The sequence below is a fragment of the Winogradskyella aurantia genome (assembly GCF_002266855.1).
GTDB lineage: Bacteria > Bacteroidota > Bacteroidia > Flavobacteriales > Flavobacteriaceae > Winogradskyella > Winogradskyella aurantia.
The window spans coordinates 634,388-733,988 of the sequence record NZ_NGJN01000001.1; the positions used below are offsets into that span (position 1 = coordinate 634,388).

Genomic DNA, 99,601 nt, shown 5'->3' on the forward strand with positions numbered 1-99,601 from the left:
TACTTACTGTTAGCAACCCTAGAAATTGTAGAGACATCCATATCTATTTCTTCTGCGATATCCTTTAAAATCATAGGTCTAAGATTTCGTTCATCGCCAGTTAGGAAATACTCTTTTTGATAATTCATAATAGCACTCATCGTCACATAAAGTGTTTGTTGACGCTGTCTTACGGCCTCAATGAACCATTTCGCCGCATCGAGCTTTTGCTTTATGAACATAACCGCATCTTTTTGAGCTTTAGACTTTTGCTTACTGTCTTTATAGGCTTTCAGCATATTATTGTACTCGCTTGAGACATGGAGTTCTGGCGCATTTCTACCATTTAGGGTTAGTTCTAGTTCACCATCAACGATTTTTATGGCAAAGTCAGGAACAATGTGTTCTACAATTTTGTTATTACCAGCATAAGAGCCACCGGGTTTGGGATTTAGTCGCTCAATCTCCTCAATCGCTTTTTTTAGCTGATCTTTGTTCACATGAAATTTTTGCATCAATTTATCATAATGCTTTTTTGTGAATTGTTCAAAGCCTTTATCTATTATGGCCGTTGCTAGTTCTATATTCTGATTTTGTTCTTTCCTATGCAATTGTATACTTAAGCACTCTTGAAGATTTTTTGCAGCTACGCCTGGCGGGTCGAGTTGCTGAACTATTTTAAGGACTTTTTCAACCTCCTCTTCTGTAGTGTAGACATTTTGTGTAAAAGCCAAATCATCCGTTATATCGGCTAAAGAGCGTCGTATATATCCACTTTCATCTACACTACCCACTAAAAAGTTAGCAATTTCCTTCTCTTGATCGGATAGTCTAAATGTATTTAACTGGTTGCTTAGGTATTGTGTAAAGGTTGTTCCAGCTGCGTAGGGTATGGACTTTTCCTCATCGTCAGCGCTGTAGTTATTGGCCTGGGTTCTATATTCTGGAATTTCATCGTCACTTAAATATTCATCAACATTTATATCCTCGGCATCAATGGTTTCACTGTCCTGTAACTCTTCATCAGTATTGTCAAATTCATCATAGACGTCCTCGTTGGCGTCTGCCTCTTTTCCCGTATCTAATGCAGGGTTTTCCTCAAGTTCTTGTTTTAAGCGCTGTTCAAAGGCCTGTGTAGGTAGCTGAATCAACTTCATCAACTGAATTTGTTGAGGCGATAACTTTTGGGAAAGTTTAAGTTGTAAAAACTGTTTTAGGGCCATGAACGTGTTACTGAATAACTATAAAAATACTAAAAAAACCTGTTTGCATCTAAAACAAACAGGTTTATTGGTATTTTAAAATTCTGCATTTTGAGGTGTTCTGGGATAGGGAATAACATCCCTGATATTACCCATTCCAGTAGCAAACATAACAAGGCGCTCAAAACCTAAACCAAATCCTGAATGCACAGCAGTACCATATTTTCTTAAATCTAGGTACCACCACAGCTCTTCTTCAGGAATGTTCAATGCAGCCATTTTTTGCTTTAGTACCTCTAACCGTTCCTCACGTTGAGACCCACCAACCATCTCACCGATTCCTGGGAATAGAATATCCATAGCCCTAACTGTTTTTCCATCCTCATTTAAGCGCATATAAAACGCTTTAATATTTGCGGGGTAATCAAATAGGATTACGGGACATTTAAAATGCTTTTCAACTAAGAATCGTTCGTGTTCTGATTGAAGATCTGCTCCCCATTCTTCAATTATATAATTGAATTTTTTCTTTTTATTTGGTTTTGAATTTCTGAGAATATCTATGGCTTCTGTATAGCTTACACGTTTAAAATTGTTATCAACTACAAACTTAATCTTATCTATTAAGTGCATTGGGCTTCGCTCAGCTTGTGGCAATGTCTTGTCGTGTTCTTGCAAACGCTTATCTAAAAATTCTAAATCTTCCCTATTATGTTCTAAAACATAGCTAAGAACTGACTTTAGAAAATCCTCTGCTAAATCCATATTGCCATCCAAATCCATAAAGGCTACTTCTGGTTCAATCATCCAGAATTCTGCCAAGTGACGCGATGTATTTGAGTTTTCTGCTCTAAATGTTGGTCCAAAGGTATAGACCTTACCCAAAGACATGGCGTAAGTTTCGGCTTCTAATTGACCTGAAACGGTAAGGTTAGCTTCTTTACCAAAAAAATCTTCCTTGTAATTTACCTCACCCTCTTCTGTTAATGGTGGATTTTTAGGGTCTAATATGGTAACGCGAAACATATCGCCTGCGCCTTCTGCATCACTGCCAGTAATGATTGGTGTATGCATATTGTAAAACCCGTTATCATTGAAATACTTATGAACCGCAAATGATAAGGAAGAGCACATACGCATTACAGCACTAAACGTATTAGTTCTTGTGCGTAAATGTGCATTTTCCCTTAAGAATTCGAAGGTGTGTTTTTTAGGTTGTATGGGATAAGTTTCAGGGTCAGAATCTCCTAAAATTTCTAATGCTTTAACTTGTATTTCAACAGATTGTCCTTTGCCCTGACTTTCCACCAATTCCCCTGTAACATGAATTGCCGCACCAGTTGTAATACGCTTTAAAAGGGCTTCGTCAAAATTCTCAAAATCAACCACGCACTGTAAGTTGTTTATAGTAGATCCATCATTAAGTGCTATAAATCTATTTGCCCTGAAGGTTCTTACCCAGCCTTTAACTGAAATCTCTTGCAAGGTTGTTCCTTGTGCTAATAATTTTGCTATGGTTTGTGTTGCCATTACTATTTATTTTAAAATGCTAAAATAAGCCTTATTGTTAATTCTCTTATTTATCGTCATTGTCATCGTCGTCTTCAGATGGAATGATATCTATGGTTGGTTTTCTCAATACTTCCTTATTTGCAATATTACGTTCTAATGACAATAATAATGATGGTAGTAAGAGTAAATTAGAAAGCATGGCAAAGAGTAAGGTTATGGAAACCAGAGCCCCTAGGGCAACGGTACCTCCAAAACTTGAAATGGTAAAGACGGAGAACCCAAAAAACAATACGATAGAGGTATAAAACATACTGACACCTGTTTCTCTTAAAGCCGCATACACGGATTTTCGGATTTTCCAATGATTAGCTTGTAACTCTTGTCGATACTTTGCTAAGAAATGTATAGTGTCATCAACAGAAATTCCAAAGGCTATACTGAATACTAAAATGGTCGAAGGTTTTATAGGTACGCCTAAGTAGCCCATTAAGCCTGCCGTGACCAAAAGAGGTAATAAATTGGGAATCAATGAAACAATAATCATTCTAAATGACCTAAAAAGGTAGGCCATAAATAACGATATTAAAAAAATGGCAAGTGACAAGGAAATGATAAGATTACGCACTAGATATTTAGTACCCTTTTGAAAAACCAAGGCCTTCCCGGTCATTGTAACGTCATAACGCTCTTTGGGGAACACCTTATCAATTTTATTTTGAAGATTTTCCTCAATACGCTCCATTTTATCTGTACCAATGTCTTTCATAAAGGTTGTGATACGCGCGTATTGCCCTGTACTATCTACAAAATTTTTCAGCAGGTCTACATTAGAATTAGAGTTCTTGGCGTAGGATAAAATAAAGCTGTTCTCTTGGCTGGTAGGTAGTTGGTAGTATTTTGGGTTGCCGTTATAATAGGCTTGTTTGCTATATTTTACCAAGCTTACTACAGAGATGGGCTTAGAGAGTTCAGGTGTTTCAACAATCAACTCCTCTAGCTCGTTTATACGCTTTAAGGTACTTAATTTCATTACCCCTTTTGGGCGTTTGGTATTTACCATAATCTCTAAAGGCATGATACCATTAAACTCCTTTTCAAAAAAACGGATATCCTTAAAGAATTGCTTGTTTTTAGGCATGTCTTCAATGAGGCTTCCGGAGATTCGTATTTGGTTCATGCCTATCATGCTCACAATTATGAGAACAAGGGCAGTTACGTAAATGGTTATTTTTTTATGCTTAACCATACGTTCCATCCAATCGACAAAACCACCAATCCAGCGCTTGTTAAGATGTTCTAAATGCCGGTCCTTTGGATAGGGTAGGAATGTGTAAATGATGGGAATAATAAGAAGACATAAAATAAAAATGGCCAGAATGCTCAATGAGGCGACAATACCAAACTCTTTTAGTAATTGGCTTTCCGTAAGAATAAAAGTTCCAAAACCTGAAGCAGTGGTAACATTGGTCATTAAGGTAGCATTACCAATTTTTGTTATTACCCGTTGTAAGGATTTAACCTTGTTGCCGTGAGATTTTACTTCATGTTGATATTTATTAATCAGGAAAATACAATTGGGTATACCAATGACAATGATTAAAGGTGGAATTAAGGCGGTTAGAACAGTTATTTCATAATTGAGTAGACCTATAATACCAAAGGTCCACATGACTCCAACACAGACTACAATCAAGGAAATAAATGTGGCTCTAAATGATCTAAAAAACAGGAAGAAAATTAATGACGTAATGAATAGGGCTGCACCAATAAAAAGCCCTATTTCATCGACAATATTCTGGGAATTTAATGTTCTTATATAAGGCATACCTGAAACACGGACATCTAGACCGGTCTCTTCTTCAAAACGTTGTATTTTTTCTTGTAGGTCATTAATTATAAAATCCTTTCTCACCGATGTGTTTACAATATCCTTTTTGAGATATAGAGCGGTCCTTATGGTTTTGGTTTTGGCATTGAAGAGAAAATTATCGTAAAAAGGATATTTATTGAACAACTCTTTTTGAAGTTCTTCTATTTGCGCTACGCTGGTGATAGAATCCTTTACAAAGGGTTCTAATTCAAATTGTTCTTTCTCGGTATTCTTAACAAGTTTCTGTAAGTCCTTAATGGATAATACAGTTTCAATTTCTTCAAAGTCTTTAAATGATTGGGCGAGATTATTCCAAGCATTGAATAATTCAACTGAAAATAGACTAGAGTCCTTAACGCCAAGCACTATGAGATTGCCTTCTTCGCCAAAAATCTTTAAAAATTCGTCGTAGGTCAGGTTTACCTCGTGTTCATCTGGTAATAGGTTTGCTTCGGTATATGTAAAGCGCATGTGTTTCCACTGCATACTAAAGAATACCGTAGCTAAAATAATGGCAATTAAAATGAAGATTTTGTTACGTAGAATTAAACGCGCAACAGCCTCCCAAAAACCAGTGGTAAAAAGTTTAAACATGCATTTTGCAAATGAGCCGCAAAGGTAGAAAAAACGCGGGGATTTGCCATTGAATTAACATGAATATAATAAAGTTAAAGGGAAATATTAAACGTAAATTTAAAGGCAATATTATCTTCAAAATTTGGCAAGTAATAGGCGCCATACCGATAGGCAAAACTGAGACCAAAACCGAATAGGAGCTTATTGATTTCTAAACCAGCTTCAGAATATATCTTTTCCAATGTGTTAAAAGTAACACCTTGATGCCTTTCAATATTGTCCATATTACCAACTGCAAATCTCGAAATTAAAACTAATTGAGGCTTAAACCACTCTGATACTTTAAATGGCCTGAAAAAATGTTTCAGTTGAAGTGTAGAAAACCTGTCACTAAAAAACTCATTAAAATACATGGTTTCAAAACTGTTGAAACCAGCGACTGAAAATCGCTGTAATATCGTTTCTTTAGTAATATTATTTGGATAGGCATGGTATAAATGGGTTAGAGGGGTTTCGCCCATAGCCAAACCACCAACGAGTGTTATCTTAGTGACATCTTGATTCTTATGAATGAATTGCTGTATGGCTCTAAAATCAACTTTTGAAAAATTAAAATTACTTCCCAGAACGTTCTTAAAGCTTTGAGTGAATTGTAAAGTGAATTTTGGGAAGCCGTCTTTGGTTTCGACGACCCTGTCATTAATTAAGTCATAGTTGCTAAAGGGACTCCACTGTAAACTAACCCTGGCCATACTTAAATCAAACGTATTGAAACTTCTGTCGTCTAACACAAAATTATAATCATAAGTGGGATTGATTTTATTGCTTGTTAATTGTGTTTCTGACAATAGATGATGAGAGATCTTATGTTCTAGACTAATGGATTTGGTAATGTGTCGATGAAATAAATCTATGTTTAAAAGACGTGGTTCAAAAAAAGTGAAGAAACGTTTATCTGTTAAGAAACTTGAACTACCTGTTTCTTGTAAATCGTCCGTATACGATAGGTTTATCCAGGTATTCGACGTTTTATTGATTCTGAAACCTCCTCCAATACTGAATTTATAACGCTTATCCTTAAATCCATAGACACCATAACCCTCGATGCGGTATCGTTCAGAAAAACGTTCATTGGTAACTCCTCCCAATCCTGTTCTAAATCCTTCATATTGGTTGAATTTTATCAGATAACGCAAATCCAAATCAAAAAAACCAATAGGAAAGTAGCCATTTCCAAGGGTTTTAAAAAATTCAGCCTTTTTTATGGAGTCTTGTGCAACGCGTTCAGGATTTTTACTTTTTACAACAGGCGGCTCTTGAGCCAAACTGCTTGTTACAAGTACCATTAAAATAACAACAAGCAGATGTTTAAGCATTTATTTTGTAGTAGTATTAAAAGACTAGCCGTACATAAGATGTCCTATGCTTAATTTTAATTAAACTGTCATTATCTCCTTTTCCTTGACATCCAATATGTCATCTATGCGTTTAACGTATTTATCCGTCAATTCTTGTATATCAATTTCGGCATTGGCTTGCAAATCTTCAGATACATCTGCTTTTTTTATGTCATTCATCGCCTCTTTTCGTGCACTTCTAACACCAATTTTTGCATCTTCGGTTTCTGCTTTAGCTTGTTTGGCCAAATCTTTTCGTCGTTCCTCTGTTAAGGGAGGTACGTTGATAATGATGGTCTCTCCATTGTTCATTGGGTTAAACCCGAGATTGGCAAGCATTATACCACGCTCTATTTCTTGTAGCATACTTTTTTCCCAGGGTTGTACGGAAATGGTACGTCCATCAGGCGTATTGACATTTGCTACTTGATTAAGAGGGGTTTGAGAACCATAGTAATCGACCATGACACTGCCCAGCATGGCTGGACTGGCCTTACCGGCACGAATATTAACCAGTTGTTTTTCAAGATGCTTTATTGCTGCATCCATTGCTTCTTGAGCTGTGTCGAGAATAAATTTAATTTCTTCGTTCATCGTTAAAAAATTTTAATTCGCTAATATCAAAATTTAGTCCAAAAGTGTTTTATATTTTTACTTTGGTGCCAATATTTTCACCTGAAACCACTTTGAGTAAGTTTCCTTTTTTGTTCATGTCAAACACTATTATAGGCAATTTATTTTCTTGACTTAGTGTAAACGCAGTGGTATCCATAACCTTTAATCCTCTACGCAGGACGTCTTCGAAGGTAATATCATCAAACTTTATCGCTGTAGTGTCCTTTTCTGGATCTGTATTATAGATACCATCAACACGAGTTCCTTTTAAAATTACATCAGCCTCAATTTCAATGGCACGAAGTACGGCAGCTGAATCTGTCGTAAAATAAGGATTCCCTGTGCCTCCCCCAAATATAACAACGCGCCCTTTTTCTAAATGCCGCATCGCTTTACGTCTTATAAAGGGTTCTGCTACTTCGTTAATTTTAATGGCTGATTGAAGGCGAGTTGGTATTCCGGCATCCTCAAGAGCACTTTGCAAGGCCAAGCCATTAATAACTGTGGCCAACATACCCATATGGTCTCCCTGAACACGGTCCATACCATTGCTAGCACCTGCAACGCCTCTAAAGATATTACCGCCACCAATAACGATGGCAACTTCAACGCCTTTATCTGTTATAGCTTTAATGTCTTGAGCATATTCGGCTAAGCGCTCAGGATCTATTCCATATTGGCGCTTTCCCATTAGAGCTTCACCAGATAACTTAAGCAGTATTCTTTTATATTTCATCAGATAGTATCTATTGCTTTTTAATGCTATAAAGTATAGTTCGGAGTCATAAACTGTTATGGAAACACTATATTACCGCAGCTCACTTTAAACATGTTTTGAAAGTTGAACAAAGCTACACAATTATAAGGAGCTGTAAAAGTGAAAAAAACACCAAAAAAAAGCCTTCACAAAATGAAGGCTTTATATAGTTATTCAGGTTTGTTTATCCCAAAGCAACGCGCTTAAAGGTTGTAACCTCGACATCTCCAATAGTTTTTACATAATCAGCAACACTGATTTTACTATCTTTAATAAAAGCTTGGTTTACTAAAGTGTTATCTTTAAAGAAACGGTTTAATTTACCTTTAGCGATATTATCTAACATGGCTTCTGGCTTACCTTCTTGGCGTAATTGATCTTTAGCGATTTCAATTTCTTTTTCAATCGTTTCAGCATCTACACCTTTTTCATCTAAAGCTATTGGATTCATGGCAGCAACCTGCATCGCTACATCTTTAGCAATGACATCTGCGCCTTCAACATTTGCAGAAAGGCCAACTAAAGTAGCAATTTTGTTGCCAGCGTGAATATAAGACCCAACAAAAGGTGCTTCGATTTTTTCAAAAGCATTAATATCTAATTTTTCACCAATGACTCCTGTTTGTTCTATAAGTTTGTCAGCAACGGACATACCGTTAAAATCTGCTGCTAATAGTTCGTCTTTTGAATTTACGGTTAAGGCTAAATCAGCTAACTCGTGAGCTAAATCAACAAAACTATCGTTCTTACCAACAAAGTCAGTTTCACAACCCAACACAATGGATACACCAACTGTTGCAGCATCATTAACTTTAGATATTGCGGCGCCTTCAGTAGATTCTCTGTCAGCTCTTTTGGCCGCTACCTTTTGACCTTTTTTACGTAATATTTCGATGGCTTTATCAAAGTCACCAGCTGCTTCAACCAATGCTTTTTTACAATCCATCATACCAGCACCAGTAGCTTTTCTTAGTTTGTTTACCTCTGCTGCTGTAACTTTTACAGTATTTTCCATGTTTTTCTAATTTAAAAAAGTCGAATAATGATGTTTACTAAGAGACCAAATTAAACGACTCTATTTAGAGTTTAAAAATATTTTTTATTCTTCTTCCTGGTCAGCAACTACAGCCTTTCGCTTTCTAGCTGTTGACTTTGCTTCTGGTTTAGATTCGGATTTTTTAGATTTGCCATCCTTTTCTGTGCGTTCTGCTTTTCTTTCATTAAGACCATCTTCTATTGCCGAGGCTACGATAGATAAAATCTTATTAATTGATTTTGAAGCATCGTCATTAGACGGGATAAGATAATCGACCTGACGTGGATCAGAGTTAGTATCTACCATTGCAAAAATAGGGATGTTTAATTTTTGAGCTTCCTTGATGGCAATGTGCTCACGCTTTATGTCTACAACAAATAATGCTCCTGGAAGACGTGTCATATCTGAGATAGAACCTAAGTTCTTCTCTAATTTTGCGCGTTGACGATCTACCTGTAGACGTTCTTTTTTGGATAGGGAATTGAATGTACCATCCTTTTTCATTCTATCAATAGAAGCCATTTTCTTAACGGCCTTTCTAATAGTCACAAAGTTGGTTAGCATCCCGCCTGGCCAGCGCTCTGTAATGTAGGGCTGGTTCACAGCACCAGCTTTTTCAGCAACAATGTCCTTAGCTTGTTTTTTAGTTGCTACGAAAAGGATTTTTTTACCAGATGCTGCAATTTTACTTAGTGCTGCACAGGTTTCTTCAATTTTAGCTGCTGTTTTGTAAAGGTTGATGATATGGATACCGTTACGTTCCATATAAATGTAAGGGGCCATGTTTGGATCCCACTTACGTGTTAGGTGACCGAAGTGTACACCTGCTTCAAGTAAATCTTTTACTTCTACTTTTTCCATTTTGTAATAGTTTACGTTCTGTTGAATTAGCAATGATTGAGTGGTTGCTTGCGCTTGCCTTAATCATTTAGATGCTAAACTAAATCCTGATGGTTTCATCATGGACAACAAAAACTGGGTTTAAGTTGTGCTGAACTATTCAGCGTTTTCAATAAATAAAATTCAGAATCTGAGTAAACAGATTCTGAATTCTGAATTGTTGGATATTAACGTTTAGAGAACTGGAATTTCTTACGCGCTTTCTTCTGACCGAATTTCTTACGCTCTACCATTCTTGGATCTCTTGTTAATAGACCTTCTGGCTTCAATATCGCTCTGTTTTCAGCATCTAACTCGCACATAGCACGAGATAATGCCAAACGTACGGCTTCTGCCTGGCCGGTGATACCACCTCCATATACGTTAACAGTAATATCAAAGTTGCCATCATTGTTAGTCATGACCAAAGGTTGATTTACTTTATACTGTAATGTTCCAGTAGTAAAGTAATCTGCCATGCCTTTTTTGTTCACCGTAATGTTACCTTTTCCTTTGGCAACGTATACACGGGCAACGGCCGTCTTTCTACGGCCAATTTTGTGAATTACTTCCATTAGTTAATGTCGTTTAATTTAATTGCTTTTGGTTTTTGAGCTTCGTGTTTGTGCTCAGCACCAGCAACAACAGTTAAGTTTCGGAAAAGTTGCGCACCAAGTTTGTTCTTGGGCAACATTCCTTTAACTGACTTCTCTACTAATCTTGTTGGATTTTTATCAAAAAGTTCAGTAGCAGTCAGGCTTCTTTGACCACCTGGATAACCCGTATGGCGGATGTAACTTTTATCCGTCCATTTGTTACCCGTTAAGTTGATTTTTTCTGCATTAATAACGATAACGTTATCACCGCAATCAACGTGTGGCGTAAAGTTAGGCTTATGCTTACCTCTTAAAAGTATTGCTACTCGTGAAGCTAAGCGACCTAAGTTTTGACCATCAGCGTCTACTAAAACCCACTCCTTGGTAACGGTAGCTTTGTTAGCAGAAACTGTTTTGTAGCTTAATGTGTCCACACTAATTTGATTTTTAATCGCGTTTCTAACGCAATTGATTAAACAATTCTCTTCAAAAAAGAGTTTGCAAATTTACGATAAACTACGGGATTACCAAATGAAGATTAAGATATTTTTAGCCTGAAAATCAGATATCTGCTATGAGGTCTTTTTAACTGAATTTTTTAATTAAAAAAGGGGTGAGAGAAATTAAGGACAGCTGTTGGGACCTATTAAATTTATAAATCAATCAATCGGAACAACAAGGACTGGAATTTTGGATTTCTTTATGAGTTTACTTGAAACACTACCAACCATAGCCTCGTAAAGAAAATTGTGCTCTTCATAACCTATAACAATCATGTCAATATCGAGTTTATCTGCCTCTTCTAGAATCATCTCTAAGGTTGCGCCTTGAATGAGCAAGCCTTCGGCATCAATGTTGTTTTCCTTAAATTTTTCTGCGTAGCTTTCAAGGGTTTTATGTTCTTCTCGTAATTCTGATGCTCGGAAATCCCTTATATATTGCGGGCCTACGTCGTAACCCACAAAGTCAGGATCTGGCGCAGCCACGTGTAATAACCAAACTTTTGAATTGAACTTGCTAGCGAACTTATTGGCCATATGAATGAGTAGCTGTTCGTTGCCATTAAAGTCTATGGTTACTAGTATATTGTCCATAATTTTGAGAATTAAATCACCTTTGTTAAAAGTTATTTCAAGATACTAAATTTAACGGTACCCTCAATGATATTTATTGAACAGCATATTGGCTCGTGTTCCTTAATTTGTAATTAATCTATTCAAATCTGAGGCAGGTCGTACTCATTTATTGGAAATCTTAGTAGCGGCTGTTGAATCCATGAATTATATGGAATTAAAGCATGACTACAGTAAAATAATCTTGCAGCGTAATTACCAATAAAATTTCAAACATTTACCAATATTATTCTTCCACAGGTTTAACTTCTACGATTTCATACATATCTTTTCCATCCACTTGAATGGGCTGATAATAGGTTTCGCCAAATTGAACATAGGTTTGATCACCTATTTTTACTTCTTCACCACCCTCAGGTAAATTAGGCACAATGGTACCGGCCGTAGCTGGTACTACAATGTAACCCTCTTCATTCTGAGCGTAAAATGCCCCACCATAATAGTAATTTTCATCCTTGTCGGATACTTTTACTTTTTCTGCTTCTTTTGGAATCTCTGGAACTTGAGCACCGACTGGGGCCTGCACAGCAACAAAACCATCCTCGGTTTTCATGTAATAGGTGCCATTTTCATAGTGGTACTCTTCTTTGTTTTCCTCTTTTTTATCGCTGCTATCATTTACAATACTTACGATAATGGCAGTAGTGGCCAAAGAAGTTACAAAGTAACCCCACGGACGATAATAAGGACCCCAATAATAAGGTGTATAAGGATGGTAATAATATGGCCTATGGCAATAGTAGTGATAGCCTCCATATCTGTATGGTGGTCTTCTGTAGGGTCTGTAACTAGGTCTCACTACTGTATTTCTTCGATTAATGTTGACATTCCTACTTCTATCAATATTAATATTGTTATTTCCAACACGATTAGTATTACCTATTTTAGCAGTTCCACTTCGATTTGTTGTGCGGTTGGTGACATTAGAGGTCTTTCGATTAGTCGTTCTATTCGTTGAAGAAGGTCTATTTACATCTCGAGTTGTTGCTCTATTCGTTCCTCCATTTATAGGTCGTTTTGCAGTAGTAGGTCTAGATGTAGATGGCCTGCTGGTTGGTCTAGCCGCTGGCTTAGGACGAGATGTTGGTCTACTCACGTTTCTGCTTGGCGGTCTGCTGACATTTCTTGATCCGCCAGTGCTATGCCGCATGCGTTGTGCTTCTAATTGCTCGGGCAGAACCATAAGTACTAATCCAAAAAAGAAAACTATAGTTAATTTTATGTGTTTAGAAATAATCATGTGAGATGTGTTTTTTTGAATTAAGATTTAGCAAGAATACTAATGAGTTTCGCATTTGCTGGTGGCGAAAAATTAAACATACTTTCGGGTAAATCTATATTAATATTCCAATTGGTAAAGGTACCTTGATATTGCTGATACCCATTTTTCTTATCGATAAATAGGTAGCGTTTTGGTAAAAATAGGGCTGTATTACTAATCCATAATTGAAAGGTCGTGTCAGCATTACTTGACATAACATGAAAACATTCTTCACCATCAACCACTTTCATCCCTAAGTATTTGAGATTGTCAAAGTAGTTTAAAACATCATCCGTAAGCGAAGGATAAAATAAATCCGCTGCAGGAAACTTCATTCCAAATTTAGCATTCATGGAATCAATCATTGTTATAATATTGTCCGGAGCCTCTACGGTTACATAGTTGTTTTCATCAAAAGAGTAATACGTCACTAGCTCGCCGTTATACCATATGGCTCTGTTTCCTTTATCGCCACGACTATGCACAGCCATCTTATCTGGACCAACCATATGAACTTGATGAGTTCCAAATTGCCTTTCGTTCTCAAATAGATCATTGAGAACATCAGTTGATGTTTCCAAGTTAAATGTGACGGAGGTGAGTTCTCCAATAACAGAACTCATTTTGTCTAACAAATCAACAGCGACTGTATCGATTTTTGATTCATTTTGACTAAAACCAGAAACAGTGGTAAAACTTAAGAGAAGAATAAAAATGTTTTTCATTGAATGACTTAATTTTGAGAGGTTTAAATTTACTTATTTTTTTGTTTAAAATACATTCAAGAATAAAAATAAACCTTCACTCCAGAGTACAGAGGGCTTAATTAGACAAATCCATAAATTATTTACAAAGGAGAATTAATTTATTCTACTTTTTCCTTAAGCTTCTTAAAAGTGTTATCTAAAATGGGAATTTCTAAACCGATAATTAATTGGTAACGCTGATTTTTAAGATTGGATTCTTGGCTATTGTTTGGCTCTAAACTTCCAATATCCTGTTCAAAAGGATTTTGAAATCTTGAGGAGCCAGAAGCGTATGTAACTCCCAATATTATATTTGCCCATGACATCGCCCAGTCTATACCTCCGCTTAAGTGATAAAAATCGGCGCCAATAGCATCGTCAGCTGCTTCTGATGTTGAAATGTCAAATGCCGTAGCATTAGTTTTAAAGGCATTAAAATCTGTTGAAAACCCAAAATACGATTTTAATTTCTCACTCATATAGATTTCGCCTCCAACACCAAAATTAAATACATTACTTCGTTGCTCATTGAATAATACGGTTGTTAGCTCAGGCTCACCAATGTCAATTTCAGGAACATCAATTCTGGAATATTTAGATAAACCTGCAACATAATCTATGTTGAGATGTATTCGGCTTTTTTTCACAGGAATACCGGCCCCTATTGAGATTCCAAATGGTTCCTTTCTTTTGGCATTGAGATCGTTAAAAGCATAGTCGTAGAATACATCAGATCCAGTACTTACCCCAGCTATTACTTCGTTATAGTTATAACTTCCTTCTTCAAAAATTTCTATGTATGGAACATTAATATTTAGTCCAATATCTATAGAATTAATTTTGTAATTGGCACCGATTTTTATTTCGAGACCATAAGATTTTTGCTCAAAACCTATTCGGTTAAGAAAATAAGCCACATTATCTTGGTTGTATTGAATGGTTTGACTTATACTTCGACCACCACTGTAACGATATGAAGTAGCAAATCCAGAAATACCTAAACTTAGATTACTGTTGACCTTATGAGCCCAAGTTAGGCCATACCAATCTTCCTTTACATTACTCTCAATTGAGGCTTTGAGGTTATAGTTTTCGACATCTGGGAAGGATGTTAGAATATTATCCGTAATTTCTCGGCTCGATATGCTTAAATTCAGATTACCTCTACGGCGAGAAATAAAGGAATATCCAAAGCGTTCGCCAAAAAGGGTAAAAGTTCCTCCTGCCATAGAAGGTACCCCACCAAAAGACTTGTCGTCTAACTGTCTTTGCTCATCAAAGGCTGCAGTTAGTTTTAAGACATTTAACTCATAGGCTTTAGCATTAAACGCAAAACCTGTATTTTCTAATTCAGTTAACCGCGCAGGATTGTAATATACCAAACCAATATCGGACACACTCCCAGTTACATTTCCAGAAAGTAAAATAGAACGGTTACCAAAGTTATTATACTTATAATTACCTTGTTGACCCCAAGAATAAAGTGAAAAAGCAACTATTAAAAACTTTATAAATTTCATGGATATTAAATTGACTCCAGGGGCTTTTAAATTTAAATTTTAAGTCTTTTAAGGGAATTGGATTTATGCTAATCCGTTAGGTTTGAAGCCTAATAATTATCAATGCAATCTAAATGATTTTTTACAAGAATCCATATTATTTAGAAACCACCAATTTATCTGAATTCTTCCCTAAACGTTGTAAGTGTTTTAAAGCCTCTGATACGGAGGTGTCCAACAATCGAACACGTTTTGAATCTACATACATGATTGAACCAGACCAAGGTACTGGTGAACCGGGAAAATAAATAACATCTTCCCCTGTTTTTAAGGACTCAATTTTAAATCCCATTTGCGCATTATCATCAAATTCAACCAATACAGGTTTAAAATTTTCTGGAGACTTTTTGGAAGTTGCAATGCCGTCCGTTATTCCCTTAAAGAAAATGTATCCAGGAATTTTTGATAATATAGTATCTTCTAAGTATTTGCTAAAATGTCTAACACGTTTCCGATTTGCTAATAAACCAACAATAAAACAAACGATTAAAAATAGGATAGCAATGATAAAATCAGTTAATACATCCATTCCGAAAAACTTAAAGGAATAATGCTTGCTGATGGGATGCGCAATCAATCTCAAAACCATAATTATCTTGTATAAAAGAAAGCCAACTATGGAAATAGGGATTAATAGAAAAAAGCCATTCAACAGTGTTTTTTTTATAAAGCTCATAGGTTGTGTGTCGGATATATTAGTCTATTTTTAGAGTACCAATAAAAGGTATGTTTTCAAAAATCTCTGCACGCACAGCACTCAGCAAATAGTGTTCAACTTGATAAAATTGTGCAGCTACTTCCGACCCAGCAACTTTTCTAACCTTTTTAGTATATTTAGATATAAGGCTATTTTGTTTTTTGTTTAGACGCTCTGCTTTGTTTATAAGTTCATCCGCTTTGTCTCCTTGTAATTCCGAATAATTTTCGACATAATTGCTAAGAAGGTCAATACGCTCTTTTCCAAGGGCTTTTCGCTCCATTTCATAAGTGTCATAGACTTGCCAAAAACTATCATTTACAGAATTTCCAAGAAATTCTGATATCAATGATTTTTTCTCCATTCCATATAAGGATTGAAGTAAATCGACCTCCTCGGTTGCCGATTGCGCCTGTAGTGAAATCATTGATAGAAGTAGTAAAAATGCTGAAAGGACCGTTTTGAATGTTTTAGTTTTCATGATTTAGATTTTTTCTATTTAAAGGTGTTATTGTTTTTTCGAAAATAACTTATGTACTTAAGAGGAATAGATAATTGTAAAGCTAAGCCTCATTTTTAAGAAGGGGACCTAAATATTAACTAAAAATAATACTATTTTTTGAATGTGATAGTTTACTCGGCGTCAAATGAATTAGAAATTTCAAGTGAATATTGCAAAGGGATGCCTCAAGCTTTCGTTGCTCTCAATAATCTATCATTTATAGATTTACCTAAGCCATAATCTGGAAGCACCTCAGCAATAATAATATCTAGATTTTGTTTGTCAAGCTTGTGCAAAGCATCGTAAATAGTTGACGCCGCTTCAGCCATATCGCTGGTTTTGGATAACACGATTTGGGAAGTAATATGCGGATCTTCAATTGCTGAATTGAAAACAATCAATCCAACCCGTTTATCTTTATATCTATTGATAGAGTCAGGTAGGTTAGTGGATAAAACGGTTTTAGTTTTAGGCGCGTAGTGCCGCTCTAGCATTCCTGGAGCATCGGGGTTAATTTCTTTTTTATTTTTAATTGTAATGGGACCAACAACAGTCTCAATAGCCTCGATAGGCGTAGAACCTAAGCGATAGATGACCGGTTCATCATTCTCAAATCCTATGATTGTAGATTCAATACCACTTTTACACGGGCCGCCATCTAATACCATTTTAATAGAATCCTTGAAGTACTGCTCTACATGCTTTGCTGTTGTAGGGCTAATACTGCTAAAAGGATTTGCACTTGGCGCCGCAAGAGGAAAGGACAGCTTTTTTAAAAGCTCTAATGTCATGGGATGATTTGGTACCCGGACAGCGACTGTATCTTTTCCTGCCGTTATGAGGTCAGGAATACTAGAATTCTTTTTTAGTACCAAAGTGATGGGGCCTGGCCAAAATGCTTCTGCAAGAAGTTTTGCTTTTTCAGGAACAGATGCCGCAATATCAGGCAAAAAATCAATAGATGGAATATGGACAATTAGAGGATTAAAAAAAGGACGTTTCTTAGTTTCAAAAATGCTTTCAATGGCCTTTTTACTGAAGATATTTCCTGCTAAACCATAGACAGTTTCTGTGGGTATAGCAACTAATTCTTCCGAATTTAAAAGAGCTATGGCTTTTGATATGTCTTTTGAAATAATACTCATATGTCCATAAAGACTGTAAAATTACTTCAAAAAAGTCATGTTTAATGTGCTTCTAACCAATTATCACCAATACCTAAATCGACATCGAGCGGAACGGCAAGCTTGTATGCGCCTTCCATTTCGGTTTTGATTAAGGATTTCATTTCTTCGAGTTCAGGTTTATAAATGTCAAACACTAATTCATCATGGACTTGTAAAAGCATCTTTGATTTATAATTACCCACCTCAAGTTTACTGTATATATTGATCATCGCTATTTTAATAATATCAGCAGCACTACCTTGTATTGGAGCATTAACAGCGTTACGCTCGGCAGCTCCCCGCACAACGGCATTGCGAGAATTAATATCTTTTAAATAGCGTCGGCGGCCTAAAACAGTTTGCACATAGCCGTGATCTCTGGCAAAATCTACCTGCTTATTCATGTAGGCTTTTAACTTAGGATACGTCTCGTAATAGGTGTCAATTAATTCCTTGGCTTCCCCTCTGGAAAGATCAGTTTGATTGCTCAGGCCAAAAGCTGAAACACCATAGATAATTCCAAAATTTACGGTTTTTGCATTTGCCCGCTGTTCACGTGTTACTTCAGAAAGAGGGACGTTGAACACTTTTGAAGCTGTTGAAGCATGAATATCTTCGCCATGGTTAAATGCTTCAATCATTGTTTCCTCTTCGCTTAAGGCTGCAATTATTCGAAGTTCTATTTGGGAGTAATCCGCAGCTAAGAGTATAAAATCTTCATTTCTCGGAATAAACGCTTTACGCACTTGTCTGCCCCGTTCTGTGCGGATTGGGATATTCTGTAAGTTAGGATTGTTACTACTCAAACGACCCGTTGCAGCAACAGTTTGCATATAATCCGTATGCACCCGACCCGTGCTGGGTTCCACTTGTTCAGGTAAGGCATCTACATAAGTACTTTTTAGCTTGGCAAGGCCTCTATAATCCAATATATTTTGAATGATATCGTGGTCCTTTGCCAAATAACTGAGTACATCTTCTGCCGTAGAATATTGACCTGTTTTTGTTTTTTTGGGCTTGTCCACTAATTTCAGTTTTTCAAATAGCACAATACCCAATTGCTTTGGAGAGGCAATATTAAATTCTTCTCCTGCGGCTTCATAAATCTTTTTTTCTAGGGTCGCAATGTCATTATTAAGGTCACTAGATAGGGAATTCAAAAAGGCTTTATCTAGATTAATACCTTCCAGCTCCATAGCGGCCAAGACACGAACTAAAGGTATTTCAATATCATCAAATAATTTCTGTGTATTGGCTTCGGTCAATTCGTTTTGAAAATGTTCTTTTAACTGCAAGGTAATATCTGCATCCTCAACCCCATATTCAGTTTGTTTTTCCAAGGGTACCTCACGCATGGATAATTGGTTTTTCCCTTTTTTACCAATTAACTCGGTTATTGAAATAGGTGTATAGTTGAGGTAAGTTTCGGCGAGGACATCCATATTATGTCGCATATCTGGATTAATCAGGTAATGTGCCAGCATGGTGTCAAACAATTTTCCTTTTACCTCAATATTATACTTGGCAAGTACCTTTATATCGTATTTTAAGTTTTGACCAATTTTCTCAATACTGTCATTTTCAAAAAAAGGCCTTAAAACTTCTATCAATTCTTGAGCCTCATCTTTATTTTCGGGAAACGGCACATAAAATCCTTTGCCAATTTCCCAAGCAAATGCAATGCCCACCAATTCTGCAGTTAATGGATTAAGTCCTGTTGTTTCCGTATCAAAACAGACTGAGGATTGATTCAACAAGTTTTTCACAAACAATTTGGTAGCCATACCTGGAGCCACACTTTGATAGAAGTGCGCTGTTGACTCTATAGTTCTACGTTTAAATTCAGAATCGCTTTCAACTTCCCCGTCTGTATCACCTCCAAAAAGTGAAAATTGACCTGCCCCAGCTGATTTTTGTTCTTTTGGAGTTACGTTAGGAGCAGTAGCCTTTTCAGAACTTTCAGTCTTTGCTTCCGCAGGTTCTTCTGCAAATGTTTTCAGGAAATTATCAGTTAAGCGTCTAAATTCTAATTCTTGAAAAATTTCCTTAACCTTGTCTATGTCTGGGTGGTCTAATTCAAAATCCTTGGCATCAAAGGTTACTGGAACATCGAGCATAATTTTTGCCAGTTCCTTTGATAATTTTCCTAACTCTGCATTGGCCTCTACTTTTTCCTTCATTTTTCCTTTAAGCTCATGTGTATTTTCTAGAAGACCTTCCATACTGCCAAACTGTTTGATGAATTTTTTTGCTGTTTTTTCACCAACACCTGGAAGACCAGGAATATTATCTGAAGCATCACCCATCATGCCTAAAAAATCAATAACCTGTTCGGGGGTTGCTACTTCAAATTTCTTTTGAACTTCAGGGATGCCCCAAGTTTCGTAGCCACCACCAAAAACTGGTCGATACATAAAAATATTGTCAGTTACCAGTTGTGCAAAATCCTTATCAGGTGTAACCATAAAAACTTTGTACCCTTCTTTTTCTGCTTGTCTAGATAAGGTGCCTATGACGTCATCTGCTTCATAGCCTTCTTTTACCATGATAGGAATGTGCATGGCTTTGAGTATATCATGAATATAAGGAATGGCCGTTCGTATCCCTTCCGGTGTTTCGTCTCTATTAGCTTTATAGGCTTCAAACATCTCAACACGATCTACACTTCCGCCTTTATCAAAGCAAACTGCCAAATGGTCTGGACGCTCACGTTTTATAACATCTAAAAGGGAATTCATAAAGCCCATAATAGCTGAGGTATCCTCACCTTTTGAATTTATTCTAGGATTTTTTATAAAAGCATAGTACCCACGAAAAATAAGAGCGTAGGCGTCAACTAGGAAAAGGCGTTTTTGATCTGACATGGAATTGATTTTGAAGTGTATAAAACTACAAAAACTTAAGGGTTATTTTAAATGTAATTTGTATTTTCAGGGGCTTAAAAAATTCATATGCGCACATTTTCTATGGCTGTCCATGGTGGAGCCGGAACCCTTATCAAAGGCCTGATGACTCCAGAATTAGAAGAAGAGTATACCCAAGCACTTAAAGTTGCTTTAGATGCTGGTTATAAAATCCTTTCGGAAGGGGGAAGTTCACTGGATGCCGTGGAGGTTTCAGTAAAGCGTTTGGAGGATTCACCACTCTTTAATGCCGGAAAAGGCTCTGTTTTTACAGCGCAAGGCACTCACGAGATGGATGCGGCGATAATGGATGGCAAAACCTTAAATGCGGGTGCGGTGTCTTTGGTTACAGGAATTAAAAACCCTGTATCGCTTGCTCGAGATGTTATGGACAAGAGCTATCACGTTTTTTTGGCGGGAAATGGAGCGATGGAATTTGCTAAAGAATTAGGTTATCAATTAAAAGACGAAACATACTTCTACGACGAGGTTAGATATAAACAATGGCTTGGAATAAAGGACAGTGATAATTTTCAGCTTGATCATAGTGTAAAAAAAGACGGCAAGTTTGGTACTGTTGGAGCCGTGGCTTGTGACAAGGAAGGGAATGTTGCGGCAGCAACGTCTACAGGTGGTATGACGAACAAGAAATGGGGACGTATAGGGGATTCACCTATGATAGGTGCTGGAAACTATGCCAACAATAAGACCTGTGCCGTATCCTGCACTGGAAGTGGTGAATTCTTTATCAGGGGAGTTGTGGCTTATGATGTAGCTACACTGATTGAGCATAAGGGATTGAGCCTGAAAGACGCTGCAGATGAGGTTATCTACAAGCGGATTTTAGAGATTAATGGAGATGGCGGATTAATAGCTGTTGACGCTAAAGGCAATATAGCAATGCCATTCAATACAGAAGGTATGTACCGCGCATTCAAATCTTCAAACGGGAATCAAAAAATAGGTATTTACAAGGATTAGATAAAGGGTGCTTCAATCGGTAAGACCTTAACTTCACGTTTTTTAATATCATATTGGTCACTGTTGGAAAGGACGTGAATCGTTAAATTGGTCATTGTCATTGGTGTTCCTTCCTCAAGAATTTTTTCATTGTTATGCGTTAAGGTGCTTCCGTCAAAAATAATAACCATACCCGAACCAATTACCGTACAATCATTTCCATTTTTTATGATCATACCGGTATCTTCCGCCAAACCAAAACCTATGAGATGAGGAAATTTAGCAACCGCTTCCGATTGCCTCCCAAAACGACCACGTCTTATAAAATGGGTATCTATTATGGCATCAGGCAATAAACCTAAGCCATTATACATATTGACAGCACCTTTTATAAAAGATTCTGACGCACTGCCGCCAGAAATCATTTCATTGGCCATAGCCATTGCTCCCGCACTCGTCCCAGCAATAACAAAACCCGTTTCATTTTTGTAGCGATCTACTAAGATTTTATGAATACTAGTACCTCCGATTTTATCTGTAATTTTAGACTGATCACCTCCAGAAAACATGACGCAATTGGCATTGCGTATGAGCATTAGGGCATGTTCTGTCTCCGAATCTTCTTTAGAACGAATATCTAAAACGTCAATATTCTTGCACCCAAGTTTTGAGAATGCCTTTAAATAATTATCTCCAACCTCAATAGGAATGCTCGACGCGGTAGGGATTACAACGATATTTGCATCTTTGCCGCCGGCTTCCTTAACCACATGGGCAAGTATGCCTTCCTCAACGAATTCAAGTGTGTACATTTCTTCCTTTTCAATGCCCTTATCCTCGTTACCGCCTATTGGTATTAGGGTTCCCTTAATTTCATTCATAACAACAAGTGTAAAATATTCGGTAAAAATAAATTAATTTTCCTGTTGAAAATACTATATTTAACATCTTTCACTAACAAATAATCAACTGCTATGGAGATACGAAGTATAAATGCTATGAGAGGTCCAAACTATTGGTCCATAAGGAGGCATAAGTTAATAGTAATGGTTTTAGATCTTCAGGACATGGAGGAAAAGCCTTCTAATAAAGTTGATGGATTTTATCAACGATTAAAAGCCATGTTCCCTGGCATGTACGAGCACCGCTGTTCTGTAGGAGAACCAGGAGGTTTTTTTCAAAGAGTGGAGGAAGGCACATGGATGGGTCATATAATAGAGCATATAGCTTTAGAGATACAAACCTTAGCAGGAATGGATGTTGGCTTTGGAAGAACAAGGGGCTATGGTGAAAAAGGGGTATACAACGTCGTGTTTGCTTATATGGAAGAGTCCGTTGGTCGTTATGCGGCAAAGGCATCGGTTAAAATATGTGAAGCACTTATTTCAGGAGACGATTATGATTTGTCTGCTGATATTCAGGAAATGCGTGAATTGCGTGAAGCCGATCGTTTAGGGCCAAGTACAGGTTCTATCGTTGCTGAAGCGGAAGCTAGAGGTATTCCATGGATACGATTAAATAAATATTCACTCTGTCAATTGGGCTATGGCGCAAATCAAAAGCGGATACAAGCAACCGTAACAAGTGAAACAAGTAGTATTGGTGTTGAATTGGCTTGCGATAAGGAAGACACCAAATATCTTTTGGAACAAGCTGAGGTTGAGGTGCCAAGAGGCGATATTATTAAACGTGAGCGCAGCTTGGAGGACGCTTGTCGATATGTTGGATATCCCTTAGTAATTAAACCAATCGACGGTAATCATGGAAGAGGAATTACCGTAAACATAAATAATTATGAAGACGCTTTAGAGGCATTTAGACAGGCTAAAGAAAGTTCACGTAGCGGCTCTATTATAGTTGAAAAATATATAACAGGGGAGGATTATAGACTTCTTGTAATAAACAATAAATTGGTGGCAGCTGCGAAACGCACTCCTGCTCATGTCATCGGTGATGGAAAATCAACAGTACAACAATTAATTGATAAGGTCAATAAAGATCCTAGACGTGGGTATGGTCATGAAAATGTTTTAACCCAGATATCCGTTAACGAATTAACTAAAACCATCATTAAGGATGCAGGCTATACCCTTGATTCCATACTTGCAGACGGGGAGACATTAATACTAAAGGATACTGCAAATCTAAGTACTGGTGGCACCGCTGAGGATGTAACAGATATCGTGCATCCCGCAAATATTTCTATGGCAGAGCGAATATCTAAAATTATTGATTTGGATATTTGTGGTATTGACGTTATAACCACAGATATTACAAAACCACTATCCGAAACAGGCGGAGCCGTTTTAGAAGTTAATGCTGGTCCTGGTTTTAGAATGCATTTGGCCCCTACAACTGGTCTCCCGCGAAATGTCGCTGCTCCTGTAATTGACAAGTTATTTCCTATAAAAGGTGATACGGGGCGTATTCCTATCATAGCCCTTACGGGAACTAACGGTAAGACAACGACATCAAGATTAATTGCACATATTGCAAAAATGAGTGGATATCGCGTAGGATATACAACCAGTGATGGAGTTTATATTCAGAACAGATTATTAATGACAGGTGATTGCACTGGTCCGGCAAGTGCGGAGTTTGTTTTGAAAGATCCTACGGTGAACTTTGCAGTTTTGGAATGTGCCCGTGGTGGACTTTTACGTGCGGGTTTAGGCTTTAAGAAATGCGATGTGGGAATCGTTACAAATGTTGCCGCAGACCATCTCGGTTTAAAGGGTATACATACCATAGAGCAGTTGGCGAAAGTAAAAGGTGTAATTCCAGAAACCGTTTTACCCGACGGTTATACCATATTGAATGCAGATGATGATTTGGTTTATGATATGAGACGATCTGTTCAATCTAATGTGGCTTTATTCTCAATGGATGAGAATAATCCGAGGATAAAGGCGCTTCAACGCTTACACGGTATTACTGCAGTTTATGAAAACGGTTATGTAACGATTTGCCGTGGCGAATGGAAAATGCGATTAATGCAGGCTGAGAATATTCCACTAACTTATGGTGGGAAAGCAAAATTTATGATTCAAAATGTATTGGCGGCGGTATTGGCTGCCCATGTGCAAGGTATAAGTAATGAAGATATAAAGGCCGCTTTAGAGACCTTTATCCCTTCAGCAGCTCAAACTCCTGGGCGGTTGAATCTTTTTGAGTTTGAAAACTTTAAAATCTTATTAGACTATGCCCATAACCCGGCAGGCATGCGTGCTTTAAAGAAATTTACGGATGAGTTGGAGGCGACCGTTAAGGTTGGTATTATTGCGGGTATTGGTGATAGGCGCGTAGAGGATAATAATGAAATGGGCAAAATTGCTTCTGAAATGTTTGATGAGATAATCATTAGACAAGATAAACGTCTAAGAGGTAAGACTGAGGAAGAACTTATAAAAATGCTAGATGATGGGATTAAAATGCATGACCCTAATAAAAAGACGACCATAATTCCGTCTGAACGTGAGGCAATTACATATGCCGTGAAACATGCTAAGAAAGGTTCCTTGATTATTTTAAGTAGTGATGTTGTGCCCGATGCCCTCGATTTGGTCAAGGAATTGAAAGAAAAAGAATCGAAGGGAGAATTAAAATTCACATAAAAAAAGCCGAAACAATGGTTTCGGCTTTAATAGCACATTTATTTAAACTTAACAGACCTAGCCAAAAAATACTAGTGGTTGTAATCTGTCATTATCTTAACAAAGCTTTACAGTTTTAACCTTTATTTGTAGGCTTTTTCTATACGCTTTAACACTTATAATTTCGTTACTTTTCTTGCGGTTAATTTTTAAAACCTTAGCTTTAAGTTCAGAAGAAATAGTAGTTTTCTTAACTTGAGGTTTTTCAGTACCGAATATTTTGTCCTTTTCGGCACTGCTATTAACAACCGACCCGTTCTGAGCAAAAGTTGTTGAAAAAAATATCAAGAAAAATAGGAGGATTAGACCCTGTTTCATGATTTGAGGAATTAATGGATTAATTGGTACTAAAGTAACATGAAATATTGAATTGCCTTAATATTCTAGATGAAAAATGATGATAAATGGATAAGATGAATTAATTCGTTAATAATTTCGACCAAATGCAAATAATGGACTGGCAATTGATACATTACAATAAAATAACCCTTGGAGCACAAGATTTTATATCGGGCAGACGAAAGTTACCTCTAAAAAAGTAAAGACGTTATAACATATATTTTTAGTCCCTTAAATTCCGTATAATACATGACAGATTATAAAGATAATACCTATTTCGACTTGTTTTCTAAGCAAAAACAAAATCAATTTAGAGTAGCGCAATCCACATACAAAGAAAGAATTAGAAAGTTAGATAAGCTTCAGCGAGCTTTGGAATATACTTACAGGGAAGCTATTCACGAAGCTTTATATAAGGATTTAGCCAAGCCGAAAATAGAAGCTGAATTATCAGAAATTTACCAAATTCTGGGAGACATTAAATATGTAAAAAAACATTTGCGTCAATGGATGCGAAAGCAAAAAGTAAAGACACCAATTTCATTATTGGGCTCTAGTTCCTACTATATTTTTGAACCAAAAGGGGTATGTTTAATAATTTCACCATGGAACTTTCCCTTTAACTTAACCTTTGGGCCTTTAATCTCTGCCATTGCAGCTGGTAATACAGCCATCATTAAGCCCTCTGAGATGACGCCAAATTCGTCGGCATTAATGGCTAAAATTATTGAAGATCTTTTTTTAGAAGAAGAGGTTGCACTGATACAAGGCGAAGTTGAGGTCTCTACAGAATTGCTAAAATTACCATTTAACCATATTTTCTTTACAGGCTCACCTCAAGTGGGTAAGATTGTTATGACCGCCGCTGCCAAACATCTGTCTTCTGTAACCCTTGAATTAGGCGGTAAGTCGCCAACTGTGGTGGATGACTCTGCTAATATAGATGCTGCTGCAAAAAAAATTGTCTGGGGTAAATATATGAACTGTGGGCAAATTTGTGTGTCACCAGATTATGTTTTGGTAGACGCCAAAATTGAATCTCAACTTATTAATGCTTGTAAAAAATGGATTAAAACTTACTTTCACGATGAGCCTCAAACCTCTAGTTCCTATGGTAGAATTGTAACGGATAAACATTTTAATCGCTTAAAGGGCCACATAGAAAATGCGGTAAATCTTGGCGCAAAAATTGAAATAGGCGGCGACACGGAGGCTAAAGATAAATTTATAGCACCAACCATTGTATCAGGTTTAAAAGAAGAGGCTAGTTTGCTAAATGAGGAAATTTTTGGTCCCATACTGCCAATTGTCACCTACCATAACCTTAAAGACGCTATAGCCTATATAAATTCCAAAGAAAGACCATTGGCACTTTACATTTACAGTAAGACCAAGGCAAATATAAAAGCAGTTATTCAAAACACAAGAGCTGGTGGTACATGTATTAATAACAATGTCGTTCACTATGCCAATCATAATTTACCTTTTGGAGGTATAAATAATAGTGGAATTGGCAAGAGTCACGGGTTTTATGGGTTTAGAGCTTTTTCTAATGAGCGAGCGGTGGTGAAGCAACATACATTTGGAGTTACTGAATTTCTATTTCCGCCATACAGTAGTTTAAAGGAAAAATTTGCACAACTGACCATAAAATGGTTTTAAATGGAATGTTAGAGGCCTTTTTTTAGGAGTGGTCAGTTTTATTATAAAAATCCGATTGGATTTGTTCATTAACGCCATCTTGAAATTTAGTCATGCTAAACCATTGATGTATAGAGTAACTTCCTGTCTCACCTTTTTTATTTACAGCGATATAACCCACTTGAAAATCTTTGTAATTACTATTAGGTTTCTTCACAATTCTGTGGATAGCCTCTTCACAAGCTTCTTGTGGCGATTTGCCCTGGCGCATCAATTCAACGACTAAGAAGCTCCCAACCGTTTTCACCACTTCTTCACCTAGACCTGTCGCAACTGCGGCACCAATTTCATTATCTACAAATAAGCCAGAACCAATAATTGGTGAATCACCAACACGCCCCGCCATTTTATAGGCCAGTCCACTAGTTGTGCATGCACCGGAAATATCACCATTTTTGTCAATGGCCAACATACCTATGGTATCATGATTTTCAATATTAATGATGGGTTTATATTTGGCTTCAACTTTCCATTTTTCCCAGGCACTTTTTGAAGCTTCAGTCAACAATTCTTCGGGTTCAAACCCCTGTGAGATGGCAAATTGCAAAGCGCCTTCTCCAGCAAGCATCACATGTGGTGTATCTTCCATCACCTTTCTAGCCACAGAAACGGCATGAGTTATATTCTTAAGATATACGACAGCGCCACAATTACCATGTTTGTCCATAATACAAGCATCAAGAGTAACATTACCATCCCGGTCTGGTAAACCACCCTTGCCAACAGATTGCCCTTTTTCATTAGCTTCTTCTATGCGGCAGCCTTGTTCTACAGCATCCAGGGCATTTCCTCCAGCTTGTAGAACTTCCATAGCCTTAGATGTGGCATCTTTCACACCCCAAGTTGCAATGACTAATGGTAAACTTTTTAAATCTGTTATAACACTTTTATGGTCTTCAGTGATTTTTTTTGAGTTAGTGTCATCACAACCTAATATCGAACTTCCAACAGCTAACCCAACACCGGTTAATGAAGTATGTTTAATAAATTGTCGTCTTTTCATGGGATATGTTTTAATAGGTTACGCCTTGCTTATCGAGTACTGTTTTAGTTCTAAAGGCATAAAATAATAAGTAAACAAAACAGGCAACAGCAATCCAATATGATGATTGTATGCTAAATACATCTGCTAATTTGCCTTGAACAGGTGGAATTATAGCACCACCTAAAATCATCATAATTAAAAATGCCGACCCTTGTGAGGTATATTTACCTAGACCAGCAATACTCAATGTAAATATACAAGGCCACATTATTGAACAGAATAAACCACCAGAAAGGAACGCGAATAAGGCGACATTCCCTGATGAAAATAAACCAATGAGCATACCTAGAACACCGAGAAAGCTGAATATTTTTAATGTTGTAACAGGATTGTCTTTAGCCAAATAAAATCCAAAAATTTGGACGGCTATACAGAGAGCGAAAAAAATAATTTCATTACTTGAAAATTCGTTGCCGGCTATCCAGTTTACGGATAGTATTACCGCAAAAGCAATGTATGGTACAATAATTAACAAAATCTTTTTTAAACCTTCACTTGGATTAAAAACGGTTATGGCGCCAACCCAGCGTCCAATCATTAATCCTCCCCAATACAATGAAATATATAAGCCTAATTGCGAATCATTAAGTATTGGTAGGCCTAGTGCATTTAGTCCGGTATCAGCAACAGATTGCTTCAATAATTCACCTAAATTACTTCCAATGGTTACTTCAACACCTACATAGGTGAATATAGCAAGCATACCTAAAACGAGTTGTGGATATTTCATAGCGCCCCAACCTCCTGGTTTTTTTGTAGCGCTAGTATTGGCAATAAATACAGCGGCAATTACCGCGAAAAGTGCAACGAATAAAACAACCAATCTCGTTTTTTCTACGCTTTCTGTGGCTACAGCTTCTCCAGCATATGTACTAAAGATATAGCCGAAGCATCCAACAATGATAAGTGTTAGAATAATTAACAAGTTACGTGCTTTGTTAGCAGGCTCAAAGGCAGTATCTGATTTGAGTTCAGGTAGTTTTCTTGAAAAATAAAATAAGGCTGCTGCCACTAAAAATAAAGCCCCTACGCCTAAGTATAAGCTCTGAACTGTGACCAAGGTAATTTCATTATTACTTATCATGGTGGCAAGTTCATCTGTACTCCATGACGCAGATCCAAAAATAACCAAGCTAACCACAATAGGTCCGATGGTGGTGCCAAAAGAGTTAATACCCCCAGCTAAGTTTAAGCGATGCGATCCTGTTTTAGGATCTCCTAAAGCAATGGCAAATGGGTTTGCCGCTGTTTGTTGTAATGAGAAACCCAAGGCCACTATAAAATAAGCAATAAGTACAAAATAGAATACACTTGTTTGACCTTGCTCAGCACCTGCGGTCGCAGGATACATCACGAATGCACCGATAGCCGAGAGTAATAGGCCATATATAATTCCATTCTTATAGCCCCAATTATTCATAATATCTTTTTTAATGGAGCCAGATAATACGAACAAAAGAAGAGCGCCAATATAGTAGGCACCATAAAAGGCGAAATCAACTAATTGAGATTGAAATTGATCAATATTAAAGTAGGTTTTGCAAAAGGGAATGAAAACACCATTAGATGCAGCGATAAACCCCCAGAAAAAGAAAACGGTCACTAAAGTTGCTAAAGCCGATTTGTTGTTTTGATTGGTCATTAAATGGATAGTTGTTAGTTTATTTAATTGAAATTTCATCTGCAAAAATCCAGCTCCTTCCATCCAGTGGATGCCCCAAGTGCCACTTTGGGAGAATCCCTAGTTTTTTTGCAATAATTTTTACATACCTTTTGTTGCCTAATTTGGAAAGCTTTACTTTTTCAATTTTGATATTATCGTCCTTAGTAGCCGCATCAAATTCCCAAGTCATATTTTTTGTAAAATTTATTCCATCGGTTGATGTTAGAATATCTACTTCTGTAGGCAAAAATATCCATGCGCCTTGGTCTTGAAGAAAGCTGACTTCTAGGTTGTAAATAACTCTTTCAGTTCCTAAATCAACAGTAGCAATTAAATCGGTATTGTGATAACCTTGCCAGCTGCCGGTTCTATAGTTTTTTGTGCTTCGTATACCGTCAATTAGGGCATCATTGCCTCCAGCGGAGTATTGATTGGCGTAATCACTTTCTAGAGTAATACTTAAATTAGGGTCTATCTTAAAAAATGGGGTTGATAAAACGGGACTTTTTAAGTGTCCTTTTTCAGAATATAGTTTTACTCTTGTGTCTTCAGAAATTGTGAATGGTTTGTCGTAAACTTTAAATTCTCCTTCATTTATAGCATAATAAATTATAGCATCTTTTTCAGAGGTGCTTAATACAATTTCGGTAGAACCTCTGAAGGTAATATCACCTTCTGCAATAAATGGTGATGGTAAAATGATATGCTCCGTAATTTCGGTCTTTGGTTCCTGACCTTCGCGACTTCCCCAAATCGCAGGATTATCGGTCATTGTAAATTCCAGTGTACCTCCATTTATAATAGCATCATGACTTAAATAGCTAACATCTAATTTCTTACCATTAAGTTTTACGTTTTCTACATAGATATTGGTATCGCTGAGATTATTGGCAACTATGGTAAATTCTTTTTCATTTTCAAGATTAATGGTGGCTTTATCGAATAGTGGTGTGCCAATAATGTACTGATTACTCCCTGGTGTAACCGAATAAAAGCCCATGGAGCTCATTACATACCAGGCACTCATTTGCCCACAGTCTTCGTTACCCGAAATACCATCTGGGTCATTAGTATAGAGCTCAGTTAATATTTGATGGACTTTCTCTTGAGTTTTATGCGGCTTGTTCACAAAGTTATAGAGATACGCCATATGATGACTTGGCTCGTTACCATGGGCATATTGCCCAATTAAACCTGTAATATCAGATTGCTCTCTGCCAGAAGTTTCTGTTTTGGCTGTAAATAACTCATCTAATTTTTGTTCTAATTGTTTTTTCCCACCTAACAGATTTATAAATCCTGAAACATCTTGGGGCACATAAAAACTGTACTGCCAGGCGTTTGCCTCAGTGTAATTAAAATTCACCTCGTATGGATCGAAGGGTGCAAACCAGGTGTTGCGAAAACGTCCTCTCATAAATTGGGTTTCGGGATCAAACACATTTTTGTAATACTGTGCACGTTGGATGTAGGTTTTATAATCTTCGGTTTTCCCCATGGCCTCTGCCATTTGCGCAATGGTCCAATCGTCATAAGCGTATTCTAATGTTTTAGAGACCGATTCACTTTCTTCGTCTACAGGAATAAATCCATACGTTTTGTAAGCCTCAAGACCAAATTTATCTCGTGTTGCTGAATGTTTCATCGCTTCAAAGGCCTTTTCTGCATCGTAATCTCTAATGCCTTTTAAGTAGGCATCTGCAACTACGGGCACTGCGTGATAGCCAATCATACAATCGGTATAATTGCCGGCTAAATCCCACATAGGCATGATGCCACCTTCGTCGTATTTCGCCAAAAAGGTATTGATGAAATCATTGGTTCGGTCTTGTTCAATAATGGTATATAAGGGATGTGCCGCTCTGTAGGTGTCCCAAAGTGAGAATACAGAATAGTAATCAAAATCTGTAGTTTTATGAATTTCTAAATCCATGCCTCTATAACGTCCATCCACATCCTGATACAATTGTGGGGCCAACATGGTATGATACAGAGCTGTGTAAAAATTTGTTTTTTTATCGGTATCCTCGCTTTCAACAACTATTTTTTCAAGCTGTGATTCCCAAGCTTCTTGAGCTTCTTTTTTAACGGTTTCAAAATCTTTTTTTAAAACTTCGGTTTCTAAGTTTTTGCGAGCACCATCAACATCAACAGCAGAAATTCCAATCTTAAAATAAATGGGTTCATTATTAGGATTAGTAAAATGTAAGGCTGTTCGTCTACCTCCAAAAGTTCCTGTCAAAGGTGTTGATTGCACAACATCTTTAAATGGATGTGATGTTTTAATCACATAAAATAAACGTTGGTCTTTTGCCCAGGCTTCAGAATGTCTGTAACCCACTATTTCTGTATCAGAAACCTTATCGATTTTAGCATCTAAAACCTTATCACGATGCTCTAAATCTAAAATCACATATTGATTTTCTGCCGAGGGAAACTCGTATTTATGAATTCCACTACGTTGAGCAACTGTCAATTCAACATCAATATTTGAAGAATCTAAATGTACTTTGTAGTAACCGGGTTCTGCTATTTCGTTATCATGAGAGAAATGAGCGCGATAGCCTTTTTTGCCATCCGCACCATTATTAAAAACCGGTTCATTTGTTGGCATTAAAAGGATATCTCCATAGTCACTGATGCCTGTTCCACTAAGGTGGGTATGAGAAAACCCATAAATATAACTGTCAGTATAATGGTAACCCGAGCAGCCATCCCAACCCTCTAATCGTGTATCCGGACTTAATTGCATCATCCCAAAAGGCATGGTTGCACCCGGATAGGTATGGCCGTGACCACCAGTACCAATAAACGGGTTTACATAGGTAATAAGTGGTTGGTCTTTTTGAGCTTCAGAAATTGAACTTGGATTTTGACAATTAAAAAAAAGAAGAATTACAACTAAAATGGAGGTTTGCCTAAAGTTCATCAAAAAGATTGCTAATTTTAATGCATCTAATATAGTAAAATGCAAATCAAGAAAGTCTTTAGTCTAGCCCTTTTTCTTCTGTTTTTGTCAAGCTGTGAACAAAACAAAATTCAGAATATTGAAGTTCAAATTACTCCAAAACCTTTAAACCAGACCATGGGTCAAGGTTTTTTTGAATTAAGTAGTACTACAGGCCTTAATTATCCCGAAGAGTTAAAAATATCTGGAGAATTCTTAAAATCATTTATTGAGCAGAGCAAATCCATTAAGCTCAAAAAAGGTAACGACATACGGTTTAGTATTGATGAAACTATTACAAGTGATGAAGGCTATACCCTTAAGGTCTCGCCTGAGACCATTGAAATAAAAGCCAAAACCGACAAAGGCGCTTTTTATGCTGTTCAGTCTTTCCGCCAGATGCTTCCTGTAGCTTTCGAGATTGGAAATTTTGAAAAAAGTAAAGTGGAAATTCCAGCAATCACCATTGCAGATGCGCCACGGTTTTCTTACAGAGGTATGCATCTAGACGTTGGTAGGCATATGTATCCTGTTGCCTTTATTAAAAAGTATATTGATGCCTTGGCCATGTTAAAAATGAACACCTTTCATTGGCATTTAACAGAAGACCAAGGTTGGCGTATTGAGATTAAAAAATACCCGAAGCTACAAGAGGTGGCCGCTTATAGAAACGAGACCTTAAAAGGACATTACAGTGACCAACCCCAGCAATTTGATTCTAAGCGCTATGGTGGTTATTACACACAGGAGGAAGTCAAAGATATTGTAGCCTATGCGCAAGAACGCTTTGTTACTGTAATCCCCGAAATTGAAATGCCAGGTCATAGTCAAGCAGCTATAGCTGCTTACCCCGAGTTAGGTTGTAAGGAGGAACAAGTTGAGGTTGCTACAAAATGGGGTATTTTTGAAGATATTTACTGCACTAAAGAAGAAACCTTTACCTTTCTTGAAGATGTATTAGATGAGGTTTTAGAACTTTTTCCGAGTGAATATATTCATATTGGAGGTGATGAGGCACCAAAAACCCGATGGAAAGAATGTCCTAACTGCCAAAAGCGGATTAAAGAAGAAGGTTTAAAGGACGAGCACGAATTGCAGAATTATTTCATTACTAGAATGGAAAAATATTTGAATTCTAAGGGTCGGCAAATTATTGGTTGGGATGAAATTTTGGAAGGGGGGCTGGCACCTAATGCCACAGTAATGTCTTGGCGTGGTACTAGCGGAGCAGTTCAGGCTGCAAAATCTGGTCACAATGTAGTTATGACACCAACATCACATTGCTATTTTGATTATTACCAATCAAAAAATGAAGATGAGCCGACAGCGATAGGAGGTTTCTTACCTCTTGAAAAGGTTTATGCCTTTAATCCAATTCCTGAAGAGTTAACTGAAGAAGAATCCCAATATGTGTTGGGCGCTCAAGGTAATGTTTGGACCGAATATATTCCAACAGAAGACCACGTAGAATATATGGTATTCCCTAGAATATTTGCGATGAGTGAGGTGGTATGGTCTTCTCCGAGTAATAAGAATTATCCTGATTTTGTGAATAGACTTGAGCATTTTCATGAACGTTTAGAGGCTTTAAGCATCAATTACGCAAATCATCTGTACGAGCTTAGTGGCCAATTACAAAATGAAAATGAACAATTAAGCTACACGTTAGAAACAGTAACAAAAGGAAAAGCCATTTTATACACTATGGATGGCACTGAACCAACATTTAAATCGGAGACTTACAGTAAGCCTATTCCACTGAATAAAAGCGTAAACATAAAAGCAGCAGTTTTTGAAAATAATGAACGATTAGGCTCTGTTTTTTCTGAACGTATAAATCTACATAAAGCAGTTGGTGCTGAAATTGCCATTGATAAAGAACCACATAAAGCCTTTTTGGGTAGTGGTGCAGAAGGACTAATCAACGGCATTAGCGGAAGCGATACACGGTTTGGAGACAAAGAGTGGTTAGGGTTTTGGGGTGAGGATATTGAGATTACAATTGACTTAGGTGCGGAAGTTGAAATTACCTCCATTGAAACTAGATTTTATAATGGTAATGGACAGTGGATTTATGCACCAAGGACCCTTGAAATTGCCTTTGATAATGATAAAGACTTTAAAACATATGAGTTAAGTCCAGAAAACTTAATTGTTAATTTTAAAGCTAATTTTAAAGACATTAGAGCCAAAACGATAACTATCAAAGTTCCTAATTTCGGTACTATTGCTGAAGGCAAGCAGGGTGCTGGAAATGAGGCGTGGACCTTTATTGATGAGATTATTGTGAATTGATCTAAGCCTTGAATAACAACTTTCTGAAGGGGACAACCCCGAGGGTTAAAATTTACAAATATCCCCTTGAGGGGACTTTAAGCGGGTGTAAAGAAGAAATTAATAAATATTATAATAACCAATTAATAGACTCCCGCTTTTGTGTGAAATATTATGAAACTAGAAATCTGCGCCAACTCATACCAATCCGCTAAAAATGCCCAAGACGCAGGTGCACATCGCATCGAATTATGTCAAGAGTTGTCCGTTGGTGGCTTAACGCCATCTTATGGCTTATTAAAGCAAGTTGTTGAGAATTTAGAAATACCTGTTTTTGTCTTGATTAGACCTAGAAGCGGTGATTTTGTATATTCAGATGCCGAGTTTGAAATTATGAAAAATGATATTCAGCTCTGTAAGAAATTAGGATGTAAAGGCATTGTTGCTGGGGTGTTAAATTCAGACAAAACTATTGATTTAGAGAGAACAAAGGAGTTGGTTGAACTATCAAAGCCATTGGAGTTCACCTTTCATCGTGCGTTTGATGAGGTTACCAATCCGAAAGAAGCTTTAGAACAATTAATAGATTTCGGGATTAAGCGGGTTTTAACGTCTGGCCAGGCGTCTTCAGCCGAACTCGGATTAGCTCTGTTGAAAGAATTAAATGAAATGGCAGGAGAAAGAATTATTATTTTGGCAGGAGCTGGCGTTTCACCAGAGAATGCATCAAAATTCAAAGAAGCCCGTTTACAGGAAATTCACGCCTCAGCGTCGTCGCAACTTGAAGAGCAAAATTCATTATTTTCGATGACATTAACCTATTCTGACCCCCAAAAAATTAAAGCTATTTTAAATGCGCTATAGTCTTCTGTTAGTCATCCTTGTATCTTTTAGTTGCCAACCTAAACACGATTTGCCAGAAATTATAGCCTTGCATAATAATTGGCAGTTCAAAAAAGTTACAGATTCGGTTTGGCAATCGGCAACCGTGCCTGGCAATGTGCATTCAGATTTGTTAGATCATCAAATTATTGAAGACCCTTTTATAGGAAACAACGAAAAGGATGTGCAATGGGTGTCTGACGCGGATTGGGAATACAAAACATCCTTTGCCTTGGATGAAGAAACACTTAAAAAACAAAACTTCCAGCTTAATTTTGAAGGTTTAGATACCTATGCTTCGGTTTATTTAAATGATAGTTTAATACTAAAGGCTAATAATGCATTTAGAGCATGGCATGTTAATGTAAAATCACTTTTGTCTTTAGAAAACGAACTTCGATTGGTGTTTGAGCATACGTCAAAATACGAAGAAGCGGAAAAGGAAAAGTTACCTTATGAGTTACCCGAAGGGAATAGGGTTTTTACTCGAAAGGCCCAATTTCAATACGGATGGGATTGGGGGCCAAAATTAAACACAAGTGGTATTTGGCGACCAGTTAAGCTCATAGCTTGGAATGATGCAAAGATTCAAGATGCCTATGTCCATCAAATGGAGTTAAATGATTCAATTGCCCAGCTGATGCTTCAGGTAGATTTCTCAAATGCTAAAACGGATGGCTATCGGTTCGAGGTGCGGGTTAATGATACTCTCGTTGCTGTTTCTGAAGAGAGTTCGCAATACAGCCCAATGTCAATTCCTTTTCAAATTAAAAATCCAAAACGCTGGTGGCCGCACAATCTAGGGGAACCTTATTTGTACGACATTAAGCTCGTTATAAAAGACAATAGAAAAATTTTAGACAGTATTTCTGTCAAAAAAGGCCTCCGAACTATTGAACTGTTCACTGAAAAAGATAGTATTGGGGAAAGCTTCTATTTTAAGGTTAATAATATACCGGTTTATGCAAAAGGGGCCAATTATATTCCACAACACAGTTTGCAAAACAAAGTCAATGATTCGGATTATGAAAGATTAGTAAATGACGCCGTTTATGCTAATATGAATATGCTCCGGGTGTGGGGAGGAGGCATTTATGAAAATGAAATATTCTATGACTTGTGTGATGAAAAAGGTATTTTGGTTTGGCAAGATTTTATGTTTGCCTGTGCTATGTATCCCGGTGATAAAGCCTTTTTAGAAAATGTAAAACAAGAAGCCATTGACAATGTGAAACGCCTTAGAAATCATGCCTCAATAGCGTTGTGGTGTGGTAATAATGAAAACTCTGAAGGCTGGCATCGCTGGGGTTGGCAGGACGGAAGAAGCGAAAAAGAGAAGGAAGAGATTTGGAACAACTATTTAAAAGTTTTCGACTCTATTTTACCAAATACAGTTGCCCAATTTACAGATATAGATTATTGGGAAAGCTCGCCAAAATATGGGCGTGGAAATCCCAAATATATAACCGAAGGTGATGCTCACGACTGGTGGGTTTGGCACGATGCCTATCCTTTTGAGCATTTGGAATACAGTATTCCGCGTTTTATGAGTGAGTTTGGGTTTCAGTCATTTCCAGGTTATGAGGTGATAAAGTATATTACCCAAAACGATAGTGTTGATATTTCTTCGGAAGGTTTTAAAAATCATCAAAAACACCTTAGAGGCTTTGAACTTATTGAAACTTATATGAAACGAGATTTTCCCGTTCCAACAGAAGCAGAAGATTATGTATATATGAGTCAATTATTGCAAGCCTACGGAATCACCAAAGGAATTAAAGCACAAAGACGCGCCAAGCCCTATAATATGGGAACTTTAATTTGGCAACTCAACGATTGTTGGCCTGCAGTCTCTTGGAGTAGCATCGATTATTTCGGACATTGGAAAGCACTGCAATATAAATTAAAACGTAGTTACGATGATATTTTGCTGTCGTCAACAATTCAAAACGACACGCTGAACGTATGTATTGTTAATGATAAACTAGAAGAAGAACGCGGCAAACTTTGGATGTCTGTAGAGGATTTTAATGGAAAAATACTATGGAAAGAGTCGGTAGAAATTCAAGTGATGCCTGGCTCAAGCGAGGTTAAATATAAAATACCATTAAGTGCTATTTCATTCCCAAAAGACGAAATTGTACTTAATTTGGGTTTCAATTTAAAAAAAGAATTATTCTTCTTCGTAAAACCAAAAGACTTAAAACTCAAACAAGCCAATGTAAAAACGAAGTTTTTAAAAATGCCAGACGGTTTTAAAGTAATGTTAACATCTAAAACACTGCAAAAAGATGTTTTTTTAAGCACTAAATATAAGGGTTGGTTTCATGACAACTTCTTTGATTTGTTGCCAGAAGAACAAAAGTGGATTTATTTTAAAACAGAGGATAATAGGTTGGATAATGCACAATTTTTAGATGATCTAGAAATAAAAAGCTTTAACAATTTCATAAGATAAGTCAGTGGTCTACTTTGTACATTTGATTTTAAATAGGTATTGAATGCGCTGGTTACTTTTTATCATTATCGTAGGGGTTGCAGATTATTATGCGTTCCAAGCGCTTCGAGCTGTTACAAAAAGCAATTGGTGGTATCTGTTATATTGGATGTTCACCTTGGCCATAATTGGAAATTTCGTATACCAATTTTATGGCTTTAATAGAAGTAATGGCTTTTCTCAAAGCAATTCCTTAGCTGTTGGATTTCTTATCGCAATGATTGTTCCAAAACTGGTCCTTATCGCCGTGATGTTTACCGAAGATATTTTTAGAGTACCACAAGGAGTTTACAGTTATTTTATGCAAGATAGCGGAAGCGACAATGGTGTTAAGCACTTACCATCACGACGCAAATTTATAAGTCAGCTAGCCTTGGGAATAGCAGCTGTTCCATTTGCGTCTATTCTTTACGGGATGTATAAGGGCAAGTACAATTTCAAGGTACTTAAGTATACTCTCCACTTCGAAGATTTACCCGATGCTTTTAATGGTTACCGATTAACGCAGATAAGTGACATTCACTCAGGTAGTTTTGATAACGTTAAAAAGGTAGAATATGCTATAGACTTGATAAATAAGCAAGAAAGTGATGTGATATTATTTACAGGTGATATGGTTAACAACAAAGCTACCGAACTAGAGCCTTATGTGTCAATTTTTAAAAAATTGAAGGCAACAGATGGCATGTTTTCTGTTTTGGGTAATCATGACTACGGCGATTATGTACGTTGGGATTCAGATGATGAGAAAAAACAAAATTTAGAGCGGCTCAAGGAACTTCAAAAGGAAATAGGTTTCGATTTATTGTTGAATGATAATCGTTTTTTAGAAAAGAAGGGAGAGCGCATTGCCATAATTGGAGTTGAAAACTGGGGTAAAGGTGGTTTTAAAAAGGCAGGTGATTTGAAACAAGCGGCTTTTGGTGTTGATAAAAACGATTTTAAAGTCTTATTGAGCCACGATCCTAGCCACTGGGATGCGGAAGTTATTAATGACGAGTATCACTATCATTTAACCTTAAGCGGTCATACCCATGGCATGCAGTTTGGGATAGAAATTCCGGGGGTTTTTAAATGGAGTCCAGTAAAATGGCGCTATAAGCATTGGGCGGGTATTTATGAGCAGTTGGGCCAGTATATTAATGTCAACAGAGGCTTCGGCTATTTAGCCTTTCCCGGACGTGTAGGTATTTGGCCAGAAATAACGGTTATAGAGTTGAAGAAAGGCGTAAAAAATGCATAATTACTAACAATTGTTTATTTTTATGAACCTCATAATGAACTTGCTACATTTTTGGTATTGAAATTTTAACTAGGTTTGTAAAACAGTATTGGATTAAAAACTAATTAGTATGTCAAAATTCGGGGAATTAATTGATGTAGAAATTCCTGTACTTCTCGACTTCTACACAGAATGGAATGAGCAATCCATTGCAATGCATCCAGTACTTAGAGATGTGGCCGCAGCTTTGGGAGATAAGGCAAAAGTTATAAAAATTGATGTAGATAAAAATAAAGAGCTCGCTGAGGCCTTAAGGGTTAAAGGTCTTCCTACACTGATAATTTATAAAAACGGTGAGATGAAATGGCGTCATAGCGGCGAACAAGATGCAAATACCTTAATCGGTATTATTCAAGAATATGTGTAGTCATTAAAGTTCTAATGCTTTAAACACATAGTTTTCTTTAGAAAAGTGTTCCAGCACCTTTGGTAGCGCAAATTTTAAATTTCTTGATGCTTTTAAACTATCGTGGAATACCACAATACTTCCTTTTTTTGCTGAGGCAATGACATTTCTAGAGCATTGGTCTTCACTTACGTTTTGGTCCCAGTCAAAAGATAGTATGTCCCAAAGAATTATTTTGTAACCTAATTTCTGAGTTGCTTTGGCTTGATTGGCTTTAAACTTTCCATATGGAGGGCGGAAAAGTTTGAACTTTGAATGAGTTTCCGTCGATTCGTTGGAGTAGGCTTGTTGCATAACCGTTTCAGCTTTAACAATATCCTCAACATAGACCTGTGTCTTGCATTTCCAACCCTTTAAGTGATTATACGTATGATTTCCAACTTTATGACCCTGGGCAACAATCCGTTTAAATATTTGAGGATATTTTTCAATATTATTACCAATACAGAAGAATGTAGCCTTAGCATTATAGGCATCTAATGCGTTCAGTACCCATTCGGTTATATCTGGTGTGGGACCATCATCAAAGGTTAAATAAAGTTCCTTCTTTTCAGTTGAAATATTCCACACAAAATTAGGAAAGACTGACTTAACGAATTCCGGTGTTTTGGCTGGAATAATACTCATGTGTTTTATTCTTCTTCAGGTGAAATGGCATTAGAGCTGTCATTTAGTAACGAATTAATGTCTATATCTTCGTCAAACGGCGGTTCCTCTTCAACTGGACCCATTAGGGGGTCAAATAATTTCAAATAACTATTGAACTTTTTAGTTTCCTCTAGCGCAAAGTCTTTATCATCATAAATAACCAAAACATCAACCAGGGCTCTATAGCGTTGAATATCTGTATAAATTTCTTCAATCAGTCGCTCTTGGGTTTTAAGGTTTTGACCACTCAAGAACATTAAATTTTCCTGATATTTCTCTGAAACATCTTTAAATAAAGCTCTACCTTTTTCTTTATTTCCTATTTCGTAATAGGCACTAATGTAAGGTTCTAACAAAGAATAGTACCCAAATTTATCAACAGGCATTTTCTCCATAGCTAAATCCGCTATTTCTTCAGCCTTGTTCAATTTGTCTTCATTTATGAGTTGCTCTATCAAACGAGCAAGGTTTCCTCTATATGTTATACCGTTGCGTCTAGTTTCAATATCATGGTAGATATTTTCACCACTGCCACCCCAGTACCATTTAGAAACTAGATCGTACATTAAGTCAGCATCTACACGGCCCATATCATAAGGATTAGCCCTATCTACAGGGGTTTTTATGGGCACTAACTTGTAACACATGCCATCTAACTGTAGGTAATCTTTAAGCCAGATATAATCCTCATCGCTAAATGCGCCACCTGTAAAATAGATAGGTCGTTCCCAATTATTATTGGCAATAATATCAAGCATTAGAAGTCGATTCTTATAAATATAGTTTCCGGCTATTTGTGTAAATAGTTCGTCCTCGATTTTATCTGCGTCTTTCGGTTTGACAATGCCATTTTTTAAGACAACTTCCTTATTTACAGGAATACTAATGTTACGTGTTGGGAAGTAATTGGAATTCAGCAGATGTTTGGGATAAACTCTTGGGTCTTCTCCGCGTTTTTCTATAATGAACTTTAATTTTGTAGTAGGTTCTTCACTGCCCACAAAATCCATAAATTCCTTAATACTCAAAGTATCATTAGCAATTTTCTCACTAATTTCTCGGTAGATAATCACGTCTCTATTACTACCACGATATTGGTTATGCGTCAATTGTGATGGTATTGGTTCACTTTCATACGCCTTGCGCTTCATTTGGTCTATATACCAATCGGTTTGGAAAAGACTAGTATTTACTACTCTTACATCTGTTCTTACCCCCTCAATCTCTTGCAGGTACCATAAGGGGAAAGAATCATTGTCTCCGATAGTAAACAAAATAGCATTTGGCGCACATGATTCGAGGTATTTTCTTGCCATGGCATTGGCCGTATATTTTCCCGAGCGATCATGGTCATCCCAATTGTTAGCGGCTAAGACTCCAGGTACAATTACCGCACATAACAGTGAAATGACAGGCGCAGTTAATTTCGATTTCACAGTTGTTTTCAGTAAATCGTAAATAGCATAAACACCAAAACCAATCCATATGGCAAAGACATAAAAGGAACCAACAACCGAATAATCACGTTCTCTAGGTTCAAAAGGCCTTATATTGGTGTAAAATTGTATGGCAAGTCCGGTCATTAAAAAGAAAACCAGCATCACCCAAAACCGTTTCTTATCTTTATTAAATAAAAATAAGAACCCTACCAAGCCTAAGAGCAAGGGTAGGAAATAATATGTATTGCGCGCTTTATTGTCCTCAACATCAGAAGGTAAATTATCTTGAGTCATGCCGAGATGCATCTCGTCAATGAACTTAATGCCTGAAATCCAATTTCCGTTAAAGTCGTCAAACTTTCCTTGCACATCGTTCTGCCTTCCTGTAAAATTCCACATAAAATAGCGCCAATACATATAACCGAACTGGTATTGAATCATATAGGCTATATTGTCTGTAAATGACGGTTTTTCAACCGTTAAATATTGTTGTCCGTAACGTCTTAAAAATTGGTCATAACCTTCATAATCAATTTCGCCATTGGCCACACGCATTCTAAAATCAGCTACAATCTGGTCAAAGCGCCGTTTTTCTTGCATCGCATATTGTCCGGCTTGTTCTTCTGATAATCCATAACTCAAAGCTTCGTTGTACGCTTGGCTTTGTAGGTTGGGATTTACTTTAAAATTGATCAAGCCCGAGAACATCATATAATTTTGTGCGTGTTCACTACTCCACATGCGTGGCAAAATAGAAGCGTGTTCATGGTTGTAGTTCTGCTTACTTTTTTCCCAGTCGTTAATAATGACGTATTTGCCTAATTCCTCATCCTTCTCATAATTTTTCTTATCATCAACAAAGGGTTCGTCCTTATCTGCACCAGAATAGATTTCTGTAAACTGAGGACCGTAGAATAAATGAGTTTCCGGATATTGCTCGAGGTTGTAATAGGCCAATAGTTCCCGAGCGTCAGATGGATTGTTTTCGTTTATGATTACATTAGCATTAGCTCTAATAGGTAACATAAGCCATGATGAAAATCCTATAAAAATAAACATCAAGCATAATACTAAGGTATTGGCATGTTGAAGGCCTTTCTGACGCGTATATTTCAAGCCTAGATAAAATAGGCCAATGACTAGGAACCCTGTAATGATGGTTCCGGAATTAAACGGGAGTCCAACCGAATTAACAAAAAACACCTCTAAATACCCAAAGAGTTTTAACGTGGAAGGTAACAATAGTTTAAATATAAAAAGTAAGACCGCAGCCGAAGCCAAATTGGCAATAATAAAATTCTTAACGGTTAGGGTCTTGTAATTTTTAAAATAATAGATTAGGCCAATGGCTGGAATAGTAAGAAGTCCCATAAAATGGACACCAAAGGAAAGACCAATAATAAAGGCCATTAGAATGAGCCAACGGTTCCCTCTTGGCTTATCCATATCTCGTTCCCATCTTAAACCTACATAAAAGAGAATGACCATAATTAATGTGGCCATGGCATAAACCTCAGTCTCTACGGCATTAAACCAAAAGGAATCAGTAAATGTAAATGCCAAGCTACCAACAAAAGCACTACCTAGAATTGCTTGTCCCTTAGCTGGCTTTGAATCTTTGTCATACTTTACCAACGTTACAAGTAGCATACTTATGGTCCAAAACATAAAAAGAATAGTAAAAGCACTAGAAACAGCACTCATCATATTAAGGAGCATACCAATTTGTGAGGGCTCTAGAGCAAACATGGAGAAAAAAGCACCCATCATTTGAAACAATGGAGCGCCAGGAGGATGGCCGACTTGTAACTTAGAAGAGGTTAATATATATTCTCCCGCGTCCCAGAAACTAACGGTAGGTTCAATGGTCATTGCGTAAACAACAAACGCAATGGCAAAAACAGCCCATGCTAAAATAGTATTCCACTTTTTGAAGTTAAAATCTCCCATATTAACCAGTCTTTATGATGCCGACGAATTTACTAATTATTATAGTATCGCCTAGTGTTTTAAGTTAACGTTAAGTAAAAACAATTATTTTTTTGTTTTTTTTTGCCCAAGCGAAACTTTGTTTTAAATTTGCAGCCTCAATTTGAGAGATTGGCCCATGGTGTAACTGGCAACACGTCTGGTTTTGGTCCAGAAGAGTCTAGGTTCGAGCCCTAGTGGGCCAACGAAGTTTAAATCCTGAACATTACACGTTCAGGATTTTCTTTTTTTGTCTGGAAAGAGAGAGCGGACAGCTTATATTCAGTAGACCTGACTCAGGTACTAGGAGGTTTAAAAAATCGGATTGGTTGTGAAATAAGCTTATTTGTGAGGTTTCGACTGTTAAATCTTGAAAGTTATGACAGGTCGCTTTGCGTGATTCACTAAGTCTTCGCTAATGCTTCCGTTTAAAAAATGGGCTATACCTTGCCTTCCATGAGTGCTTATACCAATTAAGTCAGCATCTATATCCTTTGAAAAGTTTAAAATACCTTGTTCAATGGTAATGTCATTATGCACGGTTATAGTATAATTATCAAAAGATTGGCCCGAAATAAAATCATTAATGCGGGCGTTGGCTTCATAGGTGGTTATAAATTTATTAGCAGTGTTCACCATCAGTAAATGTATTTTAGCATCAAAAGCTTTGGCAAACTTTACGGCTTGTTCATAGGTTTTTCTATTGTCGTTTTTGAAATCTGATGCAAATACAAAGTTTTTGATATTAAACGAATGATGCTCGTTTTTAATCACAAGCACAGGCACATCCGAAGTCCGCACTACTTTTTCAGCATTAGAACCCACAAATACCTCCATGATTCCAGAAGCGCCATGAGACCCCATAACGATTAAGTCAATTTCAAATTCATTGCAAGCTTCCTTAATTTCATTGAAGCTTATATCAGCTTTTACTGTTTCGTGTACTTGAATACCCTCTAAAAAATCTTGATCCATTAAGTCCTCAAACTTCCTATGTGCCAACTGCATAAAAAACAAAGCCTCAGGAACATCGCTATGGGCGTTGATAGGATCTATTTGTTGCATGGGGATTTCAAGCATATGCAAAAGGTATATTTCAGCCTCAAACTTTTTGGCAAGCATGGCGGCAACCTTTAGGGCATTTTCAGCCTGTTCTGAAAAATCTGTAGGAACGAGGATTCGATACATTTGTGTTGGTTTAAGGTTAGTCACATAAATTTAAGAAAATAAATCTACTTCTTCTTGGCTTGTGAGAATTATTATTAAGTTGTATATTTGCAACGTTATTTACGAAAATGAATAGGCGAGAGGACATAGAGTCCTCTCTTTTTATATCAACAAATGATCAGGGAAATTGTAGAGGATTTATTGCAAAAGGCGCTGAAGGAAAGAGAGGATTTATTTCTTATAGACTTTAATCTTTCTGCAGATAATGCTATCTCCATAGTTATTGATGGCGATAGCGGTGTATTGGTGGAGGACTGTATGTTCATAAGCAGGGCTATAGAGCATAACATAGATAGAGATGAATATGATTTTTCTATTGAGGTCCTATCGGCAGGAGCAACGGCTCCACTGCAGTTTCCGCGACAGTATCATAAGCATATAGGAAGAAGTCTTGAGGTAAAAACCCAAGATGACAAAAACTATGAAGGCATGCTGGATACTGTGAATGATGATGGTATAGTGTTGAAGTGGAAAACAAGGGAACCTAAACCAGTTGGAAAGGGTAAAATAACCGTAATGAAAGAAGCAGAAGTTGCTTTTGATCAAATTAAGGAAGCAAAAGTTAAAATAAAATTTTAATTCAAAAACAATTATGGAAAATGTAGCGTTAATTGAATCATTTTCGGAATTTAAGGATGATAAATTAATAGATAGAGTTACGCTGATGGCGATTCTCGAAGATGTCTTGCGTAATGCATTGAAGAAGAAATATGGAGATGACGATAATTTTGATATCATTATAAATCCAGACAAAGGTGACCTTGAAATTTGGAGAAATCGTGTGGTTGTTGCAGATGGTGAAGTAGAGGATCCTAACCAAGAGATAGAGTTGTCTGAGGCGCAAAAAATAGAACCTGATTTTGAAGTAGGTGAGGATGTTGCAGAAGAAGTGAAGTTGATTGATTTAGGAAGACGCTCCATTTTAGCATTGAGACAAAACTTAATTTCTAAAATTCACGAACACGATAATACCAATATATACAAACAATTTAAGGAATTAGAAGGCGAAATATACACTGCGGAAGTTCATCATATTCGTCATAGGGCAATTATTTTATTAGACGATGACGGAAACGAAATCATATTGCCTAAGGACAAGCAAATACCGTCAGATTTCTTTAGAAAAGGCGAGAATGTGCGTGGAATAATTGAAAGCGTGGAATTAAAGGGTAGTAAACCTTCAATTATCATGTCAAGAACATCACCTGTATTCTTGGAAAAATTATTTGAGCAAGAAATTCCTGAAGTGTTTGATGGGTTAATTACTGTAAAAAGAGTAGTCCGTATTCCTGGTGAAAAGGCGAAAGTTGCAGTAGACTCTTATGACGATAGAATTGACCCCGTAGGTGCTTGTGTCGGAATGAAAGGCTCGAGGATTCACGGTATTGTACGCGAATTGGGTAATGAAAATATTGATGTAATAAATTACACCAATAATATTCAACTTTTTGTAACAAGAGCACTTAGTCCAGCTAGGGTTACTTCGTTAAAATTAGATGAGGAAAACAAACGTGCAGAGGTGGTGTTAAAACCAGAGGAAGTATCTAAAGCTATTGGTAGAGGAGGTCATAACATTAGGTTGGCAGGACAATTAACAGGTTATGAAATAGATGTTTTTAGGGAAGGTGCCGAAGAGGATGTGGAATTATCTGAATTCAGTGATGAAATTGATAGCTGGATAATAGATGAGTTCAGTAAGGTAGGACTGGACACCGCTAAGAGTATCATAGAATTAGATGTTGAGGACCTCGTAAAACGTACCGATTTAGAAGAAGAAACAATAATTGAAGTCTTAAAGATTCTCAAAGAAGAATTTGAAGATTAAAAAACAGTTCAGCACCAAGGGTTTTTGAAGTTGAACTGATATTAAAATTTTAAGTTATATTACAAGCAATTTATGGCTCAAATTAGAATTAATAAAGTATTAAGGGAGTTGAATATCTCATTAGATCGTGCAGTGGATTTTTTAGAATCCAAAGGCATTGAAATTGAGAAAAGCCCCAATACAAAAATTTCGCAAGAGGTTTATGATACGCTCGCTGATGAATTCCAAACGGATGCAACTAAGCGTGAAAAAGCCCAGGAAGTTAGCGAAGCTAAACTCAAGGAGAAGGAGGAGCTACGCGAACAGCGCGAACGCGAAATTGAAGAAAAACAAAGTAAGGAAGCTGTAAAAGAATCTGTGGTTAAGGCCAAAGCAGACCTGAGTGGGCCAAAAACGGTTGGTAAGATTGATTTGGATAAACCAAAGAAAGCTGCGCCAAAGGTAGCAGAGGAACCAAAGGAAATTGCTGATAAAAAGGAAACTAAAGAAGAGAAATCCAAAAAACCTAAAAAGGCAGAAGCTAAAAAGAAACCTAAAAAGGTCGAGGAAAAGAAGGAGGAAGAAACTGCAGAGCCAGCGGAGGAAACTTTAAAAACAAAGTACCAAAAACTTTCAGGTCCTACCTCTACAGGAGAAAAAATAGATTTAACGAAATTTGAAAAGCCTAAGAAAAAGAAGGAGGATAAACCTAAAAAAGACACTAGTACAAATAAGCGTAAAAGACGCCGTATTAGTAAAGCAGGGGGTGATTCGGGCAAACCCAATTATGACAATAGACAACAAAGAGGCAGAGGAAGCGCTAGGTCTAAAGGTGTCAAGGAAGAGCCTAGCGAAGAAGATGTACAAAAACAAATTCGTGAAACGTTAGAAAAACTTCAAGGGAAGTCAAGCAAAGGTAAAGGAGCCAAGTATCGTAGAGAAAAAAGGGACCAGCACAGAGAACAGTCAGAAAAGGAACTACAGGCAGAAGCTGCTGAAAGTAAAGTTCTTAAGGTAACTGAGTTTGTAACGGTTAGTGAAGTTGCAACGATGATGGATGTGGGTGTTACAGAGGTTATTTCTGCGTGTATGTCCTTAGGAATGATGGTAACCATGAATCAAAGATTGGATGCAGAGACCTTATCTATCGTGGCCGAAGAATTTGGTTATGAAGTTGAGTTTGTAACTAGTGATTTAGAAGAATCTATTGAAGAGGTTCAGGACGACCCTAAAGATTTAGTGCCTCGTGCACCTATTGTTACAGTGATGGGTCACGTTGACCATGGTAAAACCTCCTTATTGGATTATATAAGAGAAGAGAATGTTATCGCAGGAGAATCCGGTGGAATTACCCAGCATATCGGGGCCTACGGCGTAGAATTGTCCAATGGACAAAAAATAGCGTTTTTAGATACTCCTGGTCACGAGGCTTTTACGGCAATGCGTGCTAGAGGTGCACAAGTTACCGATATTGCCATAATTGTGGTGGCTGCGGACGATGCTATAATGCCTCAAACCAAAGAGGCTATCTCCCATGCTCAAGCAGCAGGAGTACCTATTGTTTTCGCTATAAACAAAATAGATAAGCCAGACGCTAATCCAGAAAAAGTTAAAGAAGGTTTGGCAAATATGAATCTTCTAGTTGAAGATTGGGGCGGGAAAATACAGTCTCATGATATTTCAGCAAAATTTGGTACAGGTGTAAAAGAACTGTTAGAGAAAGTTTTGCTTGAAGCAGAATTATTAGAGTTAAAGGCTAATCCAGATAAACCCGCGAGTGGTACTGTTGTTGAAGCTTATTTGGATAAGGGTAGAGGTTATGTATCAACAATTTTGGTACAAGCAGGAACCCTTAAGGTTGGTGATTATGTGTTGGCCGGTAAGAATAGTGGTAAAGTCAAAGCCATGCACGATGAGCGAGGTAATGAAATCAAGGAAGCAGGTCCATCTACACCGGTATCTATATTAGGTTTAGACGGTGCACCGCAGGCAGGAGATAAATTCAACGTGTTTGAAGATGAACGCGAAGCAAAACAAATTGCTACCAAGCGTACCCAATTGCAACGTGAACAATCTGTTAGAACCCAGCGTCATATCACACTAGATGAAATTGGTAGGCGTATTGCCCTAGGCGATTTCCAGGAATTAAATATTATTCTCAAAGGTGATGTAGATGGTTCGGTTGAAGCCTTAACAGATTCTTTCCAGAAGCTATCAACCGAAGAGATTCAGGTAAATATAATTCATAAAGGTGTTGGTGCCATCACAGAAAGTGATGTGTTATTGGCCTCAGCTTCAGATGCGATTATTGTTGGATTTAATGTAAGGCCTGTAGGTAATGCAAGAGCCATTGCAGATAAGGAAGAAATTGATATAAGAACCTATTCGATTATTTATGATGCCATTAATGATCTTAAGGACGCTATGGAAGGTATGTTGTCTCCTGAAGTAAAAGAAGAGGTCACTGGTACAGCTGAGATTAGAGAAACGTTCAAAATTTCTAAAATTGGAACTATTGCAGGTTGTATGGTTACTAATGGTAAAATTTACCGAAATTCTGGTGTTAGACTAATTCGCGATGGTGTGGTTATCTTTACAGGGGAATTGGCCTCATTGAAACGTTTTAAAGATGACGTGAAAGAAGTGTCCAAAGGATACGACTGCGGTATGCAAGTAAAGAATTACAACGACATTAAGGAGGGTGATATTATCGAGGCATTCCAAGAAGTGGAGGTCAAAAAGAAATTAAAGTAAGTTTAATTTTAAATGATAAAAAAAGAGCGACGGTAAGTCGCTCTTTTTAGTTTTAGGCATTGCTTATTTCAAATCTAACTTTGGCTGAAAGATAATAGCATTCATGTAATTTTTTTTAATCTTTAGTAAGGCTCGGTCAGCCTCGAGACGCGTGGCAAAATTACCAACCCAAACCTTATAATTTGGAGTGTTCCATTCGATGTCAACCGGCCACTCGTCATAAATATCTAGAAAATTACTTTTTTCTTCTTGGGCTTTGTCTGGGTCAACACTTTGATAGACTTGAATTTTGTATATCCTTAAAGTCCGTGTGTCTTTTTTGAACTCTAATAATTTATCAATGTCCCGGTCTTGGTCAATAGTAACAATTCCTTGCTGAGCCAAAATTGAAGGGCTTGAGCTCAAAAGAATAAAGAAAAGGATAATTGAAATAAATTTTGTTGACATCTTAAATTAATTTAATGACAAAGGTAAATTTAATCATTGAAACGCATATTAGGTTCAACATATTACATGATCTTAATAAATTTTAACAATACACGACCTAGCTGTAAAAGGCTTGAAGAGTCATCGTTTTATGGGATTATTTAGTTTATTTAGAATTATTATAAATTAGATATTAACACTTGACCAACATTCCTAAAATCGACTTTATATCTTACTTTTGCATGAGTTTTTTGAAACATGATATATATCATTTTTCGAAAAATCGTACCAAAATTCAGAAGATAATTCAACATAAAATATGAATCACGTTATCTACCGTAATTTAACCTCTAACATTCTTAGTTTCGGTTTTATTTTATTATTTACGTTTTCGCTCTCACTGAATGCTCAAGAGGGGGACCCAGCAAATGGTAAATCTTTATTCAACGCTAATTGCGCCGCCTGTCATAAGTTAAATAAGCCAATGACTGGCCCGGCCTTAGCCAATGTAGAGCAGAGATTATATGATGAAGAAGGACTCGATAGAGAGTGGATTAATAAATGGATTCGTAACAGTTCTTCCCTGATTAAATCTGGCGACCCTTATGCGGTTAAGGTTTATAATGAATGGGATAAGGTTGCAATGAATGCCTTTCCACAATTAAGTGACCAAGACATTTCAGATATTTTAGCCTATACGGCAGCGCCACCACCTGCTCCTGTAGATACGGCAGCAGGGCAACAAGTAGTCGTTCAGGAACCAGGAATATCAAATGAAATTATTTTAGGGGCTCTCGCAGTTTTGTTTGCCTTATTGGCAATGGCGTTAATTATTGTAAAGCGTACCTTAAATCGCTTTGCTGAAGCAAAAGGAATCCCTGTTGTAGAAGAGAGTGAAAAACGAATCCCATTATGGAAAGCTTTTGCACAAAACCAATTTTTGGTTTTAGTAACTTCGGTTTTCTTTTTACTTGCGAGTGCTTACTTTGTTTACGGCTACTTAATGCAAGTAGGTATTGACCAAGGCTACGAGCCAGTGCAGCCAATACATTATTCCCACAGAATACATGCTGGAGAAAATGCTATCGATTGTAAGTATTGTCATTCTTCAGCTAGGGTCAGTAAGCATTCTGGTATACCATCTCTAAACATCTGTATGAACTGTCACAAGGCTATTGGAGAGGTGGCAGAGGTGACACAGCAAGAAGGAATTAATGAGTATGGTGTGGATTACAATGCAGAAATTCAAAAATTATACAAAGCTGTAGGTTGGGATGAATCTACGCAATCCTACACAGGAAACACAAGTCCGGTGAAATGGGTGCGTATTCATAACTTACCTGACTTAGTATATTTCAACCACGCACAACATGTTTCTGTTGCGGGTGTAGAATGTCAGACCTGTCATGGTCCTGTTGAGGAAATGGAAATTATGTATCAGCATGCGCCATTAACAATGGGCTGGTGTATTAATTGTCACAGGGAGACCAATGTTAACGTTCAGGATAACGGTTACTATACGAAAATTCATGAGGAATTATCTAAGAAGTATGGTGTAGACCAATTGACTGCAGCACAGATGGGTGGACTAGAATGTGGTAAGTGCCACTATTAAGTATTAATTAGAAGTAATTCATAGATATATGTCATCAAACAAGAAATACTGGAAAAGTGTTGAAGAACTGAACGAAAACAGTTCTATAGTTGAGACGCTTCAACAGAATGAGTTTGTAGAAGAAATCCCTACCGATGAGTTTTTGGGAGATAAGTCTTCGTTAGAGTCGTCATCAACATCTCGTCGAGATTTCTTAAAATATGTAGGATTTAGCACAGCTGCTGCGTCTTTAGCTGCTTGTGAAGGCCCTGTAATTAAGTCTATTCCTTACGTGGTACAGCCTAAGGAAATTATTCCAGGGGTTGCCAATTATTACGCAACAACTGTTGCCGATGGGTACGATTTTGCAAGTGTTTTGGTTAAGACCCGTGAAGGTCGGCCAATTAAAATTGAAAACAACACAGACGCCACTACCAACGGTATGGCCAATGCAAGAGTAAATGCTTCAATTTTGGGGCTTTATGATAACTTAAGGGTAAAATCCCCTATGAAAGGTGGTTCGGCAATTAGTTGGGATAGCTTTATGTCTGAAACCTCAGCCAAATTAGATGAACTCAAAGCTCAAGGAAAGGAGATTGCTATATTAACACAGACTTATGCCAGTCCTTCAACTAGAAATTTGATTGATGACTTTAAGGAAGTGTTCACCAACGTGCGTCATGTTACCTATGACGCCATTTCAGAATCTACTGCATTAGATGCTTTTCAGACAAAATACGGAAGGAGAGCTCTGGCTAATTATGATTTTTCAAAAGCGATGACCATAGTATCGGTCGGTGCGGATTTTTTAGCGGACTGGCACGGAGGAGGTTTTGAGTCTAGTTACGCCAAGAACCGTATTCCTCAAAATGGTAAGATGTCTCGACATATTCAGTTTGAGTCAAACATGAGTTTAACTGGTGCTAACGCAGACAAGCGTGTGCCTATGACGCCAAGTGAACAAAAATTGGCGCTTGCTAAATTATACAGTTACGTTACAGGAAACTCCGTTGGAGGATCTAATTTACCTGAGTCCTTGGATAAGGCGGTAAGAGCTGCGGCTTCAGAAATTAGTAAGGCTGGCAGTAATGCGGTTGTCGTTACTGGAATTCAAGATATAAACGCTCAAACAGTTGTTTTAGAGATAAATGAATATCTGAAGAGTAAAGCGTTTGATACTAAAACAACTATTAAAACAAGACACGGCAATGATAAGGCTGTGATGCAATTGGTAGAAGACATGAAGTCTGGCAAAATTGCCGCTTTAATAATGTCAGGTGTCAATCCAATGTACACTCTACCAAACTCAAAAGATTTTGCAGACGGTTTAAAGAAGACAGAATTATCCATTTCATTCAGTATGAAGGAAGATGAAACAGCTTTAAATTGCCAGTATATAGCAGCCACACCTCATTACTTAGAGTCTTGGGGGGATGTTGAAATGAAGGACGGTCATTACAGCTTAATGCAGCCAACGATTCGTCCTCTTTTTGATACAAAACAATTTCAGGAGGTGTTAATGGGATGGACCGTAAACACACAACCCACTTATCGCGATTATATAAAGCTTATTTGGACAGAGGATATTCTTGAAGGAAGTTCGTTTAACGAAGCTGTTCAGGCAGGCGTTTTTGTAAAGGCTAATAATGCTATTGATGTATTAGATGAATTGGATGGGGTAGCAACTGGTATTGCCAATGAGGCTGTTACTGGTAATGCTGCTAGAGCCCTAGCAGCTTCAGCTAAAGCTAGTGGAATGGAATTAACCCTCTATCCAAAAATTGGTATGGGTGATGGTCAACAGGCCAACAATCCTTGGCTTCAGGAATTTCCGGACCCAATAACAAGAACCTCATGGGATAATTACATTACGGTTTCTAAGGTCGATGCTGATGCAATGGGCTTAATTAACGAAAATGTGGCAAATGGAGGTTTAAATGGTAGCTATGTCAATGTCACAGTTAATGGTGTAACCGTATCAAATGTGCCTGTTATCATACAACCAGGTCAGGCTAAAGGTACTGTTGGTATGGCATTGGGTTATGGAAGGAGTGCTGGCCTAAAAGCAGAGATGCAGACAGGTTTAAATGCCTACCCATTATATCATAACTTTAATCCGGTTCAAGAAGTTAAAATTGAAAAAGCGTCAGGGATGCATGAGTTTGCATGCGTTCAATTGCACAATACCTTAATGGGCCGAGGTGATATAATTAAGGAAACATCCCTGGAGATATTCAACACAAAAGACAAATCGTATTGGAATGCTATTCCTAAAGTGTCCAAGGATCATATAGAAACGCCGGTAACATCACCCGATGTTGATATCTGGGATTCTTTTGATCGTTCTATTGGGCATCATTTCAATTTATCCATTGATTTAAATGCTTGTACAGGTTGTGGCGCATGTGTTATTGCATGTCACGCCGAAAACAATGTACCTGTAGTGGGTAAAACTGAAATGCGACGCAGTAGGGATATGCACTGGTTACGAATAGATAGATATTATTCTTCAGAAGATTCTTTTGAAGGGGACAACCAGAAGAAGGACAATATTTCCGGTTTAAGTAGTTCGTTAAGTGAATTTGGAGAAATGGAGAGTCCTGCCGACAACCCACAGGTTGCTTTCCAGCCAGTCATGTGTCAGCATTGTAATCACGCTCCTTGTGAAACGGTTTGTCCAGTTGCTGCCACTGTTCATAGCCGTCAAGGTCAAAATCATATGGCTTACAACCGTTGTGTGGGTACACGTTATTGTGCGAATAACTGTCCTTATAAAGTTAGACGTTTCAACTGGTTCCTGTACAATAAGAATGATGAGTTTGATTATTTCATGAATGATGATTTAGGCCGTATGGTATTGAATCCAGACGTGACCGTACGTTCTCGTGGTGTCATGGAAAAGTGCTCATTCTGTATCCAGAAGACACAAAAAACCATTTTAGACGCTAAAAGAGCAGGTCGTCCAGTAGAGGACGGCGAGTTCCAAACCGCTTGTTCAGCAGCTTGTGGAAACGGTGCTATGGTATTTGGAGATATTAACGATAAGGACAGCAAAATCGCTGAACTAAAAGAAGATAATAGAGCGTATCACTTGCTAGAACATGTAGGGACGAAACCAAATGTGGTTTACCAAACAAAGGTGAGAAATACAGCTGAAGCATAAATTAAATTAAAGAATCAATTATATAATTATGGCGTCTCATTACGAAGCACCTATTAGAAGACCTCTAGTAACCGGAGAAAAATCTTATCACGATGTTACTGTCGATGTGGCTAGGCCAGTTGAAGGTAAAGCCAACAGAGCTTGGTGGATTGTTTTCAGTATTTCTTTGGTGGCCTTCCTTTGGGGAATAGGTTGTATTATTTATACCATATCCACAGGTATTGGTGTTTGGGGTTTAAACAAAACCGTCAACTGGGCTTGGGATATCACTAACTTCGTTTGGTGGGTAGGTATTGGTCACGCAGGAACATTAATTTCTGCAGTACTTTTATTATTCCGGCAAAAATGGAGAATGGCAATTAACCGTTCGGCAGAGGCAATGACCATTTTCTCTGTAATTCAGGCAGGTTTGTTTCCTATCATTCATATGGGCCGTCCGTGGTTAGCCTATTGGGTATTACCAATACCAAATCAATTTGGTTCTCTTTGGGTAAACTTCAACTCACCTTTGCTATGGGATGTATTTGCCATTTCAACATATTTATCCGTATCCTTAGTATTTTGGTGGACAGGGTTGTTACCAGACTTTGCTATGATTAGGGATAGAGCCGTTAAGCCTTTTCAAAAGAAGATCTATTCACTAATAAGTTTTGGATGGTCAGGTAGGGCTAAAGATTGGCAACGTTTTGAGGAAGTATCCTTGGTTTTGGCCGGTTTGGCAACACCATTAGTACTCTCTGTACACACCATCGTATCCTTTGATTTCGCCACGTCTGTAATTCCGGGTTGGCACACTACAATTTTCCCACCTTACTTTGTGGCAGGAGCTATTTTTTCAGGATTTGCAATGGTGAATACACTTCTTATCATAATGAGAAAAGTATGTAGCCTTGAGGATTATATTACCGTACAACATATAGAACTAATGAACATTGTAATAATGCTCACAGGTTCTATTGTTGGTGTGGCATACATTACGGAGCTATTTATCGCTTGGTATTCTGGTGTTGAGTACGAACAATACGCATTCTTAAACAGAGCAACAGGACCTTATTGGTGGGCCTATTGGTCAATGATGACTTGTAACGTGTTTTCACCACAATTTATGTGGTTCAAGAGATTGAGAACAAGTATTATGTTCTCCTTCTTTATATCTATTGTCGTAAACATTGGTATGTGGTTTGAGCGCTTTGTAATTATCGTTACCTCGTTACATAGAGATTATTTACCATCGTCTTGGACAATGTTCTCACCAACATTCGTAGATATAGGAATTTTTATTGGTACTATAGGTTTCTTCTTCGTATTGTTTTTATTGTATGCGCGTACATTTCCTGTAATAGCGCAAGCTGAAGTAAAAACCATTTTAAAGTCATCTGGTGAGCGTTATAAAAGGCTTAGGGAAAGTGGTGAAAGTTTAGTAGGAACGGGTGCGGACAAAAGAACGTCTAAACCCATAGAATTTACCTCTACAACTTCTAGAGCTGAGGCATTACCAGGCGATAATGAAGAAAAATTAAATACCTTATTTGAGGGTATTGGCAAGTTTGATGCTGATAAAGAAACGGCAGACGATTTAAAGGTTATTAGTGGTATCGGTCCTAAATTGGAGGAGGTCTTGAACAGCATAGGTATATATACCTACCTTCAAGTTAGTAAGATGACTAAGAAAGAGTATGACTTGTTAGACTCGATTACTGATTCATTCCCTGGAAGAGCGGAGCGTGATGATTGGGCAGGACAGGCAAAAAAATTATTAAATAACTAATGTAGTCTATGGAAGCTTCAAAAGTAATTCATGCTATTTATACAGATGATGATGTATTGATGTCAGCCGTTAAAAAGGTGAAGGCAGAAAAGCATCATATTGAAGAAATTTACACACCTTTTCCTGTCCATGGACTAGATAAGGCAATGGGATTAGCTCCAACGCGTATTGCTATAACATCATTTATGTATGGATGTGTAGGTTTAACAGTTGCAATCGTTATGATGAATTTCATTATGATTGAAGATTGGCCACAAGATATTGGAGGTAAGCCAAGCTTTAGTTACTTGGAAAACATGCCAGCTTTTGTTCCTATAATGTTTGAGCTTACAGTGTTCTTTGCTGCTCACCTAATGGTAATTACATTTTACTTAAGAAGTAGAATGTGGCCTTTTAAAAAAGCAGAGAATCCCGATCCTCGAACTACTGATGACCACTTCCTGATGGAAATTCCGGTTCACGATAATGAGGAATCATTAGCGGCCTTGTTAAAGGATACTGGAGCTGTTGAGATTAAAATTGTTGATAAAGACGAAGATGCACATTAATATGAAGACATTATTTACATACAGTATGGTAATAGTTTTGGCACTAGCTTTATTCTCCTGTCAGAAGAACACTAGCCGGAACTATCAATATATGCCTAATATGTACGAACCAATAAGTTATGAGGCCTATCAGGAGTCCGATGCTTTTGCGAACGGGGTTGAAGCTCAATTACCAGCAGAAGGAACTATTCCTAGAGGCGATTTCATGCCTTACGATTATAAAGACACAAATGAAGGTTATGAAATGGCGAAAGCCAATTTAACCAGCAGTTTAGACTCTACTCAAATTGATTATGATAGAGGAAAGGTTTTATACGAGGTGTACTGTGGTATTTGTCACGGCAATAAAGGTGCTGGCCAAGGTACATTGGTTAAACGCGAGAAAATTTTAGGTGTACCTAGTTATGCTGATGCTGGAAGAGCGATTACAACAGGGAGTATTTATCATGTTATTTATTATGGTAAAAATACCATGGGCTCATACGCCAACCAATTAAACGAGGAAGAGCGTTGGCAGGTTGTTGCTTATGTTGAAAAACTAAAAGCAGAGTTAGAAAAGTAAGATTTAGATAAAGATTATATAAATGGAATATAAAATTTCAAATCGATTAAAAATAGGTGCTATCATTTGTGTGGTTCTTGGACTGTTAGGTGTTGCATACGGCTTCTACGAGTCACATCAATACAAGACAGTAGAGGATGTAAAAGTACTTTTGGCAAATGAGGATGGCCATGGTGGTGAACATGCTGGTGAGGCACACGGTACTGCTGGTCATTCCGAAGAGGCAAGTCATGATACCATGACTCATGCCAATGCTGGTCAGGCAGAGGAAGCTCATGCCGAAGGCCATGAGATGAGCCATGAAGAGCATGTACTTCATCAAATACACAACAGGCCTTATGCTGCCTTATATGTGGCTGCTTTCTTTTTCTTTATGATTGCCTTAGGTGTATTGGCTTTTTACGCCATACAATACGCGGCACAGGCAGGATGGTCACCAGTGTTATTTAGGGTTATGGAAGCCATTACGGCTTATGTTTTGCCTGGTGCTTTAATCGTATTGGCTATAGCGCTGTTCGCAGATAAGCATTTATTTGTTTGGATGGACCCAGAAGTTGTGGCCCACGACAAATTAATACAAGGAAAATCAGGTTTTTTAAATAAAGGGGTATTTATAGGCTTAAGCTTGTTCTTTATTTTTGGATGGAGTGCCTATCGCTATTTAGTCCGTAAGTTTTCATTGGCTCAGGATAGCTCAGACAACAATTCCTATTTTAAGAAAGCATTTAGATGGTCTGCAGGATTTTTAGTATTTTACATTGTAACCGAGTCTATAGTCTCCTGGCTATGGGTAATGAGTGTTGATCCACATTGGTTTAGTACCTTATTTGGATGGTATGTGTTTGCCAGTATGTTTGTAAGTGGTATAACTGTTATAGCTATGATAACCATTTACTTAAAATCTAAAGGTTTATTAGAATTTGTAAATGATAGCCATATTCACGATTTGGCTAAGTTTATGTTTGGTATTAGTATCTTCTGGACGTATTTGTGGTTTTCGCAATTTATGTTAATCTGGTACTCTAATATACCAGAAGAGGTAACTTATTATATTACCAGAATTGAATATTACAAACTTCCATTTTTTGGAATGGTTGTAATGAACTTTGTATTTCCATTATTACTCCTAATGAATAGCGATTATAAACGCATTCCATGGTTTGTAGTAATGGCCGGAATTGTGATTCTTTGTGGTCACTATCTAGATGTGTTTAATATGATTATGCCAGCAACTGTAGTTGATAGATGGTATATAGGTATTCCTGAGATTGGGTCTATCCTATTATTTGGTGGCTTATTTTTATTGATCGTCTTTACGGCCTTAGGAAAAGCGCCGTTATTGGCTAAAGGAAACCCATTGATGAAGGAAAGTAAATATTTCCACTACTAAAAATTTTATAAACGAACTGAAACAATAATGACTGCTTTATTAACATTTATAATTGTACTTTTTGTAGCTGTTGCCATGTGGCAAATGGTGAAGATTTTTGATTTAGCTCAAGTAGGAGCATCAAATAATCAAATAGCCGATGATAAGGATAACAGGGTCAATGGATATTTAATGATGGGCTTTTTGGTATTCATCTATGCCATTACCATCGCAAGCTTTATGTATCTTGGTGATTTACCATTAGTATCCAATTCAGCCTCAGATCATGGGTCAGGTATTGATAATTTAATGATTATCTCTATGGTAGTCATATTTATCGTTCAAATCGTAACGCAATTCTTACTTCATTATTTTGCCTTTAAATACAAAGGAGAAAAGGGTAAAAAAGCATTGTTTTATGCAGATAATAATACGCTAGAGTTTATTTGGACCATAATTCCGGTTATAGTATTGGCAGGTTTAATCATTTACGGATTATTTACTTGGAATGATATTATGGGGATTGATGAAGAGGAAGATCCAATGGTCATTGAATTATACGCACAGCAATTTAACTGGAAAGCCAGATATTCGGGAGAAGATAATGTTCTAGGTAAAGCTAATGTGAGATTAATTGATATCGATAGAGCTAACATTTTAGGTGTAGATGAGAACGACCCAAATGCTCAAGATGATATTATAGTAACAGAGTTACACTTACCAAAAGGAAGGCCGGTTTTATTTAAGATGCGCTCTCAGGATGTATTGCACTCTGCCTACATGCCACACTTTAGAGCTCAGATGAACTGTGTTCCTGGTATGGTAACTCAATTCTCATTTACACCCACGGTCACAACCGAAGAAATGAGACAGAATCCTGATATAGTTGAAAAAGTCAAAAATATTAACGAACTTAGACAAGAAAGAAAAGTAGAAATTGAAGAAGCTGGTCAGGATTTATTATATGAATTCGACTACCTTTTGCTTTGTAATAAGATTTGTGGAAAATCGCATTACAATATGCAAATGAAAATCATTGTCGAAACTCAAGAAGAGTTCGACGCTTGGATGAAAGAGCAAACTAAATTTGCTAATTCATTGATAGAATAAAAAAAAATTGTTTTAAAGAAAAAGATTAAAAGATTATGTCAGCAGTAGCAGAAACACACGGTCACGACGAGCACGATGTACATCATCACAAAGAGACATTTGTAACCAAGTATATCTTTAGTCAAGACCACAAAATGATTGCCAAGCAGTACCTTATTACGGGGGTACTTATTATGGGTATTATTGGGATTTTAATGTCTCTAATGATACGTATGCAGATAGCATGGCCAGAACAACCAAATGTAATATTTGAAACTTTATTAGGAAAATGGGCTCCGGGAGGTGTCATGGATGCCGATATTTATTTGGCATTAGTTACCATTCACGGAACAATAATGGTATTCTTTGTGTTAACGGCAGGACTAAGTGGAACCTTTAGTAATTTATTAATTCCATTACAAATTGGAGCACGGGATATGGCTTCAGGTTTCCTTAATATGGTGTCGTATTGGTTGTTTTTTGTATCATGTGTCATCATGATACTGTCATTCTTTGTTGAAGCAGGACCGGCAGCAGCGGGTTGGACCATTTATCCACCCTTATCGGCATTACCGATGGCGCAAGGTGGATCGGGTATGGGTATGACACTTTGGTTAGTGTCCATGGCTATATTCATTGCATCTTCACTGTTGGGCTCACTAAATTATATTGTGACAGTTATAAACTTACGTACAAAGGGAATGTCAATGACAAGATTGCCTTTAACCATCTGGGCCTTCTTCGTAACAGCTATTATTGGTGTTATCTCGTTCCCAGTATTGTTATCAGCAGCATTGTTATTAATAATGGACCGAAGCTTCGGTACATCGTTCTTCTTGTCGGATATATTTATTCAAGGTGAAGTATTACATTACCAAGGTGGATCTCCAGTATTATTTGAACACTTATTCTGGTTCTTAGGTCATCCTGAGGTCTATATCGTATTACTGCCAGCTTTAGGTATAACTTCTGAAATTATTGCTACCAATTCGCGTAAGCCTATTTTTGGATATCGTGCCATGGTTGCTTCTATATTAGCAATTGCGTTTTTATCCACAATAGTTTGGGGTCACCATATGTTTATTTCAGGAATGAATCCATTCTTAGGGTCTGTATTTACCTTTACAACCCTATTAATTGCAATTCCTTCCGCGGTTAAGGCATTCAACTATATTACGACCTTATGGAAGGGTAATCTGCAAATGAATCCGGCTATGCTATTTTCTATTGGATTAGTCTCTACATTCATCACGGGTGGATTAACAGGGATTATACTTGGTGATAGTGCCTTAGATATTAATGTGCACGATACCTATTTCGTTGTAGCACACTTCCATTTAGTAATGGGTATCTCAGCATTATATGGGGTGTTTGCCGGTATCTATCATTGGTTCCCAAGAATGTTTGGACGTATGATGAATAAAAATCTTGGATACTTACATTTCTGGGTAACTGCAATATGCGCCTATGGGGTATTCTTCCCAATGCATTTTATAGGGATGGCAGGACTTCCAAGACGCTATTATACTAATTCCAACTTCCCATTGTTTGATGATACCACTAATGCACAAGCGGTTATAACCATGTTCGCCTTAGTTGCGGGTATAGTGCAGTTGGTGTTCTTATATAATTTCTTTAGTAGTATTTTCTACGGTAAGAAAGCAGAGCAGAATCCATGGCGTTCCAATACATTGGAATGGACGGCACCTGTTAAGCACATGCATGGAAATTGGCCAGGAGCAATTCCTCATGTTTACAGATGGTCTTATGACTACAGTAAACCAGGTCATGATGAAGACTTTGTGCCCCAAAACGTGCCAATGAAAGAGGGTGAGGAAGAACTCAATCATTAGCATTGATAAATCAGTTAAATTATAAAAAAGCCTTTCTAGTTTAGAGAGGCTTTTTCTTTATATTTGTTTTAAAGCTTTAGTTATTGTCTACTGTTACCTTGAATGTAAGCATAGGGCTGCATTAAGTTCTAAAAAAATAAATTCAAAGCTTTAATCACGAAAAACATATGAACGAAAATCTTGACCCATCCAATGATAATTATAGTTCAGAAGAGCGCGATTTAGAAAAGAAGTTAAGACCCTTAAGCTTTGACGATTTTACAGGGCAAGATCAGGTATTGGAAAACCTACTCATTTTTGTAAAAGCAGCAAACCTTCGTGATGAAGCCTTAGACCACACCTTGTTTCATGGGCCTCCCGGATTGGGTAAAACTACCTTGGCCCATATTTTGGCCAATGAGCTCGACGTTGGCATTAAAGTGACCTCAGGGCCTGTTTTGGACAAGCCAGGCGACTTGGCCGGATTGCTTACCAATTTAGAAGATCGCGATGTGCTGTTTATTGATGAGATTCATCGGTTGAGTCCAATTGTAGAGGAGTATCTGTACTCGGCCATGGAAGACTATAAAATTGATATCATGATAGAGTCTGGACCCAATGCCAGAACGGTCCAAATCAATTTAAATCCCTTTACATTAGTAGGGGCCACAACACGCTCAGGATTGTTAACCGCACCTATGCGAGCCCGTTTTGGTATCAGTAGCCGACTTCAATATTATAAAACGGATTTACTCACAAGCATCGTACAGCGGAGTGCAACCATTTTAAAGGTGCCTATTACTATGGAAGCTGCTATTGAAATTGCAGGTCGAAGCCGAGGAACACCCCGAATTGCAAATGCCTTATTGAGACGGGTTAGGGATTTTGCCCAAATAAAGGGGAACGGAAATATTGATATCAAAATAGCGAAGTTTGCCTTGGAGGCCCTAAACGTAGACGCCCACGGCTTAGATGAAATGGACAATAAAATCCTTTCCACAATTATAGAGAAGTTTAAAGGTGGCCCTGTGGGTATAACAACTTTGGCAACGGCTGTGAGTGAAAGTTCAGAGACTATTGAAGAAGTTTATGAACCCTTTTTAATTCAGCAAGGTTTTATTATGCGTACACCTCGTGGCCGTGAAGTTACGGAACAGGCCTATAAACATTTAGGAAAAATAAAGGGACCAACACAAGGTGGTTTGTTCTAGCAATCAAAATGGAGGAGCGATATATCCCTGAAGTACCTTTAAGCAGTTTTTTAAGGCATGCCTTAGATATTGTAAAAAATCCCCTGCCTTTTCACCATAAGAATTTTATGGAAAAGGGTGATATTTTCAGTTTAAAGTTAGGAGTCAATACTAAGGTTTATTTTTGTAGGGATGCTGCTTTTGCGGAATACGTTCTTCAAAAAAATCACAAGAATTATACTAAATCCAAAATTCAGACCAAAGACTTAGCCAAGTACGTGGGTAAGGGCTTATTGACAGCCGAAGGTGCTCATTGGCGCAGACAGCGAAAGCTTATTCAGCCTGCATTTCATAAAAAGCAGCTTAAAGGTTTGTTAGCATCTATAGAAGTTGCCATTCTTACGGAGTACAAAAAAGTTGTAGCTAACAAAACCATAGATATTTTTCCAATTCTAAATGACTTGGCATTTCAAACCGTTGTCAAATCATTATTCAGTAGTGCAGCAAATCAAAATGATATTGACAGACTGCAATACATCACCGAGGCCGCACAAAAAATGCTAGTGAAAGAACTTCGACAGCCTTATTTGGGGTGGTGGTTCTCCCTTAGTGGTAAAATAGAAAAACATCTTAAATTAACGGCCGAGGCTAGGCAAATTTTAAGCCGGATTGTTAATGAGAGACGTACTTCAGGAAGTAAGCAAAACGACTTACTAGACATGCTTCTAGAAGCCCGCTATGAAGATGGGGGTGCTATGGAAGAAGCACAGCTTATTGATGAAATTCTAATTTTATTTACGGCTGGTCACGAGACCACCTCAAACGCGTTGACCTTTACCTTTCAACTTTTGGCCTTGCATCCAGAATGGCAAGAAAAGATTTGCCAAGAAATTCTAGTGGTGAATACACAATCCGAGGACCTTATGACGCGGGTAATGGCTTCAACGGTCTGCACCCAGGTTATTGAAGAAGCTATGCGTTTGTATCCGCCAGCCTATTTTATAGACCGCTTAAACATTGCGGAAGATAAATTTAATGGGATGACCTTTAAACCAGGGTCTAACTTATTATTGTCTGTGATTGAAATCCATAGGCATCCTGATTTATGGGAGGAACCCAATACCTTTAATCCAAAACGTTTTTCAGAAGGTTCTAGAAAATTTTCATCACAGTACTTTCCTTTTGGTGCCGGACCACGAAAATGTATTGGGAATAATTTTGCTATGTTTGAGATGATTATTGCTGTAAGGGAGCTGGTTTCTAGATACAAGATATATCCTAAATTTGATGACATCGACATAACACCGCTCATTACCCTGAAGCCAAAAAATGCTTTTTTAAAATTTGAAAAACGGTGATTGAAAACAAATCCAAATACAGCCAACTAATAAAAGCAGAAGCCAAACGTTTGGGCTTTTTATCCTGCGGTATAAGCAAGGCTGAATTTCTGGAAGAAGAAGCACCAAGGCTTGAAGCATGGCTCAATAAGAATAGGCATGGCGAAATGCGCTATATGGAAAATCATTTTGATAAGCGATTAGACCCTACATTATTGGTGGAAGGTTCTAAAAGTGTGGTCTCTTTATTATTGAATTACTATCCTTCAGAATTACAAAATGAAAACTCATATAAGATTTCTAAATATGCGTATGGAACGGATTATCATTTTGTAATTAAAGACAAATTAAAATCACTATTACAGGTTATTAAAGACGAAATTGGAGACGTGCATGGAAGAGCCTTTGTGGATTCGGCACCGGTTTTAGATAAAGCCTGGGCGGCAAAGTCTGGTTTGGGCTGGATTGGTAAACACTCTAATTTACTGACCCAGCAAGTCGGTTCTTTCTATTTTATTGCAGAATTGATTATCGATTTGGACTTGGACTATGATACACCTGTTACTGACCACTGTGGTACGTGTACGGCCTGTATAGATGCTTGTCCAACAGAAGCGATTACCGAACCCTATGTCGTAGACGGTAGTAAATGTATTTCGTACTTTACAATAGAACTTAAGGACAATATTCCAACAGAATTTAAAGGCCAATTTGATGATTGGATGTTTGGCTGTGATGTTTGCCAGGATGTATGCCCCTGGAATCGATTTTCAAAACCGCATAACGAACCCTTGTTTAATCCACATCCGGAGTTATTGGAAATGACTAAAAAAGACTGGGAAGAAATTACGGAAGACACATTTAGAAAGGTCTTTAAAAATTCCGCAGTAAAGCGCACCAAGTTTTCAGGTCTAGAGCGAAATATAAGATTTCTTAAATCTTAAAAATAAAATCGCACATTCCTTATCTTTACAACTTAATCCATTTAGGTCCATGAGCAAAGAAAGTAAACGTTTAGAGGCGTTGGTGTACCACGCTAAGCCCACTCCTGGTAAAATAAAGGTCATACCCTCTAAAAAGTACGCATCCCAACGCGATTTATCCTTGGCCTATTCTCCTGGTGTTGCTGAACCCTGTTTAGAAATTGAGAAGGATATTAATAATGTTTATAAATATACAGCTAAAGGAAATCTGGTGGCTGTTATCTCTAACGGAACAGCGGTTTTAGGTTTAGGAAACATTGGTCCGGAAGCGTCTAAACCAGTAATGGAAGGGAAAGGCTTATTGTTTAAAATTTTTGCAGATATAGATGTATTTGATATTGAGGTCGATACCGAGGATGTAGATGCTTTTATAGAAACAGTTAAAAACATTGCACCAACTTTTGGAGGGATAAACCTTGAAGATATTAAGGCACCTGAAGCCTTTGAAATTGAACGGCGCTTAAAAGAGGAGTTAGATATACCTGTTATGCACGACGATCAACACGGAACTGCAATCATTTCGGCGGCAGCCTTGTTAAATGCCTTAGAGTTGGCAGAAAAGAAGATTGCAGACGTTAGAATTGTGGTAAGTGGTGCTGGTGCCGCAGCTATTTCCTGTACCAGATTATATCAGGCTTTTGGAGCTAAACCTGAAAATATTGTCATGTTGGACAGTAAAGGGGTTATTAGAAGCAATAGACCTGATCTTACGTCTCAAAAGGCAGAATTTGCCACACACAGGGCAATTGATACTCTAGATGAAGCTATGGTTAATGCAGACGTTTTTATCGGATTGTCAATGGCAAATATCGTAACTCCCGAGATGCTAAGGTCAATGGCAAAAGACCCAATTGTTTTTGCTATGGCCAACCCAGATCCTGAAATAAATTATAGGTTGGCCATAGAAACGAGAGATGATATCATTATGGCCACTGGACGAAGTGATCATCCAAACCAAGTAAATAATGTACTTGGCTTTCCATTTATTTTCAGAGGAGCCTTAGATGTTAGGGCTACAAAAATAAATGAAGAAATGAAAATGGCGGCGGTTAGGGCCCTATCAAATTTAGCAAAGGAACCAGTTCCAGAACAAGTTAATATTGCATACGGTGAAACCCGTCTTTCCTTTGGGCGAGACTATATTATTCCTAAACCCTTCGATCCAAGGTTAATTGCAGAAATTCCACCAGCAGTTGCTAAAGCTGCTATGGAAAGTGGCGTGGCAAAAGAGCCTATTGAAGATTGGGACCGGTACAAAAATAACCTGTTAGACCGTTTAGGTTCTGATAACAAGTTGGTCAGGTTACTTTTAAACAGAGCTAGAACGAATCCTAAACGTGTGGTTTTTGCAGAGGCAGATCAACTTAGTGTCCTGAAAGCTGCTCAAATCGCTTACGATGAGGGTGTGGCTATTCCTATTCTTTTGGGAAGGCAAGAGGTGATTCGTGATTTAATGAATGAGATTGATTTTGATGCCGAAATTCAAATTATTGATCCTAAGGCAGATGAGCAAACGGAACGAAAAAACAGATATGCAGATGCCTATTGGGAAAAACACCAACGAGATGGTGTTACCCAGTATTCAGCAAGAAAAATAATGCGAGAGCGTAATTATTTTGCGGCTATGATGGTGAACGAAGGAGATGCAGATGCCCTCATCACAGGGTATTCTCGCAGTTATCCAAGTGTGGTAAAGCCTATGTTACAGCTCATAGGTATGGCTAAAGGTGTAACCCGCGTAGCAACAACCAACGTAATGATGACGCAACGGGGTCCATTATTTTTAAGTGATACGGCAATTAACATCAATCCAACGGCGGAAGATTTGGCGCGCATTGCTTATATGACTTCAAGGGTTTGTAAGTTGTTTGGTGTTGACCCGGTTATTGCCATGACCTCCTATTCTAATTTTGGCTCTTCGGACCACCCAAATGCCAAGAAGGCAAACAGAGCCGTGAAAATTTTACACGAGACCTATCCAGAAATGGTAGTAGATGGTGAGGTGCAAACGGATTTCGCACTCAATCCAGGAATGCTCCAAGATAAATTTCCTTTTTCAAAGTTAGCAGGGCGGAAAGTGAACACCTTGATCTTTCCAAATTTGGATGCAGCAAATATTACGTATAAGTTGCTTAAAGAGCTCAATAAAGCAGAGTCAATAGGTCCTATTATGATTGGCATGAATAAACCAGTACATATTTTGCAATTAGATGCGAGTGTAGATGAGATGGTAAACATGGTAGCGGTTGCAGTTATCGATGCCCAAGAGCGCGAAAAACGGCAGCAAAAAGCGTAAAGTCTATCTGCTATTTAGGGACTTGAAATGTAAATTATTTTATTACATTTGGGTCTTTAACCTTAGAACTAACTAAAATGCTAACTTCAATCTTTAAGTATTTAAGGATTTTCAAGATAGGCGTTCGTTTTTCTTGGTTTAATCTAAGTTGATAGCAAAAATTATATGATTACACACTTAGAGGGTAGATTAGTTGAAAAAAACCCTACTGATATTGTTATAGACTGCAACGGCGTAGGTTATTTCATAAATATATCACTGCACACATTTTCTCAAATTCCCGACGGGGAAAATATCAAGTTATATACCTATTTGCAGGTGCGTGAAGACGCCCACAGTTTGTACGGATTTTCTTCAAAAGTAGAGCGGGAAATCTTTAAATTATTAATTTCCGTAAGTGGTATCGGAGCTAATACAGCAAGAACAATGTTATCTTCATTAACTCCAGACCAGGTTAAGGAGGGTATAGCTAGTGAAGACGTGGCTTTAATTCAGAGCGTTAAAGGTATTGGAGCAAAAACTGCGCAACGTGTTATCATTGATTTGAAGGATAAAGTGTTAAAAGTTTATGGCATGGACGAACTTTCTCTTATACCGAACAATACGCATAAGGATGAAGCGTTATCTGCATTAGAAGTTTTAGGATTTAACAAAAAACAATCAGAAAAAGTTATAGATAGAATTTTAAAAACCCAACCAGATGCACTAGTAGAGCAAATTATAAAGGAAGCTCTAAAAAACTTGTAATGCGATTGAATCATACTAACTATAATCACAACAAATCACATAGTTTTTATTGCCTTATAGTTCTTATCATGCTATGTGGCTTGGGTGGGGGTGCGCAAGAAAATGAAGGAGAAGCCCAAGATTCTACCAAAACCACCTTTGCTTTCGGTAAGCTTCAAATGCCCAACCCTAATAGTATCGTATCAAAATACACTTATGATCCTATTTTAGACCGTTATATTTATACTGAGAAAATAGGTAACTTTAATGTTAATTTCCCACTAATTTTAACACCAGAGGAGTTTAGAAAACTTGTCCTTGAGGAAAAACTCAAGGAGTATTACAAAAGAATGGCAGATGCTGTGGCCGGTCAAAAGGATGGCACAGATGAAGACCAGAAAAATTTGCTACCTGAATTTTATGTTAACTCAGGTCTTTTTGAAACTATTTTTGGCGGCAATACAATCAATGTTATCCCACAAGGTTCCGTGGAAGTAGATTTGGGAGTTTTATTTTCTAGACAAGATAATCCGGCATTTTCGCCCAGAAACCGAACCAACTTTACATTTGATTTTGATCAAAGAATAAGCTTGAGTTTATTAGGTAAAGTGGGTACACGCTTACAGGTAACTGCTAATTACGATACAGAGTCCACATTCGATTTTCAGAATCTAGTAAAGCTTGAATACACACCAACAGAAGATGATATTGTAAGAAAGATTGAAGTAGGTAATGTGAACATGCCACTGAATAGCTCGTTGATTACTGGTGCCCAGAGCCTATTCGGTGTGAAGACCGAGTTACAATTTGGAAAAACCAGGGTAACAGCTGTTTTTTCAGAACAGCAATCCCAGTCTCGATCAGTAGTCGCTCAAGGTGGAGGAACACTTGAAGAGTTTGAATTCTTTGCTAGAGACTATGATGAAAACCGTCACTTTTTTTTAGCCCAATATTTTGAGGATAATTATGATAAGGCACTACTGCAATATCCATTTATAGACAACCAGGGATTGCAAATCACTAGAGTAGAGGTTTGGGTGACCAACAGAAATAATCAGACCGAAAATATAAGAAACATAGTAGCGTTTCAGGATTTAGGAGAATCAGATCCTACACCTGATAAGGTTAGCCTTCCTTTTGATGATGCAGGTAATTTAATACCTGGGTTTCCTGCAAATTTTTTCAATGTAGGACCCAATGCATTCCCAGATAACGGCAATAATGATTTAGATCCGACAACAATTGGTTCAACCTCAATTTTAAACGACAATATCCGTGATATTACAAATGTTGAAGCCGGAATTTCAGTCACTGCAAATGAAGGTTTTGATTATGGTAAAATGGAAGGTGCAAGAAAGCTTATTGAAGGACAAGATTATTTTTTAAGTACGGATTTAGGTTATATTTCTCTGAATCAAAGGTTACTCAATGACGAAGTACTGGCGGTGGCCTATCAATTTACAGTGGGAGGTCAAGTCTATCAAGTAGGTGAATTTGCAAATGACGGTGTTGATGCTACACAAGTAGGTGAAGGAAATAATGGCAACCAGGTAATCAATAATCAAAGTTTGGTTTTAAAGATGTTGAAAAGTGCGGTAACTGCCGTTGATCAGCCTATTTGGAATTTGATGATGAAGAATATTTATGATACCGGAGCCTTTCAATTGAGCCAAGAGGATTTTAGACTTAATATTTTTTATACAGAAGCTTCAGCTTTAAACTATATCACGCCAGTAGAGGGAACGTCCTTCCCAATATACGACAATAACACACCTAATAACCCTAATGACGATTCACAGATTCAAGAGACACCATTAATACGGTTGTTCCATTTAGATAGGTTGAATTTTAATAACGACCCGCAGGAACGCGGTGATGGTTTTTTTGATTTTGTTCCAGGGCGTACGGTTTTAGTTCAAAATGGAAAAATAATCTTTACCAAAACACAACCTTTTGGAAAATATTTATTTGACGTCTTGGATGATGAGAATAACCCAGGTGACTACGATCAAGATATATACGACAATCCAAATCAAGAAAAGTATGTTTATGATTTGTTGTATAAGTCCACTAAGACTCAAGCTCTAGAAGAATCTCAAAAAGATAAGTTCCAAATAAAGGGGCGGTTTAAAAGTAGCGGCGGTGATGGTGGTATTCCTATAGGAGCTTTTAATGTACCACGTGGCTCGGTCCGCGTTACTGCTGGTGGTAGATTGCTTGTTGAAGGTATAGATTACACTGTAAATTATCAGTTAGGTCGTGTGGAGATTCTCGACGAGGCTTTAAAAGCATCGAATACACCAATAAATGTATCTGTGGAGAACAATGCTGTTTTTGGGCAACAGACAAGGCGTTTTACGGGTATTAATGTTGAGCATCAGTTCAATGAAAATTTTGTTTTAGGTGCAACCTTATTAAATCTTAATGAGAGGCCCATAACACAAAAAGCCAATTTTGATACCGAACCTATAAACAATACCATCTTTGGGTTTAATGGAAATTATTCTACAGAAGTTCCTTTTTTGACCCGGCTTGCCAATAAACTACCAAATGTGGATACAGATGTGCCATCGAATGTATCTCTTAGGGGTGAGTTTGCCTATTTATTGCCAGGTGCGCCAAAAGGAACGGATTTCAATGGTGAAGCTACAGCCTATATCGATGACTTCGAGGGTACGCAAGGCGCCATAGACCTATTGAGTCCTTTATCTTGGTTTTTATCAAGTAGACCATCTGAATTACCAGGTGTAAGAGGAAGCAGTATCAATGGTCCTGAGAGTGGTTATGGTAGAGCGTTTTTGAACTGGTATACTATAGACCCAATTTTTTATAGTAATCAACGTCCAGATGGCATCACTGATGATGATGTATCAAATTTATATACTCGACGTGTTTTTATCGAAGAAATATTTCCACAGGTAGACATAGTGCAAGGCCAAACATCAGTAATTAATACCTTGGATTTGGTCTACTATCCATCGGAACGGGGACCTTACAATTTTGATCCATTAGCTACTTCTGACAATTTAAACCCCAATGAAAGCTGGGCAGGAATTTCAAGACAGATAACCTCAACCGATTTTGAACAAGCCAATGTGGAATATATAGAGTTTTGGTTACAAGACCCATTCTTGGATAATCCTTCCAATCCAGGAGGAAAGCTATTGGTCAACCTCGGTAACATTTCTGAAGATGTGCTCAGGGACGGTAAAAAACAATTTGAAAACGGATTACCAGAGGATGGGGATATAAGCGGATTAACACCTACGGATTTTGGTGGTGTTGTGCCTCAAAGCCAATCTTTAATTTACACCTTCGCAACCACAGGTGAGGAACGGGCTAATCAAGATGTGGGTCTTGATGGTTATGATGACACAGAAGAACTGGCGGCATTTGGAACCCAATTTGGTGAAGATCCTGCCAAGGATAATTATACCTATTATCTCAATACCGATGGTAATATTTTTGAGCGGTATAAAAGGTATAATGGTTTAGAGGGTAATACACCAGATATATTCACCGACACGAATAGAGGATCGACAACACAGCCCGATGTTGAAGACATCAACCGTGATAATACCATGAATACTATTGATAGCTACTTTGAATATGAAATTGACATCGATCAAACAAGTTTAAATATTAATAATCCTCAAATCAATGATATTAAAGTTGCTCAAGTCACACTCCCAAATGGAGATGAAAGGGATGTGACATGGTATCAATATAGAATACCGATAAATGAAGAGACTAGAAGAATTGGTGGCATTACAGATATTAGATCAGTAAGGTTTGCGCGTTTAGTATTGAGAGACTTCACGGAAAGTACGGTTTTGCGCTTTGCTAGCTTGGATTTAGTGCGTAGTGATTGGAGACGTTATACCCTAGACCTTGATAATGACCCCAATAATAACAGTCCAGATGCAGATTTCAACGTGGCTATTATAGGGGTTCAGGAAAATGATGGCAATTATGTGATTCCCCCTGGTGTAAGACGGGAAGAACTTAACAATAACAATAATATTATTAGACAAAATGAGCAATCCCTCGTTCTTCAAGCTTGTGATTTAGAACCAACAGACTCAAGAGGTGTTTTTAAGAATATAAATTTAGACATGCGCCAGTATAAGCGCTTGAGAATGTTTTTGCATGCGGAGGGCCTAGATGGAGCACCATTAGATCCAGGAGAGTTGGTTGGTTTTATTAGAATGGGGAATGACTTCAATCAAAATTTTTATCAAATAGAGGTTCCGTTATTACCAACAGATTTTGCGGACGGGAGTTTAGAGAGGCGTGTTTGGCCAGAACTCAATGAAATCGATATACCCTTGGAATTCTTACAAAAAATAAAAGCGTTAGGTATTTCCGCAGGTACTTTAGGTAATGATGTTCCGACATATTATAATGTAGTAGATGGTCAACTTAATGAAACGCCACTTGCAACGGGTAACGTACCATTTAACGATATACTTAGTAGCCCAAAACAGCAAAGAGTTGCCATACAAGGCAATCCCAACTTTGGAAATATCCGTGTATTGATGGTTGGAGTCAAAAACTCTGGTAGTTCCATCAATAATCCAACTGCTTGCGGAGAGGTTTGGTTCAATGAATTACGGATGTCTGACTTAGACAACGAAGGAGGTTGGGCTGCTGTGGTTAGTGTGGATTCCAATATTGCGGATTTTGCAGATGTTAGTGCAACAGGCCGACGCAGTACTACAGGCTTTGGAGGTATAGAGCAAAACCCAAACCAACGAAGTAGGGAAGATATACAGCAATACGATTTTGTGACCAATATTCAGTTGGGGCAGTTGCTTCCAAAAAAATGGGGTGTTCAGATTCCATTTAATTATGCGCAAAGCGAGGAACTGGTAACACCTCAATTTGACCAGTTTTATAATGATTTAACATTGGAATCAAGATTGGATGCCGCAGAAAGTCAAGAAGAAGAGGAGCGTATACGACGACAGTCAGAAAGTTATACTAAACGGAAAAGTATAAATTTTATCGGCGTAAGAAAACAAAAGACGGGCGATTCAAAAAGAAGAGTTTATGATGTTGAGAATTTGACGTTTAATTATTCCTACAATCAGGTAGAGCATCGCGATTTTGAAATAGAAGGGGCCTTGGATCAAAATATTAGAGCGGGCGTCAATTACAACTACGCCTTTGAACCTGCTAAAATAGAACCGTTCAAAAAGAACGACTCCCTATTTACGGGTGACTATTGGAAAATACTGAAAGACTTTAATTTTAATCTACTTCCTTCTAGTTTTTCGGTGAATACAGACATTAATAGACAATTTAGTAAACAAAAATTTAGAGAAGTTGAACTGGGCGGAGCTAATATCGGTATTGAAGAACTGTTTAGGCGAAATTACACCTTCGATTTTCAATACGTAATAAATTACAACTTAACAGATGCCCTAAGTTTAAATTTTACCGCTGCCAATACCAATATCGTAAGAAACTATTTTATAGATGATAGAATCAATGGTCGGCAAGACCCAGAGCTTGATGTTTGGGATGGCTTTTTTGATCTTGGAGATCCTAATTTCCAAACACAACAGCTACAGGTAAATTACGAACTCCCCCTTTATAAGATTCCAGCATTAGCATTTTTAAGAACTACATATGTTTATAACGGTGCGTTTCAATGGCAGAAGGGGTCTGATTTAAATGAAAATTTGGTAACGGATTTGGGAACTTTTAATCTCGGTCATACCATCCAAAATTCCAACACGCACAATATCAATACTACCCTGAATATGGAAACCTTTTACAGGTACATTGGGTTCGTAAAAAAGGGTAACCCAAGGATGAGGAGTAGAAGAACAACCACGACGAATGCAAATAAAAAGGCATCTGCAGAAGGTGCTGCAGACGAAAACAAGGACCCTAACAAATTAAGTACAGGGAATAAAGCTTACAATACACTTGTAGATATCGTCACCATGGTAAAACGTATTCAATTTAATTACACAGAAAACAATGGTACATTTCTACCGGGCTACTTACCAACCCCTGGCTTTATAGGGACATTAAGGCCTACGTTAGGTTATACTTTTGGAAGTCAAAGTGACATTAGGGATATTGTTGCTCGCAATGGCTGGCTTACTGTCTTTCCGGAGTTTAATCAACAGTATACCGAGGTTACTAATAAGACATTGGATTATTCCATGAATTTAGAACCCATGCGAGACCTAAAGATTGATCTTATAGGTAACCGGACCTTTGCCGAAAACTTGAATCAAAATTTTAGAGGATTAGATAATAATGGTGACAATTTAAGTGATGAATACGAAGATCTAATTACTAATTCTTTTGGCAATTTCAATATATCTACAGCTTTAATTAGAACGGCATTCAGCAGGAGTGATGAAACTCAATCTGTCGCCTTTGACGATTTTAGATCAAACCGTTTAATAATTGCCAATAGGTTGGCAAGAGCGTTTTATGGCACCAACAACTTTGCCACAGATGCTGAGGGCTATCCACTTGGATTTGGGAAAAATAGCCAAAGGGTATTATTACCGGCATTCTTGGCAGCTTATCAAGGCAGTGATGCAGAGAGCATAAGCACTAGCGCATTTAGAGACGTGCCCATACCAAATTGGCAAATTAAGTATACGGGTTTAATGCGTATCCCCTGGTTCAAAAAAACCTTTAGGCGTTTTTCTGTGCAACACGGTTATCGGTCTAGGTATACAATCAACCAGTTTAGAAATAACCTAGATTTAGATGAAGACCTTTTAAACACTGGCCAACCCTATGAGAACCAGCCAGACGAGGTTTTAGATCAGGCGGGTAATTTTAAGAATGCAACACTTTTTAGCAATATTAATTTAGAAGAACAGTTTAGCCCGCTTATCCGTTTGGAATTTGAACTTAAAAATTCATTGAAAGTATTGGCAGAAGTTAAAACCGATAGACTTCTCTCCTTGAGTTTTGATAACAATTTATTAACCGAAATACAAGGCGAGGAATATACACTTGGCTTAGGCTATAGAGTTAAGGATTTACGGATTCGTTCTAAATTAGCCGGTGCAAAGCAAATTATTAAAAGTGATTTGAATATGCGTGCAGATATATCCGTGAGGGATAACAAAACCATTATTAGATATTTAGATATAGAAAATAATCAAGTTACTGCCGGCCAAACAATCTGGAATGCAAAGTTTACCGCAGATTATGCCTTTAGTAAAAACCTAACAGCTATTTTCTATTTCGACTATACCTTCTCAGATTTCGCAATATCAACCTCCTTTCCACAAACATCACTGCGTTCTGGTATTACCTTACGGTATAATTTTGGTAATTAATTTTGAATTCGAGCAATTAAAAAATTACTTTTGCTTTGTTAATATTTTACAACTTAAAAGATGAATATACCATCAGAATTAAAATACACCAAAGACCACGAATGGGTAAAAATTGAAGGTGATGTAGCCATAGTTGGAATCACTGATTTTGCTCAGGGTGAATTAGGAGACATAGTGTATGTTGAGGTTGATACCTTAGATGAAACATTGCAAGTGGAAGAAGTTTTTGGAACAGTTGAAGCCGTGAAAACAGTTTCAGATTTATTTTTGCCCCTATCGGGTGAGATTATTGAATTCAATGAGAGTTTGGAGGATGAACCTGAAAAAGTAAACCAAGATCCTTATGGTGATGGATGGATGATTAAGCTGAAATTTAGTGATGAAGCTGAATTAGACAACTTACTCTCTGCCGAGGATTACAAAGCTCTCGTAAGTGCTTAAAAAACTACTACTGCTAGCGTCAATGATTTATACAGCGGCACTAGTATTGGTTACTTTAATTGATTTAGAAGATATCCCCAGTTTGGGTTCCTCTTTGGATGATAAGATATATCATTTATTGGCATACGTAGTACTTGCCTTTTTATGGATGTCTTATGCAAGGGCGTTTAAGTCTAAGGAAATCACTGCCATTATTTTCATTGCGCTTTTGTTATTTGGTGTATTTCTAGAGCTTGTTCAACATCAAATTAATGCTAATAGAACATATGATATTATAGATTTACTCTCTAATTGTTTGGGCGTTGCTCTTGGCACATTTATTGCTAGAATATTAAATGTCTTTAAGTTAAATATCTTTAAAGCCTTGCTTTTTTTATTTTTTATTAATTAAATTAGCGCAGCTAGAAATAACACAAAATTATGGAACCTAAAAAGAATCCGAAGTCCGATGTAAGCCGCAATAGCTCAATATATTTCGCAGTAGGTTTAGCATTAATGCTCGCAGTTACATATTTATCGATTAATTACAAAACATACGATAAAAGTGATATTGCATTAGATTCCCTTAACCTAGACGATGAGTTGGAGGAGGAAGTGCCAATAACAGAACAAATAATAACACCGCCACCGCCACCGCCACCACCACCAGCGGCGCCAGAAGTTATTGAAGTGGTTGAGGATGAGGAAGAAGTGGAAGAAACGGTAATTGAGTCTACTGAAACTGAAATGGAGGCAGAAATTGTTGAAGTTGAGGATGTAGCAGTGGAAGAAGTGGAAGAGGATATCGAGGTGCCATTCTCAGTAATTGAAAATGTTCCTATCTTTCCGGGTTGTGAAAAGGAGAAAGGGAATGCCGCCAAAAAGAAATGTATGTCTGAGCAAGTCGCCAAATTTGTTAATAAAAAATTTAATGTAGACTTGGCGAGTGATCTAGGTTTACCTCCTGGGAAAAAGCGTATTTTTGTTTCGTTTAAAATAGATAAAAACGGAAATATTACCGGGGTAGGAGCTAGAGGCCCTCATCCAGGTTTAGAAAAAGAGGCAAAAAGGGTTATTAGTCTTCTGCCTAAAATGAAACCAGGTAAGCAAAGGGGTAAGGCTGTAATTGTTCCTTATTCATTGCCAATTGTTTTCCAAGTACAAGATTAATAAACAAGGTAACTTTTAAATAATTAAAATCCCATTCAATATAAATTGGACGGGATTTTTGCTTTGGTATGTTTCTTGTGTCCTTGTCATAATATTAACATTTTAAATAGATATTATGAAAACGTCTAAAAAGAAATTAGGTAGTGCTGGTCAGAGCACTACCCAGGTAAAGAAAACACACAAGCATGATGTAAATTTACAAAAAAACTCAAGTCTCTATTTTCAAATAGGTTTGATACTTTGTTTGTTGGCGACTTATGGATTGTTTGAAATGCAATTTGAGAAAACTAAAATTATTCCAGAAACCAGCGAACCAGGGGATGTTGCTATAATTGATATTGCGCCTATTTACAATGTGGAAAAAGCGTCTCAAAAAAAGGAAAAACAAAAAATTGAGCGCAGTACAAAATTGATAGATAAGTTAGTGGAGGTGGAGCATACCAAAACATTGATTGAATCCAATATCTTAACCCCAGATGAATCAGAATCAAATGTTCAACCGATAGACCCTAGCAGTCTTCCAGATGAAGATAACCCAGACGAGTCTGACATAGTTGTTCCGGTTGTTGCCGTAGAGCTTGTACCTGTTTTTCCCGGTTGCGAAAAGTACGATACAAATGATCAGCGAAAAAAATGTCTATCAAAAGAAATAGGGAAATTGGTCAACAAAAAATTTAATCCCAATATAGGTTCTGAGTACGGAATTACTGGAAAACAAAAAATCCAGACACAATTTACCATTGACAAGCATGGTAACGTTACGGATGTTAAGATAAGAGCTCCGCACCCAGCTCTAGAGGAAGAGGCATTGCGTGTTATCGGTAAAATTCCTAAAATGAAGCCAGGCTACCAACAAGATAAACCGGTTGGCGTAATATATAGTCTACCCATAACATTTTACGTTACCAATTGATTCTGAATTAAAATAATTGAATAAACCGTTATAACCCCAATAACGGTTTTTTCCTTTAGGTGTACTAAAAAAATAAGTATCTTTCCTCCATAAAATTTAAGAGGTATATGAAGCGAAGTTTGCTTTTATTGGCAATGTTATTTCCATTTTTCACCAATGCCCAAACCCTTTCTACCTATGAAAAACCGCCATTGTTCAGTGAATGTAAATCAGAAGTTTTTGAAAGCATAAAATCGTGTTTTAACTATACATTGAACACGTTCATTTTTGAAAATTTTAAAGTGCCTCAAATTGTAAATGACGAAACCTATAGTGGTAGTGTAGAGGTATTATTCGAAGTAGATAAAAAAGGAGAATTTAATATTTTATATGTTGACGCCGTTTACAATGAATTAAAAGAGGAAAGCAAACGCGTCTTTGGTTTACTACCTCAAATTGAGCCAGCAACCTACAATGGTAAACCTACATTTGTTCAATATAGTATAAGCATTGCTATTCCGTTAATTAAACGTTCAACAAAAACGGAGCTGTCAGGTGCAGGTGTTGGACGTACACCATCAGGAGAAAAGGATAGCCTTAATGCGGTTCTGTCTAAAGAATTTGATGAGGTGAATAAGGCTGTAAAAAAGTATGAAGGCTTAGAGTATTCAAGTGAACTAAATATTCCATTTACGCATTCATTCTATGCGCGTTTTGATGACGAGATGAATGCTATTGGCACAAATAGCCACACTGCGGCTAAACCTTTTGTGTATAGCGATGTCAAAAAATACTATGATATAAAAGCCGAAAAGGAAAGCCTTGCGCGCGATGTGGAGTCCTGGGTCGGAAAAAAAATATATAATGAGCATTTGGTCGCCGTGCAAGGTAAAGAATACTGGTTTACAATTGATCCCATTTTGGACCTTCAAGTAGGACATGATGCTGAAGCAGATTTTAACTCTACTTGGAATAATACAAGAGGTATTTTTATTCAAGCGGGTTTAGGAAAAAAACTGACGCTCTCTACATCTATTTACGAAAGTCAGGGAAGATTCGCCGATTACTTTAACCGTTACGCGGAGAGCTTAAAAGCCTTTGGTCCTGATCCGGCTATTATTCCTGGAAGGGGTATAGCTAAACGTTTTAAGTCAGATTCTTACGATTACCCTGTTGCAGAAGCTTATTTGTCTTACACTCCCGCTAACTTCCTAAATATCCAGTTTGGGCACGGGAAGAATTTTATTGGGGATGGCTATCGCTCCTTATTTCAAAGTGATGTTGCCAGTCCCTACCCATTTCTAAAGCTAAACACGAATTTTTGGAAGATAAAATATACCAGTACATGGATGTGGTTGCGCGATGTAAGGCCTGAAGTGGTTGTAGATGATGCCTTTTTACCTAAATATATGGCGAACCATTACTTAAGCTGGAATGTTTCCAAAAGATTAAATATTGGTCTATTTGAGTCCGTTATGTGGGCAGACACCAATGGCCGCGGGTTTGATGTAAATTATTTGAATCCCATTATTTTCTTTAGAGCAATCGAATTTCAAACTGGTCAAGGTGCAGGTAACGCTATTTTGGGTTTAAGTTCTAAATACAAATGGAATAATAAGGTGAATCTGTATGGACAATTCATTCTAGATGAATTTTCTTCAAGTGATGTCACGGCTGGAAATAAAAGTTGGAAGAATAAATTTGGTTTTCAACTGGGAGGAAAATATTTTAACGCCTTTAAGGTAGACAATTTACTCCTGCAAGCCGAATATAATCAAGTACGGCCTTACACGTATTCCCATAACACTATTATTCTAAATTATGCGCATTTTAATCAGCCCATGGCGCACCTTTGGGGAGCTAATTTTAGAGAATTAGTACTTATTGGGCGCTACTATTATAAGCGTTGGTTTGCCGATGCCAAATTTATTTTTGGCCAGCGTGGATTCGACTTTAATACACCTGAAGATGATTTTGCCTATGGTGGTGATATTTATACTAGTGAGAATGACAGAATAGGCGATGTAGACATCACCATTGGCCAAGGAAACAAGACCAATAGCTTCATGACTGAGATACAAGCTGGATATATACTCAATCCTGAGACCAACCTTAAACTATTTACAAATATTATTTATCGAGATTTTAATCCTGAGGCTATAACACCATCTACGACAGCCTCCAATACGTTATGGTTTAGTATAGGTTTGCGAACCGATTTATTTAATTGGTACAACGATTTTTAGAATGCATAGCTCATTAGATGTTGTTGAGCAATAAGAATTAATGAAAAGGAAACAGAGACCAAATGGAGCGTTATTAAGACTTTGAATTAACCGGGCTTAACAGTTTTTTAATCTGTAACAATCATAATAGGACGTAAGGTTGTTAAGTTAAACTAAAACTCCAGGATTACGTTGGTGATAATTATTTTTCAAGTTATCTTTGCACTCGCTAAGAATTGAGCAAAGAAAAACAAATTGAGTAGCATAAAAACGTCAGCACCAATAACTTCTGTAATTACAGATTTTAAGGAAATCACAAAGATGGGTTTGTCCCTGAGTGTGGTTTTTTCCTCTATTGCGGGTTATCTTTTAGGTGCTGAAACCATTAGTGTTACAACACTAATACTCCTAGCTTTCGGTGGCTATTTCATGGTTGGTGCTTCCAACGCCTATAATCAAATCATTGAGAGGGATTTAGATGCTTTAATGGATAGGACGAAGAATAGGCCGATTCCGGCTGGGCGCATGACTGTTAATACGGCGTTCGTTATTGCCACCTCCTTTACTATTTTAGGATTAATAACGCTTTATATTATCAATCCTAAAACGGCGATGTGGGGCGCCATCTCCATTTTTATCTATACAAGTGTTTATACGCCACTTAAAACAAAAACAGCTCTGTCTGTATTTATCGGAGCACTACCTGGCGCTATACCGTTTATGATGGGATGGGTGGCTGCTCGTAACGATTTTGGAATTGAGCCTGGGACGTTATTCGCTATCCAGTTTTTTTGGCAATTTCCGCACTTTTGGGCCATAGGTTGGTTTTTGTATGAGGATTATAAAAAAGGAGGGTTCTTTATGCTGCCTACGGGTAAGCCAGATAAAGGTACCGCAGTTCAAATTATAATGTACAGTATCTGGACGATTTTAGCCTCTATAATTCCAGTATTTGGATTTACAGGAGATTTGAAATTGTCTATTGTTGGTGCAGTATTGGTTTTTTTATTAGGAATGATCATGCTGGTTTACGCTTTTAGGTTATTTAGGGAGCGAACGGCAAAAGCCGCAAAACAATTAATGCTTTCCAGCGTATTTTACATTACTATGCTGCAGATAATATACGTTTTAGATAAATTTTTAAGATAAATGGATTTAACACAAGGAACACCTGAAGAAAAAAGGGCAAGATCTAAGAAAATGATGGTATGGTTCGGTATTGGATCCTTGCTAATGTCTTTTGCTGGCCTTTTAAGTGCGTTTATAGTAAGTAGAAAACGTGAGGATTGGCTTAATGAATTTGAATTGCCAAGTGCATTTTACATAAGCCTTATTGTTATAGTAATTAGTAGTTTAACCCTTATTATTGCCAAACGTGCCCTATCCAAAAGCAATAATCAACTAACAACAATAGGTTTAGTTTTAACTATACTATTGGGATTTGCATTTATCTATTTTCAATTTCAGGGTTTTGGACAGATTATTGAAGCAGGTTATAACTTCACAGGGCCCACTAGTAATATAACCATGTCTTTCATTTACGTAATTGCTATTTTGCATATAGCTCACGTTATTGTAGGGCTTATCTGTTTAATTGTCGTTATTTATAATCATTTTAGACAGAAATACACAGCCTCTAAAATGCTAGGCTTTGACTTGGCTGCAATGTTTTGGCACTTCGTCGACATACTGTGGCTTGTCCTGTTTTTGTTTTTATATTTTTTTAGATATATAATTTGATTATTTTTGTCCAATCGTTAAAATTCTAAATAAATTGTATGGATTCTACAGTAGCTAGTACTGGCACGGAAGGAAAAACTTGGGGCGGAGGCAATAGACCTCTAGGTGCAAGTTATGGGAAGCTGATGATGTGGTTCTTCATTGTTTCTGATGCATTGACATTTTCGGGTTTCTTAGCCGCTTATGGTTTTTCAAGATTTAAGTTTATAAAAGAGTGGCCAATTGCGGATGAGGTATTTACCCACGTTCCGTTTTTACATGGTCAAGAGTTGCCCATGATTTATGTGGCGTTCATGACTTTTATTCTTATTATGTCTTCGGTAACCATGGTGTTAGCAGTAGATGCTGGTCATCACATGAACAAATCCAAGGTAACCCTTTATATGTTTTTAACGATTATCGGTGGAGCAATATTTGTCGGTTCCCAAGCATGGGAATGGGCCACATTTATCAGCGGTGATTATGGTGCAGTTCAAACAAAAGGAGGCAACATTTTGCAATTTGGTGAGTATGTCACTGAAAATGGGGAAGAGAAATTTAAGCGAATTTCTATTGATGATTTCGCAGTCCCAGTCACTGGAACACGTGTTGAGCATGAAAGAAAAAATGGTTTATGGTTTGTTGACGGTGCGTCTCTTCCAGAATATTCAGTTGATGAAATTTATAATGGCTTAGCGTCTAACCCTAATATTCTTGTTAGAACCCAGCTCATAAATGAGGAAGGTGAAAAAACGGTATTATCTAGGGAAGAATCACTTAAGCAATTGAAGGATAACGGCCAATTGGTGGTTAAAGGGGCTAATCTCAGAGTGAATGAATACGGAACGTCTTTATTTGCGGACTTTTTCTTTTTTATAACAGGATTTCACGGATTTCACGTATTTTCTGGAGTGGTGATTAATATCATTATTTTCTTTAATGTGATTCTCGGAACCTATGAACGAAGAGGTAGCTACGAAATGGTTGAAAAAGTTGGTCTTTATTGGCACTTTGTTGACTTAGTTTGGGTATTTGTTTTCACATTCTTCTATTTAGTTTAAAAAGAAATTTAACTTACGATATGGCACATACGCATAAATTAGAGATATTCAGGGGACTTTGGAAGTTCAAATCTAATCAGCAAAAGATTTGGGGTGTTTTGGTGTTCTTAACATTTGTAACAGCAATAGAGGTTATATTGGGGATTTACAAACCACATGTGTTAATGTCACCTTTATTATCACCTTTTGAAGGCGGTTTCTTTGCTACTTTAGGTAATATCCTGTTTTCGCCAATTATTTACATGAAAACCTTAAACTTGATATTCATTCTATTAACAATTGTGAAGGCGTACTACATCACATGGGACTTTATGCACATGCGTGATGAAAAAGGAAGTTTAAGAAAAATGGTAGTATGGACAGCTGTCTTCCTAATTTGTTATTTAATATTCATTTTATTGCAAGAAGGTGGATATGTATTTGGAGTCTACAACGCAGATGACTCACTGATAAAACGAGACTTTTAGAAAAATTATAATACGTTAAAGGATATTAAAAAGGTGGTTTATGTAAACCGCCTTTTTTATTTTTGCACTAAAGAGTTAACAGGCTAAATAAGAGTTTCATAATGAAGGCTAATAATACAAAACGCAATATTGTTCTGGGGATATTATTTTTCTTACCAGTGGCGTTTTTATTAATGCTTTACCCAGCAAAACACAACTATGAACCTCTTAACGTGGTTCATAATAACGTTTCGGATATCCAAAAATTTAAGGGTCTAGAGCAAGATTCATTGAAACTAAAAGAGCATATTACAGTTTTAGGGTTTTTGGGAAGAGCTCCATTAAAAAACGCGATTGCGGCCTCCAACTTAAAGGAGTTGGTCTATGATAAATTTAAGGGGTTTAAGAAGTTTCAAATTATAATAGTAGTACCAGAAGGTTCTCAAGAAGAAGTAGTCCAGCTCAAAAGCGAGGTCAATACCTACGAAGACCTTAGATTTTGGCATTATGTCTTTGGAGAGGAGAAAGAGATAAAAGCGTTGTTTAATTCCTTGCAAGCAAATGTTGAATTAAGGGAAGATCTATCAACGGACCATGTTTTTATAATTGATAAGGATTTAAACCAACGAGGGCGGTTAGATGGCCGTGAAAAAAAGGAGATCGAAGCCAATAAGCCCAAATATAGCGTGTATTCCTATAACACTATTGAGGTGGCAGATGTAAAAAATAAAATGAGCGATGATATGCGTGTGCTTTTTACGGAGTATCGTCAGAGGCGTAAAGGTAAATTTGATGATTCTAATACACGAAGAGCTCAAGATTTAAAGCAGAGCAATGAGTAAAAAAACAAATTATTCCTATGCAGGAATGGCCTTTATTATTTTAGTTTTTGGAATCATATTTATTCCAAAAATTATAGATAGGGTTAGTGAAGGTGACATTACACGAGATAATGAAAGTCGCAGTTCTGAGTTGACTACCAATGACGATAGCACGTCAGATTTAGCGTATATTCCATTTAACGGTGAAAATAGAAAAGTGCCAGAGTTTAGTTTTACTAACCAAGACGGAAGAACCATTACTGACAAAGATTATTTGGGGAAGGTGTATGTTGTGGAGTTTTTCTTTACAACTTGTCCTACTATTTGCCCCATCATGAACCGTAATCTCGTTGAAATCCAAAACGAGTTTAAAGATTTTGAGGATTTTGGAGTTGCGTCGTTTACCATTACCCCAGATATTGACACACCAGAAGTGTTAAAGGCCTATGCAAACAACTATGGTATAACAAATCCAAATTGGCATTTGCTCACAGGGAATGAAGAAGCAATTTATAAGTTGGCTAATGAAGGATTTAATTTGTATACAGCCAAGGATGAGACGGTTGAAGGTGGTTTTGAACACTCAGGTAACTTTGCATTAATTGACAAACAAGGCTACATTCGTTCGCGAAGTGATGATTTTGGTAACCCGTTGATTTTTTATAATGGTTTAGTGCCAGAATCCCAGGGAGTGAGTGAAGAAGGTATACCACAAGAAATATCGATTCTAAAGGAAGATATCGCAAAATTATTGAAAGAGTAAAAATGGGTAGAGTAGATATAGAAAAAGAGCGTAAGTATAATAAATGGATAGTAGTACTGTCCGTATTAATACCTTTAACCGTAGCTGCCTTATTCGGTGTAAACCTTAGGCGTCTCGGTTTTGATGTAGAACCTTTGACTTTCCTACCGCCAATTTACGCTACAACAAATGGCATTACGGCCATTGTGCTAATCCTTGCTGTAGTTGCAATTAAGAATAAAAATCGCAAGCTTCATGAAAATTTAATGAAGTTTGCCATTGCGCTTTCAGTTGCTTTTTTGGTAATGTATGTGGCGTATCACATGACAAGTGATTCTACAAAATTCGGAGGTGAGGGAGTAATTAAATATATCTATTATTTTATCTTAATAACACATATTTTGCTCTCAATAGTGATAATTCCTTTTGTGCTAATCACTTATGTTAGAGCGATAACCAATAATTTTGAGCGTCATAAAAAAATAGCAAAAATTACATTCCCAATGTGGCTATATGTTGCAATAACAGGCGTTATTGTGTATTTTATGATATCGCCCTATTATGTTTAATCAATGAAGCAAAAAATTCTTTTTCTGTTAGTTTCTCTTCTAGCCTTTATGCAGACAAATGCCCAATGTGCTATGTGCAGAGCTGTATTAGAAAGTGAAGAAGGGCAGTCAACAGCTGAGGGGATTAATGATGGTATCATGTTCTTAATGGCCATCCCTTACATTATTGTCGGAACCATAGGTTATTTTATCTACAGGACATATAGTAAATCACGAAAACCTTAAGTGTTAAAACTCTGTTAAGACACTGTTCATGGGCTACAAAGAGAATTGGGCCTAATGAAACTCTTAACAGTTTGTTGGCATAGATTGGAGCTGGAATTTGTTAAAATTGCAGTCCAATCTTAAAGGAAATGATTGAAATAAAGGATTTACACAAGTCGTATCGTATGGGAAGTAATTCCTTGCACGTGTTAAAAGGTATTAATTTTAGCGTTAAGGAAGGAGAACTAGTCTCTATTATGGGGTCATCGGGTTCTGGTAAATCTACTCTGCTCAATATTCTCGGAATGCTTGATGAGGCCGACGAGGGCAGCTATGTTTTAGATGGCGTGCCTATTAAGAATCTTAATGAAAAAATTGCCGCCAGGTATAGAAATAAGTTCTTAGGATTCATATTTCAATCTTTTAATCTTATCAATTATAAGACTGCTTTGGACAATGTAGCGATGCCTTTATATTATCAGGGCCTTAAACGTAAGGAGCGTGTAGAAAAGGCAGAATATTATTTAGAAAAAGTTGGTTTAGCGCCATGGTCGCATCATTTACCCAATGAGCTTTCCGGTGGTCAAAAGCAAAGGGTCGCAGTGGCAAGAGCATTAGCAAGTGATCCAAAGGTATTGCTTGCAGATGAGCCTACGGGAGCATTGGACTCTGTAACGTCACATGAAGTGATGGATTTAATTCAAGGCATTAATGATGAAGGAAAAACAATCTTAATTGTAACACACGAGCAAGATATTGCCCAGATGACTAAACGAATTGTTAATCTTAAAGATGGTGTCATTATAGATGATAGCCCAGTTGAACAAGTAAGAGCTAAGCAATATGTTTGAGATAGAACGTTGGCAGGAAATATTTGAAACCTTAAGAAAAAATAAATTAAGAACAATCTTAACGGGCATTTCTGTGGCTTCGGGTATCTTTATTTTAATTATACTTCTAGGCTTTAGCTCAGGTATTCAAAATGGTGTTGAAGAACAATTCTCTGATGACGCAAAGAATGAAATATCCATCAGAACGGGTAGAACGACCAAGAGCTATAAGGGGCTAAACCCGAACCGTTATATTCAGCTAAAGAATGAAGATTTCGCAGATGTAAATCAGGATTATGATAATTATCTTGAATACCGTTCAGCGAATTATTCCATCTGGGGAAGTCAAGTGGTATACAAAAACGAGGTTGGAAATTTCAGTGTACGAGGCGTACATCCGGATTTTCAATTTATCGAAGCGTCTAATATTGTTGAGGGACGCTTTATCAACCAATCAGATATAGAAGAAGCTCGAAAAATCATAGTGATTGGGACAAAGGTGAAAAGTGAAATGTTCAAAAACCAAAACCCCATAGGGGAGGTGGTTTCTGTTTTCGGAATTAATTTCACTATCGTTGGGGTATATTCTGATCCTGGTGGGGCAAGGGAAGAAGATAATGTTTACGTGCCTATATCTTCAGCGCAAATCGCATTTAATGGGTCTGATAATATTAGAGGTATGTCCTTTACGGTACCAATGCTGGGCAGTTTTAATAAGACACTTGAAGTTTCAAATGCACTAACGGAAAGCATAGAAGCCCAAATTAAACAAAAATATATGGTCTCACCTGAGGACAGGTCTGCCGTTCGCATAGGAAACACCTTGGAGCGGGCCAAAAAAATCTACGGATTGAGCCAAATATTGAGTCTGGTATTTTGGTTTGTAGGTTTGGGTACAATCGTAGCTGGTGTTGTAGGTGTAGGTAATATTATGATTATTATTGTTAAGGAGAGAACAAAAGAGATTGGTATTAGAAAGGCCTTGGGTGCAGAACCCTTTTCTATTGTTTCCATGATTCTTCAGGAGGCTATTTTTGTAACCATGTTTTCTGGATTATTTGGTTTGATTGTTGGTCTGGGACTATTAGAGATTGTAGGACCAACTATTGAGAATGACTTTATAAAGTATCCACAGGTAGATTTTAATACAGCCTTATATACGGTTATTATTCTTGTGGTAGCAGGTGCGCTTGCCGGATTTGTTCCTGCGTACCGGGCAGCCAAAATCAAGCCCATTGTGGCATTAAGAGACGAATAAGATGTTCAATAAAGATCGTTGGGAAGAAATATTGGAGGCACTTACTGCCAATAAATTTAGGACACTACTAACAGCATTCGGAGTGTTTTGGGGCGTTACCATTCTTGTTTTATTACTAGCACTCACTAATGGTTTAAAAAACGGTACCAAAGTCAGTTTCAGGGGTTATGCGGCAAACACGCTGTTTACTTGGACCCAAAGGTCTTCTATACCTTATAAAGGAATGCCTAAAGGTAGGCGATTCGAATACCAGCTTGACGATATAGAGGCCATCAAATCAGAATTCCCTCAGGTGAAGTACATCTCTCCTAGTAATAGACTAGGGGGATACCGAGGCGCTAATAATGTGATTCGGGGAACAAAGATAGGGGCTTTCCAAATTGAAGCACATTACCCTGATTATATTTATCAAAAACCCACAGATATCGTACAAGGACGTTTTATAAATTACTCAGACATAAATGACAGTAGAAAGGTCTGCGTTATAGGTATAGATGTGGTAAAATCCCTTTATGATAAGAATGAGGAGGTGTTAGGGTCTTATATCGAAATTAATGGTGTTAATTTTATGGTAACTGGGGTATTTAAAAACCCGAATTCGCAAGGTGACGAGGAGGAGGAAGCCAATACTATTATGATACCATTTACGGCATTCAATAAATCTTTCAACTTCGGTAATCAAGTGGATTGGATGGTTATTACTGCTCATGATGAATATCGTATTACTGACTTAAAAGAAGCTATTTTCAGTACCTTAAAAGCAAGGCATACCATACACCCCAATGACGACAGAGCCTTTGGTGATCGTGATACGTCTGAAAGTTATGAACGTATAGAGGGCTTGTTTAATATATTGACCCTTGTTGGCTATTTTGTTGGCGCTTTGATATTACTTTCAGGAGTAATTGGTATAAGTAACATCATGCTCATCGTCGTCAAGGAGCGCACCCAGGAGATAGGAGTGCGAAGAGCCTTAGGTGCTACGCCATGGAATATTAAGTTACAAATTCTTCAAGAGAGTCTTATTCTAACTATTATATCAGGAATGACAGGAGTTGCTTTTGCAGGGGGCATCATTTGGATAATGAATTATACCTTAGATAAAAATGGACCAGTAGATAATTTTGCCAATCCAAGTGTTGGGATGCAAGTTATTGTAATAGCACTGACAATCTTAGTGGTTTCAGGATTGTTAGCAGGTCTTATTCCTGCAAATAATGCTACAAAAATGAAACCCGTAGATGCTTTGAGAACGGAATAAAGGCATGATAATAATAAGATTTAATCAATTTTAAAATAATGAAACGTACATCAACTGTAATTTTACTTATTGTCATTGTAGGAGCTTTTGCAACTGCATTGATTTACTTATGGCAAAAAAATCAGGAAGACCCTGTGGTTTATCAAACTGAAACGCCTTCAAAACAGACCATAGTGGTTCAGACTATGGCCACTGGAAGTATTGTCCCAAAAGAGGAGATACTTATTAAGCCCAATATTTCTGGGGTTGTGGAAGAGGTTTTTATTGAAGCCGGTGAATTTGTCGAGCGCGGTGATTTAATTGCAAAAATTAGAGTTATTCCCAATGTATCCTCATTGACTAGCGCCAAGAACAATATTGCATCAAATAGAACAGCATTTGAAACCGCCGAAATAAATTTCAAAACGCAAAAGTCTATTTACGACAGGCAGAAGGCATTGTTTGAGAAAGGGGTCATTTCGGCAAATGACTTTGACCAAGTCAATAATAGTTATCTACAGGCTAAGCAACAAGTAGAGCGCGCTAGAATAGACCTCCAGCAAGCACGACAGAATTATGACATCATTAAGACAGGTACAACATCCGGATTAGGAAATATAGCGCAAACTCAGGTTAGAGCAACCGTAGCAGGTATGGTTCTCGATGTTCCAATTAAGGAAGGAAATCAGGTCATTGAAGCTAACAATTTTAACGAAGGTACATCCATTGCGTCACTAGCAGATATCAAGAAAATGATATTTGAAGGGAAGGTCGATGAGAGTGAGGTCGGTAAAATCAAAGAAGGACTACCCTTATTAATTACCGTAGGTGCTATTGAGAACATTAAGTTTGATGCTATACTAGATTACATCGCTCCTAAGGGTATTGCTGAGAATGGCGCTATTCAATTTGCCATTAAGGGATCTATTAAAAATTTAGAATCTACATTTATCAGAGCAGGTTTAAGCGCCAACGCCTCAATTATTTTAGATAGGGTTGAAGATGCATTGGCTATTAGAGAGGCCTTGGTACAATATGATAGAAAAACTAATAAGCCTTTTGTGGAAGTTGCTGTTGGCGATCAAGAGTTTGAAAGACGAGACGTAGAGTTAGGTATCAGCAATGGCATATACGTTGAAGTGAAAAAGGGGATTACAGAATCTGATGACATAAAGGTTTGGAATCAAATTAAAGGGCCAGGCTCATTTGCAGGGCGTAATTAATTAAATTTTATTGTAACACTTATTAATTAAGTTAGACAAATAAGCACCATGAAAAAATTGATTTTAGTTGGGCTAATTCTTTTTGGGATTTACGCACAGGCACAAAATAAAAAATGGACACTCGAAGAATGCTTAAAGCATGCATTGGATAATAACATATCTATTAAGCAAAGTGAACTGGATTTAGAAGTTGCTGAAATTGAGAAATTAAGCGCTTTAGGTAATTTTGTTCCAAGTTTAAATGCATCTATAGGAGTAAATGAAAATACAGGTTTGAGTTTTAACCCAGTGACCAATAATGCACAAACAACGACATTCTTATCATCAACCGGGAGAATAAATATTGGGTATACTATTTTTGATGGTTTAAGAAACTTTAGAAGGATGCAACGGGCGGATATTTCAAAATTGGCTAATCAATATCGCTTAAATAAAATGAAAGACGATATATCCTTGTTCGTGGCGAACGGCTATTTGCAGGTTATACTTAATAAGGCCAATTTGGAAGTTTTAAAATCTCAAAACAGTGTCACAAAAGAACAGATTGCCCAGACCAAAGAATTGGTAGATGCTGGAGTTTTGCCAGATGGGGACCTACTCGAAATCAAAGCAACGGATGCCAGTGAACAGCAAGGCATAGTAAATGCAGAAAACCAAGTTACAATTTCACTTATCAGTCTTGCTCAAATATTGTTGATTAAGGATTACGAGAATTTTGATATAGAAGAAGAAGGCTATGGTATCGTAGATACTTTAGGAGACACCTCCATAGATGACATTCTGGAAAGTGCGAAAGAAAATAGATCAGAAATTAAAATAGCAGAGCAAAATTTAGAACTAGCTAAAAAAGATTTACAGATTGCGAAAGGAGCAAATCTACCAACCTTATCAGCGTTTTTTGGTTATGACACAAGGTATACCGATAACGTTTCTTTTGAACAACGCATTGATCCCGACAATCCTTCTGTTACACGTCAAATAGGTACGGTAGAAGGGACAGGTGAAGCAGTTGTAAGTGAGTTTCCAAACACTACTACGGTAGAGATAGGCCCAGAGAAATTTATAGATCAGTTATATACCAATGATGGTATAGCATATGGGTTTTCATTAAATATTCCTTTTCTTAACGGATTTAATACCAAGGCCAGTGTAAAACGAAGTAAAGTGGATGTTGAGCGGTCCAAATATTTGTTGGAACAAGCAGAACTAGATTTGGAGTCCACCGTTTATCAAGCTTATGTCGATGCTAAAGGCGCATTAAAGTCTTATGAGGCGGCAAATAAAGCTGTAGAATCTCAAGAGCTAGCTTATGAATATGCAAAGGCAAGATACGATGAGGGCTTAACCAATGCCTTCGATTTTAGTCAAGCTAAATTAAGATATGACAATTCAAGAATAAATCAAAATAGAGCTAAATACGATTATATTTTCAGGTTGAAAGTGCTGGAGCTATTTTTTGGCATTCCTGCCACAGAATTAAAGTTTTAAAAATGAGTAAGTCGGTAAAAATCATTATTGGGATTGTTGTTTTATTTTTAATTGGCCTTGTAGCTGGTTCAAAATTAGGATGGTTCGGGAAAAAAGGAAATTACAAAGAAGTAATAACCCAAAAAATTGAGCTTACCAAAATTGTTGAAACAGTATCAGCTACTGGAAAAATATATCCTGAAATTGAAGTTTCAATTTCAAGTGAGGTATCAGGCGAAATACTGGAATTACCTTTCAAGGAAGGAGATCCGGTAAAAAAAGGTGACCTCTTGGTTAAAGTAAATCCAGATTTAACACAATCGGCATTAGAGAGAGCTCAAGCTACCTATAGAAATGTTACGGCAGGATTAGAACAGGCTAAAGCTACACTAAAACAAGCAACAGCAGATTACAATCGCAGTAAGGGACTTTATGAGAAAGGCGTTATATCAAAAGCGGATTGGGATAGGGCAATTGCTGCATATGAAACGGCATTAGCTGGTAAAAATTCCGCGTATTATAGTGTTGAAAGTGCAGCAGCAACAGTTAACGAGGCTCGAGATAATTTATCAAGAACAACTATCTACTCACCCATGGATGGGACTGTCTCTTTGTTAACTGCTGAATTGGGTGAACGTGTGGTTGCAACACGTCAATTTGCCGGAACAGAAATATTAAGGGTTGCTAATCTTGATAATATGGAGGTAGAGGTTGATGTTAACGAAAATGATATTGTTAAGGTACAAATTGGTGATTCTACCTTGGTTGAGGTGGATGCTTACTTCAAGAAAGAATTTAAGGGAATCGTTACGGAAATTGCAAATTCTGCAGAAGGAACCTTAACAGCAGACCAAGTAACCAACTTTAAGGTTAAGATTAGAATTTTAAAGGAGTCGTACGCTGATTTAGTTAAGGGGAAACCTGAAAGTTACTCCCCCTTTAGGCCAGGTATGACAGCAACAGTAGATATTATAACCAATATTAGTGAAAAAGCGGTTGCCGTACCTATTAGCGCCATTGTTATTAAGACGGATACCAGTTCAGTAAAAAAATCTTACGGTAAGAGTACTAATCAAACTGAAATGACCACCACTAACAACGACGAAAAATTCGAGTGTGTTTTTATTAATGATAATGGAAAAGCTAAATTAGCCGTGGTTGAAACGGGTATTCAAGATGATACTAATATTGAAGTCATTTCTGGCCTAAGTGAAGGCGATGAAATAATCATAGGACCTTATAATTTAGTATCTAAAAGTTTAAAACCAGGAGATTTGGTGGAAGAAAAAAAGAAAGAAGTTGATTCAGAATAAATAATCCCCTCTTAAGCATAAGAAACAAATATGGCCTTAATTCTCAATATTGAAACGGCTACAACTAATTGCTCGGTCTCTCTGTCAAAAAATGGAGAGACTTTGTTTTTAAAGGAGGATATGAGTCTAGGCTTTTCCCATGCTGAGTTATTGCATCTCTTTATTGACGAGGTTTTTAAATCAACAAAGACAAATCCTAGCAGTATCGATGCCATAGCGGTAAGTAAGGGGCCAGGGTCTTACACGGGATTGCGTATAGGTGTTTCATCGGCTAAAGGCCTCTGTTATGCCTTGAATAAACCTTTAATAGCTATTGATACCTTAGAAATATTGTCAAGGCAGCTTCAAATAGATAGTGGTTTAATTGTTCCCATGTTAGATGCGAGGCGTATGGAAGTATATTCTGCAATCTACAATGCGAAGTATGTTCTTCAACGGGAAATACAAGCACAAATTTTAAATGAAGAAAGTTTCAAGGCATTTTTAGACAATCAAAGCATCTATTTTATAGGTAGTGGTGTAGAAAAAACAAAAGCGCTTATACAACATCCTAATGCTATATTTATCAATGGTAAACTACCTTCGGCAAATGAAATGGCTTTATTGTCTTATCTCAAGTATAAAAAAAGCGACACCGAAGATGTCGCTTATTTTGAGCCGTATTATTTAAAGGATTTTATCGCCCTAAAAAAGAAGTCTTAACCCTTTTTTTGTACTTGAACCCTGTGCGGATAAGGAATTTCAATTCCGGCTTTATCCAATTCAAGTTTAGTATTTTGGGTAATATCAAAATATACCTCCCAGTAATCTTCAACTTTAGACCATGGCCTAACCGCAAAATTTACAGAACTATCTGCTAATTCCAACACATTCACGGTTGGGACAGGTTCCGTTAAAACTTTAGGATGTGATGTTAAAACGTTCATTAATACCTCTTTGGTCTGCTTAATATCTGCATCGTAGCTAACCCCAATAACCAAGTCTACACGGCGCGTTCCTTCTGTAGAATAATTAACAATATTTCCGTTGGATATCGCACCATTAGGAATGATGATTTCTTTATTGGACAGACCGGTCAGCTTAGTTGTGAAAATTTCTATTTGCTTAACAACACCAATTTCTCCTTGCGCCTCTATGAGGTCTCCAATTTTAAAGGGTTTAAAAATCATGATAAGCACCCCTCCGGCAAAATTACTTAGAGAGCCTTGTAAAGCCAGTCCGATTGCTAAACCAGCGGCAGCTAAAATTGCGGCAAATGAAGTGGTCTCAACACCTACTGCACCTAGCACAACGATGATCAGAACAATTTTAAAAACCCAATTAATAAGGTTTAAAAGGAATTTTTTTAAACTCTCATCATAATTGCTCTTTTCCATGGCACGTCTAATACCCTTTATTAGAGCTTTGATTACCCAATTACCAATAAGCCATATTAATATGGCGCCTATAAGTTTGGGGCCAAAATTCGTGATTAAGTCAAAACCTTTGTCAATCCATTGTTGTGTTTCCATGTTGGTTTGTTATTTTTAAAATAAAACGTTATAAAAGTAATAAAATGTTCCGTATCTCGAGCCTAATAAGTGAACTTTAGGATACTTCTAAACTCTTCTCGCTGCAATATTCTTTTTTTGGATAGTGTACTTTGGTTTCGTTTATGTGACCTTCTTCTGCTTTCCTCTTTATGACTCTTATTTTAGCTTTTTATGGAGTTTTTCACCACTTGAATTACTTAATAATTTGCCAGTATATTTTTACGTAAGCCGTTTGTTTACAATGAATTAGTTCGAGTATTTTTTAGAAAGTCACTAGTTTAACCATTAATTGCATTTACAGTAATAGCATTGTCATTTAACATTTCCTTTAGCATATTTTCTATGCCATTTTTTAAGGTAAATGTAGAAGACGGACAACCACTACAAGCTCCTTGCAATAATACTTCTACCTTTTTTGTTTCAAGGTTGTAAGATTTAAATTCAATATTGCCACCATCACTTTCTACAGCGGGTTTGATATATTCTTCTAGTATATTAACTATGGATTTAGAGATATCGTCTAAGGCCTCAAACTTTTTTTCAATAGCTATTTCTGTTTTATTTAATTTTTTTGGGGCATCATTGTGTAAAATCGTTTTTCCTTGTTCAACATAAGATTTTATAAATTCACGCAGTTGAAGGGTGATATCCTCCCATTCAATAATGTCATATTTGGTTATGGAGATAAAGTTTTTCTCCATATAAACATTCTTCACAAATGAAAACTCAAATAGACCCATCGCAAAAGGAGAGAGCTTAGCATCTTCAATAGAGGTAAATTCATATGGATTAGGGACAATCACCTTATTACAAACAAATTTTAATACCGCTGGGTTTGGTGTGCTCTCAGCATATACCGTCACTGCGGCTTTTGGTTTGCTTGCCTCCTCATCAACTATGATTCCGCCTTGGGATAGGTAATTTTCAATTTGCTCAGCGACCTCATTTTGTACATCAGGCCATTCTACGATGTTGTAACGCTCAATAGCTACAAAGTTTGAAGCGATATATACCTTTTTTACAAATGGAAGATAAAATAATTGCTGTGCCAATGGAGAGTGTTTGGCCTCATCTATATTATTGAATTCAAAGCTATTGTGATTTGTAAGAAATCTATCGGCTTCAAATTTTAAAATTGCTTCACTTGAAGTTGGAACAATTGATATTTTTGTCATAGTTCAATTTTATTTGCAAAAATATGAAATAACAACATTAAACCTTAATCTATATAATATGTTTTGTGTCTGATTTTTGAAGTTTTTTCTCTTGAATTTACTTACTTTAGGCCTCCTAATAAAAATTGCTTTAAATAAATATTTTCTTGCTAGTATTTATTTGAGTTGTTAGAAAATGCTTAGCATGAAATCAATATTTAGTTTATTATTTCTCATAATAGCCGTTGCAGTTCAGTCTCAAGATCTGTCAATGCAAGATGGCACGTTTAATAGATGCGAACCCTCCAAATTTTTCGATTCAGGAGGTGAATTTGGAAATTATGATGATGATGAGAATTTAACAACAACGATTTGTCCATTAAATGCCAATGAGTTCACAGTTGTAAACTTTTTAAGTTTCAACACCCAATTTAATATAGATATCCTTACCGTTTATGACGGTGATTCCGATGCGGCACCAGTATTAGGAACATTTTCCGGAATGTTTAATCCTGGAACTTTGCAGGCCTCACCAACAAACACCTCTGGTTGTCTCACATTTGTTTTTTCTTCGAATAATGCTGGTAATGGCTCTGGATGGGAGGCCGAAATAGGTTGTGGTAGACCTTGTCAAGTAATTGATGCTGCAATCGAAAATTCAGTACCAATGGCTAATGCATCGGGCGTCATTAGCATTTTGCCAGGTGAAACGATTAATTTCCAAGGAAATGCAGTGTTTTCTGAGGATGATTCAAACGCCACTTATAATTGGGACTTTGGAGATTCAAATACAGCGGTAGGACAAGATGTGGCTAATACATTTGATATGCAAGGAACGTATACTGTTACATTGACAGTTACTGACGATAATCCCTCGGGTTGCTCAAGTACGGACACCATTGAAGTTTTTGTGCTCGGGCCCAACGTAATTGTTACGCAAAATGAGTTTACACCGGAAGAATTGATACAGGACATTCTTATAAATAGTGAATGCGCATCCGTCTCTAATATTATAGCTTCAACGGGTATTAATTTTAGCCCTACCCAACCTAATGGTATTGGATACTTTGTAAGTAATGGGGTAGATTTCCCATTTGAGGATGGTATTTTGTTAACTAGTGGTGATGCCAGTAGAGCTGGAGGTCCTAATGTTTTTTTAGGTGATGGTGATGGTTTTATATGGCCAGGCGATCTAGACCTTGAATTGGCAACGGGTATACAATCCAATAATGCATCATTCATACAATTCGATTTTGTACCCTTAGCCGACAATATCAGTTTTGATTTTATAATGGCTTCAGAAGAGTATGATATGGGAGGCTTTGAATGTCAATTCTCAGATGCCTTCGCGTTTTTGTTGACAGACTCAAATGGAAATACTACCAATTTAGCTGTACTTCCAGGTACTAATACACCAATTTTGGTTACCAATATTCATCCTGACAATGGGGTTTGTGGTGCTGCGAATCCACAGTATTTTGGCGAATACACTATGCCTGGCGGACCTCCAATTTCTTTTGATGGAAGAACCGCTGTATTTACGGCCCAATCAGCAGTAATTCCAGGAGAGACCTATACCATTAAATTAGTGATTGCTGATGATGGTGACTCTAATTTCGATTCAGGTGTATTTCTTAGAGCTGGTAGTTTTGACTTGGGGGGCGACCTTGGCGAAGATGTAACCATTGCCGCAGGAACAGCGGAATGTGATGGAGATACAATAATATTAGACACCGGTATTACCGGAGCTAATCATACTTGGTTCTTTAATGGAACTGAAATTCCTGCAGAAACAGATTCAATTCTAGAGGTGAATGAGACAGGAACTTATAGTGTAGATATTGTCTTTACTGGTGTTTGTCAAACTAGTGATTCGATTTTTGTCGAGTTTCGTTCAAGTCCAACGGCTAATAATGCCCAAGATATTGTGATTTGTGATACAGATGGCACCGCACAATTCGATTTATCTGAGAATGACAGTAATGTTTTGGGATCTCAAGATCCGGGGGATTTTATTATTTCTTACCATTTAACTGAGGATGATGCTATTAATAACTTCAATCCTCTGCCAATCAATTACACCAACACCTCAAGCCCTCAGACCATATGGGTTCGAATTGCAGATAATTCACAGTTTTGCTTTGATGTTACAAGCTTTCAACTACTGTTTAGTCAAATAAATATAAATAATAATATTACACCGCTCCAGGTCTGTGACGATGCTCAGGCTGACGGTTTCACACAATTTAATTTGCTCGAAAGGGAGGATGAAGTTATTGGGTCTAACGACCCTGCTGATGTAAATGTGAGTTTCCATCTAACCTTAGGCGATGCTCAAAATGACGTGTTACCTTTACCAGATATATATACAAATATTAATGCTGTTAACCAGACGATTTTTGTTCGCCTTGAAACGGTTTCTAACGAAGATTGCTACAATGTAACAACCTTAGATTTGGAGGTTTTATCAAATCCCATAGCTAATTCGGTCACAGCATTTGAAATATGCGGGGAAAATAATGATGGTATTTCAGTATTCGATTTGTTGACCAAGAATAACGAGGTTATTGGTGCGCAATCGGATGTCACAGTGAGTTACCATGAGAGTTTGACTGATGCTATTTCTGGTACAGCAGCCTTACCATCTAATTTTACGAACTCCGTTCCATTTAACCAAGAAATTTTCATTAGAGTTGAGGATACAATCTCTGGTTGTTTCGATACGACCTCTCTTCAATTGGTCGTAAATCCAAAACCAGTGATAAACTCTGTATCTCCAATTGTGCTTTGTGACATCAATAATCCGGGCGATGAGACTGAGGCCTTTGACCTCACCTTACGTGAGGCCGATATCATAGATGGACAGACCGGTGTGGCTATAGATTTTTATCCGAGTGTAGCGGATGCTAATGCCGATACGAATAAGATATTAGGCCTCTACAACAATATTACCAATCCGCAAACGGTCGTTGCTGTCCTGACAGACACCACTACCGGGTGTACCTCGAACGTTCCCTTTGAGCTTGTGGTCAATCGATTGCCCAATGTCGTTGCCCCCACGCCCTTAGAGGTCTGCGACGACGGGGTCCCAGACGGGATCACTTTGATGGACTTGGGCCTTAAGGACGCTGAGGTAACTGGGGGCGACCCGGACTATTCGGTGAGCTACCACGCGACCCCTGGTGACGCGGACCTCGGCCAGAACGCGCTGCCGGTTCCCTATACCAATACGGTC

The 99,601-nt window shown here is 37.4% G+C and carries 75 protein-coding genes and 1 tRNA gene (1 of these 76 only partly in view); 47 read left to right on the forward strand and 29 right to left on the reverse strand.

The features are described from left to right. From rpoN to polA, 18 genes are all read right to left on the reverse strand, one after another. Positions 1-1,202, reverse strand: the 5' portion of a protein-coding gene (rpoN, locus tag CA834_RS02900; protein ID WP_094967147.1) for an RNA polymerase factor sigma-54. It extends 265 nt beyond the left edge of the window; 1,202 of the gene's 1,467 nt are visible here — the first part of the coding sequence; it begins with the start codon at positions 1,200-1,202; its stop codon lies off the left edge, out of view. A gap of 75 nt (positions 1,203-1,277) precedes the next feature. Further along, positions 1,278-2,711, reverse strand: a complete 1,434-nt coding sequence (asnS, locus tag CA834_RS02905) for an asparagine--tRNA ligase (RefSeq protein WP_094967148.1) — start codon at positions 2,709-2,711, stop codon at positions 1,278-1,280. A gap of 46 nt (positions 2,712-2,757) precedes the next feature. Further along, on the reverse strand, positions 2,758-5,157 hold the full coding sequence (locus tag CA834_RS02910; RefSeq protein WP_094967149.1) for an efflux RND transporter permease subunit: 2,400 nt from the start codon (positions 5,155-5,157) through the stop codon (positions 2,758-2,760). A gap of 74 nt (positions 5,158-5,231) precedes the next feature. Beyond that, positions 5,232-6,515, reverse strand: a complete 1,284-nt coding sequence (locus CA834_RS02915; protein ID WP_094967150.1) for a DUF5686 family protein — start codon at positions 6,513-6,515, stop codon at positions 5,232-5,234. A gap of 60 nt (positions 6,516-6,575) precedes the next feature. After that, positions 6,576-7,130: a ribosome recycling factor gene (frr, locus tag CA834_RS02920; protein WP_094967151.1), complete on the reverse strand. Its 555-nt coding sequence runs from the start codon at positions 7,128-7,130 to the stop codon at positions 6,576-6,578. Positions 7,131-7,179: 49 nt separating this feature from the next. Further along, entirely contained in the window at positions 7,180-7,887 is a 708-nt protein-coding gene (gene pyrH / locus CA834_RS02925) for a UMP kinase (RefSeq protein WP_094967152.1), read from the reverse strand. 205 nt (positions 7,888-8,092) lie between these two features. Further along, on the reverse strand, positions 8,093-8,923 hold the full coding sequence (tsf, locus tag CA834_RS02930) for a translation elongation factor Ts (RefSeq protein WP_094967153.1): 831 nt from the start codon (positions 8,921-8,923) through the stop codon (positions 8,093-8,095). A gap of 84 nt (positions 8,924-9,007) precedes the next feature. Then, the gene (gene rpsB, locus CA834_RS02935; RefSeq protein ID WP_094967154.1) at positions 9,008-9,805 is read right to left on the reverse strand and encodes a 30S ribosomal protein S2; all 798 of its coding nucleotides are present in this window, start codon (positions 9,803-9,805) and stop codon (positions 9,008-9,010) included. A 206-nt stretch (positions 9,806-10,011) separates the two neighbouring features. Next, positions 10,012-10,398: a 30S ribosomal protein S9 gene (rpsI, locus tag CA834_RS02940; protein ID WP_094967155.1), complete on the reverse strand. Its 387-nt coding sequence runs from the start codon at positions 10,396-10,398 to the stop codon at positions 10,012-10,014. Continuing rightward, positions 10,398-10,853, reverse strand: a complete 456-nt coding sequence (gene rplM, locus CA834_RS02945) for a 50S ribosomal protein L13 (protein ID WP_094967156.1) — start codon at positions 10,851-10,853, stop codon at positions 10,398-10,400. Before rplM ends, rpsI begins: the two co-directional genes overlap by 1 nt. A gap of 225 nt (positions 10,854-11,078) precedes the next feature. Then, positions 11,079-11,513, reverse strand: a complete 435-nt coding sequence (locus CA834_RS02950) for a universal stress protein (protein WP_094967157.1) — start codon at positions 11,511-11,513, stop codon at positions 11,079-11,081. Positions 11,514-11,778: 265 nt separating this feature from the next. Then, positions 11,779-12,792, reverse strand: a complete 1,014-nt coding sequence (locus CA834_RS02955) for a DUF6515 family protein (RefSeq protein ID WP_094967158.1) — start codon at positions 12,790-12,792, stop codon at positions 11,779-11,781. A gap of 20 nt (positions 12,793-12,812) precedes the next feature. Next, positions 12,813-13,538: a DUF2092 domain-containing protein gene (locus tag CA834_RS02960; protein WP_094967159.1), complete on the reverse strand. Its 726-nt coding sequence runs from the start codon at positions 13,536-13,538 to the stop codon at positions 12,813-12,815. Positions 13,539-13,678: 140 nt separating this feature from the next. Then, complete coding sequence (locus CA834_RS02965; RefSeq protein ID WP_094967160.1) at positions 13,679-15,079, reverse strand: hypothetical protein; 1,401 nt, start codon at positions 15,077-15,079, stop codon at positions 13,679-13,681. A 136-nt stretch (positions 15,080-15,215) separates the two neighbouring features. Further along, positions 15,216-15,794 carry a DUF502 domain-containing protein gene (locus CA834_RS02970; protein WP_110476917.1) on the reverse strand — a complete coding sequence of 193 codons (579 nt, stop codon included), beginning with the start codon at positions 15,792-15,794 and terminating at the stop codon, positions 15,216-15,218. Positions 15,795-15,813: 19 nt separating this feature from the next. After that, positions 15,814-16,296, reverse strand: coding sequence for a hypothetical protein (locus CA834_RS02975; protein ID WP_133085444.1), 483 nt, complete (start codon positions 16,294-16,296; stop codon positions 15,814-15,816). 206 nt (positions 16,297-16,502) lie between these two features. After that, positions 16,503-17,462, reverse strand: a complete 960-nt coding sequence (locus tag CA834_RS02980; protein WP_094967163.1) for an L-threonylcarbamoyladenylate synthase — start codon at positions 17,460-17,462, stop codon at positions 16,503-16,505. A 41-nt stretch (positions 17,463-17,503) separates the two neighbouring features. Continuing rightward, positions 17,504-20,347 (reverse strand): DNA polymerase I, encoded by a 2,844-nt coding sequence (polA, locus tag CA834_RS02985; protein WP_094967164.1) that lies wholly within the window; start codon positions 20,345-20,347, stop codon positions 17,504-17,506. 87 nt (positions 20,348-20,434) lie between these two features. Here polA and CA834_RS02990 point away from each other — a divergent pair, with 87 nt between their 5' ends. Further along, entirely contained in the window at positions 20,435-21,367 is a 933-nt protein-coding gene (locus tag CA834_RS02990; protein ID WP_094967165.1) for an isoaspartyl peptidase/L-asparaginase family protein, read from the forward strand. Here CA834_RS02990 and CA834_RS02995 read toward each other — a convergent pair. Continuing rightward, positions 21,364-22,227, reverse strand: a complete 864-nt coding sequence (locus CA834_RS02995; protein WP_094967166.1) for a cyanophycinase — start codon at positions 22,225-22,227, stop codon at positions 21,364-21,366. The genes CA834_RS02990 and CA834_RS02995 overlap by 4 nt on opposite strands. Positions 22,228-22,320: 93 nt before the next feature. On the opposite strand from CA834_RS02995, the gene cphA reads away from it, so the two are divergent. Further along, positions 22,321-24,960, forward strand: a complete 2,640-nt coding sequence (gene cphA, locus CA834_RS03000) for a cyanophycin synthetase (RefSeq protein ID WP_094967167.1) — start codon at positions 22,321-22,323, stop codon at positions 24,958-24,960. A 96-nt stretch (positions 24,961-25,056) separates the two neighbouring features. Here the strand turns inward: cphA and CA834_RS03005 are convergent, their stop codons facing one another. Continuing rightward, positions 25,057-25,317 carry a hypothetical protein gene (locus CA834_RS03005; protein WP_094967168.1) on the reverse strand — a complete coding sequence of 87 codons (261 nt, stop codon included), beginning with the start codon at positions 25,315-25,317 and terminating at the stop codon, positions 25,057-25,059. A 270-nt stretch (positions 25,318-25,587) separates the two neighbouring features. On the opposite strand from CA834_RS03005, the gene CA834_RS03010 reads away from it, so the two are divergent. Beyond that, positions 25,588-27,000, forward strand: coding sequence for an aldehyde dehydrogenase family protein (locus CA834_RS03010; protein WP_094967169.1), 1,413 nt, complete (start codon positions 25,588-25,590; stop codon positions 26,998-27,000). A gap of 22 nt (positions 27,001-27,022) precedes the next feature. Here CA834_RS03010 and CA834_RS03015 read toward each other — a convergent pair whose 3' ends face one another. From CA834_RS03015 to CA834_RS03025, 3 genes are read right to left on the reverse strand one after another with little or no spacing between them, the layout of a single operon-like run. Continuing rightward, the gene (locus CA834_RS03015) at positions 27,023-28,042 is read right to left on the reverse strand and encodes an isoaspartyl peptidase/L-asparaginase family protein (protein WP_094967170.1); all 1,020 of its coding nucleotides are present in this window, start codon (positions 28,040-28,042) and stop codon (positions 27,023-27,025) included. Between the two features lie 10 nt (positions 28,043-28,052). Continuing rightward, the gene (locus CA834_RS03020; protein ID WP_394346591.1) at positions 28,053-29,765 is read right to left on the reverse strand and encodes an MFS transporter; all 1,713 of its coding nucleotides are present in this window, start codon (positions 29,763-29,765) and stop codon (positions 28,053-28,055) included. After that, the gene (locus CA834_RS03025) at positions 29,746-32,676 is read right to left on the reverse strand and encodes a GH92 family glycosyl hydrolase (RefSeq protein WP_094967171.1); all 2,931 of its coding nucleotides are present in this window, start codon (positions 32,674-32,676) and stop codon (positions 29,746-29,748) included. The genes CA834_RS03020 and CA834_RS03025 overlap by 20 nt, the downstream gene beginning before the upstream one ends. A 39-nt stretch (positions 32,677-32,715) precedes the next feature. On the opposite strand from CA834_RS03025, the gene CA834_RS03030 reads away from it, so the two are divergent. The 5 genes from CA834_RS03030 to CA834_RS03050 all read left to right on the forward strand — a co-directional run bounded on the left by CA834_RS03030 (position 32,716) and on the right by CA834_RS03050 (position 39,996). Beyond that, a complete protein-coding gene (locus tag CA834_RS03030) occupies positions 32,716-34,989 on the forward strand; it encodes a glycoside hydrolase family 20 protein (protein ID WP_094967172.1) in 2,274 nt (757 codons plus the stop codon). A 153-nt stretch (positions 34,990-35,142) separates the two neighbouring features. Continuing rightward, positions 35,143-35,832 carry a copper homeostasis protein CutC gene (locus CA834_RS03035; protein ID WP_094967173.1) on the forward strand — a complete coding sequence of 230 codons (690 nt, stop codon included), beginning with the start codon at positions 35,143-35,145 and terminating at the stop codon, positions 35,830-35,832. Next, complete coding sequence (locus tag CA834_RS03040; protein WP_094967174.1) at positions 35,822-38,308, forward strand: beta-mannosidase; 2,487 nt, start codon at positions 35,822-35,824, stop codon at positions 38,306-38,308. The genes CA834_RS03035 and CA834_RS03040 overlap by 11 nt, the downstream gene beginning before the upstream one ends. Positions 38,309-38,351: 43 nt before the next feature. Then, positions 38,352-39,590, forward strand: coding sequence for a metallophosphoesterase (locus tag CA834_RS03045; protein ID WP_094967175.1), 1,239 nt, complete (start codon positions 38,352-38,354; stop codon positions 39,588-39,590). Positions 39,591-39,699: 109 nt separating this feature from the next. Next, a complete protein-coding gene (locus CA834_RS03050) occupies positions 39,700-39,996 on the forward strand; it encodes a thioredoxin family protein (protein ID WP_094967176.1) in 297 nt (98 codons plus the stop codon). A gap of 3 nt (positions 39,997-39,999) precedes the next feature. Here the strand turns inward: CA834_RS03050 and CA834_RS03055 are convergent, their stop codons facing one another. Both CA834_RS03055 and CA834_RS03060 read right to left on the reverse strand, forming a co-directional pair. Beyond that, positions 40,000-40,662 (reverse strand): polysaccharide deacetylase family protein, encoded by a 663-nt coding sequence (locus CA834_RS03055; protein WP_094967177.1) that lies wholly within the window; start codon positions 40,660-40,662, stop codon positions 40,000-40,002. A 5-nt stretch (positions 40,663-40,667) separates the two neighbouring features. Continuing rightward, positions 40,668-44,072 carry a glycosyltransferase family 117 protein gene (locus CA834_RS03060; protein ID WP_094967178.1) on the reverse strand — a complete coding sequence of 1,135 codons (3,405 nt, stop codon included), beginning with the start codon at positions 44,070-44,072 and terminating at the stop codon, positions 40,668-40,670. Between the two features lie 151 nt (positions 44,073-44,223). Between CA834_RS03060 and CA834_RS03065 the strand changes: the two genes are divergently transcribed. Continuing rightward, positions 44,224-44,296, forward strand: a tRNA-Gln gene (locus CA834_RS03065). Between the two features lie 157 nt (positions 44,297-44,453). On the opposite strand, the gene CA834_RS03070 is transcribed toward CA834_RS03065, so the two are convergent. Continuing rightward, a complete protein-coding gene (locus CA834_RS03070) occupies positions 44,454-45,278 on the reverse strand; it encodes a universal stress protein (RefSeq protein ID WP_094967179.1) in 825 nt (274 codons plus the stop codon). A gap of 153 nt (positions 45,279-45,431) precedes the next feature. On the opposite strand from CA834_RS03070, the gene rimP reads away from it, so the two are divergent. The 3 genes from rimP to infB all read left to right on the forward strand — a co-directional run bounded on the left by rimP (position 45,432) and on the right by infB (position 49,875). After that, the gene (rimP, locus tag CA834_RS03075) at positions 45,432-45,896 is read left to right on the forward strand and encodes a ribosome assembly cofactor RimP (protein WP_094967180.1); all 465 of its coding nucleotides are present in this window, start codon (positions 45,432-45,434) and stop codon (positions 45,894-45,896) included. Positions 45,897-45,909: 13 nt separating this feature from the next. Next, a complete protein-coding gene (gene nusA, locus CA834_RS03080) occupies positions 45,910-47,142 on the forward strand; it encodes a transcription termination factor NusA (protein ID WP_094967181.1) in 1,233 nt (410 codons plus the stop codon). 72 nt (positions 47,143-47,214) lie between these two features. Further along, positions 47,215-49,875 carry a translation initiation factor IF-2 gene (gene infB / locus CA834_RS03085; protein WP_094967182.1) on the forward strand — a complete coding sequence of 887 codons (2,661 nt, stop codon included), beginning with the start codon at positions 47,215-47,217 and terminating at the stop codon, positions 49,873-49,875. Positions 49,876-49,938: 63 nt separating this feature from the next. Here the strand turns inward: infB and CA834_RS03090 are convergent, their stop codons facing one another. Beyond that, positions 49,939-50,322, reverse strand: coding sequence for an SPOR domain-containing protein (locus CA834_RS03090; RefSeq protein WP_094967183.1), 384 nt, complete (start codon positions 50,320-50,322; stop codon positions 49,939-49,941). Between the two features lie 298 nt (positions 50,323-50,620). On the opposite strand from CA834_RS03090, the gene CA834_RS03095 reads away from it, so the two are divergent. The 34 genes from CA834_RS03095 to tsaB all read left to right on the forward strand — a co-directional run bounded on the left by CA834_RS03095 (position 50,621) and on the right by tsaB (position 94,382). Then, positions 50,621-51,916, forward strand: a complete 1,296-nt coding sequence (locus tag CA834_RS03095; protein WP_094967184.1) for a c-type cytochrome — start codon at positions 50,621-50,623, stop codon at positions 51,914-51,916. A 28-nt stretch (positions 51,917-51,944) separates the two neighbouring features. Further along, positions 51,945-55,058: a TAT-variant-translocated molybdopterin oxidoreductase gene (locus CA834_RS03100; RefSeq protein ID WP_094967185.1), complete on the forward strand. Its 3,114-nt coding sequence runs from the start codon at positions 51,945-51,947 to the stop codon at positions 55,056-55,058. Between the two features lie 28 nt (positions 55,059-55,086). Next, a complete protein-coding gene (gene nrfD, locus CA834_RS03105) occupies positions 55,087-56,826 on the forward strand; it encodes an NrfD/PsrC family molybdoenzyme membrane anchor subunit (protein WP_094967186.1) in 1,740 nt (579 codons plus the stop codon). An 8-nt stretch (positions 56,827-56,834) separates the two neighbouring features. After that, positions 56,835-57,374 (forward strand): DUF3341 domain-containing protein, encoded by a 540-nt coding sequence (locus tag CA834_RS03110; protein ID WP_094967187.1) that lies wholly within the window; start codon positions 56,835-56,837, stop codon positions 57,372-57,374. 1 nt (position 57,375) lies between these two features. Then, entirely contained in the window at positions 57,376-57,936 is a 561-nt protein-coding gene (locus CA834_RS03115; RefSeq protein WP_240507423.1) for a c-type cytochrome, read from the forward strand. A gap of 22 nt (positions 57,937-57,958) precedes the next feature. After that, positions 57,959-59,326 (forward strand): quinol:cytochrome C oxidoreductase, encoded by a 1,368-nt coding sequence (locus tag CA834_RS03120; protein WP_094967189.1) that lies wholly within the window; start codon positions 57,959-57,961, stop codon positions 59,324-59,326. A 27-nt stretch (positions 59,327-59,353) separates the two neighbouring features. Then, the gene (locus CA834_RS03125; protein WP_094967190.1) at positions 59,354-60,415 is read left to right on the forward strand and encodes a cytochrome c oxidase subunit II; all 1,062 of its coding nucleotides are present in this window, start codon (positions 59,354-59,356) and stop codon (positions 60,413-60,415) included. A 35-nt stretch (positions 60,416-60,450) separates the two neighbouring features. Next, a complete protein-coding gene (locus CA834_RS03130) occupies positions 60,451-62,247 on the forward strand; it encodes a cytochrome c oxidase subunit I (RefSeq protein ID WP_094967191.1) in 1,797 nt (598 codons plus the stop codon). A 167-nt stretch (positions 62,248-62,414) separates the two neighbouring features. Next, positions 62,415-63,437, forward strand: a complete 1,023-nt coding sequence (gene ruvB, locus CA834_RS03135; protein ID WP_094967192.1) for a Holliday junction branch migration DNA helicase RuvB — start codon at positions 62,415-62,417, stop codon at positions 63,435-63,437. An 8-nt stretch (positions 63,438-63,445) separates the two neighbouring features. After that, positions 63,446-64,774 carry a cytochrome P450 gene (locus CA834_RS03140; RefSeq protein WP_094967193.1) on the forward strand — a complete coding sequence of 443 codons (1,329 nt, stop codon included), beginning with the start codon at positions 63,446-63,448 and terminating at the stop codon, positions 64,772-64,774. Beyond that, complete coding sequence (queG, locus tag CA834_RS03145; RefSeq protein WP_394346592.1) at positions 64,771-65,697, forward strand: tRNA epoxyqueuosine(34) reductase QueG; 927 nt, start codon at positions 64,771-64,773, stop codon at positions 65,695-65,697. The genes CA834_RS03140 and queG overlap by 4 nt, the downstream gene beginning before the upstream one ends. A 49-nt stretch (positions 65,698-65,746) precedes the next feature. Then, entirely contained in the window at positions 65,747-68,032 is a 2,286-nt protein-coding gene (locus CA834_RS03150) for an NADP-dependent malic enzyme (protein WP_094967194.1), read from the forward strand. A gap of 165 nt (positions 68,033-68,197) precedes the next feature. After that, the gene (ruvA, locus tag CA834_RS03155) at positions 68,198-68,779 is read left to right on the forward strand and encodes a Holliday junction branch migration protein RuvA (RefSeq protein ID WP_094967195.1); all 582 of its coding nucleotides are present in this window, start codon (positions 68,198-68,200) and stop codon (positions 68,777-68,779) included. A gap of 5 nt (positions 68,780-68,784) precedes the next feature. Next, positions 68,785-76,080 (forward strand): T9SS outer membrane translocon Sov/SprA, encoded by a 7,296-nt coding sequence (sov, locus tag CA834_RS03160; RefSeq protein ID WP_449441471.1) that lies wholly within the window; start codon positions 68,785-68,787, stop codon positions 76,078-76,080. 60 nt (positions 76,081-76,140) lie between these two features. Then, a complete protein-coding gene (gcvH, locus tag CA834_RS03165; protein WP_094967197.1) occupies positions 76,141-76,521 on the forward strand; it encodes a glycine cleavage system protein GcvH in 381 nt (126 codons plus the stop codon). Further along, complete coding sequence (locus CA834_RS03170; RefSeq protein WP_133085445.1) at positions 76,514-76,912, forward strand: VanZ family protein; 399 nt, start codon at positions 76,514-76,516, stop codon at positions 76,910-76,912. The genes gcvH and CA834_RS03170 overlap by 8 nt, the downstream gene beginning before the upstream one ends. Before the next feature lie 29 nt (positions 76,913-76,941). After that, positions 76,942-77,670: an energy transducer TonB gene (locus CA834_RS03175; RefSeq protein ID WP_094967199.1), complete on the forward strand. Its 729-nt coding sequence runs from the start codon at positions 76,942-76,944 to the stop codon at positions 77,668-77,670. Between the two features lie 115 nt (positions 77,671-77,785). Next, the gene (locus CA834_RS03180; protein WP_094967200.1) at positions 77,786-78,583 is read left to right on the forward strand and encodes an energy transducer TonB; all 798 of its coding nucleotides are present in this window, start codon (positions 77,786-77,788) and stop codon (positions 78,581-78,583) included. A 107-nt stretch (positions 78,584-78,690) separates the two neighbouring features. Further along, positions 78,691-80,808 carry a gliding motility protein RemB gene (locus CA834_RS03185; RefSeq protein WP_094967201.1) on the forward strand — a complete coding sequence of 706 codons (2,118 nt, stop codon included), beginning with the start codon at positions 78,691-78,693 and terminating at the stop codon, positions 80,806-80,808. A 234-nt stretch (positions 80,809-81,042) separates the two neighbouring features. Next, complete coding sequence (gene cyoE, locus CA834_RS03190; protein WP_094967202.1) at positions 81,043-81,936, forward strand: heme o synthase; 894 nt, start codon at positions 81,043-81,045, stop codon at positions 81,934-81,936. Continuing rightward, positions 81,937-82,527 (forward strand): cytochrome c oxidase subunit 3, encoded by a 591-nt coding sequence (locus CA834_RS03195; protein WP_094967203.1) that lies wholly within the window; start codon positions 81,937-81,939, stop codon positions 82,525-82,527. 38 nt (positions 82,528-82,565) lie between these two features. Next, positions 82,566-83,567, forward strand: a complete 1,002-nt coding sequence (locus CA834_RS03200; RefSeq protein WP_094967204.1) for a cytochrome c oxidase subunit 3 — start codon at positions 82,566-82,568, stop codon at positions 83,565-83,567. A 20-nt stretch (positions 83,568-83,587) separates the two neighbouring features. Continuing rightward, positions 83,588-84,034, forward strand: a complete 447-nt coding sequence (locus CA834_RS03205) for a cytochrome C oxidase subunit IV family protein (protein ID WP_094967253.1) — start codon at positions 83,588-83,590, stop codon at positions 84,032-84,034. Positions 84,035-84,135: 101 nt separating this feature from the next. Continuing rightward, positions 84,136-84,855 carry a hypothetical protein gene (locus CA834_RS03210; protein ID WP_094967205.1) on the forward strand — a complete coding sequence of 240 codons (720 nt, stop codon included), beginning with the start codon at positions 84,136-84,138 and terminating at the stop codon, positions 84,853-84,855. Then, complete coding sequence (locus tag CA834_RS03215; RefSeq protein ID WP_094967206.1) at positions 84,848-85,597, forward strand: SCO family protein; 750 nt, start codon at positions 84,848-84,850, stop codon at positions 85,595-85,597. Before CA834_RS03210 ends, CA834_RS03215 begins: the two co-directional genes overlap by 8 nt. Positions 85,598-85,599: 2 nt before the next feature. Continuing rightward, entirely contained in the window at positions 85,600-86,145 is a 546-nt protein-coding gene (locus CA834_RS03220) for a DUF420 domain-containing protein (protein WP_094967207.1), read from the forward strand. A gap of 3 nt (positions 86,146-86,148) precedes the next feature. Continuing rightward, positions 86,149-86,370: a hypothetical protein gene (locus tag CA834_RS03225; protein WP_094967208.1), complete on the forward strand. Its 222-nt coding sequence runs from the start codon at positions 86,149-86,151 to the stop codon at positions 86,368-86,370. A gap of 128 nt (positions 86,371-86,498) precedes the next feature. Then, on the forward strand, positions 86,499-87,200 hold the full coding sequence (locus CA834_RS03230) for an ABC transporter ATP-binding protein (RefSeq protein WP_094967209.1): 702 nt from the start codon (positions 86,499-86,501) through the stop codon (positions 87,198-87,200). After that, positions 87,193-88,437, forward strand: a complete 1,245-nt coding sequence (locus CA834_RS03235; protein ID WP_094967210.1) for an ABC transporter permease — start codon at positions 87,193-87,195, stop codon at positions 88,435-88,437. Before CA834_RS03230 ends, CA834_RS03235 begins: the two co-directional genes overlap by 8 nt. Position 88,438: 1 nt before the next feature. Beyond that, positions 88,439-89,698, forward strand: coding sequence for an ABC transporter permease (locus CA834_RS03240; RefSeq protein WP_094967211.1), 1,260 nt, complete (start codon positions 88,439-88,441; stop codon positions 89,696-89,698). Positions 89,699-89,736: 38 nt separating this feature from the next. Continuing rightward, a complete protein-coding gene (locus CA834_RS03245) occupies positions 89,737-90,900 on the forward strand; it encodes an efflux RND transporter periplasmic adaptor subunit (protein WP_094967212.1) in 1,164 nt (387 codons plus the stop codon). A gap of 48 nt (positions 90,901-90,948) precedes the next feature. Then, the gene (locus CA834_RS03250) at positions 90,949-92,388 is read left to right on the forward strand and encodes a TolC family protein (RefSeq protein WP_094967213.1); all 1,440 of its coding nucleotides are present in this window, start codon (positions 90,949-90,951) and stop codon (positions 92,386-92,388) included. Positions 92,389-92,390: 2 nt separating this feature from the next. Then, complete coding sequence (locus CA834_RS03255) at positions 92,391-93,680, forward strand: efflux RND transporter periplasmic adaptor subunit (protein ID WP_094967214.1); 1,290 nt, start codon at positions 92,391-92,393, stop codon at positions 93,678-93,680. Positions 93,681-93,710: 30 nt separating this feature from the next. Continuing rightward, on the forward strand, positions 93,711-94,382 hold the full coding sequence (gene tsaB, locus CA834_RS03260) for a tRNA (adenosine(37)-N6)-threonylcarbamoyltransferase complex dimerization subunit type 1 TsaB (protein ID WP_094967215.1): 672 nt from the start codon (positions 93,711-93,713) through the stop codon (positions 94,380-94,382). Here tsaB and CA834_RS03265 read toward each other — a convergent pair. Both CA834_RS03265 and CA834_RS03270 read right to left on the reverse strand, forming a co-directional pair. Then, on the reverse strand, positions 94,379-95,191 hold the full coding sequence (locus CA834_RS03265) for a mechanosensitive ion channel family protein (protein WP_094967216.1): 813 nt from the start codon (positions 95,189-95,191) through the stop codon (positions 94,379-94,381). The two genes, tsaB and CA834_RS03265, sit on opposite strands and share 4 nt — an antisense overlap. 299 nt (positions 95,192-95,490) lie before the next feature. Further along, positions 95,491-96,387 carry a NifU family protein gene (locus CA834_RS03270; RefSeq protein WP_094967217.1) on the reverse strand — a complete coding sequence of 299 codons (897 nt, stop codon included), beginning with the start codon at positions 96,385-96,387 and terminating at the stop codon, positions 95,491-95,493. Positions 96,388-96,571: 184 nt separating this feature from the next. On the opposite strand from CA834_RS03270, the gene CA834_RS03275 reads away from it, so the two are divergent. Continuing rightward, positions 96,572-99,601 (forward strand): choice-of-anchor L domain-containing protein (locus tag CA834_RS03275; protein ID WP_165764744.1); only part of this gene is annotated, 3,030 nt, incomplete at its 3' end.

Excerpts from the sequence above, each read along its gene's own strand:
- asnS (WP_094967148.1), bottom strand. The coding sequence starts at position 2,711 with ATGGCAACACAAACCATAGCAAAATTATTAGCACAAGGAACAACCTTG.
- CA834_RS02910 (WP_094967149.1), bottom strand. The coding sequence starts at position 5,157 with ATGTTTAAACTTTTTACCACTGGTTTTTGGGAGGCTGTTGCGCGTTTA.
- CA834_RS02915 (WP_094967150.1), bottom strand. The coding sequence starts at position 6,515 with ATGCTTAAACATCTGCTTGTTGTTATTTTAATGGTACTTGTAACAAGC.
- frr (WP_094967151.1), bottom strand. The coding sequence starts at position 7,130 with ATGAACGAAGAAATTAAATTTATTCTCGACACAGCTCAAGAAGCAATG.
- pyrH (WP_094967152.1), bottom strand. The coding sequence starts at position 7,887 with ATGAAATATAAAAGAATACTGCTTAAGTTATCTGGTGAAGCTCTAATG.
- tsf (WP_094967153.1), bottom strand. The coding sequence starts at position 8,923 with ATGGAAAATACTGTAAAAGTTACAGCAGCAGAGGTAAACAAACTAAGA.
- rpsB (WP_094967154.1), bottom strand. The coding sequence starts at position 9,805 with ATGGAAAAAGTAGAAGTAAAAGATTTACTTGAAGCAGGTGTACACTTC.
- rpsI (WP_094967155.1), bottom strand. The coding sequence starts at position 10,398 with ATGGAAGTAATTCACAAAATTGGCCGTAGAAAGACGGCCGTTGCCCGT.
- CA834_RS02950 (WP_094967157.1), bottom strand. The coding sequence starts at position 11,513 with ATGGACAATATACTAGTAACCATAGACTTTAATGGCAACGAACAGCTA.
- CA834_RS02955 (WP_094967158.1), bottom strand. The coding sequence starts at position 12,792 with ATGATTATTTCTAAACACATAAAATTAACTATAGTTTTCTTTTTTGGA.
- CA834_RS02960 (WP_094967159.1), bottom strand. The coding sequence starts at position 13,538 with ATGAAAAACATTTTTATTCTTCTCTTAAGTTTTACCACTGTTTCTGGT.
- CA834_RS02965 (WP_094967160.1), bottom strand. The coding sequence starts at position 15,079 with ATGAAATTTATAAAGTTTTTAATAGTTGCTTTTTCACTTTATTCTTGG.
- CA834_RS02970 (WP_110476917.1), bottom strand. The coding sequence starts at position 15,794 with ATGAGCTTTATAAAAAAAACACTGTTGAATGGCTTTTTTCTATTAATC.
- CA834_RS02975 (WP_133085444.1), bottom strand. The coding sequence starts at position 16,296 with ATGAAAACTAAAACATTCAAAACGGTCCTTTCAGCATTTTTACTACTT.
- CA834_RS02980 (WP_094967163.1), bottom strand. The coding sequence starts at position 17,462 with ATGAGTATTATTTCAAAAGACATATCAAAAGCCATAGCTCTTTTAAAT.
- polA (WP_094967164.1), bottom strand. The coding sequence starts at position 20,347 with ATGTCAGATCAAAAACGCCTTTTCCTAGTTGACGCCTACGCTCTTATT.
- CA834_RS02990 (WP_094967165.1), top strand. The coding sequence starts at position 20,435 with ATGCGCACATTTTCTATGGCTGTCCATGGTGGAGCCGGAACCCTTATC.
- CA834_RS02995 (WP_094967166.1), bottom strand. The coding sequence starts at position 22,227 with ATGAATGAAATTAAGGGAACCCTAATACCAATAGGCGGTAACGAGGAT.
- cphA (WP_094967167.1), top strand. The coding sequence starts at position 22,321 with ATGGAGATACGAAGTATAAATGCTATGAGAGGTCCAAACTATTGGTCC.
- CA834_RS03005 (WP_094967168.1), bottom strand. The coding sequence starts at position 25,317 with ATGAAACAGGGTCTAATCCTCCTATTTTTCTTGATATTTTTTTCAACA.
- CA834_RS03010 (WP_094967169.1), top strand. The coding sequence starts at position 25,588 with ATGACAGATTATAAAGATAATACCTATTTCGACTTGTTTTCTAAGCAA.
- CA834_RS03015 (WP_094967170.1), bottom strand. The coding sequence starts at position 28,042 with ATGAAAAGACGACAATTTATTAAACATACTTCATTAACCGGTGTTGGG.
- CA834_RS03020 (WP_394346591.1), bottom strand. The coding sequence starts at position 29,765 with ATGAAATTTCAATTAAATAAACTAACAACTATCCATTTAATGACCAAT.
- CA834_RS03025 (WP_094967171.1), bottom strand. The coding sequence starts at position 32,676 with ATGAACTTTAGGCAAACCTCCATTTTAGTTGTAATTCTTCTTTTTTTT.
- CA834_RS03030 (WP_094967172.1), top strand. The coding sequence starts at position 32,716 with ATGCAAATCAAGAAAGTCTTTAGTCTAGCCCTTTTTCTTCTGTTTTTG.
- CA834_RS03035 (WP_094967173.1), top strand. The coding sequence starts at position 35,143 with ATGAAACTAGAAATCTGCGCCAACTCATACCAATCCGCTAAAAATGCC.
- CA834_RS03040 (WP_094967174.1), top strand. The coding sequence starts at position 35,822 with ATGCGCTATAGTCTTCTGTTAGTCATCCTTGTATCTTTTAGTTGCCAA.
- CA834_RS03045 (WP_094967175.1), top strand. The coding sequence starts at position 38,352 with ATGCGCTGGTTACTTTTTATCATTATCGTAGGGGTTGCAGATTATTAT.
- CA834_RS03050 (WP_094967176.1), top strand. The coding sequence starts at position 39,700 with ATGTCAAAATTCGGGGAATTAATTGATGTAGAAATTCCTGTACTTCTC.
- CA834_RS03055 (WP_094967177.1), bottom strand. The coding sequence starts at position 40,662 with ATGAGTATTATTCCAGCCAAAACACCGGAATTCGTTAAGTCAGTCTTT.
- CA834_RS03060 (WP_094967178.1), bottom strand. The coding sequence starts at position 44,072 with ATGGGAGATTTTAACTTCAAAAAGTGGAATACTATTTTAGCATGGGCT.
- CA834_RS03070 (WP_094967179.1), bottom strand. The coding sequence starts at position 45,278 with ATGTATCGAATCCTCGTTCCTACAGATTTTTCAGAACAGGCTGAAAAT.
- rimP (WP_094967180.1), top strand. The coding sequence starts at position 45,432 with ATGATCAGGGAAATTGTAGAGGATTTATTGCAAAAGGCGCTGAAGGAA.
- nusA (WP_094967181.1), top strand. The coding sequence starts at position 45,910 with ATGGAAAATGTAGCGTTAATTGAATCATTTTCGGAATTTAAGGATGAT.
- infB (WP_094967182.1), top strand. The coding sequence starts at position 47,215 with ATGGCTCAAATTAGAATTAATAAAGTATTAAGGGAGTTGAATATCTCA.
- CA834_RS03090 (WP_094967183.1), bottom strand. The coding sequence starts at position 50,322 with ATGTCAACAAAATTTATTTCAATTATCCTTTTCTTTATTCTTTTGAGC.
- CA834_RS03095 (WP_094967184.1), top strand. The coding sequence starts at position 50,621 with ATGAATCACGTTATCTACCGTAATTTAACCTCTAACATTCTTAGTTTC.
- CA834_RS03100 (WP_094967185.1), top strand. The coding sequence starts at position 51,945 with ATGTCATCAAACAAGAAATACTGGAAAAGTGTTGAAGAACTGAACGAA.
- nrfD (WP_094967186.1), top strand. The coding sequence starts at position 55,087 with ATGGCGTCTCATTACGAAGCACCTATTAGAAGACCTCTAGTAACCGGA.
- CA834_RS03110 (WP_094967187.1), top strand. The coding sequence starts at position 56,835 with ATGGAAGCTTCAAAAGTAATTCATGCTATTTATACAGATGATGATGTA.
- CA834_RS03115 (WP_240507423.1), top strand. The coding sequence starts at position 57,376 with ATGAAGACATTATTTACATACAGTATGGTAATAGTTTTGGCACTAGCT.
- CA834_RS03120 (WP_094967189.1), top strand. The coding sequence starts at position 57,959 with ATGGAATATAAAATTTCAAATCGATTAAAAATAGGTGCTATCATTTGT.
- CA834_RS03125 (WP_094967190.1), top strand. The coding sequence starts at position 59,354 with ATGACTGCTTTATTAACATTTATAATTGTACTTTTTGTAGCTGTTGCC.
- CA834_RS03130 (WP_094967191.1), top strand. The coding sequence starts at position 60,451 with ATGTCAGCAGTAGCAGAAACACACGGTCACGACGAGCACGATGTACAT.
- ruvB (WP_094967192.1), top strand. The coding sequence starts at position 62,415 with ATGAACGAAAATCTTGACCCATCCAATGATAATTATAGTTCAGAAGAG.
- CA834_RS03140 (WP_094967193.1), top strand. The coding sequence starts at position 63,446 with ATGGAGGAGCGATATATCCCTGAAGTACCTTTAAGCAGTTTTTTAAGG.
- CA834_RS03150 (WP_094967194.1), top strand. The coding sequence starts at position 65,747 with ATGAGCAAAGAAAGTAAACGTTTAGAGGCGTTGGTGTACCACGCTAAG.
- ruvA (WP_094967195.1), top strand. The coding sequence starts at position 68,198 with ATGATTACACACTTAGAGGGTAGATTAGTTGAAAAAAACCCTACTGAT.
- gcvH (WP_094967197.1), top strand. The coding sequence starts at position 76,141 with ATGAATATACCATCAGAATTAAAATACACCAAAGACCACGAATGGGTA.
- CA834_RS03175 (WP_094967199.1), top strand. The coding sequence starts at position 76,942 with ATGGAACCTAAAAAGAATCCGAAGTCCGATGTAAGCCGCAATAGCTCA.
- CA834_RS03180 (WP_094967200.1), top strand. The coding sequence starts at position 77,786 with ATGAAAACGTCTAAAAAGAAATTAGGTAGTGCTGGTCAGAGCACTACC.
- CA834_RS03185 (WP_094967201.1), top strand. The coding sequence starts at position 78,691 with ATGAAGCGAAGTTTGCTTTTATTGGCAATGTTATTTCCATTTTTCACC.
- CA834_RS03195 (WP_094967203.1), top strand. The coding sequence starts at position 81,937 with ATGGATTTAACACAAGGAACACCTGAAGAAAAAAGGGCAAGATCTAAG.
- CA834_RS03200 (WP_094967204.1), top strand. The coding sequence starts at position 82,566 with ATGGATTCTACAGTAGCTAGTACTGGCACGGAAGGAAAAACTTGGGGC.
- CA834_RS03205 (WP_094967253.1), top strand. The coding sequence starts at position 83,588 with ATGGCACATACGCATAAATTAGAGATATTCAGGGGACTTTGGAAGTTC.
- CA834_RS03210 (WP_094967205.1), top strand. The coding sequence starts at position 84,136 with ATGAAGGCTAATAATACAAAACGCAATATTGTTCTGGGGATATTATTT.
- CA834_RS03215 (WP_094967206.1), top strand. The coding sequence starts at position 84,848 with ATGAGTAAAAAAACAAATTATTCCTATGCAGGAATGGCCTTTATTATT.
- CA834_RS03220 (WP_094967207.1), top strand. The coding sequence starts at position 85,600 with ATGGGTAGAGTAGATATAGAAAAAGAGCGTAAGTATAATAAATGGATA.
- CA834_RS03225 (WP_094967208.1), top strand. The coding sequence starts at position 86,149 with ATGAAGCAAAAAATTCTTTTTCTGTTAGTTTCTCTTCTAGCCTTTATG.
- CA834_RS03230 (WP_094967209.1), top strand. The coding sequence starts at position 86,499 with ATGATTGAAATAAAGGATTTACACAAGTCGTATCGTATGGGAAGTAAT.
- CA834_RS03235 (WP_094967210.1), top strand. The coding sequence starts at position 87,193 with ATGTTTGAGATAGAACGTTGGCAGGAAATATTTGAAACCTTAAGAAAA.
- CA834_RS03240 (WP_094967211.1), top strand. The coding sequence starts at position 88,439 with ATGTTCAATAAAGATCGTTGGGAAGAAATATTGGAGGCACTTACTGCC.
- CA834_RS03245 (WP_094967212.1), top strand. The coding sequence starts at position 89,737 with ATGAAACGTACATCAACTGTAATTTTACTTATTGTCATTGTAGGAGCT.
- CA834_RS03250 (WP_094967213.1), top strand. The coding sequence starts at position 90,949 with ATGAAAAAATTGATTTTAGTTGGGCTAATTCTTTTTGGGATTTACGCA.
- CA834_RS03255 (WP_094967214.1), top strand. The coding sequence starts at position 92,391 with ATGAGTAAGTCGGTAAAAATCATTATTGGGATTGTTGTTTTATTTTTA.
- tsaB (WP_094967215.1), top strand. The coding sequence starts at position 93,711 with ATGGCCTTAATTCTCAATATTGAAACGGCTACAACTAATTGCTCGGTC.
- CA834_RS03265 (WP_094967216.1), bottom strand. The coding sequence starts at position 95,191 with ATGGAAACACAACAATGGATTGACAAAGGTTTTGACTTAATCACGAAT.
- CA834_RS03270 (WP_094967217.1), bottom strand. The coding sequence starts at position 96,387 with ATGACAAAAATATCAATTGTTCCAACTTCAAGTGAAGCAATTTTAAAA.